General features: G+C 66.4%; 103 protein-coding genes (2 of these 103 only partly in view). 41 read left to right on the top strand and 62 right to left on the bottom strand.

Going from position 1 to position 112,921, the window contains the following annotated elements; all coding sequences use genetic code 11:
* Both BW991_RS14785 and BW991_RS14775 read right to left on the bottom strand, forming a co-directional pair.
* On the bottom strand, positions 1-188 hold the 5' portion of the coding sequence (locus BW991_RS14785) for a hypothetical protein (protein ID WP_076602878.1). It extends 37 nt beyond the left edge of the window; the window shows 188 of its 225 coding nt (coding positions 1-188); the start codon lies at positions 186-188; its stop codon lies off the left edge, out of view.
* Between the two features lie 763 nt (positions 189-951).
* Entirely contained in the window at positions 952-1,179 is a 228-nt protein-coding gene (locus tag BW991_RS14775; RefSeq protein WP_076602876.1) for a hypothetical protein, read from the bottom strand.
* A 162-nt stretch (positions 1,180-1,341) separates the two neighbouring features.
* Between BW991_RS14775 and BW991_RS14770 the strand changes: the two genes are divergently transcribed.
* Positions 1,342-2,700 (top strand): PQQ-dependent sugar dehydrogenase, encoded by a 1,359-nt coding sequence (locus BW991_RS14770; RefSeq protein WP_244551703.1) that lies wholly within the window; start codon positions 1,342-1,344, stop codon positions 2,698-2,700.
* On the opposite strand, the gene BW991_RS14765 is transcribed toward BW991_RS14770, so the two are convergent.
* Genes BW991_RS14765 through BW991_RS14750 form a run of 4 tightly spaced genes read right to left on the bottom strand, consistent with a single transcriptional unit; the run spans position 2,684 to position 6,333 of the window.
* Positions 2,684-3,349 carry an ABC-type transport auxiliary lipoprotein family protein gene (locus BW991_RS14765; RefSeq protein ID WP_244551702.1) on the bottom strand — a complete coding sequence of 222 codons (666 nt, stop codon included), beginning with the start codon at positions 3,347-3,349 and terminating at the stop codon, positions 2,684-2,686. The genes BW991_RS14770 and BW991_RS14765 overlap by 17 nt on opposite strands.
* Before the next feature lie 44 nt (positions 3,350-3,393).
* Positions 3,394-4,356: an MlaD family protein gene (locus tag BW991_RS14760; RefSeq protein WP_076602874.1), complete on the bottom strand. Its 963-nt coding sequence runs from the start codon at positions 4,354-4,356 to the stop codon at positions 3,394-3,396.
* 5 nt (positions 4,357-4,361) lie between these two features.
* Positions 4,362-5,195, bottom strand: a complete 834-nt coding sequence (locus BW991_RS14755; RefSeq protein ID WP_076602873.1) for an ABC transporter ATP-binding protein — start codon at positions 5,193-5,195, stop codon at positions 4,362-4,364.
* Between the two features lies 1 nt (position 5,196).
* Positions 5,197-6,333 carry an ABC transporter permease gene (locus BW991_RS14750; protein ID WP_076602872.1) on the bottom strand — a complete coding sequence of 379 codons (1,137 nt, stop codon included), beginning with the start codon at positions 6,331-6,333 and terminating at the stop codon, positions 5,197-5,199.
* A gap of 239 nt (positions 6,334-6,572) precedes the next feature.
* Between BW991_RS14750 and BW991_RS14745 the strand changes: the two genes are divergently transcribed.
* Entirely contained in the window at positions 6,573-8,540 is a 1,968-nt protein-coding gene (locus BW991_RS14745) for an AsmA family protein (RefSeq protein ID WP_076602871.1), read from the top strand.
* Between the two features lie 152 nt (positions 8,541-8,692).
* Here the strand turns inward: BW991_RS14745 and BW991_RS14740 are convergent, their stop codons facing one another.
* From BW991_RS14740 to BW991_RS14725, 4 genes are all read right to left on the bottom strand, one after another.
* Positions 8,693-8,980: an encapsulin-associated ferritin-like protein gene (locus BW991_RS14740; protein ID WP_076602870.1), complete on the bottom strand. Its 288-nt coding sequence runs from the start codon at positions 8,978-8,980 to the stop codon at positions 8,693-8,695.
* Between the two features lie 109 nt (positions 8,981-9,089).
* Positions 9,090-9,518 (bottom strand): hypothetical protein, encoded by a 429-nt coding sequence (locus tag BW991_RS14735; protein ID WP_076602869.1) that lies wholly within the window; start codon positions 9,516-9,518, stop codon positions 9,090-9,092.
* On the bottom strand, positions 9,515-9,700 hold the full coding sequence (locus BW991_RS14730) for a hypothetical protein (protein ID WP_076602868.1): 186 nt from the start codon (positions 9,698-9,700) through the stop codon (positions 9,515-9,517). The genes BW991_RS14735 and BW991_RS14730 overlap by 4 nt, the downstream gene beginning before the upstream one ends.
* 66 nt (positions 9,701-9,766) lie before the next feature.
* Positions 9,767-9,970 (bottom strand): CsbD family protein, encoded by a 204-nt coding sequence (locus BW991_RS14725; protein ID WP_076602867.1) that lies wholly within the window; start codon positions 9,968-9,970, stop codon positions 9,767-9,769.
* A 343-nt stretch (positions 9,971-10,313) separates the two neighbouring features.
* On the opposite strand from BW991_RS14725, the gene BW991_RS14720 reads away from it, so the two are divergent.
* On the top strand, positions 10,314-11,513 hold the full coding sequence (locus BW991_RS14720; protein WP_076602866.1) for a DesA family fatty acid desaturase: 1,200 nt from the start codon (positions 10,314-10,316) through the stop codon (positions 11,511-11,513).
* Between the two features lie 48 nt (positions 11,514-11,561).
* Here BW991_RS14720 and BW991_RS14715 read toward each other — a convergent pair whose 3' ends face one another.
* The 7 genes from BW991_RS14715 to BW991_RS24355 all read right to left on the bottom strand — a co-directional run bounded on the left by BW991_RS14715 (position 11,562) and on the right by BW991_RS24355 (position 15,866).
* Positions 11,562-11,882 (bottom strand): DUF1840 domain-containing protein, encoded by a 321-nt coding sequence (locus tag BW991_RS14715; protein ID WP_076602865.1) that lies wholly within the window; start codon positions 11,880-11,882, stop codon positions 11,562-11,564.
* 96 nt (positions 11,883-11,978) lie between these two features.
* Complete coding sequence (locus tag BW991_RS14710; RefSeq protein WP_076602864.1) at positions 11,979-12,791, bottom strand: transglutaminase-like domain-containing protein; 813 nt, start codon at positions 12,789-12,791, stop codon at positions 11,979-11,981.
* A 34-nt stretch (positions 12,792-12,825) separates the two neighbouring features.
* Complete coding sequence (locus BW991_RS14705; protein ID WP_076602863.1) at positions 12,826-13,170, bottom strand: hypothetical protein; 345 nt, start codon at positions 13,168-13,170, stop codon at positions 12,826-12,828.
* 50 nt (positions 13,171-13,220) lie between these two features.
* The gene (locus BW991_RS14700) at positions 13,221-13,553 is read right to left on the bottom strand and encodes a hypothetical protein (protein WP_244551701.1); all 333 of its coding nucleotides are present in this window, start codon (positions 13,551-13,553) and stop codon (positions 13,221-13,223) included.
* On the bottom strand, positions 13,550-13,765 hold the full coding sequence (locus tag BW991_RS14695; protein ID WP_076602862.1) for a glycine zipper 2TM domain-containing protein: 216 nt from the start codon (positions 13,763-13,765) through the stop codon (positions 13,550-13,552). The genes BW991_RS14700 and BW991_RS14695 overlap by 4 nt, the downstream gene beginning before the upstream one ends.
* Before the next feature lie 61 nt (positions 13,766-13,826).
* Positions 13,827-14,471 (bottom strand): prolipoprotein diacylglyceryl transferase, encoded by a 645-nt coding sequence (locus tag BW991_RS14690; RefSeq protein ID WP_076602861.1) that lies wholly within the window; start codon positions 14,469-14,471, stop codon positions 13,827-13,829.
* A 264-nt stretch (positions 14,472-14,735) separates the two neighbouring features.
* Positions 14,736-15,866: a beta/gamma crystallin-related protein gene (locus tag BW991_RS24355; RefSeq protein WP_076602860.1), complete on the bottom strand. Its 1,131-nt coding sequence runs from the start codon at positions 15,864-15,866 to the stop codon at positions 14,736-14,738.
* Positions 15,867-16,311: 445 nt separating this feature from the next.
* Between BW991_RS24355 and BW991_RS14680 the strand changes: the two genes are divergently transcribed.
* Positions 16,312-18,687, top strand: a complete 2,376-nt coding sequence (locus BW991_RS14680; RefSeq protein WP_076602859.1) for a DUF6600 domain-containing protein — start codon at positions 16,312-16,314, stop codon at positions 18,685-18,687.
* 147 nt (positions 18,688-18,834) lie between these two features.
* Here the strand turns inward: BW991_RS14680 and BW991_RS14675 are convergent, their stop codons facing one another.
* Both BW991_RS14675 and BW991_RS23695 read right to left on the bottom strand, forming a co-directional pair.
* On the bottom strand, positions 18,835-19,320 hold the full coding sequence (locus BW991_RS14675; RefSeq protein ID WP_076602858.1) for a glycine zipper 2TM domain-containing protein: 486 nt from the start codon (positions 19,318-19,320) through the stop codon (positions 18,835-18,837).
* On the bottom strand, positions 19,317-19,508 hold the full coding sequence (locus BW991_RS23695) for a hypothetical protein (protein WP_139335944.1): 192 nt from the start codon (positions 19,506-19,508) through the stop codon (positions 19,317-19,319). The genes BW991_RS14675 and BW991_RS23695 overlap by 4 nt, the downstream gene beginning before the upstream one ends.
* 167 nt (positions 19,509-19,675) lie before the next feature.
* Here BW991_RS23695 and BW991_RS14670 point away from each other — a divergent pair, with 167 nt between their 5' ends.
* Complete coding sequence (locus tag BW991_RS14670) at positions 19,676-21,004, top strand: cation:proton antiporter (protein ID WP_076602857.1); 1,329 nt, start codon at positions 19,676-19,678, stop codon at positions 21,002-21,004.
* Positions 21,005-21,044: 40 nt separating this feature from the next.
* On the opposite strand, the gene BW991_RS14665 is transcribed toward BW991_RS14670, so the two are convergent.
* Positions 21,045-22,379 carry a hypothetical protein gene (locus BW991_RS14665; protein ID WP_244551700.1) on the bottom strand — a complete coding sequence of 445 codons (1,335 nt, stop codon included), beginning with the start codon at positions 22,377-22,379 and terminating at the stop codon, positions 21,045-21,047.
* 290 nt (positions 22,380-22,669) lie between these two features.
* Between BW991_RS14665 and BW991_RS14660 the strand changes: the two genes are divergently transcribed.
* From BW991_RS14660 to BW991_RS14645, 4 genes are all read left to right on the top strand, one after another.
* On the top strand, positions 22,670-23,404 hold the full coding sequence (locus BW991_RS14660) for a Crp/Fnr family transcriptional regulator (RefSeq protein ID WP_076602855.1): 735 nt from the start codon (positions 22,670-22,672) through the stop codon (positions 23,402-23,404).
* Between the two features lie 121 nt (positions 23,405-23,525).
* Positions 23,526-23,834, top strand: coding sequence for a metal-sulfur cluster assembly factor (locus BW991_RS14655; RefSeq protein ID WP_076602854.1), 309 nt, complete (start codon positions 23,526-23,528; stop codon positions 23,832-23,834).
* A gap of 48 nt (positions 23,835-23,882) precedes the next feature.
* Entirely contained in the window at positions 23,883-24,974 is a 1,092-nt protein-coding gene (locus BW991_RS14650; RefSeq protein ID WP_342067627.1) for a hypothetical protein, read from the top strand.
* Between the two features lie 211 nt (positions 24,975-25,185).
* Positions 25,186-25,692, top strand: a complete 507-nt coding sequence (locus BW991_RS14645) for a TIGR00645 family protein (protein ID WP_076602853.1) — start codon at positions 25,186-25,188, stop codon at positions 25,690-25,692.
* A 45-nt stretch (positions 25,693-25,737) separates the two neighbouring features.
* Here BW991_RS14645 and BW991_RS14640 read toward each other — a convergent pair whose 3' ends face one another.
* Complete coding sequence (locus tag BW991_RS14640; protein WP_076602852.1) at positions 25,738-28,317, bottom strand: [protein-PII] uridylyltransferase; 2,580 nt, start codon at positions 28,315-28,317, stop codon at positions 25,738-25,740.
* A 22-nt stretch (positions 28,318-28,339) separates the two neighbouring features.
* A complete protein-coding gene (gene map / locus BW991_RS14635) occupies positions 28,340-29,155 on the bottom strand; it encodes a type I methionyl aminopeptidase (RefSeq protein WP_076602851.1) in 816 nt (271 codons plus the stop codon).
* 294 nt (positions 29,156-29,449) lie between these two features.
* Here map and rpsB point away from each other — a divergent pair, with 294 nt between their 5' ends.
* The 17 genes from rpsB to BW991_RS14550 are packed head-to-tail and all read left to right on the top strand — an operon-like array spanning position 29,450 to position 44,858.
* Positions 29,450-30,205 carry a 30S ribosomal protein S2 gene (gene rpsB / locus BW991_RS14630; RefSeq protein ID WP_076602850.1) on the top strand — a complete coding sequence of 252 codons (756 nt, stop codon included), beginning with the start codon at positions 29,450-29,452 and terminating at the stop codon, positions 30,203-30,205.
* Positions 30,206-30,259: 54 nt separating this feature from the next.
* Positions 30,260-31,165, top strand: coding sequence for a translation elongation factor Ts (gene tsf / locus BW991_RS14625; RefSeq protein WP_076602849.1), 906 nt, complete (start codon positions 30,260-30,262; stop codon positions 31,163-31,165).
* A 10-nt stretch (positions 31,166-31,175) separates the two neighbouring features.
* Positions 31,176-31,892 (top strand): UMP kinase, encoded by a 717-nt coding sequence (pyrH, locus tag BW991_RS14620; RefSeq protein WP_076602948.1) that lies wholly within the window; start codon positions 31,176-31,178, stop codon positions 31,890-31,892.
* A gap of 10 nt (positions 31,893-31,902) precedes the next feature.
* Positions 31,903-32,460, top strand: coding sequence for a ribosome recycling factor (gene frr / locus BW991_RS14615; RefSeq protein ID WP_076602848.1), 558 nt, complete (start codon positions 31,903-31,905; stop codon positions 32,458-32,460).
* Positions 32,461-32,509: 49 nt separating this feature from the next.
* Entirely contained in the window at positions 32,510-33,319 is an 810-nt protein-coding gene (uppS, locus tag BW991_RS14610; RefSeq protein ID WP_076602847.1) for a polyprenyl diphosphate synthase, read from the top strand.
* Complete coding sequence (locus BW991_RS14605) at positions 33,312-34,139, top strand: phosphatidate cytidylyltransferase (RefSeq protein WP_076602846.1); 828 nt, start codon at positions 33,312-33,314, stop codon at positions 34,137-34,139. The genes uppS and BW991_RS14605 overlap by 8 nt, the downstream gene beginning before the upstream one ends.
* 3 nt (positions 34,140-34,142) lie before the next feature.
* Positions 34,143-35,345, top strand: a complete 1,203-nt coding sequence (gene ispC / locus BW991_RS14600) for a 1-deoxy-D-xylulose-5-phosphate reductoisomerase (protein ID WP_076602845.1) — start codon at positions 34,143-34,145, stop codon at positions 35,343-35,345.
* A complete protein-coding gene (gene rseP / locus BW991_RS14595) occupies positions 35,342-36,706 on the top strand; it encodes an RIP metalloprotease RseP (RefSeq protein WP_076602844.1) in 1,365 nt (454 codons plus the stop codon). The genes ispC and rseP overlap by 4 nt, the downstream gene beginning before the upstream one ends.
* A gap of 7 nt (positions 36,707-36,713) precedes the next feature.
* On the top strand, positions 36,714-39,026 hold the full coding sequence (gene bamA, locus BW991_RS14590) for an outer membrane protein assembly factor BamA (RefSeq protein WP_076602843.1): 2,313 nt from the start codon (positions 36,714-36,716) through the stop codon (positions 39,024-39,026).
* A 36-nt stretch (positions 39,027-39,062) separates the two neighbouring features.
* Entirely contained in the window at positions 39,063-39,566 is a 504-nt protein-coding gene (locus BW991_RS14585; protein ID WP_076602842.1) for an OmpH/Skp family outer membrane protein, read from the top strand.
* Between the two features lie 17 nt (positions 39,567-39,583).
* Positions 39,584-40,606 carry a UDP-3-O-(3-hydroxymyristoyl)glucosamine N-acyltransferase gene (gene lpxD, locus BW991_RS14580; RefSeq protein ID WP_076602841.1) on the top strand — a complete coding sequence of 341 codons (1,023 nt, stop codon included), beginning with the start codon at positions 39,584-39,586 and terminating at the stop codon, positions 40,604-40,606.
* Between the two features lie 5 nt (positions 40,607-40,611).
* Positions 40,612-41,049 (top strand): 3-hydroxyacyl-ACP dehydratase FabZ, encoded by a 438-nt coding sequence (fabZ, locus tag BW991_RS14575; RefSeq protein WP_076602840.1) that lies wholly within the window; start codon positions 40,612-40,614, stop codon positions 41,047-41,049.
* A complete protein-coding gene (gene lpxA / locus BW991_RS14570; RefSeq protein WP_076602839.1) occupies positions 41,046-41,816 on the top strand; it encodes an acyl-ACP--UDP-N-acetylglucosamine O-acyltransferase in 771 nt (256 codons plus the stop codon). Before fabZ ends, lpxA begins: the two co-directional genes overlap by 4 nt.
* A gap of 4 nt (positions 41,817-41,820) precedes the next feature.
* The gene (lpxB, locus tag BW991_RS14565; protein ID WP_076602838.1) at positions 41,821-42,996 is read left to right on the top strand and encodes a lipid-A-disaccharide synthase; all 1,176 of its coding nucleotides are present in this window, start codon (positions 41,821-41,823) and stop codon (positions 42,994-42,996) included.
* On the top strand, positions 42,969-43,583 hold the full coding sequence (gene rnhB, locus BW991_RS14560; protein WP_076602837.1) for a ribonuclease HII: 615 nt from the start codon (positions 42,969-42,971) through the stop codon (positions 43,581-43,583). The genes lpxB and rnhB overlap by 28 nt, the downstream gene beginning before the upstream one ends.
* Positions 43,580-44,035: a CopD family protein gene (locus BW991_RS14555; RefSeq protein WP_076602836.1), complete on the top strand. Its 456-nt coding sequence runs from the start codon at positions 43,580-43,582 to the stop codon at positions 44,033-44,035. The genes rnhB and BW991_RS14555 overlap by 4 nt, the downstream gene beginning before the upstream one ends.
* A 28-nt stretch (positions 44,036-44,063) precedes the next feature.
* The gene (locus BW991_RS14550) at positions 44,064-44,858 is read left to right on the top strand and encodes a TrmH family RNA methyltransferase (protein ID WP_170879111.1); all 795 of its coding nucleotides are present in this window, start codon (positions 44,064-44,066) and stop codon (positions 44,856-44,858) included.
* 219 nt (positions 44,859-45,077) lie between these two features.
* On the opposite strand, the gene bioD is transcribed toward BW991_RS14550, so the two are convergent.
* The 5 genes from bioD to bioA all read right to left on the bottom strand — a co-directional run bounded on the left by bioD (position 45,078) and on the right by bioA (position 49,972).
* Entirely contained in the window at positions 45,078-45,755 is a 678-nt protein-coding gene (gene bioD, locus BW991_RS14545; RefSeq protein ID WP_076602834.1) for a dethiobiotin synthase, read from the bottom strand.
* A 179-nt stretch (positions 45,756-45,934) separates the two neighbouring features.
* Complete coding sequence (gene bioC / locus BW991_RS14540) at positions 45,935-46,747, bottom strand: malonyl-ACP O-methyltransferase BioC (protein ID WP_076602833.1); 813 nt, start codon at positions 46,745-46,747, stop codon at positions 45,935-45,937.
* Positions 46,740-47,489: an alpha/beta fold hydrolase gene (locus BW991_RS14535; RefSeq protein ID WP_076602832.1), complete on the bottom strand. Its 750-nt coding sequence runs from the start codon at positions 47,487-47,489 to the stop codon at positions 46,740-46,742. Before BW991_RS14535 ends, bioC begins: the two co-directional genes overlap by 8 nt.
* Positions 47,486-48,646, bottom strand: a complete 1,161-nt coding sequence (gene bioF / locus BW991_RS14530; RefSeq protein ID WP_076602831.1) for an 8-amino-7-oxononanoate synthase — start codon at positions 48,644-48,646, stop codon at positions 47,486-47,488. Before bioF ends, BW991_RS14535 begins: the two co-directional genes overlap by 4 nt.
* Before the next feature lie 6 nt (positions 48,647-48,652).
* The gene (bioA, locus tag BW991_RS14525) at positions 48,653-49,972 is read right to left on the bottom strand and encodes an adenosylmethionine--8-amino-7-oxononanoate transaminase (protein WP_076602830.1); all 1,320 of its coding nucleotides are present in this window, start codon (positions 49,970-49,972) and stop codon (positions 48,653-48,655) included.
* 148 nt (positions 49,973-50,120) lie between these two features.
* Between bioA and yaaA the strand changes: the two genes are divergently transcribed.
* Positions 50,121-50,906: a peroxide stress protein YaaA gene (gene yaaA / locus BW991_RS14520; protein ID WP_076602947.1), complete on the top strand. Its 786-nt coding sequence runs from the start codon at positions 50,121-50,123 to the stop codon at positions 50,904-50,906.
* Between the two features lie 10 nt (positions 50,907-50,916).
* Entirely contained in the window at positions 50,917-52,044 is a 1,128-nt protein-coding gene (locus BW991_RS14515) for a M14 family metallopeptidase (RefSeq protein ID WP_076602829.1), read from the top strand.
* A gap of 13 nt (positions 52,045-52,057) precedes the next feature.
* Here BW991_RS14515 and serB read toward each other — a convergent pair whose 3' ends face one another.
* From serB to BW991_RS14490, 5 genes are all read right to left on the bottom strand, one after another.
* A complete protein-coding gene (serB, locus tag BW991_RS14510) occupies positions 52,058-52,888 on the bottom strand; it encodes a phosphoserine phosphatase SerB (RefSeq protein WP_076602828.1) in 831 nt (276 codons plus the stop codon).
* A complete protein-coding gene (locus BW991_RS14505; RefSeq protein WP_076602827.1) occupies positions 52,885-53,964 on the bottom strand; it encodes a 3-deoxy-7-phosphoheptulonate synthase in 1,080 nt (359 codons plus the stop codon). Before BW991_RS14505 ends, serB begins: the two co-directional genes overlap by 4 nt.
* 81 nt (positions 53,965-54,045) lie before the next feature.
* Positions 54,046-55,218 carry an NAD(P)/FAD-dependent oxidoreductase gene (locus BW991_RS14500; RefSeq protein WP_076602826.1) on the bottom strand — a complete coding sequence of 391 codons (1,173 nt, stop codon included), beginning with the start codon at positions 55,216-55,218 and terminating at the stop codon, positions 54,046-54,048.
* 156 nt (positions 55,219-55,374) lie between these two features.
* Positions 55,375-55,539 (bottom strand): rubredoxin, encoded by a 165-nt coding sequence (locus tag BW991_RS14495; RefSeq protein WP_088179617.1) that lies wholly within the window; start codon positions 55,537-55,539, stop codon positions 55,375-55,377.
* Between the two features lie 47 nt (positions 55,540-55,586).
* The gene (locus BW991_RS14490; RefSeq protein WP_076602824.1) at positions 55,587-56,072 is read right to left on the bottom strand and encodes a rubrerythrin family protein; all 486 of its coding nucleotides are present in this window, start codon (positions 56,070-56,072) and stop codon (positions 55,587-55,589) included.
* A 272-nt stretch (positions 56,073-56,344) separates the two neighbouring features.
* Between BW991_RS14490 and BW991_RS14485 the strand changes: the two genes are divergently transcribed.
* Positions 56,345-56,800, top strand: coding sequence for a c-type cytochrome (locus BW991_RS14485; protein WP_076602823.1), 456 nt, complete (start codon positions 56,345-56,347; stop codon positions 56,798-56,800).
* A gap of 66 nt (positions 56,801-56,866) precedes the next feature.
* On the opposite strand, the gene BW991_RS14480 is transcribed toward BW991_RS14485, so the two are convergent.
* From BW991_RS14480 to nosZ, 9 genes are all read right to left on the bottom strand, one after another.
* Positions 56,867-57,223: a toxin-antitoxin system TumE family protein gene (locus BW991_RS14480; protein ID WP_076602822.1), complete on the bottom strand. Its 357-nt coding sequence runs from the start codon at positions 57,221-57,223 to the stop codon at positions 56,867-56,869.
* Positions 57,220-57,492, bottom strand: coding sequence for a hypothetical protein (locus BW991_RS14475; RefSeq protein WP_076602821.1), 273 nt, complete (start codon positions 57,490-57,492; stop codon positions 57,220-57,222). Before BW991_RS14475 ends, BW991_RS14480 begins: the two co-directional genes overlap by 4 nt.
* 9 nt (positions 57,493-57,501) lie before the next feature.
* A complete protein-coding gene (locus BW991_RS14470) occupies positions 57,502-58,038 on the bottom strand; it encodes a nitrous oxide reductase accessory protein NosL (RefSeq protein WP_084205093.1) in 537 nt (178 codons plus the stop codon).
* On the bottom strand, positions 58,035-58,850 hold the full coding sequence (locus tag BW991_RS14465) for an ABC transporter permease (protein WP_076602820.1): 816 nt from the start codon (positions 58,848-58,850) through the stop codon (positions 58,035-58,037). The genes BW991_RS14470 and BW991_RS14465 overlap by 4 nt, the downstream gene beginning before the upstream one ends.
* A gap of 11 nt (positions 58,851-58,861) precedes the next feature.
* Positions 58,862-59,803, bottom strand: a complete 942-nt coding sequence (locus BW991_RS14460; protein ID WP_076602819.1) for an ABC transporter ATP-binding protein — start codon at positions 59,801-59,803, stop codon at positions 58,862-58,864.
* On the bottom strand, positions 59,775-61,073 hold the full coding sequence (locus BW991_RS14455) for a nitrous oxide reductase family maturation protein NosD (protein WP_076602818.1): 1,299 nt from the start codon (positions 61,071-61,073) through the stop codon (positions 59,775-59,777). The genes BW991_RS14460 and BW991_RS14455 overlap by 29 nt, the downstream gene beginning before the upstream one ends.
* A 1-nt stretch (position 61,074) precedes the next feature.
* Positions 61,075-61,509 (bottom strand): transcription regulator, encoded by a 435-nt coding sequence (locus BW991_RS14450; protein WP_076602817.1) that lies wholly within the window; start codon positions 61,507-61,509, stop codon positions 61,075-61,077.
* 18 nt (positions 61,510-61,527) lie between these two features.
* Positions 61,528-63,738 carry a NosR/NirI family protein gene (locus BW991_RS14445; RefSeq protein WP_076602816.1) on the bottom strand — a complete coding sequence of 737 codons (2,211 nt, stop codon included), beginning with the start codon at positions 63,736-63,738 and terminating at the stop codon, positions 61,528-61,530.
* A gap of 222 nt (positions 63,739-63,960) precedes the next feature.
* Positions 63,961-65,904: a TAT-dependent nitrous-oxide reductase gene (gene nosZ / locus BW991_RS14440; RefSeq protein WP_076602815.1), complete on the bottom strand. Its 1,944-nt coding sequence runs from the start codon at positions 65,902-65,904 to the stop codon at positions 63,961-63,963.
* Between the two features lie 349 nt (positions 65,905-66,253).
* On the opposite strand from nosZ, the gene BW991_RS14435 reads away from it, so the two are divergent.
* Together BW991_RS14435 and BW991_RS14430 are read left to right on the top strand one after the other, a co-directional pair.
* Entirely contained in the window at positions 66,254-67,441 is a 1,188-nt protein-coding gene (locus BW991_RS14435) for an ATP-binding protein (RefSeq protein WP_244551699.1), read from the top strand.
* Positions 67,438-67,980 carry a response regulator transcription factor gene (locus BW991_RS14430; protein ID WP_076602814.1) on the top strand — a complete coding sequence of 181 codons (543 nt, stop codon included), beginning with the start codon at positions 67,438-67,440 and terminating at the stop codon, positions 67,978-67,980. The genes BW991_RS14435 and BW991_RS14430 overlap by 4 nt, the downstream gene beginning before the upstream one ends.
* A 41-nt stretch (positions 67,981-68,021) precedes the next feature.
* On the opposite strand, the gene BW991_RS14425 is transcribed toward BW991_RS14430, so the two are convergent.
* The 12 genes from BW991_RS14425 to BW991_RS14370 form a co-directional block, all read right to left on the bottom strand.
* On the bottom strand, positions 68,022-68,531 hold the full coding sequence (locus tag BW991_RS14425; protein ID WP_076602813.1) for a hypothetical protein: 510 nt from the start codon (positions 68,529-68,531) through the stop codon (positions 68,022-68,024).
* Between the two features lie 22 nt (positions 68,532-68,553).
* Positions 68,554-69,243, bottom strand: coding sequence for a response regulator (locus BW991_RS14420; RefSeq protein ID WP_076602812.1), 690 nt, complete (start codon positions 69,241-69,243; stop codon positions 68,554-68,556).
* Entirely contained in the window at positions 69,243-71,189 is a 1,947-nt protein-coding gene (locus BW991_RS14415) for a histidine kinase (protein WP_076602811.1), read from the bottom strand. Before BW991_RS14415 ends, BW991_RS14420 begins: the two co-directional genes overlap by 1 nt.
* A gap of 85 nt (positions 71,190-71,274) precedes the next feature.
* On the bottom strand, positions 71,275-71,982 hold the full coding sequence (narI, locus tag BW991_RS14410; protein WP_076602810.1) for a respiratory nitrate reductase subunit gamma: 708 nt from the start codon (positions 71,980-71,982) through the stop codon (positions 71,275-71,277).
* A gap of 9 nt (positions 71,983-71,991) precedes the next feature.
* On the bottom strand, positions 71,992-72,534 hold the full coding sequence (gene narJ / locus BW991_RS14405) for a nitrate reductase molybdenum cofactor assembly chaperone (protein ID WP_076602809.1): 543 nt from the start codon (positions 72,532-72,534) through the stop codon (positions 71,992-71,994).
* 11 nt (positions 72,535-72,545) lie between these two features.
* Positions 72,546-74,096, bottom strand: a complete 1,551-nt coding sequence (gene narH / locus BW991_RS14400) for a nitrate reductase subunit beta (protein ID WP_076602808.1) — start codon at positions 74,094-74,096, stop codon at positions 72,546-72,548.
* Between the two features lie 172 nt (positions 74,097-74,268).
* Positions 74,269-78,024, bottom strand: a complete 3,756-nt coding sequence (locus BW991_RS14395; RefSeq protein ID WP_076602807.1) for a nitrate reductase subunit alpha — start codon at positions 78,022-78,024, stop codon at positions 74,269-74,271.
* A 68-nt stretch (positions 78,025-78,092) separates the two neighbouring features.
* Positions 78,093-79,790: an MFS transporter gene (locus BW991_RS14390; RefSeq protein WP_212566902.1), complete on the bottom strand. Its 1,698-nt coding sequence runs from the start codon at positions 79,788-79,790 to the stop codon at positions 78,093-78,095.
* Positions 79,791-79,828: 38 nt separating this feature from the next.
* The gene (locus tag BW991_RS14385; RefSeq protein WP_076602805.1) at positions 79,829-81,082 is read right to left on the bottom strand and encodes an MFS transporter; all 1,254 of its coding nucleotides are present in this window, start codon (positions 81,080-81,082) and stop codon (positions 79,829-79,831) included.
* Between the two features lie 304 nt (positions 81,083-81,386).
* Complete coding sequence (locus tag BW991_RS14380) at positions 81,387-82,649, bottom strand: GumC domain-containing protein (protein ID WP_076602804.1); 1,263 nt, start codon at positions 82,647-82,649, stop codon at positions 81,387-81,389.
* The gene (locus BW991_RS14375) at positions 82,646-82,861 is read right to left on the bottom strand and encodes a DUF2249 domain-containing protein (protein WP_076602803.1); all 216 of its coding nucleotides are present in this window, start codon (positions 82,859-82,861) and stop codon (positions 82,646-82,648) included. The genes BW991_RS14380 and BW991_RS14375 overlap by 4 nt, the downstream gene beginning before the upstream one ends.
* Positions 82,861-83,304: a hemerythrin domain-containing protein gene (locus BW991_RS14370; RefSeq protein WP_076602802.1), complete on the bottom strand. Its 444-nt coding sequence runs from the start codon at positions 83,302-83,304 to the stop codon at positions 82,861-82,863. The genes BW991_RS14375 and BW991_RS14370 overlap by 1 nt, the downstream gene beginning before the upstream one ends.
* Positions 83,305-83,604: 300 nt before the next feature.
* Here BW991_RS14370 and BW991_RS14365 point away from each other — a divergent pair, with 300 nt between their 5' ends.
* Entirely contained in the window at positions 83,605-87,378 is a 3,774-nt protein-coding gene (locus tag BW991_RS14365) for a DUF748 domain-containing protein (RefSeq protein ID WP_076602801.1), read from the top strand.
* 16 nt (positions 87,379-87,394) lie between these two features.
* Positions 87,395-87,718 carry a 4a-hydroxytetrahydrobiopterin dehydratase gene (locus tag BW991_RS14360; RefSeq protein WP_280174122.1) on the top strand — a complete coding sequence of 108 codons (324 nt, stop codon included), beginning with the start codon at positions 87,395-87,397 and terminating at the stop codon, positions 87,716-87,718.
* Positions 87,719-87,801: 83 nt separating this feature from the next.
* Here the strand turns inward: BW991_RS14360 and BW991_RS14355 are convergent, their stop codons facing one another.
* The gene (locus tag BW991_RS14355) at positions 87,802-89,073 is read right to left on the bottom strand and encodes a bifunctional O-acetylhomoserine aminocarboxypropyltransferase/cysteine synthase (RefSeq protein WP_076602799.1); all 1,272 of its coding nucleotides are present in this window, start codon (positions 89,071-89,073) and stop codon (positions 87,802-87,804) included.
* Positions 89,074-89,322: 249 nt separating this feature from the next.
* Between BW991_RS14355 and BW991_RS14350 the strand changes: the two genes are divergently transcribed.
* Complete coding sequence (locus tag BW991_RS14350) at positions 89,323-89,685, top strand: hypothetical protein (RefSeq protein WP_076602798.1); 363 nt, start codon at positions 89,323-89,325, stop codon at positions 89,683-89,685.
* Here the strand turns inward: BW991_RS14350 and pabB are convergent.
* Positions 89,682-91,466 (bottom strand): aminodeoxychorismate synthase component I, encoded by a 1,785-nt coding sequence (gene pabB / locus BW991_RS14345; RefSeq protein WP_076602797.1) that lies wholly within the window; start codon positions 91,464-91,466, stop codon positions 89,682-89,684. The genes BW991_RS14350 and pabB overlap by 4 nt on opposite strands.
* A 226-nt stretch (positions 91,467-91,692) precedes the next feature.
* On the opposite strand from pabB, the gene BW991_RS14340 reads away from it, so the two are divergent.
* Positions 91,693-92,940 (top strand): GGDEF domain-containing protein, encoded by a 1,248-nt coding sequence (locus BW991_RS14340; RefSeq protein ID WP_076602796.1) that lies wholly within the window; start codon positions 91,693-91,695, stop codon positions 92,938-92,940.
* A 34-nt stretch (positions 92,941-92,974) separates the two neighbouring features.
* Here BW991_RS14340 and BW991_RS14335 read toward each other — a convergent pair whose 3' ends face one another.
* Positions 92,975-96,154, bottom strand: a complete 3,180-nt coding sequence (locus BW991_RS14335) for an error-prone DNA polymerase (RefSeq protein WP_076602795.1) — start codon at positions 96,152-96,154, stop codon at positions 92,975-92,977.
* 209 nt (positions 96,155-96,363) lie between these two features.
* On the opposite strand from BW991_RS14335, the gene BW991_RS14330 reads away from it, so the two are divergent.
* Both BW991_RS14330 and BW991_RS14325 read left to right on the top strand, forming a co-directional pair.
* Positions 96,364-100,203 carry a CHASE domain-containing protein gene (locus BW991_RS14330; protein WP_076602794.1) on the top strand — a complete coding sequence of 1,280 codons (3,840 nt, stop codon included), beginning with the start codon at positions 96,364-96,366 and terminating at the stop codon, positions 100,201-100,203.
* A 349-nt stretch (positions 100,204-100,552) separates the two neighbouring features.
* Positions 100,553-102,364: a M61 family metallopeptidase gene (locus tag BW991_RS14325; protein WP_076602793.1), complete on the top strand. Its 1,812-nt coding sequence runs from the start codon at positions 100,553-100,555 to the stop codon at positions 102,362-102,364.
* Positions 102,365-102,405: 41 nt separating this feature from the next.
* Here the strand turns inward: BW991_RS14325 and BW991_RS14320 are convergent, their stop codons facing one another.
* The 4 genes from BW991_RS14320 to lexA are packed head-to-tail and all read right to left on the bottom strand — an operon-like array spanning position 102,406 to position 106,594.
* Positions 102,406-103,785, bottom strand: coding sequence for an MATE family efflux transporter (locus BW991_RS14320; protein WP_076602792.1), 1,380 nt, complete (start codon positions 103,783-103,785; stop codon positions 102,406-102,408).
* A 60-nt stretch (positions 103,786-103,845) separates the two neighbouring features.
* Complete coding sequence (locus BW991_RS14315) at positions 103,846-105,279, bottom strand: Y-family DNA polymerase (protein ID WP_076602791.1); 1,434 nt, start codon at positions 105,277-105,279, stop codon at positions 103,846-103,848.
* Positions 105,215-105,937: a translesion DNA synthesis-associated protein ImuA gene (gene imuA / locus BW991_RS14310; RefSeq protein ID WP_076602944.1), complete on the bottom strand. Its 723-nt coding sequence runs from the start codon at positions 105,935-105,937 to the stop codon at positions 105,215-105,217. The genes BW991_RS14315 and imuA overlap by 65 nt, the downstream gene beginning before the upstream one ends.
* Before the next feature lie 45 nt (positions 105,938-105,982).
* Positions 105,983-106,594, bottom strand: a complete 612-nt coding sequence (gene lexA, locus BW991_RS14305; RefSeq protein WP_076602790.1) for a transcriptional repressor LexA — start codon at positions 106,592-106,594, stop codon at positions 105,983-105,985.
* Between the two features lie 139 nt (positions 106,595-106,733).
* On the opposite strand from lexA, the gene BW991_RS14300 reads away from it, so the two are divergent.
* The 3 genes from BW991_RS14300 to BW991_RS14290 all read left to right on the top strand — a co-directional run bounded on the left by BW991_RS14300 (position 106,734) and on the right by BW991_RS14290 (position 109,855).
* Positions 106,734-107,246: a peroxiredoxin gene (locus tag BW991_RS14300; protein ID WP_076602789.1), complete on the top strand. Its 513-nt coding sequence runs from the start codon at positions 106,734-106,736 to the stop codon at positions 107,244-107,246.
* Positions 107,212-107,691, top strand: a complete 480-nt coding sequence (locus BW991_RS14295) for an FKBP-type peptidyl-prolyl cis-trans isomerase (RefSeq protein ID WP_076602788.1) — start codon at positions 107,212-107,214, stop codon at positions 107,689-107,691. The genes BW991_RS14300 and BW991_RS14295 overlap by 35 nt, the downstream gene beginning before the upstream one ends.
* 79 nt (positions 107,692-107,770) lie before the next feature.
* Positions 107,771-109,855: an ABC transporter ATP-binding protein gene (locus tag BW991_RS14290; protein WP_244551698.1), complete on the top strand. Its 2,085-nt coding sequence runs from the start codon at positions 107,771-107,773 to the stop codon at positions 109,853-109,855.
* Positions 109,856-109,881: 26 nt separating this feature from the next.
* Here the strand turns inward: BW991_RS14290 and BW991_RS14285 are convergent, their stop codons facing one another.
* Positions 109,882-111,411: a transglycosylase SLT domain-containing protein gene (locus tag BW991_RS14285; protein WP_076602787.1), complete on the bottom strand. Its 1,530-nt coding sequence runs from the start codon at positions 111,409-111,411 to the stop codon at positions 109,882-109,884.
* 233 nt (positions 111,412-111,644) lie between these two features.
* Between BW991_RS14285 and BW991_RS14280 the strand changes: the two genes are divergently transcribed.
* Entirely contained in the window at positions 111,645-112,613 is a 969-nt protein-coding gene (locus tag BW991_RS14280; RefSeq protein WP_076602786.1) for a diguanylate cyclase domain-containing protein, read from the top strand.
* Between the two features lie 6 nt (positions 112,614-112,619).
* Here BW991_RS14280 and gloB read toward each other — a convergent pair whose 3' ends face one another.
* Positions 112,620-112,921 carry the 3' end of a hydroxyacylglutathione hydrolase gene (gloB, locus tag BW991_RS14275; protein ID WP_076602785.1) on the bottom strand. It continues 490 nt past the right edge of the window, so the window shows 302 of its 792 coding nt (coding positions 491-792); the start codon falls outside the window, past its right edge; the stop codon is at positions 112,620-112,622.

Below are 112,921 nucleotides of genomic sequence, written 5' to 3'. Positions count from 1 at the left end.
GCGCCGCCGCCGATGAGCAACCAGCCGACGAGCGGCGGAATCGAAACCGTATGCGTGCGTTCGGCGGTCGCCGTGATCGGCCCGATCTGGAGAATGTTCTCGGTCGTCGTATAGCTGTAATGGTCGTAGCCCAGAACGGCTGCGCCCATGACAATCAGTGCAACTCCGGTGATGAGTAGGGCTTTCATCGTGTGTCGATCCCTGGACTTGCGCCCCGTTGATGAGAATGTTGTCTTCCGGCAAATGATATTTACGCCGAAAACGGCGTCGGCTCTGTACGGTTCCGCACAGAAGGGCACGGAGTCAGTCCCGTGATTCACCGTCTCCGACAGTCCTTGGGCTGGAGTCGATCCATAGCGCGGCGGTGACGGGACGCACACACGCGCGGTTGTGTTCGCCAGCGAACGGAACGGGGCGCAGGTATCGCGTATTTTCAAATTGCACGTCCAGCTGACCGCGAATCTCCCCAAGAGAGCGGTTGTTGACCAACACTCCAGAGGAATTCAGATGAAGTATTCGATAATTTTTTCAGCGGCATTGATGGCGCTAGCCTTGAGCGCGTGTGAAAAGTCGACAGTCGTGACGCCGGCGCCGGCTCCTGCTCCAGCGCCCGTCCCGGGGCCCGCCGGTCCCGCCGGTCCCGCAGGTGCCCCTGGCTCCACCGGAATGACCGGGCAGATGGGGGCCACCGGGTCTACAGGATCTACCGGGGAAACCGGATCGACCGGATACACCGGAGCACAAGGATCAACCGGAGGGACTGGCGCAACCGGTTCCACCGGAGATACCGGAGCCCAAGGCGAGCGCGGCAAGACCGGTGGCGACACCGTGATCGTCGTTCCTGCCCCCGCGCGTTGAGATCCCGCTAGCAGTCCGTCGGACTACGCCACCCACGGTGGCGTAGTGTCCCCTTTTCGCAGGCGCACGAATCAGGATTCAGACACTTGAGCGCTACTTCGCGCGCTCTTGCCCATCGTCCTGCATCGCCAGCAGGATCAGCTGCGTGTCGCCGCTCCTGCCCGCTATGCGGCGGGCATTGAGCGATATCCTGCGTCGCCCGATGGCGGGGAAGCGCCTGCTGATGTCCGTGAAGGTCAGCACCATCCCCTCGATGACGTTGTCCACCGTCCGACAAGGCATGATGCGCGCCAGATCCGGGACGCTCAGCTGCAGCCACACTCCCGTACGGCAGCGACAATACAGAGGAAACAGGCTCCCTGTGTTCGCCAGCGCACGGAGTTCTGCACCTACGCTGTTCACGCGCCGGATGAGTTTCTGCGGGGGCGCTCTCCGATGGTTTGACGGCATTCGTGCCGGTTTTCCACTTTCTGAGGATTCGCCGTGAACCGTCCAATACTGATTCGTCGCGCGGCGGTCGGAATGATGCTTACGCGCGCACACATTTTCCTGATTGGCGCGGCGGCTCTGGCGCTCGCAGGCTGTGGCGAGATGGCCACGCTGCCGGTCTCGGCCGGCACCGGCCCACGACCCGCGCTGCCACCCCCGCAGCAGACGCTGCTTCCGACCGTACACATTGCGCCCGCCGTGGGCTGGCCGGCCGGCGTTACGCCGCATGCGGCACCGGGCACATCCGTCGCCAGATTCGCCGGCGGCCTGGATCACCCGCGCTGGCTGTACGTGCTGCCCAATGGCGATGTGCTGGTGGCCGAGACCAATGCTCCACCCAGGCCGGACGACGGCAAGGGTATCAAGGGTTGGCTGATGGGACTGTTCAAGAAGGGGGCGGGCGCTGGCGTACCCAGCGCCAACCGCATCACGCTGCTGCGCGACACTGATGGTGACGGGGTGGCGGATCTGCGCTCGGTGCTGCTGGAAGGGTTGAACTCACCGTTCGGCATGGCGCTGGTGGGTAACGATCTTTACGTAGCCAACTCCGATGCCGTGCTGCGATTTCCCTACGCCGCCGGCGACACGCGCATCGCGGCGCCGGGCGTCAAGGTGGTGGATCTGCCCGCAGGCGCGATCAACCACCACTGGACCAAGAACCTCATCGCCAGCCCGGACGGCGCAAGACTTTTCGTAACCGTAGGCTCTAACAGCAATGCGGCCGAACGGGGTATGGAGGTAGAAGCGGAGCGAGCTGCAATCTGGGAGGTGGATGCGCGCAGCGGCGCCCACCGCATCTTTGCGTCCGGTTTGCGCAACCCGAATGGCCTAGCGTGGGAGCCTCTCAGCGGCGCGTTATGGACAGTGGTCAATGAGCGCGACGAACTCGGCAGCGACCTGGTTCCCGACTTCATGACCGCGGTGCACGATGGCGCCTTCTACGGCTGGCCCTACAGTTACTACGGCCAGCATGTCGATGAACGCGTAAAGCCGCAGCGGCCCGAGCTGGTGGCCAAGGCGATTGCGCCGGACTACGCACTGGGGCCCCACACCGCTTCGCTGGGCTTGGCGTCATCCGTCGGCACCACGCTGCCCGCCCCCTTCGTCAACGGCATGTTCATCGGCCAGCATGGCTCGTGGAACCGCCGCCCGCACAGCGGCTACAAGGTGATTTTCGTGCCCTTCGAAGACGGCAAGCCTGGCGGCGCACCTGTCGATGTCCTGACGGGTTTCCTTGGCGAGGAAGGCAATGCATATGGCCGGCCGGTCGGTGTCGTACTCGACAAGCACGGCGCATTGCTCGTAGCCGACGACGTGGGCAATGTCGTCTGGCGCGTCACCGCCCGGCGTTGAGCCGAAGGTCTTCCTCCGTCAGCTTCGGGGCTTCTGAACCGGGTGGGTGCCAGTTCGCTGCCGTGTCGGCGCAGAATTCCGCGAGCTGCCCGAGCACGGTTTGCACTGCGCGATTGGCTCCGACGACGCCGCCGTAGGGCGACTCGTTCGCGGCATCAACGTTTTCATCGAATTCGCGTGACCCCAGAATCCGGCGCGTCCGGTTATCGACGAGATAGGCGCGTAGCGTGAAACGCACGCGACTCGGCTGGCTGGAAAAATCGTGATGCAGGCGGGTGATCTCGGTATCGAGGCGAAGATCGCCGGTCGCGGCGCTCGGCGTCAGCACGACCGCGCGGAATGCCCCGCTGGTCTCCACTGCAGCGACGATAAGCGGCGCGACCATGCGTGCAGGCGTATCGACCCATTCGCTGCGCGCAAAATATTCGAGTTTGTGGGCCTCGCGCACGTAGATGATGCGCTGGCTGTCGTAACCGGATGCCGCGTGCGGTGGATTGACGATCAGCGTGGGGCCGCTCATCGACAGGGTCGCCGGATGACGCGTTGCCGCCCGGGCCTCCACCCGTGCGTCGTCGAGCGAATAAAAAGCGGGCTGCGGCGTCGCCGTCTGGCGCAGTGTGCCGCAACCGGCGGCGAGCGCCAGCAACAAGCCGGTGGCGCATAGCCCGGAAAATCGTGCGAAGGATGGATTCATCATGGCCGTTGTTGTCCTGAGGGGTTTCCGGTTTCCGACTCTCCCGGCCCGTCCGGCACCGGCCTGCGCCCGAACAGCAGTCCGGCGGGGTTGCGCTCGGTTTGCTCGCTGAGGCGACGCAGCGAGGTCGACAGGACACTGAGTTCCCCGAGCAGCCGCTCCAGTTCAGGCAGCGTTTCCTCGCCCAGGCGCTTCAGGTCGGCCCCGGCCGAGTCGACGGTCTTCCCGGCGCTGACGCTTGTCCGGGAGACCTCGTTGCCCATCCTCTCGATCGCCGCGGCGCTGCGTCCGATGCGATCGATCACGGGGCCGGCCTGCGCGCTGGCTCGCGAGCTGTTCTCGAACGTGCGGGCGGCATGGGTGATGCCCGCGTCGAGCTCCTCCTTGCGCGTGGCGATCGTGCGCGCCACGGCGGCGATGTCGTTGAGGGCGCTGGTGAATGCCGCCCGGTTTTCGTCGCTGAGAATGGCGTTGATGCTGGTCGAGGTACTATCCAGCTTGGCCAGCACGCTCGTGAGCACATTCTCCAGGCGCGCGGCGAGCGAGGGCTTGGTGCGGATCACCGGGTAGGGGCTGCCCGCGGTGGCGCGAAGCGGGGGCGCACCCTGCGTGCCGCCGCCGAGCTCGACGTATGCGATCCCGGTCAGACCCTGCGTCTTGAGCACCGCGACGGTGTCCTCCTTGATGGGGGTACCGCGCTCGATGGCGAAGATCAGGTTCACCCGTTCCGGGTTGGCCGGGTCGAGCTGTATCTGCCGCACCTTGCCGACATCGACGCCGTTGTATTTGACCGGCGCATTCAGGTTCAGGCCTGCGACCGATTCGTCCTCGATCGCCAGGTAGAGGTCGTACTTCTTCTGGAACGCGCCGCCCGAGGCGAGCCACAGTATGCCCGCCACCAGCACAGCGCCGAGGACGAGGACGAACCCGCCGACGATCGCATAATTGACTTTGTTTTCCATGATGGCTACCCGGTTTCCCCGCTGGTGTGCACGTCGGCCTGCTGCCGGTCCTGTTCGTGCGCCGCTCTGCCGCGCGGGCCGTCGAAGAATTTCCGGATGGCGGGGTTGTCCATCTGCGCGAGCTCGGACATCGAACCGATGCCTTGCACCGTGCCTTCGGCGAGGACGGCAACACGGTCGGCGAGCTGCCACAAGAGGTCGAGATCGTGCGTGATCATCACGATGGTCAGGCCGAACAGGTCGCGCAGCTTGCGTACGAGCTGGTCGACTTCGCCGGCACTTTCGGGATCGAGACCGGCGGTCGGTTCGTCGAGGAAAACCAGCTCCGGGTCGAGGGCCAGCGCGCGCGCGAGCGAGGCCCGCTTCAACATGCCGCCGCTGAGTTCGGACGGATATTGCGCGCCGACCTTTGGTTCGAGCCCGGTCATGGCAAGCTTCGAGGCCGCGATTTCGTCGATCAGCGCGTCATCCAGGCCGGTGTGCTCGCGCAGCGGCAAGCCGACGTTTTCCTGCACCGTCAGCGATCCGAACAGTCCGCCATGCTGGAACATCACGCCCCAGCGCTGGCGTAGCGCAAGGGTTTCTCCGTTCGCGTCGCCACCATCGAGCGCCTGCAGATCGACGCCGAGGACGCGGATCGAGCCCGCATCCGGGCGATGCAGCAGGATCATTTCGCGCAACAGCGTCGACTTGCCCGAGCCGCTGCCGCCGATCAACGCGAAGATCTCGCCGCGGCGCACTTCGAGGTCGATGCCGGAATGCACGACGTGGTCGCCGAAGCTCGTCGACAGCTTGCTGATCTCGATGACCGCTTCGTCGGAAGGTGTCGGGTCTGGCATGTCAGAGGTCCAGCGCACTGAAGGCGACCGAGAACAGGGCGTCGGCGACGATCACGAGGAAGATCGACTGCACCACGGCGCGCGTCGTCTGGCGGCCGACGCTGTCGGCGCCGCCGTGGGTGCGAAAGCCCTGGAAGCAGCCCACCACGGCGATGATGGCGGCGAATACCGGGGCCTTGCCGACCCCGATGAGATAGGCCGTGACGCTGACGGCCTTGACGAAGCGATCGAGAAAATCGGCGAAGCCCACGCCCAGTTGCGCGCGCGCCATGAGCATGCCGCCGAATACGCCCAGCACGTCGGCGAACACGGTCAGCAGCGGCAGCGCGACCAGCAGCGCGAGAACCTTGGGCAGCACCAGCAGATCCAGTGGCGCGATGCCGAGCGTGCGCATGGCGTCGATCTCCTCGGTCACCGCCATCGTGCCGATCTGCGCCGCGTAGGCGGAGCCCGAACGCCCGGCGACGATGATGGCCGTGATCAGGGGCGCGAACTCGCGCAGCATCGACAGGCCGACGAGGTCGGCCACGAAAATGTTGGCACCGTACTGCCTGAGCTGGTTGGCACCCTGATAGGCGACAACGACGCCGAGGAGGAACGACAGCAGCCCGACGATGGGCAGGGCGTCGAATCCGGCGCTGCGGATGTTGTAAAGGATCGGTCGCCAGCGGAACCGCGCCGGGTGAGCGAGGCATCCGCCGAGCGCGAGCGCACATTCCCCGACGAAACTCAGCAGCGCAAAGCCCTGCTCGAGTGACGCTACAACGTTGCGGCCCAGGCGTTCAAGCGCCGACGCGGGCGCAATGGAAGACGAGGCGAGGGGGGGCTCCTGATCGGCCATCTGCTGCTCGATCGCTTCAAGCAGCCGGGTGAATTCCGGACGCAAGTCACGCAGCCGCACGGTCTTGCCTTCGCCACTCAGCCGGTGCACGAGCTTTTGCAGGACCCACGCGCCTGCGGTATCCAGAGCCTCGATGCGTGCGCCGTCGACGACCAGCTCCTGGCCGGCGGGGGCGGTCAGCGCGTCGAGTTGCGACGCAATTGCGCCGATCCCGCGTGCGGTCCAGGCGCCCGAAAGCGCGAGCTCCTGCGGTGACGATTGGGCGATGGCGGCGGGAGCCGCCGACATGCGATTCATGGATGAACTCGAGACTGAATGCGTTCGAGGATAGACGAAACGTTTTGCCGTGTTTGTTCGACAGCGCACATATCCCACGTATCGAGGGGGCGCCATTTACCGATTACTACAAACTACTCTTCCGGGAATCGCCCGTATGTGCGCCGTCGAACAGAGCGCCGCTTGTCGGAGGCGGATAATTGTTGGCGCGCTAACGTTCGCATCGAGGAAAAAATGTCCGCATCGCCTCACCTGACGCCATGACGCCACGTTCTTCGCTCAAATGGATCGCCGGAATCGCTCTCGCGCTGATTGCGCTGCCGGTTCTCTTTGTCGCAATTTTTGGCTGGAACTGGTTGCGCGGATCGATCGAGCGCATGGCACTGGAAAAAACCGGCCGCGAACTGGCGATCGGCGGCGATCTCGCGGTCGAGTTCGGCTGGCCGCACCCGCGTATCCATGCCGGTGCGGTGACATTCGCAAACCCGGCGTGGGCCACGGAAAAGCAGATGGTCGCGGCCGACGCGTTCGAAGTTTCGATCAACTTGCCGCAACTCATGCGACGAAACATCGTGCTTCCGGAAGTGCGGCTCAGGCGTCCCGTGATCTTTCTCGAACAGGGGAGCGAAGGTCGCAAGAACTGGCTGCTCGACCTCAAGCAGCAGGACGAAGGGGCGCGTATCCAGATCGACCGCCTGATGCTCGACGAAGGAACGCTCGGCTACGACGATGCTGCGCAGAAGACGCGGATCCGCTCGGCGCTGTCGACCTCGAACGCACAGCCGATCGAGGCCGGGCTGAGCTTTTCGGCACAGGGGCAATTCAAGGGCCTGCCCCTCAAGGCGAGCGGCAGCGGCGGACCGGTGCTCGGGCTGCGCGACGAGCGCACACCGTATCCGCTCAAGGGCGAACTCAGCGTGGGCGGTACCGTCGTGAAGGGCGAAGGGACCATCACGAGCCTGCTGAAGTTTTCCGCGGTGGATATGCAGCTCGCCGTGAGCGGGCGGAGCCTGGCGCAGCTTTACCCCCTGCTGGGCATCGTCTTTCCGGAAACCGGCGCGTATACGACGGCCGGGCATATCGTGCACAGCGGGGAGACGTGGCGCTACGAGAAATTCTCCGGCCGCATCGGCAGCAGCGACATTGGCGGCACGTTGCAGGTGGTGACCGGCGGCAAACGTCCGGCACTGGAGGCGGATGTCGTTTCCAACGTGCTCGATCTCGCCGATCTGGGCCCCTTGATCGGCGCCAGACCCGGTCGCCTGGAGGCAGCCCGAGAGGCCGCGCCGGCGCCTTCCGAGACGACCGCGCCCACGCCGGCGCAAGCACGCGTATTGCCGGACATGCTTTTCAAGACCGAGCGCTGGGATACCGTCGACGCCGAGGTGACGCTCAAGGCGAAGACGATCCGCCGCGCGGAGGAGTTGCCGCTGGAGGACCTCGTGACCCATCTGAGCCTGCGGGATTCGGTCCTGCGGCTCGAACCGCTCGACTTCGGCATCGCCGGCGGCCAGCTCAATGCCGTGATCACGCTCGACGGGCGCAAGGATCCGATCGCGGCGCACGCCAAGGTGAAGGCGCGCAAGATCCTGATTGCGAAGATGTTTCCGACGGTCAAGCTCAGCAAGGCCAGCATCGGCCAGATCAACGGCGATTTCGACCTCAAGGGCAACGGCGACTCGGTCAGGCGCATGCTTGCGAGTTCCAACGGCACGCTGGGCCTGGTCGTCGCCGGGGGCGAAATCAGCCGCTTGATGATGGAAATGGTCGGCCTGCATCTGTGGGAAATACTCGAACTGCAAGTGACCGGCGACGAGCTCGTCAAACTGCGCTGCGCGGTGGCCGACTTCGACGTCAAGGAAGGCGTCATGAACAGCCGGGCGCTGATCTTCGACACCGAGATCACCACCATCATCGGCACGGGCACCATCGATCTGGGGCAGGAAAAGCTCGATCTGACGCTGAATCAAAGAACCAAGGACACCAGTCCCGTGGCCTTGCGCAGCCCCATCCACGTGCGCGGCAGCTTTGCCCGGCCCGAAGCCGGTGTCGACAAAGGGCGCGTGGCGGCACGCGCGCTCGGCGCGACATTGCTCGGCATGGTTAACCCGTTGCTGGCCCTGATTCCGCTGATCGACGCCGGCCCGGGACAGGACAGCGATTGCGCCCAGTTGGTGCGGGAAGCGAGGACCTTGTCGGACTCAAAGAACACGAAAGGCGGGCCTTGATCGGGGTGCGCGGCGGGTACGGTGGCCAAACCGAAACCCTTGTCCCGCTTCGCATGGCTGAGTCCGCAGAAGCAGGACGGTGGTTGGGACGCGTTCATGGCATGGAGGGGCGTGGCGACAATGGTGGCCCACTGCGACGAGGCCGGCCCTGGTCATTTCTGGGCAATCGGCTTTGTGGAGAACAGATAGCTCCCGAGCTCCTCGGAAAACTTCGGGTCCCTGCGCCGAATCCACTCCAGCAACATGGATGCATGCTCCTTTTCCTCGTCCCGGTTGTGTTCGAGGATAGCCTTCAGTTCCGGGTCCTGGCTCGCGTCGGTGCGCTGGTTGTACCAGTCAATGGCTTCCAGCTCTTCCATAAGGGAAACAATTGCCCGGTGCATGTCGCGCGTTTGCGCAGAAAGTTCTTCCAAAGGCTCGTGGTAGCCGACGCTGGACATGGTTTTCTCCTGATCACTGCGGGTTCCTGGCTCGGACCGCCTGGGTTGGGTGCGAGCGCGTCGATCGTCGCCGGGCTCGCGGCGCGAGCGCGGTCGTTCAGCGCGTCGTTCAGCGCGGCTGCGCTCCCTGCAGCGTCTCGCGGTCCATCTGCGACCGCTCGCGCGCGTCGCTTCCTGCTTCTTCGCACGTATCCGCACTGCCGCTGCTCGAGACGGCCTGTCGCGTCGTGCGCAGATTCCCTTCCCAATTACAGCCCATCTCATCGCAGCGGTAGCGGTGTACCGGCACAACGACGCTCAGGAGCAGGTCCACGAACCGTCGCGGGACGCGGTACACGGAGCCCTTGCAGCGCGGGCATGCGTGTCGGTGTGCTGACTGGTAAAGGTCGTCCGGGTGATGTGTGTCGATCGTGGGGCGCGCGTTCATCGCCGTCACACCCCGATCCCGCGCGAAGCGTAACGGCGACGCCGCACCCCGATCAGGCTCTCGATCGATGACGGAGTCATTCGAGTTGCCATCCGCCGGCGTGACGATCATGGTGTCGAGACCACAGGCGCCACCACGCTTCCACCTTCATCCTCCCAGTCGGCCAGGACAGCCTTCTGGCGGATCTTGCGCGTGTGGCGAAGACGGTCGGCCATGAACTTGGCGAACACGGGGGCGACCGCAGCGTTCCCGACCAGCACTGCCGGCAGGATGAAATGTTTATAGCTTGTCATGATTTGGAGTCCTTTCAATGAGTGCGCGGAGCGCACCGTGGCGGGGCAACGAACAGCCGTCGGACCTCAGTCCTTGTTGCTTTCCTCGAAGCGTTTGATCTGCTCTTCGGCTTCGTCCTTCGTGATGCCGTAGGTTTCCTGGATCTTGCCCGCCAATTGGTCGCGCTTGCCGGCAATCACATCGAGGTGATCGTCGGTGAGTTTGCCCCACTGCGCTTTAACCTTGCCCTTGAACTGTTTCCAGTTGCCTTCGACGATATCCCAGTTCATATCAACTCCTTGCGATTGGTGGCCGACTGGTGGAATTGCCAGTCGAGCATGCATCGATGCTGCCGATGCGGGTTCAAGGTTAGGCGCAGGATCGGGCGCAGTCGGTACGCTGGCGCACCGAAGGTCGCAACCGTTTGTGGCTGCGGTGCGCGTGGCGGGACGTTCTCCCTGCGGCAGGTTTTGGAAGCGGGGCGGGCGCTCGGGCGCAGTCGGCCGAAATCGCGCCCAATGAGCGCTGTCGTACAGACAGTTCGTGACTACGGAGTAGTCTTGCAGCTCGGGACAGGGTGAAGACTGCCGGTACAACCGGTGGTCGCCAGGCAGTCCCGCAAAGGAATCCGTAATGCAAGCTGGTCTGCTCGATCTGCCCTGGTGGGCTTATGTGCTGGTTACGCTGGGCCTGACCCACGTCACCATCGCCTCGGTAACGATCTTTCTCCACCGCCATCAGGCGCACCGTGCGCTGAGCCTGCATCCCGCCGTGGCCCATTTCTTCCGCTTCTGGCTTTGGCTTACCACCGGGATGGTCACCCGGGAGTGGGTGGCGATTCACCGCAAGCACCACGCTGCCACCGAGACCGCGGAAGATCCGCACAGTCCGCAGGTCCGTGGGATCCGCAAAGTCCTGCTGGAGGGGGCCGAGCTGTATCGCCTGGAGAGCCGGAATGCGGCAACCCTCGCGCAGTACGGTCGCGGCACGCCCGACGACTGGATCGAGCGCAGGCTGTACACACCGCACAGCGCGCTCGGCGTGGGCATCATGCTGGGCATCGATCTCGTGCTGTTCGGCCCGATCGGGCTCACCATGTGGGCGGTGCAGATGCTGTGGATCCCGATTTTCGCCGCGGGCGTGATCAACGGCATCGGCCACTACTGGGGTTATCGCAATTTCGCGCCGTACGACGCGTCGCGCAATATCGTGCCCTGGGGCCTCCTGATCGGTGGCGAGGAACTGCACAACAACCACCATGCCTACGCCAGTTCCGCCCGGTTTTCGAACAGGTGGTGGGAATTCGACATTGGCTGGATGTACATCCGCGCGTTGGGGGTCGTCCGCCTCGCGAAGGTGCGCAAGGTCGCACCCGGCATACGCTACACCGCATCCAAGACGCACTGCGACGCAGACACCCTGCAGGCGGTCATCACCCACCGCTACGACGTGCTGGCCAGGTTCGCCAGAACCCTGCAGCGCACCGCCAGGGAGGAAATCCGCAGCCTGAGGGACAGCGCAGTGCCCGGCTTGAAGGATTCCAGCGCGCTGAACGCGGTCAGGCTCTGGTTGCAGAGGGATGCGCAGGCCCTGCCGGAAATGGAACGCGCAGTCCTGGAGCAGGCCCTGCATTCGAGCCCGGTGTTGAGCACCATCGATTCCATGCGGCAGGACCTCACCGCCTTGTGGGGCCGATCCACCGCATCGAAGGACCAGTTGGTCAGGCAGCTGGAAGACTGGTGCCGGCGCGCCGAGCAAAGCGGCATCGACGCCTTGCGGGAGTTCTCCCGGACACTGCGCCGCTACGACTCACCGTCGCGCGGAATGCAGTGACACTCTGGGGGCTGTCCTGCCGTGGACGGGCATTCCGTCCAAGCCGGATCACACGCCCCAGGTGACGGGAACCTTGTCCACCAGCGAGCGCTCCAGCAGCTCGAGGAGCGGAAGCGCCCGCTGGGCGAGCTGAATACGGTCATCGGCCTGGCGATCGCCATCCTCGTCGGCGTCGGGCAGCTCCCGTTTCGTTGACCTGTCGCCCTCGATCGCGGCCCGGAGGGCTGCGATCGCGCGGGGCAACTGTTCGACGGTGACGATACCCTTGTCGGCGTCCGGATCCTTGCCCAGTACGCTCAGCAACTCCTTGCCGTTTTCCTCGAACATCATCACATCGCCGCTGGCGGCGGACTTGAAAGTGATCAACATGATGGTGCCTCCTTTCCGTGTCTTCAGTTCAGCGCTGGTGTTCGGCCGGATGAGTGGAAGCCCGGGCGCGCCGCGGTAGCGCGTGGCTGCGGCGCATCACTCCTCGATCACCTCGTCGGTCCGAACCTGGAAACTCTTCAGTGTGTTCGGGCCGAAGCTGTTGCTGATGGCGACGTCGGCGGCGTCGCGGCCGCGGGCGATCAATACGCGTCCGATGCGCGGCATGTTGTTGCGCGCGTCGAAGGTGTACCAATGGCCGTCGAGATAGGCTTCGAACCAGCCGGCGAAATCCATCGGCCCGTAGGGCGGCGGCATGCCGATGTCGCCGAGGTAGCCGGTGCAATAACGTGCCGGGATGTTCATGCAGCGGCAGAAGGTGATGGCCAGGTGCGCAAAGTCACGGCATACGCCGGTGCGTTCGTGGAACGCCTCCCAGGCCGTCTTGCTCGGGCGCGCATGTTCATAGCCGAAGGTCAGATGTCGATGCACATGGTCGCAGATCGCCTGGACGCGCGCCCATCCGGGCGGTGCCGTGTGGAACAGGTCCCAGGCGGTGTCGGACAGGCGATCGGTCTCGCAATAGCGGCTCCCCAGCAGGAACAGCAGGGTTTCGTCGGGCAGTTCTTCCACCGGCGTCTGCCGCGCCTGCGGTACGACCACATCCGGCAGTCCCGTGTCCCTGACCAGCGCGTCGGTGGATAGCCGGAGTTCGCCCTTGGGGGCAACGATGCGCGAGCACCAATTGCCGAAGCTGTCGCGGTAGGCGGTGAGCGGGACGGGCGGGTCGGCGATCAGGTGGTCGGGGATGATGATGTCGGACACTCGCGAGTAGTGCACGCTCAGTGTCAGGATCATCGGCGTCGGCTGTGGGCAGTCGTAGATCAGTTCGTAGCCAATGCGGATCTTCATCCGGGTCTCCCGAGGTCAGCGGTGAGTCAGTCCGCTATCGGTCTTCGTCCCAGTGAAACTTGTGCAACAGGCGGTGCAGCACGGGTACGAACACCAGGCCGGCGGCGACGATGAAAACCAGGCCCGCGTAAAGCGCATAAAGTCCGGCAAAGACCTTCCCTCCGTCCGTTTTCGGCGCATCCACCGGCCCCATGCCGCCGAGCAACATGGTGCAATTCAGGAACGCATCCCGCCAGGCCAGATCTTCGAAATAAGCGTATCCGGCCATGCCGATCCCGATGGAACCCAGCAGCAGACCCACTGCGACCGCAGCGTGGAGCGCGAGACGCCGGATGAAGTGAATCCGGGGCAGCGGTGGGAGCCTGTGCGATTCGTACATGGGTTGTCACGCCCCGCGCAAACGAACGTTCCGCGCAATTGCCAAGGCGATTACTTCTTGTCGCCCTTTGCTGCGTCCTGGATGCTTTCGCCGGCCTTTTCGATCTTATCTCCGACCTTCTCTGCTGCCTTGTCCACTTCCTTTCCGGCCCGTTCTGCCGGGCCTTCCTGCTTCTGACAGCCGGGGAGCGCTGCAAGCAATACGCTCATGAGCAAGGCTGCGCTGAGGGTTCTTCCGCGTTTCATCATCCGTACCTCCTGGTGCTCCACTTGTACCGCAGTGAGCGAAACCGCATCGGTCATGCTCTCTGCGGGATGAGGGAAATAGGCGGCCCCGCGACGCACCGGCCGGCTAGGGCGGGCGCAGCGCGTGTCGAACATCATTTGCCGACTTCGTGACCGATGACGCCGCCGACTGCAGCTCCGCCGACCGTTCCGACCGCGCTGCCGCCTGTAAGAACCGAACCACCGATGGCACCGACTCCGGCGCCGATGGCCGTGTTCTTGTCCTGCGCCGACATGCCGGCACAAGCGCCCAGACCGAGCATTGCTGCCGCGGTAACTGCACTGAGCGCGAAATTCTGAATCGTTTTCATGGAACTACCTCTTTCCCAACATCGTGTTTCCGGTGCTTCGTACATCTTCGAGTGCGACTGGTTACTTGCCGAACTGCGTTTTCGCTTTCATCAGGCACTCATCCTTGGCGCCACCCGCCAATGCATCGCACTTTTCCTTTGCCACCTTGTACTCGGCCTCGCGCTTGTCCTCAGTGGCGTCCTTGCGCGCATCGGTAGCCTGTTCGCTCGCCTTGCTGCGTGCCGCGGCGGATTTCTCGTCGGCCGTAGCATTGGCCTCCGAGGTCTTCTTGGCCGCCTCGGCGTTGGCGTCCGAGGTCTTCATCTGCGCCTTGGCGTCGGCCTTGGCGGTAACTTGCGCGGCCTTCGCTTCCTTCACGCAAACGTCCTTTGCGTTGCCTGCCATGTCATCGCAGCGTTCCTTCGCCACTGCATAGGCGGCCTCCGCCTTGGCGATGCTCACGTCGTAGCGGGTTTCCCTGCTCGGCTTGTAAGTGGCTTCAAGTTCCGCCTTGGCGACCTTTTCCTTGCCCTTGGCCTCTTCCACGCAGATATCCTTCTTGTTGCCGGATAACGAGTCGCAACCAGCCTTGTCGGTCTTGTACTGGGCAGTGATCCTGTCCTTGGCGGCCTGGTAATCGGTTTTCGACATGCCTTCGGCCATCGAAGCGCCGCTGAACGCCAGTCCGAGCGCAATCGCGATCACGTTAATGCTGAGTGTGTTCATTTTTCGTTCCTTCATCCGGTGAAATTTGGAGTGATGCATTGGTGTGCGATGCCTTGCACACCCTTCTCTTTGCCAGGACCGCGCTGCTTTCAACCACTGGACATTGCCGCGGTGTTGACACCGCATGCGGCTGGCTCCGATGACCCGAGGTTATGCAGGCTTCTCGTTACCGTCTGTCTGCTGCCGCACATAGGCTCCGCAAGGTCGTCCCGAAGCAAAGCGGCCCGGCCGGGGCGCCGCGCTCGGGTCTGCTGCGTCGACGGCTCACTCGCGAGGCTCGCCGCGCTCATTGACGGTGACGGTGCGTCCGGGGGGCGCGGTCATCTGTACGCGATACGCTTGGCCCCTGAAGGCATAGGTCACATCCCAGTATTCGGGGCGGGCCTGGCTGGGTACGTTCTCGCATCGCCGCACATCCTGGGCGTACGCCTGCTGTCCGCCGTCGTTACGGCCGACGTTGGCGCCGACTACGGCTCCCGCGACGGCACCACCGGCTGTTGCGAGATCCCTGCCGCGTCCGTCACCGATCTGGTGGCCGAGAATGCCGCCAATGACGGCGCCGGCAATGGCGCCGGGAACGTTGGCACTGCTGCGGTCCTGATCGACCGCTTCGCGCTCGACCCAGCAGCGTTGCTCGGGTGGTCCCACCACCGCGCGCACGGCCGTGACCTCCGCCTCGTACAGGCGTTCGTCATCGCGCCGGCGGTAGTCGTGGGAGACGACGGGCGCTGGCGCATAACGATGGTCATCGATGCGCGCGTCGCGGCTTACCGTTCGCACGGACGACACGCTGTTGTCCAGCCCCATCGCCGCCAGGGACGGATACCTGCCCGGACGCAGGACGACGCAGCGACCGCTGAAGCGGACGTCCTCGCACGCTTCCCAGCGGCCGCTGGTAACGATGACCGACGAAGCGCGGTCGTTAAAGCCACTGCGCTCGAAGTTGCGGATCTGGTCCTCGGTGCTGAAGGATCGGCCCTGGAAGCCTTCACGTTCGTAGAAGGTGACCTGTGCGTCGTCATGGTCATCGCGGTTCGCGTTGGGGTCCGGCGCGTAGCGGTCCTCATCGATGCGTGCATTCCTGTCCAGCATCCGCGCCGATGAAATGCGGTCGTTCAAGCCCATGGCGGCCAGCGACGGGTACCTGCCGCGGCGCAGGACGACGCACTGGCCTCTGAAGCCGGCGTCCTCGCACACCTCCCACCGGTCGCGTGCGACCACGGCCGAAGAGGCCCGGTCATTGAAGCCGCGGCGCTCGAAGTTGCGCACCCTTTCCGTCGTCGTGAACGAACTGCCCCTGAAGCGTTCGCGCTCGTAAAAGGTGACCTGTGCGGCCGCTTGCGCGGCCATAAGCACGCCGGCCACCGCCAGCGCAGTTCTCAGTATCGTAGTCATTGATGTCTCCTGTAATGGGTTGCGCATACCGAAGCCCGTCAGGAACAGCGGTATTCCATCCAGACGCGCGACGCAGTCCGGCGTGGCCGGACCTCGGGTCCCGTTGCTGGAATTGCAGATCCTCGCCTTGTCAGCGCTCGTATGTGAGGGCGCCGGGGCAACGACGTAACTAGTTTCAATCTCACCCGCTACAGGGCCGCGGTCTGTTCGGGAGCACACATAACGAGCGCGTTTGCCTCGCACGCAGGCGATGTGCGAGCGAACCGGATCAGTTCTGAATACGGCGCCGCCTGGCGTTTCGACTGGCGTACGGTCTTGGTGCGCTACCGAACAGACGGTGCGCTCAGTGCTTCGTATGCTTTTCTTGTCTTCTCGACGGAGCGTCGGCCGTGACGTCGACGAGCTCTGTCAATCCTGACAGCGCAATCCCGCTCAAGGAATCACCATGAAAACGCAATCTCTCCGCTTGCGGATCGCCGCCTTCCTGGCTGGCGTCGCAATGCTGGCCTTCAGCGGCTGGGCCGGCGCGGACCCGCCGTCGCGCGTCGCGCGGCTTGCCTACACGAGCGGCGCGGTGAGCATGTCGCCCGCGGGCGACAACGAATGGGTTCAGGCCACGGTCAATCGTCCCCTGACCACCGGGGACCGCCTCTGGGTCGATGACGGTGCGCGCGCCGAACTCGAGACCGGCGGAGCGCTGGTTCGCATGCACGCCGGCACCAGCGTGTCCGTCCTGAATCTCGATGACCGCATCACCCAACTGCAATTGACGCAGGGCGCATTGAATGTGCGCGTCCGTCGTATCGCGCCAAACCAGATTTTCGAGGTCGATACGCCGAATCTGGCCTTTACCCTGCGCGAACCGGGTGCATACCGGATCGAAGTGGATTCCGAGGACGATGCGACCACGATCTTCATGCGCAGGGGGCAGGGCGAGGCATACGGCGACGAAGCCGCCTATGTCATCGATTCGCGGCAAGCCTATCGATTCACCGGCACCGACCTGCGCGAGTACGAGTATGTCGATGCGCCGCGACCGGACGATTTCGACCGCTGGTCGAACAGCCGTGACCGCCGCTATGACGAGTCGCGTTCCGCCGGCTATGTCTCGCAGGATGTGGTCGGTTACCAGGATCTCGATGATTACGGCAGTTGGCGCGCCGACGCGACCTACGGCAATGTGTGGTACCCGGATCGCGTGGCCACCGGCTGGGCGCCATATCGGGACGGGCATTGGGCGTGGATCGACCCGTGGGGCTGGACCTGGGTGGATGACGCGCCGTGGGGCTTCGCCGTATCGCATTACGGCCGTTGGGCCCATGTCGGTGGAACGTGGGGTTGGGTGCCCGGTCCCGTGCGTAGCAGGGCCTACTACGCTCCGGCGCTGGTCGTGTTCGTCGGCGGTGGCGACTTCCAGCTGACGATATCGAGCGGCCTTGTCGGAGCGGTCGCCTGGTTCCCGCTGGGGCCGCGCGAGGTCTACCGACCCGCCTATCGGGTCAGCCGCGACTATTTCGAGAATATCAATCGCAGCAATACCATCGTCAATAACACGGTCATCAACAATTACTACAACAATTCGAACGTGACCAATGTGGTCTACATCAACCGGAGCGTCGAGGGGGCGGTCGTCGCCGTGCCGACGACCGCGTTCGTGCAGTCGCAGCCGGTCTCCAGGGAGGCGCTGCGGGTATCGCGGGAAACGATCGGCAGTGCACCTCTGGCGCTCGTTGCCCCGCTTGCACCGACCGAGAAAAGCGTGCGTGGCGCTGCTGCCCAAGGGGGCAAGCCGCCTCCGCGTGCGCTCGAACGGCGTGTCGTCGCGCGGACTGCCCCGCCGCCGGCGCCGGTCGGATTCGTGGCACAACAGCAGCGATTGAGCGCCGAGCCGGGCAGACCGCTCGATGAGTCCGTACGCAAGGAATTGCGGTCCGCAGCGACCGCGCCGGCGCCCGCCGTCAAAGTCATCACCCGGAAGCAGGACGGGATGCCGCGTGCGCGTCCGCCGCAGGCAGCGGCCCGGGCCAAGGCGGCCGACGATACAGGTGGGAGGTCCGAACAGCCGGACAGGGGGGCTCGGCGTGACGAGCCGGCAGCACCGCCGGCGCAACCGCCGCAGCGCTCGATGCAGCCGCGGATCGCGCCGCCGCAGGCGACGACGCCGGCCGAGCCCGCAGCGCAATCGCGCGAACCACGCGGCAGGGCGGATCGGCGCGGTGACGATGAGCAGCGCGGACAAACCGCCGCTCCGCGGCCCGCAACACCGCAGCGTCCCGCCGAGCCGGAGCCCGCTCCGCCGCGTGCGACGCCAGCTGCGCCTGCGACACCGGCAACTCCTGCGACGCGAACGACGCCGGCGGTACCCGCAGTGCCGGCGACGCCTGCCGAGCCGGCGGCACAATCGCCCGAACCACGCGGAAAGTCCGAGCAGCGTGACGAGCGGGAACAGCGTCGCGAACGACAACAGCGCGAACAAGCGGTGACGCCGCCCCCGGCGCCAGCCCGGGGTGTGGCGCCGCCTGAGACTGCCCCGCCGCGGCCAGCGCCGGAGATCCCGGCAGCACAGTCGCGGGAGCCACGCGACAGGTCGGAACAGCGTGGGAATGGTGGTCAGCGCGAGCGCGAAAGAGCCGTCGCTCCTCCACCGCCTCCGCCCGCGCAGCAGCCCGCGCAACGGGCGAGACCCGAGCCGGCGCCCGCGGCGGAGCCACGCGGTCAGGAGCCCAGGCCCGCAGCGGGCAGGGCGCGAGACAAGAACAAGGACAGTGAAGAGCAGAAGCAGGAAGAAGAACAGCGGCGCAGGGACGAACGGCGCAACTGATTCATCGACTGTCCACGGCGATACCAGGGCGGCACGCAACTGCCGCCGCGGACGTCGTCCCGTCACCTGGCACGAGAGCGTGCATCACCAACGGAAAATGCCCTGCACAGCAGGGCATTTCATCTTTCAGGGGACCCCGTGCCGCGATCAGTACCGCTGCAGCACGCCATCCCTGATCCGCACCCGGTCGCCGACACGGAAGTTGGTGTTGGAGCTGCTGTCCAGGATCATCGATTGATATGACCCGTCATCCATGCTGATCGTGACCTTGTACGCATCGTCCCCCCGCTGCGCGCGTTGCCGTTTTTCCAGCTCGTGGCCGACATAGGCACCGCCCGCGGCGCCGATCACGGTTGCTGCCGTGTTGCCGCTTCCGGATCCGACCTGGTTGCCGACCACTCCCCCGACGACGGCGCCGGCGATGGTACCCAGTCCGATGCCGCCGGCACGGCCAGTGCTGTTCTGGTTTATCCGTTCGATCGACGACACCACGCCATAGCCGGGGTAGGTATCTTCCTGACTGCTGGCTCCGGGGCTGGCCCCATAGGGCTCGTCGTAGGGGGTTGCGCATGCACCAAGCGTCAGCGCCGCAACGACTCCGAGCACCGATCCGAATCCATTGATCGTTTTCATGATGAATCTCCTGCCCAATTTGAATAAGGTCGCGTGCCGGCCGGGCGGGCCCTCGCGATCGTTGTGATGAGCGACTCCACCCGAGTCCCGATGCTCACCAGATTGTCGACGTTCCGCACCCCTTTGTCGCCGTGCGCGTGAACAAAATTCACTGCGTCGTCGGTTCGGGTGCGGCCGCCGATCTTCATGCTGATCATCTCCCTCCGCCGCCATCCGCTCTGTGCGGTTGCGCTCATAATGTGCGAGGCGCGGCGTTTGCCGGCTCGGTCAGCGGGAAGTCGTTTAGCGGCCGGATGACCTGCCCTGTGTGCGGCAACGTACGAAGGAGGCCGGGCAACTGGCGTATCTTTCCCCCATGTCCTTCGCAATCTGGGCGCTCATCATCGGCGTGCTGCTGATCACGATGGCCCTTTCGGGTACGTCGCTCAAGCGGCTCCCCCTGAGCACCGCCATGCTCTACCTGGTCGCCGGTTTCGGGCTCGGCCCCGCCGGGTGGGCGCTGCTGTCGCCCGATCCGCTGACCTACGCTGTCATCCTGGAAAGGGTCACCGAGCTGGCGGTGCTCATCTCCTTGTTCGCCGTCGGTCTCAAGCTCGGCCTCCCGCTGTCGGACAAGGGCTGGCGTCTGCCTGTGCGTCTCGCGATCGTCTCGATGACCATTACGGTGGCGCTCATCGCAGCGATCGGCGTGCTGGTTCTCGGCCTTTCGCTCGGCGCAGCAGTCCTGCTCGGGGCTATCCTCGCGCCTACCGACCCGGTGCTGGCCTCCGACGTCCAAGTGGTCGAGGTGGGCGATCGCGACCGCTTGCGTTTCAGTCTGACCGGGGAGGGGGGCCTGAATGATGGCGCCGCCTTTCCCTTCGTAATGCTGGGACTCGGCCTGATGGGGCTGCACGACCTGGGCACGGGCGGTTGGCGCTGGCTGGCCGTCGACGTGTTGTGGGCGATTGCCGGCGGTCTGCTGATCGGCGGTATGCTGGGTACGCTGATCGGGCGGTTGGTGGTGTATCTGCGCAGCCGCCACAAGGAGTCGGTCGGTTTCGACGAGTTCCTCACCCTGGGACTCATTGCACTGGCCTACGGGGCAGCCGTGCTCAGCCACACGTATGGCTTCCTGGCCGTTTTTGCGGCAGGTCTCGCTTTGCAGCGAGTGAACGAGCAGCCAAGGCGAATCCCGGATGCCGTTCTTCTGGAAACGGGTCTTCAGGGCAGGCAGGCCGACGAGGTGCTTGCCACCCATGTGGACTATGCCGGGGCCTACATGATGCAGGCGGTGCGGGGCTTCAACGAACAACTTGAGCGCATCGCGGAGGTGGGGGTCGTCCTGGTGGTCGGCGCGATGCTCTCCTACACTTACCTCCCCGCCAGTGCCGGCTGGATTGTCCTGCTCCTGTTCCTGGTCGTACGTCCCGTGTCGGTGTGGCTTGGATTGCTCGGCGCGCCCGTGTCACACGATCAGCGCATCCTGATTTCCTGGTTCGGTATCCGCGGTATCGGCTCGATCTACTACCTGATGTATGCCATCAACCACGGCCTGCCGCGTCCCCTGGCGGAGGAAATCATCGCCCTCACGCTCACCGTGGTCGCCGTCTCCATCGTGGTTCATGGCGTATCCGTGACGCCCCTGATGTCGCTCTATGCGCGGCGCAAGCCGCGGCGCCAGGGGCGGCGGAAAGACGACTGACGACTCCGGCCCCTCTGCCGGGCGTTCGTCGTGGCGCAGGCTAAAGCGACTTCAGGTACTCCACCAATTCGCTCTTCTCCTGTCCGGTCAAGCCTGATCCGAGGTGGGCGTCATAATGATCGACCACTGCCGCCAGTGTCGCGAAGCGCCCGTCGTGGTAGAAGCCGCCGGTCGTGTGGGTCCACAATCCCCTCAGCGGCGCGGTGCGGTAGCGCCTGTCCGGCGCCCGGTTCGCCTGGAAATCGTCAATGCCGATTTCGGCCGGCGTATGCATATTCCAACCCGGCTCGGTATACGTCGGGGGAACGTGGCAGCTCGCGCAACCTGCCTTGTTCTCGAAAATCTGCTTGCCGCGCGCGGCGGAGGCGGCGTCGAAACTGCCTGTCGGCGCTGCCGGGGCGGGAATCGCGAGCTGGTAGAAATGCAGTGCCGGCAGTTTCGGGCTGATCAGGTCGGGGTTGCTGCGCACATCGCCGAAGCCCGCGCGGGCTGCAACGGGAAACTGCACCGGGTCGTTCAGGCGCGGATCGAAGAACGTTCCCTTGCCATGCATCTCCAGATTGGCGACGAAGGCATTCCAGTGCGGCACCGAGCCCCAGCCGGTCCAGGTGTGGAGGTTCACGCCCGCCAGCCCGAACACCGGCGGAATCAGCGTTGCGGCAGTCTTGCCGTCGGGTCGGAAGCCTTTGCCGTCCAAAAACAGCTCGGCGTCGAACTTCCCCGGCCCCCAGGCAGTAATGACCTGGCGCACGGTCGCTGGGTCGATCTGCAGCAGTGCGGCCACGGCGCTCAGGTCCGGCGACAGATTGATGATCGCGCCGACATTGAGGTCGCGGTTAGCCCAGCCGTCGAGCCGATGACCGATCCCCGGAGCGAGCGAGTTGTCCACCGCGGTATGGCAGAGCGCGCATTGGATACCGATGGAGTGCAGGTCGCGCCCTCCGTCAAAGAACCCGGTCACGCCGATTACCGCATTCAGGCGCAGCAACTCGACAGTCACCGCCGGATCATCCAGATTCACGCGCCCGGCCTTCAGATCGTCCACGAGCTTCCCCGGCAGGGCGTCGACGTCGACCTTCAGCCCCACGGCGAGCGCAGTCTTCGGGCTCACACCCGGGCCGACACCGCCAAGCTGGGCACCTTTTATCGCCTCGTGCAGCCTCAGCGTATCGCCCCAGAAAGCCTCATCGCCGAATGTATCGAAGCGGAAGGTTTCCCTTCCTTCGGCCAATGTCTGCTGCGCCTGTCGGTCGATCTGCTGGTCGAGTCTCTTGCCGGACTGCGCGACGTCGTCCGAGATGGCGATCTTTTGACCTGCCAGCGCCAGGGCTGCCAATGCCGGGACTGCAAGAATGTATTTCAGATAACGTTTCATCATCCCCTCCATGCGAATATTTAACCTTGTCGCATCCTCGTGCCGTGGCGCAGCATTGCCTTTTAGCCGTCGGCAATGATGCGATGCGTGAGATCACGATCCGGTGCGCGTCCATCGTCACGAGGGCTATGGTGTCCTTGTGCGCTCGGGGTGTGTCTTGCCGATCCTCGTGTCCTGTCATGGGCTGATGAAATCTGCGCCGGATCCCGTGCCGCGTCTGTTCGCTGTCGCACCTATCGCGAGCCGGGGGCTATACTGAAAATGGTTATTCGACGAGTGGAAGATTGTGCATGCCTGACTATCATGACCCGCGCCAGAATCGCCTTCTCGCAGCCCTCCCGGCCGACGAATACGCACGCCTCGCTCCACAGCTGGAGCTGATCCCGCTGGCGCTCGGCGACGTACTGTACGAATCCGGGATCCCGATGCATCACGTCTATTTCCCCACCGATTCGATCGTGTCCCTGCTGTACGTCATGGAAGACGGCGCCTCGGCCGAAATCGCCATGGTCGGCAACGAAGGTGTCGTCGGCATCTCCTTGTTCATGGGCGGTGAGACGACACCCAGCCGGGCCGTCGTGCAATGCGCAGGGCACGCCTACCGGCTGACGAGCCAGGTGCTGAAGGATGAATTCGATCGGGTCGGGGGGCGCCGTTCCGGGGCATTGCATAACCTGCTGCTGCGCTATACCCAGGCGCTGCTCACCCAGATGGCGCAGACCGCGGTGTGCAACCGCCATCACTCGCTGGACCAGCAACTCTGCCGCTGGCTGCTGCTGAGTCTTGACCGTCTGTCCGCGAACGAACTGGTCATGACCCAGGAGCTGATCGCCAACATGCTCGGCGTGCGCCGCGAAGGGGTCACGGAGGCCGCCGGCAACCTCCAGAGGGCCGGCGTGATCGAATACCGGCGTGGGCACATCACCGTCCTCGACCGGCCGGGGCTGGAGGCGCGGACCTGCGAGTGTTATGCGGTGGTCAAGAGGGAGTTCGATCGCCTGCTGCCTGAGGAAAACGCCCTGTAACCCGGCGCCCGCCTGTCGTTTGTCGCTGGCCGGAGCGGAGAATCGATCCGCCCGGATTGGAGTTTTCGGTGGCTTCACGGTCATAATCGGACTTCCAATACGACGGACGAGGAGGTTCGCGATGCCTGCAATGCCCGATGTGGAATCCGTCAAGGCAGTGCTGCGCCAGGTGATCGATCCGGAAGTGGGGGTCAATATCGTCGATCTCGGACTGGTATACGGTATCGACATCACGCCCGGGCAGGTCTCCATCCGTCTGACGATGACGTCGCCGGCCTGTCCCATGGGCGACATGATCATGAACGACATCGACGCCGCGCTCGACGCGGCGCTGCCGCCCGAGATCGGTGTAGTGGTCAATCTCGTGTGGGATCCGCCGTGGACCCCCGAAATGATGAACAAGGATGCGCGCGGTCATTTCGGCTGGTGAGGACGCCCCGCGAGACCGACGGGGCAGGGAATACGGAGGTGGGGTGTCGTGAGTCCTGATCCGCGGCTTGTTCCGCGCGTGCTGCTGCTGGTGCTGGGGATGCTGTCGCTCGTGGCCGGCGTCGGTGCCGGGCTGGCGCGCCTGGGCGCAGACGTCCCCGCTCTCGCGTCGGCGCTGGCCGGGTGGCATGCCGCGCTGATGGTCTGCGCATTCTTCGGAACGGTGATCGGACTCGAGCGTGCCGTAGCGCTCGGACACCCCATCGCCTATGCGGGGCCTCTGGCCTCGGGGCTCGGGGGCGTCGCATTGCTTGCCGGTTTGCCCCTGCCGTGGGCGCAACTGCTGTTCGTCCTCGCCTCATTGGTGCTCGTCGGTGGGGCGATCGCGGTCGTGCGCCGGCAGTCGGCCCTGTTTACGCGGACCCTGGCTGTCGGGGCTGGGTGCTGGCTTGCAGGGAACCTGGCCTGGGTCGCGAGCGGCATGATCCAGCCTGCGATTCCGTGGTGGCTCTCATTTCTTGTGGTGACGATCGCCGGCGAGAGGCTCGAACTCACCCGCTTTCTGCCTGCGCGGCGTGAGGCTGGGCCACTCTTCCGCGTCGCCGTCGCGACCACGCTCGGCGGCGCCGTGGCGGCCTGGTATTCGCCCTTCGGACTCGTGTTGTTCGCGGCCGGCCTTTTCGCGCTGTCGCTGTGGCTGCTGCGTTACGACATCGCGCGGCACAACGCGCGGCAACGCGACCTTGTGCGCTACATCGCGCTCTGCCTCCTGTCCGGCTACGCATGGCTGGCCGTGGGGGCTGCAATCGGGCTCGCGGGCGGCTTCGCGCCCGGCCATCTGCTGCGCGATGCGGCCTTGCATGCGATCGCGCTCGGTTTCGTGTTCGCGATGGTGTTCGGCCATGCCCCGATCATCTTCCCGGCTATCGCCCGGGTCCGGATTCCCTATCATCCGGTCTTCTATTTGCCGCTCGTGCTGCTTCACGCCTCGCTTGCGGCAAGGATTGCGGGAACGCTCGCGGGCGGTAATGCGGCGCCCCTGCTGCTGGCGGGCGGGCTGGCCAATGCGCTCGCCCTCCTTGCCTTCATAGTGACGATGGTGGGGAGCGTGCTGCGCGGCCGTCTCGCCGGCCGAGGCTGAAGCCGGGGGAACCCGCAGCGTCGGTGTGCAATGATCCCGTAACCTTTCCGCGGGAGGGAGGCGGGAGCGCCGGGGTTCGGCGCACCGTGCGGAAGGGCGCTGCGGTTGCGTTGCGGAATGTTTCGGGCGCTGCGGGGGCGAACCGGGGGCGCGTGCGACAACTGCTAGAATTGCGCCCTCCCTGTTCCATTGCATGCATCCTGCCCAAGAAATGAAGAAACTCGAGTCGGCCTTCGAACACATGCTCTTCGCCAGCCGCTGGCTGATGGCGCCCGTCTACTTCGGGCTGATCCTGGCGCTGGTCGTGCTTCTCGTGAAGTTCGGCAAGGAAGTCTGGTTCCTCTTCAGCCACATCATGAGCGCCACCGGGTCGGAGATGATCATCGGGGTGCTGTCGCTGGTCGACATCGCGCTGATCATGAGCCTGCTCATCATCATCATGTTCAGCGGCTACGAGAACTTCGTGTCGAAGATGGAGGATCTGCATTCGCATGCCGACCGCCCCGAATGGATGGGGCATATCGGCTTCTCCGACCAGAAGATCAAGCTGATCGGCTCGATCGTGGCAATTTCGGGTATCGAGCTGCTGAAGGCCTTCCTGAACGTCGACAACGTGAGCGACCGCCACCTCGCATGGATGGTAGGGATCCACGTCACCTTCCTCGTGTCCGGCGTTCTCTACGCCTTGATGGACCGCCTGCAGGGCAAGGGGCACTGACGCCCCGCCTATGCACCGGTGCGAACGCGCAACTCGGGGCGCCAGCTAGACCTGCAGGCGTTCAAGCAGCTCCCGTTCGACCTGCAGGATCTGGCCGTCGAGCGCGAGGCGCGCTCCGCTGATCAGGAAAGTATCCTCGGCGCGCTCGCCCAGCGTTGCAATCTTCGCCGTGTGCAAGCGGATCTCGTGACGTGCGAGTACCTCGGCGACCGAGAACAGCAGGCCGGGGCGGTCCGCTGCGACGAGGGAAAGGATGAAGTGCTTGCCCGGCTCGTCCGGCTGGATGCTGATCTGCGGGGTGATCGGGAAGTGCTTCATCTGGCGCGAAAGCCTGCCCTGCGTCGGGCGGTCGGACGGTCCCGGATGTTTCAGCCGTTCGGTCAGTTCATGTTCGATCAGCTGGATGACGTCGCGATAATGCGCGGCGTTGCCCGGATCCTGCAGGATGAAGCTGTCGAGCGCATAGCCATGACGCGTCGTGTGCACCTTGGCGTCCAGGATCGAGAAACCGAGCCGACCGAAGAAACCGGTCATGCGCACGAACAGGTCTTTCTGGTCCGGGGTGAACACCATCACCTGCACACCCTCGTCGCCATCGAGAACCCGGGCCTTGACCACCGGCTCTTCGCTCTGCGGACGGAAATAGAGGATGCGCGTGTGCCAGGCGATCTCTTCGGCGGAATGGCGCATGAAGTAGACCGCGTCGAGCTGCGTCCATAGCGCCTCCTCGATGCCCGGGCGCAGGCCGTGGTAGCGCAGCAGTTCGCGGGCGTCCTCCTGGCGGTCGTCGAGTCCCAGCGCCTGCTGCGGCGTGGCGCCGCGCAGCAGGCGCTGCGTGGCGAAGAACAGGTCTTCGAGCAGCTTGCCCTTCCAGCCGTTCCACACCTTCGGGCTCGTGCCGCGAATGTCCGCATGGGTGAGCAGGTAGAGGGCGGTCAGGCGCCGTTCGGTCTGCACCGTGTCGGCGAACCGGCGGATGACCTCGGGATCCGTCGTGTCCTCCTTCTGTGCAACTTGCGACATCGTGAGGTGGTGTGCGACCAGCCACACGACGAGCTCCGCGTCGTCCGGCGCCAGGTCGTGGTGCTCGCAGAATTCGCGGGCGTCGCCCTTGCCCAGCTGGGAGTGGTCTCCGCCGCGCCCCTTCGCGATGTCGTGGAACAGCGCAGCGACGTACAACAGCCAGTGGCGTTCGAATCCCAGGATCAGCCGGGTCATCAGCGGATATTCGTGCGCGTGCTCGCCCATCGTGAAGCGGCGCATGTTGCGCAGAACCATCAGGATGTGCTGGTCGACCGTGTAGACGTGGAACAGGTCGTGCTGCATCTGGCCGACGATGCGCCGCCACGCCGGCAGGTAGTGGCTCAGGATGCCGTACTGGTTCATCCGCCGGAATTCATGCACGATGCCGCGCTTCTGCTTCAGCAGTTCCATGAACAGCGCGCGGTTGGCCGGGTCGGCGCGGAAGGCCGCATTGATGCGCGTGCGGTTCAGCCACAGCGCGCGCAGCGTCCGCGCGGTCATGCCCTTCAGCTCGGAGCGCTGCTGCAGCAGCAGGAAACATTCGAGGAGCGCCTTGGGGTGCCGCTCGAAAGTGTCCTCGTCGCGGATGTCGAGCAGTTCGCGCACCGCCTGGAAGCGCTCGTTGATCACGAAGGCGGCGCCGCCCCGGTTGGGGAAGATCTCGGCGCCGTAGTTCTGCAGCAGGATGGTGTTGGTCTGCGTGATCTTCTTCGCGTTCACGTAGTACCGCTGCATGAACACTTCGGACGCGCGCTTGGCTGCGGTCGCCTCGATGCCGAATGCGCGCGCGAGCTTTTCCTGGTGATCGAACAGCAGGCGGTCCTCGGCGCGTCCCGTCAGATAGTGCAGGCGGATGCGTACGTGCTGCAGGAAGCGCTCGATGCTGCGCAGCTCGCTCGCCTCCGCGCCGGTGATCAGGCGCCGCCGCGCGAGGTCGCGCCAGTTTCGCCCGAGCCCGGCGGCGCGTGCGATCCAGCCCAGCATCTGCAGGTCGCGCAGTCCGCCCGGGCTCTCCTTGCAATTCGGTTCGAGCGCGTACGGGGTGTCGTTGAAGCGCGCGTACCGGTTTTCCTGTTCGAGCTGCTTTGCCTTGTAGAACGCATGCACGTCGAGCTGTGCCCGGTAGCGCTGCGCGAACTCCTCGAACAGGTCCGCGTTGCCGTCGAGCAGCCGGGCTTCCAGCAGGTTGGTCTGGACGGTGATGTCTTCCTCGGCCGCTTCGAGGCACTCGTCGAGGGTGCGGACGCTCTGGCCGATCTCGAGACCGACGTCCCACAGCGCTCCGATCAGCGTGCTGATGCGCGCCTGCAGCGGGCCGTCGGCCGCAGCCGGCAGAAGCACCAGCAAGTCCACATCCGAATGCGGAAAGAGTTCTCCGCGTCCGTAGCCGCCCACGGCGAGCAGCGCGACCTCCCGGGGCATGGCGCATGCGCGCCAGAGGTGGAGGATCGCCTCGTCGACCAGGTGCGCACGTCCCTTGAGTACGGTCGATGTCGCCGGATGGGCCTCGTAGGCGGCACGGATGCGTGCGCAGCCGTTCGCCAGGTGCTCGCGGGCATGCGCAAGCGCCGCCTGGAAGTCATCGATCGACATGGCGCTCATGGCTGGCTCGGCTCGTTCGATCTCAGCGGATCGCTGGTACGGTGATCGCCGGGGCGGGCGGGCAGCCATCCGACAGCGTCAGGACTTCGACGCCGGTTTCGGTGACCAGCAGCGTGTGCTCCCACTGCGCGGACAGGCTCCGGTCTTTCGTGACGATGGTCCAGCCGTCGGGAAGTTCCGAGATCGCCGCCTTGCCGGCGTTGATCATCGGCTCGATCGTGAAGGTCATGCCGGCCTGCAGCTCAGGGCCGGTGCCGGCCTTGCCGTAATGCAGGACCTGCGGCTCCTCGTGGAACTTGGCGCCGATGCCGTGACCGCAGAATTCGCGGACGACCGAGAAGCCGTTGCCCTCCGCGTGCTTCTGGATGACCTGGCCGATGTCGCCGAGCCGGGCGCCGGGCTTCACGACCGAGATGCCCAGCCACAGGCATTCCAGCGTCACCTGGCACAAGCGCTTCGCGAGGATGGAGCCGTCGCCGCCGACGATGAACATCCTGCTCGTGTCGCCGTGGTAGCCGTCCTTGATCACCGTGATGTCGAGGTTGAAGATGTCACCCTTCTTCAGCGCCTTCTCGCCGGGGATGCCGTGGCACACCTGGTGATTGATCGACGTGCAGATGGACTTGGGGTAGGGCGCGTATCCGGGCGGTGCGTAGTTCAACGGTGCGGGAATCGCCTGCTGCACGTTGACCATGTAGTCATGGCACAGCCGGTCCAGTTCGCCCGTGGTGACTCCCGGCTTGACGAAGGGTTCGATGTAGTCGAGCACTTCGGCCGCCAGCCGGCCGGCAACGCGCATTTTCTCGATTTCGTCGGGTGTTTTTATGGTGATGCTCATCTTCGCAGGGGGTTGGCGCGTAAATGAGAAAGGCTAGCGCATGGCGGAAGCCGCGGCAAATCCGATGCGCAGCCGCCGCCCCTGCCCGCGCGTGCGGGCATCTCGATCTTGAGCGGGGTGGTGCGAACCTGCTATCATCTTGGGCTTGTCTGCCAATGGTGGCAGCCAAAATCCACACGCCCGGCAGAATGCCGTGAGGGTCCGTCGAAAAGCCATGTGCTCGGGACGGTTCGGGTCATCCTGGAATGACCATGTCGGGCGGAGGCTCAACCCTTATAGTTCGGAGTAGTACAAATGTCCGTCACGATGCGTCAGATGCTGGAAGCCGGCATCCACTTTGGTCACCAGACCCGCTTCTGGAATCCGCGCATGGCCCCCTATATCTTCGGCCAGCGCAACAAGATCCACATCGTCAACCTCGAGAAGACGATGGTCAAGTACAACGAAGCGATGGACTTCGTGCGCAAGCTGTCCGCCAATCGCGGCACCATCATGATGGTCGGCACCAAGCGCCAGGCGCGCGAGATCATCGCCGAGGAAGCCGGCCGCGCCGGCATGCCCTTCGTTGACGAGCGCTGGCTCGGCGGCATGCTCACCAACTTCAAGACCGTCAAGCAGTCGATCAAGCGTCTGAAGGAAATGGAGACGATGGTCGAGGACGGCTCGATCGAGCGTCTTTCCAAGAAGGAAGCGCTGATGGCCTCGCGCGAAATGGAAAAGCTGCAGAAGTCGATCGGCGGCATCAAGGACATGGGCGGCCTGCCGGACGCGCTGTTCGTCATCGACGTCGGCTACCACAAGATCGCCATCACCGAAGCCAAGAAGCTCGGCATTCCCGTTGTCGCGGTGGTCGATACCAACCACTCGCCCGAAGGCATCAACTACGTGATCCCGGGTAACGACGACTCGTCCCGCGCGATCCGCCTCTATGCGCGCGGTGTCGCCGACGCCGTGCTGGAAGGCCGCAGCCAGGTCCTGCAGGACATCGTCGCCGCCGGTTCGGACGAATTCGTCGAAGTCGATGAGTCGTCGTCGGGCGAGCAGGCCTGAGTTTCCTCGGCCCTGCTTGCAGGGCCGATATGCATACGAATTTGAGGAGTTAGCATGGCGGAAATCACCGCAAGCATGGTCAAGGAACTGCGCGAGAAGACCGACGCGCCCATGATGGAATGCAAGAAGGCTCTGACCGAGGCCGCTGGCGACCTGGCCAAGGCGGAAGAGATCCTGCGCGTGAAGCTCGGCAGCAAGGCCACCAAGGCAGCGTCCCGCGTTGCCGCCGAAGGCGTCGTTGCGATCAATATCAGCGCCGACGGCAAGCTCGGCAGCATCCTCGAGATCAACTCGGAAACGGACTTCGTCGCCAAGAACGACGAATTCCTGAAGCTGGCCGCCGACTGCGCGGCCCTGGTTGCCGAGCGCAATCCTGCCGACATCGCCGCGCTGTCGGCCCTGCCGCTGGGTGACGGTACGGTGGATTCCGTGCGTGCGGGTCTCGTTGGCAAGATCGGCGAGAACATGACGCTGCGCCGTTTCGTGCGTGTCGAGGCCAAGGGTCGTCTGGCGTCGTACATCCACGGCGGTGCCAAGATCGGCGTGCTGATCGACCTCGTCGGCGGTGACGAGCAGCTGGCGAAGGATCTGGCGATGCACATCGCCGCGGCGAAGCCGAAGGCCCTGGACGCTTCGGGCGTCGCCGTCGAGCTGATCGAGTCCGAACGTCGCGTTGCGCGCGAGAAGGCTGCCGAGGACGCCGCCAAGTCCGGCAAGGCGATCCCCGAGGACATCCTCGCCAAGCGCGTCGAAGGCTCGGTGCAGAAGTTCATGAAGGAAGTCACTTTGCTCGGCCAGCCCTTCGTCAAGGACGACAAGCTCACCGTCGAAGCTCTGCTCAAGTCGCGCAACGCCTCGATCGCGAGCTTCACGCTCTACGTCGTGGGTGAAGGCATCGAGAAGAAGGTGACCGACTTCGCCGCCGAAGTCGCCGCCCAGGCTGCTGCCGCCAAGAAGTAAGAGGTCCATGATGAGTGTCGCCGCCTACAAGCGCATCATGTTGAAACTGTCCGGCGAAGCCCTGATGGGCGACGACGCGTACGGCATCAACGAAGAGGTGGTCAGCCGCATCGTTGCCGAGATCGCCGAGGTCACGCGCCTCGGCGTGCAGGTTGGTGTGGTGATCGGCGGCGGCAACATCTTCCGCGGCATGAAAGGCGCTGCGTCCGGCATGGATCGCGCCACCGCGGACTACATGGGCATGCTCGCAACGGTGATGAATGCGATGGCGCTGGCCGACGCGTTCCGCCGTGCCGGCGTCGAGGCGCGCGTGCAGTCGGCGCTGCGCATCGACCAGGTCGTCGAGCCGTATATTCGTGGTCGCGCCATCCGCCACATGGAGGAAGGTCGCGTCGTCATTTTTGCGGCCGGTACCGGCAACCCGTTCTTCACGACCGATACGGCCGCCGCGCTGCGCGGGTCGGAAATGGCTGCGCAGATCGTGCTGAAGGCGACCAAGGTCGATGGCGTATACACCGCCGATCCGCACAAGGATCCGCAGGCGATGCGCTACCACCGCATCAGCTTCGACGAGGCGATCGGTCGCAATCTCGCCGTGATGGACACTACCGCGTTTGCGCTGTGCCGCGACCAGAAACTGCCGATCAACGTGTTTTCGATCTTCAAGCCGGGTGCGCTCAAGCGCGTCGTGATGGGCGAAGACGAAGGCACGCTGGTTCATTCCTGAGGATTCGAGAATGATTGCCGAACTCAAGAAATCGACCGAGCAGAGGATGCACAAGTCGATCGAGGTGCTGAAGGCCGATCTGGCCAAGGTGCGCACCGGTCGCGCCCATACCGGCCTGCTCGACCACGTGATGGTCGAATACTATGGCAGCCCGGTGCCGATCAACCAGGTCGCCAACATCACCTTGGTCGACGCGCGCACGATCGGCGTCCAGGCATGGGAAAAGCCCATGCTGGCGAAGATCGAGAAGGCGATCCGCGACAGCGACCTGGGTCTCAATCCGGCCAACATGGGCGAGATGCTGCGGGTGCCGATGCCGGCACTGACCGAAGAGCGCCGTCGCGACCTGACCAAGGTCGTGCGCCACGAAGGCGAGAACGCCAAGGTGGCCGTGCGCAACCTGCGCCGCGACGCCAACCAGCAGCTCAAGGATGCGGTCAAGGACAAGACGATCTCGGAAGACGAGGAACGTCGCGCCCAGGACGACATCCAGAAGCTCACCGACAAGAATATCGCCGAGATCGACAAGCTGCTCGCCCAAAAAGAGCAGGAACTGATGCAGATTTGATCCGTTCCGGATCGGATCTGACGGCGGGATACAACGCGGGAGACGCATGATGGCGCGTAAACCCTTTACCAGCTCCACGCGCGAAATCCCGGAGGTGTCCGGCGTTCCGCAGCACATCGCCATCATCATGGACGGCAACGGACGCTGGGCGCGCAAGCGCTTCATGCCCCGCGTAGCCGGTCACGGCAAGGGCGTCGAATCCGTGCGCGCCGTGATCCGGGCATGCATGGCGAAGGGCGTGTCGCACCTGACGCTGTTCGCCTTCAGCTCGGAGAACTGGCGCCGTCCTGCCGACGAAGTCTCGTTCCTGATGCAGCTCTTCATGCGTTCTCTGCAGAAGGAAATCGACCGCCTGCACGAGAACGGCATCCGCTTTCGGGTGATCGGCGATCTGTCGCGATTCGAGCCCGGGCTCGTCGACATGATCCGTCGTGCGGAGGAGCTGACTGCGCGCAACGAGCGGCTCACGCTCACGATTGCCGCCAACTACGGCGGGCGCTGGGACATCCTGCAAGCCGTCGAGCGCATGCTCGCGAAGAATCCCGAGCGTCGTTCGGGATTCACCGAAGATGATCTGAACGCCGAGCTGTCGCTCAATTACGGCCCCGAGCCGGATCTGTTCATCCGTACCGGAGGCGAGCAGCGGATCAGCAACTTCCTGCTGTGGCAGCTCGCATATTCCGAGCTCTACTTCACCGACACGCTCTGGCCGGATTTCGACGAGAAGGCGCTCGATCTGGCGATTGCGTCCTACAGGTCGCGCGAGCGCAGGTTCGGCCGTACCAGCGAGCAGCTGTGCGAATCCGAAAAACCCGCGAAACAGGATGAGGCGAGCCGGGATCCGGCCGATCATGCTTAAGACCCGGGTCATTACCGCATTCGTGCTGCTGGGCGTCCTGCTCGGCGCGCTTTTTTTCCTGCCGCCCCTCGGGTGGCTGGCGTTCGCCAGCCTGATCTGTGGCGGGGCGGCGTGGGAGTGGGGCGGGCTGGGCCGGTTTGCCGGCGTCCGGCGGGCGGTGTACGCAGTGCTGATGGGCGCCGCCTGCCTTCTCCTGGGGCTCGTATCGGGGCTGGGGAGCGATACGCTGCAGACGCCCGTCGAGCTTTTCGGATTCTATGCCGTCAGCGCGGCGTTCTGGCTTGGCGTGGTGCCGTTCTGGCTGAAGCGGAAGTGGCGGCTGCAGGGGAGCGCGAGTACCGTGCTCGTCGGGCTGATCGTGCTGCTTCCCCCTGCGCTCGCGATGGCGCACCTGAGGGCGGTCAGTCCGCTGCTGCTCCTCGCGGTGATCGCGGCCGTGTCGGTCGCGGACATTTCGGCCTACTTCACCGGCCGGGCATTCGGGCGGCGCAAGCTCGCGCCCGAGATCAGTCCGGGAAAGACCTGGGAAGGGGCCGGAGGCGCCGTCGCCGGGGTCGTGTTGTTCGGTGTGTTGCTCGCGCTGGGCTCCTCGCTGGAATTCGCGCGCACTCCGCTCGTGGTCATGCTGATTCCGCTGCTGGCCGGATTCACGGGCGTGAGCGTCCTGGGCGATTTGTTCGAGTCGCTGCTGAAGCGGCAGGCCGGACTGAAGGATAGCGGCACCTTGCTGCCTGGACACGGCGGCATCCTCGACCGCATCGACAGCCTCACCTCAACCCTCCCGCTGGTGGGCCTCGCCGCCCTCTGGCTCGCAATCTGATCGATGTCTGATACGACAATTCAACGTGTGACGGTGCTCGGGGCCACGGGCTCGATCGGCATGAGCACGCTCGACGTCATCGCCCGCCACCCCGACCGCTTCGAAGCCTTCGCGCTCACTGCGCAAGACAGCGTCGACCGGATGGCGGAGTTGTGCATCCGCTTCCTGCCGCGCTTCGCGGTGATGGTGAATCCGGCGGCCGCGGTGCGCCTGCGCGAACGGCTGCAGGGCGCGGGGGTGAACACCTGCGTGCTCGACGGCGCCGATGCGCTGATCGAGGTTGCGCGCCACGAGCAGGCGGATGCGGTCATGGCCGCGATCGTCGGCGCCGCCGGGCTCGCGCCGGCGCTGGCCGCGGCGCGCGCCGGCAAGCGTGTGCTGCTCGCCAACAAGGAGGCGCTGGTTCTTTCCGGTGCGCTGTTCATGGAGGCGGTCGCGGAGAGCGGGGCGCAGCTCCTGCCGATCGACAGCGAGCACAACGCCGTGTTCCAGGCCCTGCCGCACGATTTCCGGCGCAACGCGGACGAGCGCGGGATCCGGCGCATCCTGCTCACCGCATCGGGCGGCCCGTTCCGCGAGCGCTCGGCCGAAAGCCTCGCCAACGTCACGCCCGATGAGGCCTGTGCGCACCCGAACTGGGTCATGGGGCGGAAGATCTCTGTCGATTCGGCGACGATGATGAACAAGGGGCTCGAAGTCATCGAGGCCCACTGGCTGTTCGGCCTGCCGGCAGAACGCATCGACGTCGTCGTTCATCCGCAGAGCGTGATCCACTCGATGGTCGAATACGCCGACGGCTCGGTCCTCGCGCAGCTCGGCAATCCGGACATGCGCACGCCCATCGCGCACGCCATGGCTTATCCTGACCGCATCGACGCGGGTGTGCGTTCGCTCGACCTGTTCGAGATTGCGCGCCTGACATTCGAGCGCCCCGACTTCGAGCGCTTCCCTTGCCTGGGGCTGGCCTATCAGGCGCTGCGCGAAGGAGGCGCCGCGGCGGCGGTGCTCAATGCGGCGAACGAGGAGGCGGTGGCGGCCTTTCTCGACGGGCGTCTCGGATTCCGCGGGATTGCGGACGTGATTTCGGCGACGCTGGAACGCGCGCATGGATTGTCGGTCGACTCGCTCGAAGCAATCATTGAAGCGGATGCGCGGGCGCGTGACATGGCGTGCACCGAGATCCTCGCCCGCAGCACGAGCCGATGAATCTTTTCGAATACCTGATCCCCTTCATTCTGGCCCTCGGGCTCCTGATCCTTGTCCACGAGCTGGGGCATTACCTCGTCGCCCGCTGGTGCGGGGTCAAGGTGCTGCGTTTCTCCATCGGGTTCGGACGTCCGCTGCTGAGCTGGACCGCCGGGGCAGATCGCACGGTGTGGGCGCTCGCTGTCTTCCCGCTCGGCGGTTACGTCAAGATGCTCGACGAGCGCGAGGGTGAAGTGGCTCCCGAGGAGCTGCATCGTGCCTTCAACCGGCAGAAGGTCGGGAAGCGTTTCGCCATCGTCGCGGCCGGCCCGATCGCGAATTTCCTGCTGGCGGTAGTTCTTTACTGGGGCCTCTTCGCGACCGGTACCGAGGAACTGAAGCCGCAGCTTGCGGTGACCGGTCCGGCAACGCCGGCAGCGGTTGCAGGGATTCGCGACGGCGATCTGGTGCTGGCGGTCGACAACGAGGCGGTGCGGAGCTGGCCCGAACTGCGTTGGGTGCTGTTGCGCCACGCGCTCGATGCGCGCTCGGTGTCTCTGCACGTCCGCACCGCGGAAGGCGTTGAAACCTATCGCTCGCTCGACCTTGCCGGGGTGAAGATCGAGGACGGCGAGCAGGATCTGATCGCGAACATGGGGTTGCGTGCCTGGCGCCCGCTGATCGCGCCTGTCGTCGGGAAGGTCATCGACGGCGGGGCGGGGGCGCGCAGCGGCTTGCTGCCGGGCGACCGCTTCGTCGAGCTCGACGGGGCTAAGCTCGTATCGTGGAGCGATCTGGTCGAACGCGTGCGCCAGCGGCCGGGGCAGCCGATCGCTGCCGTGGTGCAGCGCGGCGAGCAGCGCATCGAGCTGAAGCTGGTACCGGATGCCGTCGACGAACGCGGCACGCAGGTCGGCAAGATCGGTGTCGCGGTGGCCGACAGCGGCGTGAGCAGGGACGCCCTGTTTGCCGTCGTCCGTTACGGGCCGATCGAAGGACTCGGCAAGGCGCTGGCGCAGACCTGGGAGACCAGCGTGCTGAGTCTCAAGATGATCGGCCGCATGATGACCGGCGAGATATCGTGGAAGAACCTGTCCGGTCCGGTCACGATCGCCGATTACGCCGGGCAGTCGGCAAAGCTCGGCCTCGACCATTACCTGAAGTTCATCGCACTCATCAGCATCAGCCTGGGTGTGCTCAACCTGCTGCCCATCCCGGTGCTGGATGGGGGGCATTTACTGTATTATGTGATAGAGATTATCAAGGGCGGTCCCATCCCCGAGCGCATCATGGAGATCGGTCAGCAGATCGGTCTGGTCGCGCTTGCGATGCTGATGGCGTTTGCCTTCTACAACGACATAACCCGTCTCATTTCCGGCTGACTCCCCGATGAAACTGAAGCTCCTGTCCGGGCTCGTAGCGGCCCTTTTTGCCGCTGCCCCGGTGTTTGCATTTGAACCGTTCGTCGTCAAGGACATCCGCGTCGAAGGCATCCAGCGTACCGAGGCCGGCACCGTCTTCAATTACCTGCCGGTGCGCGTCGGCGAGACCTTCACCGAGGCGCAGGCGGCAGAGGCCATTCGCGGCCTGTTCGCCACTGGATTCTTCAAGGACGTGCGTATCGAAGCCGAGGACAACGTCCTCGTGGTGCTCGTCGAGGAGCGTCCCGCGATCGCGCAGATCGATTTCGTCGGCGTCAAGGAGTTCGACAAGGATGCGCTGAAGAAGGGCCTGAAGGACGTCGGTCTGGCGGAGTCGCGGATCTTCGACCGTGCGCTGCTGGAACGCGCCGAACAGGAACTCAAGCGGCAGTACCTGAGCCGCGGCAAGTACGCCGCGGTGATCGAGACGACCGTGACGCCGCTCGAGCGCAATCGGGTCGGCATCAACTTCAAGGTCGATGAGGGCGATGTCGCGAAGATCCGCCAGATCAGCATCGTCGGCAACAAGGCGTTCAAGGAGTCGGAACTGCTGGATCTCTTCCAGCTCACGACGCCCGGCTGGCTGACCTGGTATACGAAGAACGACCAGTATTCGCGCCAGAAGCTGTCGGCAGACCTCGAAACGCTGCGCTCGCATTACCTGAACCGCGGTTATCTCGATTTCAACATCGACTCCACGCAGGTGTCGATCACGCCCGACAAGAAGGACATCTACATCACGCTGAGCATCACCGAGGGCGAGCGCTACTCGGTGTCGGCCGTGCGCTTTGCCGGCGACCTGGTGTTGCCCGAGGAAGAGTACAAGAAGCTCGTCGTGATCAAGCCGGGCGAGATCTTCTCGCGCGAGAAGCTGACCGAGACGACCAAGGCCGTGGCCGACCGGCTGGGCAATGAAGGTTACGCCTTCGCGAACGTGAATGCGTCGCCGGAAGTCGACAAGGAGAAGCGCGAAGTCGCGTTCACGATCTTCGTCGACCCCGGTCGTCGCGTGTATGTCCGACGCATCAACGTCGGCGGCAACACCAAGACCCGTGATGAGGTCATCCGCCGCGAGATGCGCCAGATGGAAGGCGCATGGTACGACGCCGCGCAGATCAACCGGTCGCGCACGCGCGTCGATCGCCTGGGGCACTTCGAGGAAGTGAACGTCGAGACGCCTGCCGTGACGGGCACGACTGACCAGGTCGATGTGAACTTCAACGTCAAGGAAAGGGCGACCGGCAACCTCTCGCTGGGTGCCGGCTTCTCGAGTTCGGAGAAGGTGGTGCTGTCGGCGTCGGTATCGCAGCAGAACCTGTTCGGCTCGGGCAACGCGCTGACCCTCGCGCTCAACACCAGCAAGTCGAGCCGTACCTACGCGCTGTCCTTCACCGATCCGTACTACACGATCGATGGCGTGAGCCTGGGTTGGGACCTCTACCATCGCACCTACGACCCGTCGAACACGTTGTCCGTGGCGCCCTACAAGACCGTGTCGACCGGAGCCGGCGTGCGCGTCGGCTATCCGATCGGCGAGGACGATTCGATCAACTTCGGTCTTGCGGTCGATCGCACCAAGATCACGACTTTTGCCGACAGCCCCGTCCAGTACATCAACTTCTGCAAGGAGCAGGGTTGCAGCAACGATAACGGCATCGGCAACGTCTCTGTCAACAGCCTGGTGGCCTCGGCCGGCTGGGCCCGCGACACGCGCGACAGCGTGATCTATCCGCGCAAGGGCAACTTCCAGCGCGTGTTCGGCGAAATGGCCGTGCCGCCCGGCGAGCTGAAGTACACCAAGCTCAACTACCAGTATCAGCACTGGTTCCCGTTCGGACGCGACTACGCGTTGATGCTCAACACGGATCTGGGCTGGGCCAAGGGCTACGGCGGCGAGACGCTGCCGTTCTACAAGAATTTCTATGCCGGCGGTATCGGCTCCATTCGCGGCTTCGAGCAGAGCTCGATCGGTCCGAAGGATCCGGTCAGCGAAGACTCCATCGGCGGCAACCGGCGCGTGATCGGCAACGCCGAGTTCTATTTCCCGCTGCCGGGTGCCGGCACGGACCGTTCGTTCCGCATGTCGGCCTTCATCGACGCAGGTACAGTGTGGGCGTCCGGCGACAAGGCGAATCTGGCAGACCTGCGCTACAGTACCGGTCTGGCCTTCTCGTGGAGCTCGCCGATCGGTCCGCTCAAGTTCAGTCTCGGCATCCCGCTCAAGAAGGAAAAGGACGACGACCTGCAGAAGTTCCAGTTCCAGCTTGGCTCGGTCTTCTGATCCACAGGGCCACCCTGATATCCGTTGGAGAGATAAGTGAAAGCAACGACATTGTCCGTTCTCGCCGCAGCGGTTCTGAGCATTGCGGCTCCGGCGGCATTCGCCGAATCGAAGATCGGATTCGTGAATTCGGATCGCGTGATGCGCGAGGCGGCGCCGGCCGTGCGTGCACAACAGCGCCTCGAGAAGGAGTTCGAGAAGCGCGACCAGGAGCTCCAGCGTCTCGGCAAGGAACTGCAGACGACGCAGGAGGACCTCGAGCGCAACGGCGTCACGATGGCGGAAGCCGATCGTCGCACCAAGGAGCGCACGTTCAACGACCTGAACCGCGACTTCCAGCGCAAGCAGCGCGAGTTCCGCGAGGATCTCAACCAGCGCCGCAACGAGGAGCTCGCGTCGGTCCTCGATCGCGCCAACCGCGCCGTGAAGCAGATCGCCGAAGCGGAGAAGTTCGATGTGATCCTGCAGGAGGCGGTTTACGCCAGCCCGCGGATCGACGTCACCGACAAGGTGATCAAGGCGCTCGCCGACACCAAGTAAGGCGGGTATCGGGCCACATGTTCAGGCTGGAAGAACTGGTCGCCCGCCTGGGCGGCGAACTGGTAGGGGATCCGGCCACGGTCGTGCGGCGTGTGGCGACGCTGGATCAGGCGGGCGAGGGCGATCTCGCCTTCCTCGCGAATCCGAAATACCAGTCGCGCTTGCGCGACTGCAGGGCATCTGCCGTCATCGTCGCCCCCGCGGCGCGGGCACTCAGCGACCGTCCGCTGATCGTCACGCACGATCCGTATGCCTATTTCGCGCGCGTCGCGCAGCTGTTCAATCCGCCCGAGGCGTTTGCGCCGGGCGTGCATCCGACGGCAAGCGTCGCAAGTCCGGTCCCGTCTTCGGTATCGGTCGGAGCGGGTGCGTCGATCGAGGCCGGCGTGACGCTGGGCGAAGGCGTCGTGATCGGCCCGGGCTGCCGCGTCGCGCGGGGCGCGAGCGTCGGAGCGCGCACGCGGCTGCACGCCAATGTCTCTGTCTATGCCGATTGCGTACTCGGTGCGGACTGCATCGTGCATTCGGGGGCGGTGATCGGCTCCGACGGCTTCGGTTTCGCGCGCGAGCGCGACGGCAGCTGGATCAAGATTCCGCAGGTCGGACGCGTCGTCGTCGGTGACGACGTGGAGATCGGCGCGAACACGACGATAGACCGCGGCGCGCTCGACGACACCGTGATCGGCAAGGGTGTGAAGCTCGACAACCAGATCCAGATCGGCCATAACGTGCGCGTCGGCGACTACACCGCGATCGCCGGTTGCGTCGGCGTCGCGGGCAGCACGACGATCGGCGCGCGCTGCATGATCGGCGGTCAGGCGGGGATCATCGGCCACCTGAGCATCGCCGACGACGTGGTCGTGTCTGCGGGCACGCTGGTCACGAAGTCGATCATGAAGCCTGGCGTGTACACCGCCAATCTCCCGGTGCAGGGTCACGCCGACTGGGTCAAAAACTTCGCGCATCTGCGCCATCTCGACGCGCTCGTGGATAGAATACGCGCCCTCGAACAACGCCTCGACGAACACAAGCCTGAGTGAGCTCCATGGACATCAACGAAATTCTCCAATACCTGCCGCATCGCTACCCGTTCCTGCTCGTGGACCGGGTACTGGAGCTCGAGGAAGGCAAGCGCATCCTGGCGCTGAAGAACGTCACGATGAACGAGCCCTTCTTCCCGGGGCACTTCCCGCACCATCCGGTGATGCCGGGCGTGCTGATCGTCGAGGCGATGGCGCAGGCAGCGGCGCTGCTGTCGTTCAAGACCATGGGCATCAAGCCGGACGAGAATTCGGTGGTGTATTTTGCGGGCATCGACAACGTGCGCTTCAAGCGCCCCGTCGTGCCGGGCGACCAGCTCCAGTTCGACGTCGAGATTACCCAGAGCAAGCGCAACATCTACAAGTACAAGGGTGTTGCACGCGTGGCCGGCGAGATCGCGGCGGAAGCCGAACTGATGTGTGCCCTCAAGACCCTGTCATGATTCACGCGAGCGCCATTGTCCACCCCGGTGCGAAGCTCGGGGAGAACGTTTCGATCGGCCCGTACTCGATCATCGGCGAGCACGTCGAGATCGGCGACAACACGCGCATCGGTCCGCACGTCGTGGTCGAGGGCCGCACGAAGATCGGCTGCGACAACGAGATCTTCCAGTTCTGTTCGATCGGCGCCGCGCCGCAGGACAAGAAGTACGACGAGGAGCCGACGCTGCTCGAGATCGGCGATCGCAACACGATCCGCGAGTTCTGTTCGTTCAACGTCGGCACCAGCCAGGATGCGGGCGTCACGCGCATCGGCAGCGACAACTGGATCATGGCCTACGTGCACGTGGCGCACGACTGCCACGTCGGCGACCACACGATCTTCGCGAACAATGCGACGCTCGCGGGGCACGTGCACGTCGGCGACTGGGCGATCCTCGGCGGCTTCACGGGCGTGCATCAGTTCGTGCGCGTCGGTGCGCACAGCTTCTGCGGTGTCGGCACCGTGCTGCTGCAGGACCTGCCGCCCTACGTGACCGTCGCCGGCAACCCGGCCAAGCCGCATGGCATCAATAGCGAAGGACTGCGTCGACGCGGCTATGCGGCGGACGGCATCGCCGCGATCAAGCGTGCGTACCGTGCGCTGTACCGCGCGGGCCTGAGCCTCGACGAGGCGCGCGCGCGCGTCGGCGAGATCGCCGCAGAGCATCCGGAGGTCGCGCCCTTCGCCGAGTTCATCGCTGCCTCGGAGCGCGGTATCGTCCGCTGATGCCATGGCAATCCGCATTGCGATGGTGGCGGGCGAGGCCTCGGGAGACCTGCTCGCGAGTCACCTGATCCGGGCGATCCGGCACAAGATCCCCGATGCGGAATTCTTCGGCATCGGCGGGCCGAAGATGCAGGCCGAGGGCTTCGATGTGCGCTGGCCGTGCGAACGGCTCGCGGTGCATGGCTATGTCGATGCGCTGAAGCGCTATCGCGAGCTGTCCGGGATACGCAGGACGCTGCTGAAGCAGGTGAAGGCCGAGCGGCCCGACGCCTTCATCGGTGTCGATGCGCCCGACTTCAACCTGTGGCTGGAGCGCAAGATCCGCGGCGCGGGCATGCCGGCAATCCATTTTGTCAGTCCGTCGATCTGGGCCTGGCGTGGCGGGCGGATCAAGGGCATCGCGCGAGCGGTGTCGCACATGCTGTGCCTCTTCCCGTTCGAGCCGGCGCTGTACGAGCAGGCGGGGATCCCGGTTACCTATGTCGGTCATCCGCTGGCGGACACGTTTCCGCTGCAGCCCGACCGGGAGCACGCGCGTGAGCTGCTCGGCCTGCCGGCCGCTGGGCGGGTGATTGCCTTGCTGCCGGGAAGCCGGCAGTCGGAGGTGCGCAACCTGGCGCCGACCTATATCGAGACGGCGAAGCTCCTGCTCGAACGCCACCCCGAGGTGTCCTTCGTCGTGCCATTGGCGACGCGCGAGACGCGCCAGCTGTTCGCCGAGGCGCTGTGCGCCGCTCAGGCGGAGGAGCTGCCGATCCGCATGCTGTTCGGACATGCCGTGGAGGCGATGACGGCGGCCGACGTGGTGCTCGTCGCGAGCGGCACGGCGAGCCTGGAAGCGGCGCTGCTGAAGCGGCCGATGGTGATCAGCTACCGCATCGGCAAGTGGCAGTACCGGCTGATGAAGCGCATGGCGTATCTGCCGTGGGTGGGTTTGCCGAACATCCTGTGCAACGAGACCGTGGTGCCCGAGCTGCTGCAGGACGAGGCGACGCCGCCGGCGCTCGCCGATGCGCTCGAGCGCTGGCTCGGCGATCCCGAGGGCTGTGCGCAGCTCGCGCAGCGTTTCGACGCGCTGCACCGACAACTCCGTCAGAACACCGCGGAGAAGGCGGCGGCGGCGATTCTTCCCTATCTCAACAGGACGCCCGAATGGAATCCATCCCGGCAACCGGCCTGATCTGCGGTGTCGACGAGGCGGGGCGCGGACCGCTCGCCGGGTCGGTGGTGGCTGCGGCGGTGATCCTCGACCCGGCGCGGCCGATCGAAGGGCTCAACGACTCGAAGAAGCTCAGCGAACGCGCGCGCGATCGGCTGGCGCCGGTAATCCGCGAGCGGGCGCTGGCCTGGGCCGTCGCGGAGGCGACGGTCGAGGAAATCGACCGGCTCAACATCCTGCATGCGACGATGCTGGCGATGCAGCGGGCGGTCGCCGCGCTCGGTCGCGTTCCCGATCTCGTGCGCGTGGACGGCAACCGCTGCCCGAAACTGGATGTCCCGAGCGAGGCGGTCGTGAAGGGCGATGCGACGGTGCCGGCGATTTCCGCGGCATCCATCCTCGCCAAGACCGTGCGCGACGCGCAGATGCTGGCGCTGGATGCGGCTTTCCCGCAGTATGGCTTCGCCGCGCACAAGGGCTATCCGACTGCCGCTCACCTCGCCGCCTTGCGGCAGCACGGGGTGATCGACTGCTATCGGCGCAGTTTCGGCCCGGTGCGTGTCTTGATCGACAATCCCGAACTCTGGCCTGCGGGGACGCTGCTGTGACACTCCGGCATCTGGTGCTCTTCCTTCATCTGGCCAGCGTGATCGTGTGGGTGGGCGGCATGGTCTTCGCGTACCTGTGCCTGCGTCCGGCGGCGACGGCATTACCGCCATCGCAGCGCCTGCCCTTGTGGGTGGGGGTGTTCGAGCGCTTCTTTCCGATGGTGTGGGTGGCGGTCGTGCTGCTTCCGATGACCGGCATCGGGAGGTTGGTCGAGGTCGGCTTCGGCCATGCGCCGCGCGCCTGGCATGTGATGATGTTGACCGGTCTGGTGATGATCGCCGTGTTCCTGTCGATCTGGTTCGGGCCGTGGCGGCGCCTGCGGGCGGCCGTGGCACGCGAGGAATGGGCGGTGGGCGCGGTGGCGCTGAACCAGATCCGGCAGCGCGTCGGCTTCAACATCGTGCTAGGCGCCGTGACGGTCGCGATCGCGACGCTGGGGCTGGGCGTCTGACGGCCCGAGCGCTCCGGACTTCCCGATCTTGAAGGCGATCACTTCCCGCGACAATCCCAATGTGAAGCGTCTGCATGCGCTCGCGACGTCGTCGCGCGAGCGGCGCAGCAGCGGGCTGACCTTGCTGGATGGGGCGCACCTCGTGCAGGCGGCGCTGGACGCGGGGTGGCTGTTGCGCGAGGTCGTGGTGAGCGCGCAGGGGCTGGAGCGGCCGGAGATTCGCGGGATCGTCGAGCGCTGCGGCGCGCTGCCGGTGTTGCAGCTGACCGATCCGCTGTTCGCGCACGTGAGCCCGGTCGATACCCCGTCGGGCATCCTGGCGGTGATCGACATCCCGCCGTCGCCGATGCCGAAGGGGCTGCGCGATTCCCTGCTCGTGCTGGATGGCGTGCAGGATGCGGGCAATCTCGGCACCATCCTGCGCACGGCAGCGGCAGCGGGACTGAAGGAAGTCCTGCTCACGCCCGGGTGCGCGCAGGCGTGGTCGCCGCGCGTGCTGCGGGCCGGGATGGGCGGACATTTCTGCCTGCGGATTCATGAGCACGTGCAGGTTGCCGAGGTGCTGCGCGGCTATCCGGGGCAGATCCTCGCAACGGGCCTCGGCGCGGGGGCGCGGCCGCTGTATGAGTGCGATCTGCGCGGGCCGGTCGCGTGGCTGTTCGGGGCGGAAGGGCAGGGTCTGTCGGCCGAGGTCGCGGCGCTGGCGAGCGGGCTGGTGGTGATCCCGATGCCCGGAGCGGTCGAGTCGCTGAACGTCGGTGCAGCCGCGGCAATCTGCCTGTTCGAGCAGGTGCGCCAGCAGGGTGCTGGTGGACGGACGTAGCCGGGGGCGGCGGCAGGGCAAGCCCACGAACCGGTGTAGGGTGCGAGGAGCGCAGCGCATCCCGCCACGCGGCGGTCGGCAGATTCCGGCTGCTGGATTGGCGGGATACGCTTCGCTGCTCCCGCCCTACGAACCCGTGTTTCCACGAACAATTCCCAAAGCGATCTGACAACCGGCGCATTCATGCGATCGCCCTGAGGGAGGCGACGCGCGGCAGGCTCAGTCCGGCAATCGCAGCGCGCCAGCGGCCTTCGCCGGATCTCCGTCCGGGACGTGCGGGACGACTCCCAGCAGGGGGGCGGGAATCCTGGCCTGCAGGGCCGCGAGGTTTTCATCGAAACGCAGCATCGCGGGATCGACGCGGTTCGCGATCCAGCCGGCGAGGCGCAGGCCGCGCGCCGCGAGCGCGTCGACCGTGAGCAGTGCGTGGTTGATGCAGCCCAGGCGCATGCCGACGACGAGGATCACCGGCAGCGCGAAGTCCACGGCGAGGTCTGCGGTGTCGTAGCGCTCGTCGAGCGGGACGCGGAAGCCGCCGACGCCTTCGACGATGATAACGTCGGCGCGTACGGCGAGTTCCTCGAAGGCGCGCAGGATGCGTGCGGGTTCGATGCGGACGCCTTCCTCGGCGGCGGCGATGTGGGGGGCGATCGGGCTCGCGAGGCAGTACGGGTTCAGTACCCGCAGGCCTGGATCGAAGCTGCCGGCGGCGCGGATCCGCGCGGCGTCTTCATTGACGCGCTCGCCATCGACGAGGTCGGCGCCGGCGGCGATGGGCTTCATCCCGACCGCGCTGTGGCCGGCCGCGCGCGCGGCGTGGAGCAGGGCGCAGGTCACGAAGGTCTTGCCGATTTCGGTATCGGTTCCGGTGAGGAACCAGGCGCGGCGCTCGGTCATGGATGGTGTCATGAGTTGCAGGTTCGTTGTCGAATTCGCGCGCAATCACCGCCATGCGGCGTTGTGAATCCGTGCCGGGTGTTCAACCCGGCTGTGGTTCGCGCCTTGCCTGACGGCGATTGCGCGCGCATTCTGGAAAGCTTGCCCCCTTTTCGCGCGTTCTTCAACGAACCTGCCACTCATGACACTGCTTCCGGTTTCTCGAGGGCGAGCAGGATGAGGTCGTAGGTGGCGGGCAGCAGTCCGTCGGGGCGGCGGTGCGCTTCGTAGGCGGCTTCCAGGGTGCGCCAGGCCGCGCGTCCGAGGGGCTTGCGGCGCCGCTGTTCGCCGACGCTGTGCGCGCCGATGGCCTTGATGTCGCGCAGCAGGCCGCGCAGGTCGGGAGCCAGCGCGTAGGCGGGATCCAGATCGCGGGCGATGGGCGTGAGGCCCGCCTTCGCGGCGGCCGCGATCCAGTCGGATGGCGGGTGGAAGCGGATCACGTGGCTCGCTTCGTCGACGCGTGCGAAGGCTTCGCGCAGTTCCCACAGGGTCGCGGGGCCGAGGGTCGCGATCCACGCGACGCCGCCGGGGCGCAGGGCACGGGCCATCTCGGCGAGCGCGAGCTCCGGGTCGCACCACTGCAGCGCGAGGCTGGACCAGACTGCATCGATGGCGCCGGATGCCAGCGGCAAGGCTTCGAGGTCGGCGCACAGCGGTGCGACCGCTGCGGCGGGGCTGTTCTGGCGCAGGCGTGTGAGCATGGCCGGAGCGAAATCGAGCGCGACGATTTGCGCTGCCGGATGGGCGCGCGCGATCAGGTCGAGGCCGAAGCCGGTCCCGCAGCCGGCGTCGAGGATGCGGGAGACGGATCCGGACGGGGGCGTTGCCGCCGCGAGGGCCGCCAGGCGATGACAGACTTCGCGCTGGACGGCGGCGGCACGGTCGTAGCTGTCCGCGGCGCTGTCGAAGGCCTTGCGCACCCGCTGCTTGTGGCGATGCCGCTCAGTCATCGAGGCTTCCCGCGATGAGCGCGGCGCATTCCTGCGGGCGCGACAGGAAGGGCGCGTGGCCGCAGTCGTCGAAGCGCGTGAGCCGTGCGTTCGGAAGTTGGTGCGCGAGCCACTGCGCTGCGGCGAGCGGCATCAGCGCGTCGCCCGCGCCGTGGATCAGCTGCGTGGGCTGGTGAATCTCCGGCACGCGGGCGCGGAGGTCGGTGTCCGCGAGAAGTTCCAGCCCGCAGGAGAGGCCCGGCGCGCGGGCAGGCCCGGCATCGGCGAGGGCGGCGGCGAGGTCTGCCGCGACGGCCCGCCGGCATGCGTCGCCGAGCGCCTGCAGGGCAATGAACTTCTTCTGCGTGCCGGCAGGATCCGTTGCGAAGCTTGCGTTGAAGGCGGCGACCGTCGCGGCGTCGAGACCGTGGGGCCACGGGGCGTCGCCGCTGCGGGCGACGAAGCAGGGTGTGGCGCCGATGAGGATCAGGCGGGCGACCCGTCCGGGATGGCGGCGGGCAAGGTCGAGCGCGATCAGGCTGCCGAGCGACCAGCCGCACAGCACGGCACGTTCGGGCAGGGCGGGAAGCAGCGCGTCGCTCCACGCGGCGAGATCGGCGGAAGGGGGCGGGAGGGCGTCGCCGTGGCCGGGCAGGGCCGGGGCGAGGGTGGCAAGGCCGGCCGGCAGGGCGTCGCGCAGGCCGGACCAGACGCGCGGATCGACGCCCCAGCCGTGCAGCAGGACCAGCGGCAGCGCGCTCAAGCGGCGCGCTCCAGCTGCATCAGTGCGGTGACGAGGCGCTCGACGTCCTGGTGGGTGTGTGCGGCCGTCAGGGAAATGCGCAGCCGGGCGCTGCCTTGCGGGACCGTGGGCGGGCGGATCGCCGGCACCCACAGGCCGGCGTCCCACAGCGCGCGTGCGGCGGCGACCGTCTCGGCGTTGTCGCCGATCACGACCGGCTGGATCGGGGTGCGCGAGGGCATCAGCTGCCAGCGCCGGAGTTTGAGTTCCGCGTGAAGCTGCTCGATCAGTGCGGCGAGGTGGCGTCGGCGCTCGGCGCCGTGTTCGATGAGCTCGAGGCTTTTCAGCAGGGCGGTCGCGAGGGCGGGCGGGGCGCCGGTCGTGAAGATGTAGGTGCGGGCCTTCTGCATCAGCCATTCGACGACGTCGGCGTGACCGGCGATGAAGGCGCCGGAGACGCCGGCGGCCTTGCCCAGCGTGCCGACGTAGACGAGGCGCCACGACGCGAGCCCGGCTTCGCGCAGGGCGCCGCGGCCGTCGGGGCCGAGCACGCCGAAGCCGTGGGCGTCGTCGACCATCAGCCACGCGTCGAAGCGGTCGGCGAGCGCGAGCAGTTCGGCGAGCGGGGCGACGTCGCCGTCCATGCTGAACACCGAGTCGGTGACGATCAGCTTGCGTTTGGCCGTGCTCGCGGCCAGCGCACGTTCGAGCGCGCTGAGATCGGCGTGCGGGTAGCGGTGCAGGTCGGCACGCGAGAGCAGCGCGCCGTCGACGAGAGAGGCGTGGTTGAGGCGGTCGGCGAAGATCGCGTCGCCGCGGCCGACGAGGGCGGGGATCACGCCGGAATTGGCCATGAAGCCGGTCGACAGGTAGAGCGCGCGTTCGCAGCCGACGAAGGCGGCGAGCCGGCGCTCGAGCTCGTCATGCACGGTGTAATGGCCGCTGACCAGATGCGAGGCGCCCGAGCCGCTGCCCCAGCGGTCGGCGCCGGCCTTGAGCGCGGCGGCGAGTTCGGGCTCGGCGGCGAGGCCGAGGTAGTCGTTGCTGCAGAAGGCGAGCATGTCGCGGCCGTCGACGCGTGCGTGCGGGCCGCAGGGCGTGTCGAGGCTGCGGCGCACGCGGCGCAGGGATTGGGCGTCGAGTTCGGCCAGGTCGGCCTTGAGTGAATCGAGCAGCATGAGCGGTCAGGCCAGCGCTTCGGCGAGCGCGGCGGCGGCCCCGGCGACGAGGTGGGCGACGTGGTCGTCGTCGAGCACGTAGGGCGGCATGAAGTACACGGTGTTGCCGATGGGGCGCAGCAGAACGCCGTGTTCGAGCGCCGCGGAGAAGAAGCGGCGCGAGAAGTCGGGGCGCTCGCACTCGACGTCGAACGCGAGGATCATGCCGCGCTGGCGCAGGTGGCTGACTGCCGGATGGTCGCCGAAGCGGGCGCGGACCGCGTCGCCGAGCCGTTGTGCGAGGCCGCGGTTGGCGGCGAGGACGTCGTCCTGCTCGAAGATGTCGAGCGTCGCGAGCGCCGCGCGGCAGGCGAGCGGGTTGCCGGTGTAGGAGTGAGAGTGCAGGAAGCCACGGGCCGTCGCTTCGTCGTAGAAGGCGGCGTAGATCGTGTCGGTAGTGAGCACCAGCGACAGCGGCAGGTAGCCGCCGGAGATGCCCTTCGACAGGCAGATGAAGTCGGGCCAGATGGCGGCCTGCTCGCAGGCGAAGAAGGTTCCGGTGCGCCCGCAGCCGACCGCGATCTCGTCGGCGACGAGGTGCACTTCGTAGCGGTCGCACAGCGCGCGGGCGAGGCGCAGGTATTCGGGGTCGTACATGACCATGCCGGAGGCACCTTGCACGAGCGGTTCGACGATCAGCGCAGCGGTTTCGGCGTGATGTTCGGCGAGGTGCGCTTCGAGCGCCACCGCGGCGCGACGCGCGACGTCGGCCGCCGATTCGCCGGGTTCGGCGAGGCGGGCGTCCGGGGTCGGCACGATGCTGCCGGGGCGTACGAGCGGGGCGTAGGCGTCGCGGAAGATCGCGACGTCGGTGACGGCGAGCGCGCCGACGGTCTCGCCGTGGTAGCTGCCGGCGAGGCTGACGAAGCGCGACTTTTCCGGCCGGCCGACGTTGCGCCAGTAGTGGGCGCTCATCTTCAGCGCGATCTCGGTCGCCGAGGCGCCGTCGGAGGCGTAGAAGGCGTGACCGAGACGGTGGCCGGTGAGGGCGGCGAGGCGCTCGGAGAGCTGGACCACCGGTTCGTGCGTGAAGCCGGCGAGCATCACGTGTTCGAGGCGCTCGAGCTGGTCACGCAGGGCGGCGTTGATGCGCGGGTTGCAGTGACCGAAGAGGTTCACCCACCAGGAGCTGATGCCGTCGAGCAGGCGCCGGCCGTCCGCATCGATCAGCCACGGCCCCTCGCCGCGCACGATGGGCACCAGCGGCAGATGTTCGTGCTGCTTCATCTGCGTGCAGGGGTGCCAGACGGACTTGAGGGATCGGTCGAGCAGGGAGGGGGCGTGCATCAGGGGTTCCGGCGGGGTGCAACCAATAAATGTCGCGCAACCGGGGTCTCCTGTCAAACCCGGAGGGGCGGCTGCGGAGAGGCGAGTGAGGGCGTCGGCGGCACGATTTGCTAACATGTGCCATCCCCAACCCGAAGAACCGATCCCCATGATTTTCGTGATCTCCCCGGCCAAGGCGCTCGACTATGAAACGCCGCCGGTGACCGCTGTGCATACGCAGCCCGACTACCTCGCGGACGCGGCCGAATTGATCGCGGTGATGCGCGAGAAGTCGCCCGCCGAGGTTTCCGCGCTGATGGATATCTCCGACCAGCTGGCGACGCTGAACGTGGCGCGCTACGAGACCTGGGCGCCGCCGTTCTCGCTCGCGAACGCGAAGCAGGCGGTGCTGGCGTTCAACGGCGACGTGTATGAAGGTCTGGACGCGCAGACCCTGTCGCCGGCGGAACTCGAATGGGCGCAGGCGCATCTGCGCATCCTGTCGGGCCTGTACGGCCTGCTGCGGCCGCTGGACCTGATGCAGGCGTATCGCCTGGAGATGGGGACGCGGCTGGCGACTCCGCGCGGGAAGAACCTGTATGCCTTCTGGGGCGACAAGCTGACCGTGGCGCTTAACGGCTTGCTCGCACAGGAACGCGAGGCGGGGGCCGTGCCGGTGCTGGTCAATCTGGCTTCCGAGGAATACTTCAAGTCGGTGATGCCGGCAAAGCTTGCGGCGCCGGTCGTGACGCCGGTGTTCGAGGACTGGAAGAACGGGCGCTACAAGATCATCAGCTTCTACGCGAAGCGCGCGCGCGGTCTGATGTGCCGCTACGCGATCCGCAACCGCGTCGAGGATGTCGAGGGGCTGAAGGGGTTCGATCTGGACGGTTACGCGTTCGCGCCCGATGCGTCCGACAAGGACACGCTGGTGTTCCGCCGGCGCGTCGAGTGAGGGGGCGGACATGAAGATCAGTTCCAGCTTCGACTCCGGCGCGATCGAGGTGCTGAGCCTCGACAAGCCGGAGGACATCCGCCTGCGCCTGCGCGCGGACAATGCCGCGGAGTTTCGCCAGTGGTTCCACTTCCGCGTGCAGGGGGCGGCGGGGCGCAGCCTGCGCATGGTGTTCGAGAATGCCGCGGAGGCGGCGTATCCGGACGGATGGCCGGAGTACCGCTGCGTCGCGTCCTACGACCGGCGCAACTGGTTCCGCGTCGTGGCGACACGCTTCGAGGACGGCCGGCTGATCGTCGAGCACACGCCGGAACACGACAGCGTCTATTACGCGTACTTCGAGCCGTATTCCTACGAGCGCCACCTGGATCTCGTCGGATGGGCGGAGACCTCGCCCTTCGCGCATGTGGACAGCGTCGGATCGACGGTCGAAGGGCGCGAGCTCGACCGCATCGTCGTCGGGCGGGAGGCGCCGGCACACCGGCCGGTGTGGATCCTCGCGCGCCAGCATCCGGGCGAGACGATGTCCGAGTGGTTCATCGAAGGCCTGCTCGAGCGTCTGCTCGATGCGGCGGACCCGGTCGCGCGCCGCATCCGCGAACGGGCCGTGCTCTACATCGTGCCGAATATGAATCCGGACGGGGCGATCCACGGCAACCTGCGCACGAACGCGGCGGGGCGCAACCTGAACCGCGAATGGCGCACGCCCGACGAGCAGGCGAGCCCCGAGGTCTTCCATGTGCGCAATGCGATGGAGGCGACCGGCTGCGAGCTGTTCCTCGACATCCACGGCGACGAGGCGCTGCCCTACGTGTTCTTTTCGACCGCCGAGGAGGTGCCGGGCTTCACCGCCGAGGCGGCAGCGCGGCAGGCTCGCCTGGTCGCGGCATTGTCGGCGGCGAGTCCGGACTTCCAGACCGAACACGGCTACAAGCCGGGGCGTTTCGGCGAGGAGCTGCTGTCGCTGGCGAGCAAATGGGTGGCGCACCGCTTCGGCTGCGTGTCGTTGACGCTGGAGATGCCGTTCAAGGACAACGCCAACATGCCCGACGGGCATGCGGGCTGGAGCAGTGCGCGCAGCAAGCGGCTGGGTGCGGCGATGCTGAACGCGATCCTCGCGCACCTTGAGAGTGCGTGAGGATCGAAGTTCTTCAGGCGAACAGATTGAGCAGGCCGTCGAGGCCGACGTGGTCGAGGCGGCAGTCGGCGATCTTGCGCAGCACCGGCTTGGCACGGAAGGCGACGCCGAAGCCGGCTTCGGTGAGCATCGGTAGGTCGTTCGCGCCGTCGCCGGCGGCGATGACCTGATCCGGGCGCAGGCCGAGGCGCTCGCGCGCAGCGCGCAGGTGGGCCGCTTTGGCGGCGCCGTCCACGACGGGGCCGCTGACGCGTCCTGTCAGTTTGCCGTCGACGACTTCGAGCCGGTTCGCGTGGGCTTCGTCAAAGCCGAGGCGCGCCTTGAGGCGGTCGGTGAAGTAGGTGAAGCCGCCCGACACCAACACGGTGTGGATGCCGGCGGACTTCAGGCCGCGCATCAGCCGTTCGGCGCCGGGATTGAGCTGCAGGCGCTGTTCGTACACTTCCGTCAGTGCCGATTCCGGCAGGCCGGCGAGCAGACTCACGCGGCGGGTGAGCGATTCGGTGAAATCGATCTCGCCGCGCATCGCGGCCTCGGTGATCGCGGCCACTTCGGTCTTGAGGCCCTGCATGTCGGCGATCTCGTCGATGCACTCTATGTTGATCAGCGTCGAGTCCATGTCGGTGACGAAGAGGCCGAAGTCGGCGAGCCGGCGCCCGGGGGCGACCCAGGCCCAGTCGAGCGCGGCGGTGGCGCACACCGCGTCGATCTCGCCGTTTTCATGCCCGCCGACGAGGCGGAAGGCCTGCGGGGTGATCTGTTCGATGGCGCTGGCGCCGGTGAGCTTTGCGACGGTTTTCAGGGCGACCGAATCGACGTCCTCGCCCTGTACGACTAGATTCATTCGGCGCGGCTCCGGCGTTGCAGTGCTTCGCTCAGGACGGCGTGCGCCTTGCGGATCATATCGGCGGTGTCGTCCCAGCCGACGCAGGCGTCGGTGACCGAGCAGCCGTACTTGAGCTGCGACAGGTCGGCAGGGATGGACTGGTTGCCCGGCTCGATGAAGCTTTCGATCATGAGGCCGACGACCGACCGGTTGCCTTCGCGGATCTGGTGGATCACGTCCTTCATGACCAGCGGCTGCAGATCCGGCTTCTTCCACGAGTTGGCGTGCGAGCAGTCGACGACGATGTTCTGCGGCAGCTTGGCCTTCGCGAGCGCCTGTTCGGCGAGTGAGATCGACACGGTGTCGTAGTTCGGACGGCCGCCGCCACCACGCAGCACGACGTGCCCGTAGCGGTTGCCGCGCGTGCGCAGGATCGCCGACTGGCCCTTGCCGTTGATGCCGAGGAAGCTGTGCGGGTGCGAGGCGGAGACGATGGCGTTGATCGCGACTTCGAGGTCGCCGTCGGTGGCGTTCTTGAAGCCGACCGGGGTCGACAGGCCGGACGACATCTCGCGGTGGGTCTGCGACTCGGAGGTGCGGGCGCCGATCGCGGTCCACGAGATGAGGTCGCCGTAATACTGCGGGGCGATCGGGTCGAGCGCCTCGGTGCCGGCGGGCAGGCCGATCTCGTTCACGTCCATGAGGAAGCGGCGCGCCTTCTCCATGCCTTCGTCGATGCGGAAGGAGTCATCCATGTACGGATCGTTGATGTAGCCCTTCCAGCCGGTGGAGGTGCGCGGTTTCTCGAAATACACGCGCATCACGAGCAGCATGGTCTCGGACACTTCGTCCGCGAGCGCCTTCAGGCGGCGGGCGTAGTCGACGCCGGCGACGGGGTCGTGGATCGAGCACGGGCCGACGACGACGAAGATCCGGTTGTCCTTGCGGTCGAGGATGTTGTTGAGTGCCCGGCGACCGGCCAGCACCGCCTCGGCGGCTTTTTCGGTCAGCGGGACGCGCGCCTTGATCTCCTCGGGCGAGGGCATGTGATCGAGGGCGACGATGTTGAGGTTTTCGGTATTGGCGACAGGCATGGCGCGCTCCGCAGTGCAGCAAAGGGGAAGATTGTAACCCGAAGCGCGGAGGCTCCGGGACGCGGGAGCGCGCCCGCCGTGTCAGCCAAGTGCGGCGGGGGTTCGCGTCGTGAGTGCCTGTTTGCGGGCGGTTGCGGCGCCGAGCAGGGCGAAGCCGAGCAGCGTGCCGTCGGGCGCGAGGAATTGCGCTTCGACGCCTCCTTCGAGCCCCCCCTCGCCGTCCGGCTGGGGCTGGATCTGCCAGCTGCCTTCGGCGTTCGCCGCCGGGGGGCAGACGACGGTCGGGCACGCGGGCGTCTTCACGACGACGGGCATCGCAGGGTAGGCGACCGGCGTCGGCTTGCCGGCCAGTGTCGCGGCCAGCGCGCGCGCCTGGTGCATGATCGGCATCACGAAGGGCAGCACGAGGCCTTCGACTTCGGCGCAGTCGCCGAGTGCGTGGATGTGGGCGTCGGAGGTGGCGAGCAGACGGTCGACGCGGATGCCGCGATTCACGGTCAGGCCGGCGGCGCTGGCGAGCGCGGTGCGCGGACGCAGGCCGACCGCGGAGAGCACGAGATCGGCGTCGAGGACGCTGCCGTCGTCGAGCGTGACGCGGTAGGCGTCGCCGTTGCGTTCGACGGTGGTGGCCGAGATCTTCATGCGGAAAGTGACGCCGGCCGCTTCGAGCTGCTGGCGGAACCATGCGGCCGCGGCCTCGGGCAGCAGGCGGCCGAGCGGCCAGGCGGCGATGTCGATGACGGTCGGGGCGATGCGGCGGGCGAGCATGTCGTTGGCGAATTCGCAGCCGATCAGCCCCGCGCCGAGCACGACGACGCGCGTCGCGCCATCGAGCCGCGCGGCGAAGCGGGCGAAGTCGTCGAGGTCGTTCACGGAAAGGATGTCGGCCGCGCCGTCGCCGCCGATGGGCAGGCGGATGGGATCGGCACCGATGGCGAGGACTAGGTCGCGATAGGCGATGCGCTCGCCGCTCGTCAGCACCGCGATGCGGTTTGCCGCCTCGATCGACGCGATCTCGACCTGGGGACGGATCGTCGCGAGCACTTCGCCGGCCATCTTGTCGGCGGATTTCATGACAAGGCTCTCCGCCGTCCTGTTGGCCGACAGCGCGTTCGACAGCATCGGCTTGGAGTAGAAGCCTGCGGCGTCGCGGCTCAGGATCATCAGCGGGGTGTCGCGGTCGAGCTTGCGGAATTCGCGCGCGAGGTTGTATCCGGCGAGGCCGCTGCCGGCGATGACGAGGGGGTGGGTCATGAAGGCGATCTCATCCTGGATGTTGTGATTCTTAGGCGCGCGGATGGTGGGAGGGGCCTGCCTCCGCCCCGTGCGACATTGGGGTCGGGGGTGGATCGGGGCGGGGCAGGCTTTAGGGGGCGTCAGGTGCTGACCGCAGCGCGGTCTGCGCCTGGCTCAGACGGCGACCATCTCGAAGTCGGCCTTGGCGACGCCGCAGTCGGGACAGGCCCAGTCGGCGGGGATGTCTTCCCAGCGCGTGCCCGGGGGGATGCCCTCGTCGGGGAGGCCGGCCGCTTCGTCGTAGATGAAGCCGCAAACGATGCATTGGTAGGTCTTCATGATGTTCTTTCCGTTCTTCGTGAGTTGTCGGGGGAGGGCGGTTCGGGTCAGGCCGAGATCTTGTCCAGGACTTGCTGGTAGTGGTTGGCGTGGCGCTCTTCCACCTTGGCCAACGCGGCGAAGCGCTTGGCGGCCTTTTCCAGCACGGCCCTGAACTGTTCCGCGTGTTCCTTCGATTCGGTGATCTGTTCGTCGATTTCCTTCACTGCAGCCTCGTTGCCTTCGGCAACCGCGACGTGGCGGAAGTTCGGGTACATCTCGGTGTATTCGTAGGTTTCGCCTTCGATCGCGAATTGCAGGGCGCGCGCCGGGGTCATCCTCTCCTTCGGGAAGAGCAGGTCGAGGTGGCCGAAGGCGTGCATCACTTCCTGGTCGGCGGTCGCCTCGAACGCCTTGGCGGTTTCCTCGTCACCCATCTCGCGGCACAGCTTGGCGAAGTAGCGGTACTTGATGTGCGCCATCGATTCGCCGGCGAAGGCGGATTCGAGGTTCTTGATCGTGAGCGACTCGGGGTTGTGGAAGGGGCTGGCCATCGTTTCTCTCCTTGCGTCGTTGATGTTGCGTTGAGTGAATGTTACGCACCGCCATATGATTGTAAAAATTGAACGTAGCGATGCAATGAATAGCGTGCGGCTATTTACTCTGCCGCAGCGGGTTTCGAATCGTCACCAATGTTGGCGAAGTGAAAGGATTTGTAGTGGTGCAAATATATGGCGGGGTATTCGCGTCAACGGAGCACATGTCCCTGAGATGCATGAGTTGCTGCAGCACCGGGGAGTTCGAGTTGATCAAGAGGAGATCGAACATGATCAAGACCACCGCAATGAGCACGATCGCGCTGGCTGTCCTGCTGTCGGCGTGCGGCAAGAGTGGGGAGTCCACGCCCGCTGCACCGGCCGCGCCGCCGCCGGTTTCGAGTCCGGCGACTTCGAGTCCGGCCACTTCTGCTGCGCAGACTCCGCCGCCCGCGCCGCCATCTGCGCCCGCAACGACGGCCGCGGCGGACACTGCGCCGGGGATGAGCACCTACAAGAAGGTATGCGCGCTTTGCCACGCCGCGGGCGTGGGTGGTGCGCCCAAGCCCGGCGACAAGACGGACTGGGGACCGCGCATCGGACAGGGCAAGGAGGTGCTGTACAAGCACGCCCTGGAAGGCTTCACCGGCAAGAAGGGGATGATGCCGCCGCGGGGAGGCAGCCCGGCGCTCAAGGACGACGAGGTCAAGGCAGCCGTGGACTACATGGTTTCGAAGTCTGAATGACGCTGTCGACCTGAGGAGAGCGGGGGCGATTGTTCGCCCCCGCGCCGCGCGGTTGGCTGGCGCTTGTCAGCGTAGGCCCAGGGTCGGATCGACAAGCAGCGCCTCGATCACGCGCGAAACGTTGTCCGTCGGCGTGTCGTCGGGGCGGGTAAGCGGGTCGGGGCGCACCTGTCCGTCGCGATCATGCAGGTGGTTGGGGAAGGTGGCCAGTTCGCGGTGCAGCGGTGCGGTGTCAATGCCCAGTTCGGCGTCGCCGAAATTCCACCGCAGCGAGTAGGCGTCGTTCGCGGCGTAGCGTACCGTCAGCGTCACGCCGTTTCCGAGGTGTACGAGGAGGGCGTCCTGCTTGTGCTCCACCGGCTGCGGCATGCGTGCGCCGAATGTGCGGTCGATGCGGTCGGCGAGTTCGATGTGCAGGCTCATGTCCGTCTGGCCTCCTTCAGGCATTCGGTCAGCATCGCGCGCACGGTCTCGCGCGTGTCGGCGAGGATGCGGGCGCTGAGGTAGTGCTCATAGGCGGGATGCTCGGGGATCGCGCCGGTGTAGATCCGCTCCAGCAATTCGATCTCGTCGGTCGCACCGTTGGCCTTGAGGATGGCGTCGCGGTTCTCGCGCAGTTCGAAGACCAACCGCGACAGCTGCTCGAGTTGTTCTGCGTCGGTCGGTTCTACGTTCTCGAAGAAGTTGGCCATGATCGTCGCTCACATCTTGCTGTCGTGGAGGGCTCCGCCGTCGAGCACCGCCATGTCGGGGGTGATGGCGTCGAAGGCGAGGACCTTGCCGCCGTGCGCCTGGGCGAATTTCTGGGCGTCCGCCTGCTGCGCGAAGGAGCCGATCGTCGGTCCCATCGAGCCGTGGCGGGAGCTGCCGATAACGTACCAGGCCGTCTTCGCGTCGATCCACGCGCCGCGCGGCTGGTCCCAGTCGGCCTTGCCCATGTCCTGCACGAAGATCGCCTTTACCGGACGCACCTGCTCGGGCTTCAGGTAGATGCCGAACATTTCGACCGTGTCGCAGAAGAACTCGGGCTCGGGACGATCGGTGTAGAGAATCTGCGCCTTGGGGCCGGGGTAGTCGGCGAGCAGCATGCCGTCGAGAGAGCAGGCGGTGCTCTGGTCGATCTCGACCGCGGTGAGCTTGTTGCCGCCGTCGCTGCCGCCCGGCCCGCAGGCGACGAGAAGGCCCGCCGCCAGCGCCGCCAGCAGGGTCGTTCGGAAGGGAAGGATGGGGGACATCATTTTCGGAATCTCCATGCGGCAACGCCCAGGGGGGCTGCGATCCACGCGGCCATCACGAGGCCGAGAAGCCAGGGTTCGGCCAGCGCGCGGGGGAATACGGTCGCGAGTCCGTACAGCGTGCGTACGTCGTCGAGGGTGAAGATGTTGAGGATGCGGAAGACGTCGGCGGGGTTGAGGAGCAGCAGGTAGGGGAAGATATCGCCACCGTACTTGCCGCCGGTGACGACGAGGCCGCCGAGCAGCAGCAGGTCGAACACCAGCACGAAGAAGAACCACAGCGCGATGGCCATGCCTGAGGCGCGCGTGCGGTCGGCGGCGAAGACGGACACCATGACCGCGAGGCTGAGGAAGGCGAGGCCCAGCAGCACCGAGCTGATCATGAAGCCGACGAAGTGCATCAGCGCGACGAGGTCGAGCTGCGCGGAAAGTACGACCGCGACCAGGCCGAAGCCGGCGATGGTCGAGAACGCGAGCGCCGCGGCGAGGCCGAGATACTTGCCGAGCAGCAGTTCGAAGCGCGTGATCGGCATCGACAGCAGCAGGTCGAGCGAGCCGCGTTCGCGCTCGCCGACGATGGCGTCGAAACCGAGCACCAGCGCGATCAGCGGGACGAGGTAGATCACCAGCGAGACGAGGCTTGCGATGGTGAATTCGATCGAGCGGAAGCCCACCGTGCCCTGCTGCGCGCCGCCGAAGTACGCGATCACGAGCGCGAAGACGGTGAACACGAGGGCCACGGCGAGCACCCAGCGGTTGCGGATGCGGTCCCAGAATTCCTTGCCGGCGAGGGTGGCGATCTGGCGGATTTCCATGTGCGTCGCCCTTAGTCCGAGAAGCCGAAGAACACGTCTTCGAGCGAGGGTTCGTGCACGTGCAGGTCGAGCACCTTGTCGCCGAGCGAGGCGAGCGCCTGCATCACGACCATCTTCGATTCGCGTTGGCATTCGACGGCGACGTGGTCCTCGCGTGCCTCGATCGCGAGGACCGGCAGGCCGCCGAGTACCGCGCGGACGTGATGGAAGTCCTCGTGCGCGAGGCGGACGCGGAACCACAGCGGCAGATCCATCTGCTCGCGCAGATCCTGCACGGTGCCGACGGCCTGAATCTTGCCGGCGGCCATGATCGCGAGCCGATCGACGCGCTCCTGGATCTCCGCGAGGATGTGCGAGGTGAGGATCATCGTCACGCCGTCGGCCTTGAGGCCGCGCAGGATCACGTAGAACTCGCGGATCGCCTCCGGATCTAGGCCGGTGGTGGGTTCGTCGAGGAACAGGATGCGCGGGCGGCCGAGCAGTGCCTGCGCGAAGCCGAGGCGCTGGCGCATGCCCTTGGAGTATTCCCGCACCCGCCGGCGTGCGGCGCTGGTGAGGCCGACGCGTTCGAGCGCGGGGCCGCATTCGCTTGCCGGGGCGCCCTTCAGGCGGGCGAAGAATTCGAGCGTCTCGAGGCCGGTGAGGTTGTCGTAGAGGACGACGTTTTCCGGCAGGTAGCCGATCTTGCGGCGCACTGCGCGGAAGCCGCTGCCGGTGACGGGCGAGCCGTCGATGCGGATGTCGCCCGCGCTTGCCGGGATCAGGCCCAGCATCATCTTGAACAGGGTGCTCTTGCCGGCGCCGTTGTGCCCGATCAGGCCGAACAGCTCGCCCGGCGCGACCTCGAGGTCTACGCCATCGACGGCGCGCACGGCGCCGTAATGCCTGGTCGCGCCGCGCACCGCGATCACCGGTGTTGAGCGTTCAGCGGGAGCCGGGGAAGTATCTGCCAAGCCATTCTCTCCAGTTTTCGTTCTTCGGCAGCATGCGCGGTTTCGGGTCGACTACGCTGGGCGCGCGCAGCAGCGGGAACTGCTGGCCGACGAGGCGCAGCGTCTGTATTGCCGGACTCGCGAGCAGCAGTTTCAGCATCGGGTGTTGCCACGAGAGGCGATCGACGATGTCGTTCGCTTCGTAGGGAATGTCACCGAGCCCGTCGCCGTTGCGGTCCCAGCCAAGATAGTTGCTCCAGTGGTTGCCGTCCTTGATTCCCCACAACTCGTCCTTCGTGCCGACGTAGCGGACCTGCTCCCGGTTGCTGATGAAATCGTTGTCCTCGACCTTGTTGTTCTTGGAGCCGGCCGAAAGGTGTACGCCGACCGTGTTGTCGATGACCTGGTTGCCGCTCAGCGTGTTGTATTCGGCGTCGTAGATGAAGAAGCCGCGATTGTTTCCGGCGACGACATTGTTCTCGATGACCGAGTCCTGGATGGTGCGCAGCATGATGCCGTGATCGGAGTTCCCCCAGGCGCGGTTGTTGCGCACGGTCTGGTCGCGTACTTCCATCAGCGCGAGCCCGCCGCGGTTCAGGTACACCTGGTTGTCCTCCCACAGGTTGTAGTAGGAGTTCATGTAGTGGGTGCCGTAGCGGCTGTGATGCAGCCGGTTGCCGCGGAAAACCGCGTGGTGCGAGACGTCGACGTAGATCGCGTCGCGCACGAAGCTCACGCGGTTGCCGATGATCTGCGCGCCGGTCGTGTTGTACAGCTGGATGCCGTTGCCGCGGCTCGCGGACCGGTAGTCGCGCTTTCCGGTGATGATGTTGTTCTCGATGCGGACGTCCTTGACCTTCTCGATCCACAGCCCGAAGAGGTTGTAGGTGAGGTCGCAGTTGCGCACCACCGCGCGGTCGGAGCCGGGACGGAGGTAGATGCCCGCGTTCTGCGCGCCGAGGTCGTCGCCCGAGTCGCGCACGATCAGGCCTTCGATGACGACATCGGGCGAGGTCACGCTGATCGTGTCGCCCTTCTGGCTGCCGCTGATGGTCGGGCGATTGATGCCCCGCAGCGTGAGCGGTTTCGCGATCTGGAGGTTTTCCGCATACATCCCGCGCGCGACCTCGATCACGTCGCCTGGGGCAGCGCGCTCGATTGCGGCGCGAATCGATTCGCCCCGAACGACCGTCAGCGTCGCCGCCGGCGCCTGTGCGGCACAAAGCAGCGCAGGCACGGCCACCAAGGCGTGCCAGAAGGTCCGAATGCGCGCCGCCGGGATGGCTCGCATATCACCCCTGGACGACGAGGAAACCGAGCGACTTCAATGCGAGGAAGAGGGCTGCACCGATTAGCAGGTTCTTGAAGCCGACGTAACAGACCATATCCATCGTGTTCGCGACGCGGTAGCGGCGACCCCACCACGGGCCGTCCTTGACGTAGGGTTTGGAGCCGAGGCGCACGACGACTTCGAACACGCTCCAGCCGAACCACCAGCCGATCAGCGCGCCGGCCTCCAGCTGGCCCATCGCCGCGAGCACCCACACGACGGTGGCGGCGAGGGCGAGGGCCATGCTTGCGGCCTGAACCGCGCGCTGCCGCTGGAAGCCGTGGCTGCTCCACGGCCACACGTGGTCCCACGCCTCCGCGGCCACGAGGCGCACAAGGCTCGGCGTCTCCGCATAGGGCGGATTCACGGGATCGGTGGGCATCGTCGGATTGACCATCTTCTCTTGCTCCGGAAATCAGTGGGTCGAGGTCGCGGCTTCAGGCTGCGCCCGAACGCTTTTGCCGGCCGGACGCGCGGGCATGGGCTTGATCGGAATGTAGTAGCCGTCCGCTCCGATCGGCGTGAGCGGCAGGCCGGCCTTCGTGCGGCGCTTGCGTTCCTGCGCGAGCGGCGGGCAGGTGTGCTCGTCGGTGTACAGCACCATGCAGTCGAGGCAGTGGAGGCACTCGCGGTGGTCGATGCGCCCATCCTCGTCGATCGCCTGCGCGCCGCAACCCACGGCGCACGCCTTGCAGCTGTTGCATTCCTGCTTGCGCTTCAGGCCGAACCAGCGGAAGGTCGAAGGCATCGCGAGCGATGCGCCGAGCGGGCAGAGGTACTTGCAGAACGGGCGTTCGATGAAGATCGACAGGCCGAGCAGTCCGCCTGCGAACAGGGTGTAGGGCCAGCTGCGGTTGAACAGGCCGACGAGGAAGGTCGTCTTGAACGGTTCCACTTCCGCCAGCTTTTCCGCGAGGCCCATCGAGAAGACGGACACGGCCAGCAGCCCGAAGAACACGAAGTACTTCACCCACTTCAGGCGGTTGTGCCAACGCCGGGGCAGCTGGAACTGGAAGCGCTTCAGGCCCACGGCCCCGCCGACCTTGTAGAGAAGCTCCGACAGCGAGCCGAACGGGCAGAGCCAGCCGCAGAAGAGGCCGCGTCCCCACACGAACACCGTGACGATGATGAAGATCCAGAACAGGAAGATGAAGGGATCGGAGAGGAACAGCTCCCACTGCCAGTGGAACAGCAGCGCATGGAACCAGGTCAGCACCTGCGTGATCGAGGGCTGCGCGAGCATGCCGAAGCCGACGAAGCCGATGCTGATGATCCACGCGCTGTACTTGAAGATATTGACCGGCCACTTGTTCTTCCGCGTCGCGCGCCGCGTGAGCTTGTCGCGGAACCCGTAGACAGTGCCGACGGCGACCAGCAGCGCGGCGAAGAGGCCGATCTCGACCGCACGGGTCTTCCACACGCGCACCCAAGGCGCATCGGGCTTGACGACCTCCGGACGACCACCCTCGAGGTAAGCCGCAGGCAGCCAGTATTCCGTGTCGAAGTTCGCGAAGCTGCGCGCTCCGGTCGCGCGGTCGACGCGGTTGCCGAGGAACACGAACTTCCACGGATACGCGGCCGAGAAGGCCTTCGAGCGGACGATGAAGATGGCCGATTCGTTGAAGGCCGGCGCGCCGGGTGCAGCGATGCCGTAGAGGTTGAAGGCGTCGGTGTCGCGGAAGGTGAAGGAGTCCGCGCCCTGCCGCACCTGCACGCGGTCGTAGATGCCGCCGCGCACGAAGCCGGAACCCTTGAAGGATTCCTTGCCGCCGGTGCGGATGACGAAGAGGGCGTGCTCGCCTTCCTTCAGACCGGACATCAGGCTGTTGTAGGGACCGTCCCCCAGGATTGCCCGGCCGAGCTCGGGATGGTTCAGGTAGCCGAACCACAGCTCGACGAAGGGCTGCGGGCCGCGCGGGAGACCGACCTGTTCGGGCGTGACGACGATGCGCTGAACGGCGCCTTGCTTCACGAGCGTCGCCCAGTCGGGCTTCGCGCCGGTCTGTGCGAACCTGGCTTGCTCGCGGATCGTGGGCTTGAGGATGCCGACCTGGCGGGCGACCGCCGTGCCGGAGGTCATCATCACCTGGTTCTGTGAGATGACCGTGACGGTGGCGCCGGAAATCGCATCAAGGCCGGTGATGTTTTCTTCGGGCCTGGATTGGCCGATCTCGATGTTGTCGCCGACGAACTTGCCGAGGTACTGCTGGTTGAATCGAACCAGGGACGATTCGGGGATGCCGAGCAGCAGGATCGGCTCGGAGTGCTTGAGGATCCGGACGCCGACGAAGTGTCCCCCGGTGTCCATGCCGATCAGCGTGATCACGGGTTTACCGGAGTAGGCGGGGGTGTCCGTGATGTCGGTGGACAGCATCACATAACCGACGAACTTCTTCTTGCCGCCTTCCTCAGCGTAACCCTCGACGTACGGAGGCTGGCCCTTGCGTTCCGAGAAGGACGTCGCGCCGGGTAGGACCTCATTGCACGGCGCGTACTTGCACAGCTCCGGAGCACTATTGATCTCGGCCGGAAGCTGGGCCTCGTAAGTGTTGGCAATCGCGAGCGAGGCGGCCGACGAAAGCACGGCGGACAACAGAAGATTTCGGAGTGCAGCCAGAAAATTCATCACACTTTCCAAGCGGGCGGGACTGCACACAGTCTACGAACCGGATTTGCTCAGGTAATTGTTTCCGATCAATTGGTGCAAAAACATCTGCTGCAGAGCAGCGTGGACGACAAAAAAGGAGGGGCACACGCCCCTCCAAGTTCACCCATCCTTACCCCTTTGCAGGGGTGGGATCGCCGCACCGGCCGCCCAAGGGCGCCGGCGCAGTCTCACCGGAGGCGATCAGGCCTCGACCATCATCCGGCTGCGCATCTCCAGGTGCAGCGCGTGGCAGAAGTGCGTGCAATAGCACCAATAGACGCCCGGCTTGTCAGCCTTGAAGGTGACCGACTTCGTCTCCTGCGGATTGACGATGAAGTTGATGTCGTACTTCGGAATCGCGAAGCCGTGCGTCAGGTCTTCCACCTTGTCGTGGTTGGTCAGGATGATCGTGACCTCATCACCCTTCTTCACCGTGAACTCGGGCAGGCTGTAGGCCGGCGCCTGGCTGATCAGCTTGATGGTGACCTTTTTGCCGTCGCGGAAGACGCCGCTTTCCTTGAAATCCTTCACCGCGTTCGGGAACTCGTCCATGTTGTAGATCTGGCGAGTCTTGATGATGTCGCGGCGGACGACGATCGAGTCGTGCGGCTCGGACAGCACGGAGTGGTCGGCAACCAGCTTCATCTTGTCGCCGCTGATGTCGATCATCTGCGCGGTTTCTGCGTGCAGCGGGCCGACCGGCAGGAAGCGGTCCTTCGAGAACTTGTTGTCCGAAATGAAGAACTTACCGTCGGCTTCCTTCGTCTCGCCCATCGACGTGAAGCCGTGGCCCGGCTGGTAGTGCACGTCGATCCGGTCGACCACGGGCGTGGCGCTCTTGTCGCCCTGGTACGACTTGATCGCAGCCTCGACGTTCCACTTCACGATCTGGCTGTCGAGGAACAGGGTTGTGTAGGCGTTGCCCTTGTTGTCGAAGCCGGTGTGCAGGGGGCCGAGGCCGATTTCGGGTTCGGCGACGACTGCATCGCGCGGTTCCTTCAGATCGCCGTCGAACCACTTCAGCACGAGCTCGTGGGCAATGACCGTGGCGGTCGGGGACAGCTTGCCGGAGCAAGCGTAGTACTTGCCATCGGGGCTGATGTTCACGCCGTGCGGGTTTTTCGGGATCGGGACGTAGCAGGTCAGTGCGGTCTTCGGATCGCCGTTCGACGCCTTGCGGCCGTCGACGACCGGAACCTTGGAGTCGCCGATGTAGGTAACCTTTCCAGCCTTGACCGCCTCTTCGATGCGGGCGACGTGGAAGAACAGGCAGGCGTCGCGTTCGGCCGCCATCGTGTCCGGGTAATGGACTCCCATCTCGGTGTTGTACTGGTTGGTGGCCGCGAGCTTGCCGTCGTACGAGGTGGCCACGAGGTCGCAGTTACCGTCGATCAGCACCTGCCACCGCACTTCCATCGACTCGGAGTCGACGCAGGTGAAGAGCGAGCGGTAGTCCTCGATCTTGTCCATGTTCTTGCCGTTGTTCGGCAGGGGGATCGAGAATTCGCCGCCGCAGAACACGCGGGTCGTGTAGTTGATAGCCGCATCGACCGGGTCACGCTTGTCTGGGAAGGTGCCGTGATAGCCCTGCATGTTCGGCAGCTCGGTGATCTTGTCGCATTCCATCGTGTCGAGACGGACACGCGCGATGCGGCCATGGATCTTGTCATTCACGAACAGGTACTTGCCGTCGTACGTGCCGTCCTTGTACGAGGGGTGCACGTGGTGCGTATCACCCGTCGTGTACTTCAGGCTGCCATCGGGCTTGGTGCCGATGATCGCCTTCGATTCATTGGTGATGCCCCATCCGACCAGGCAGTCGGTGTTGAAGACGGGGATGCACTTCAGCTCGCGGCCCGAGGGCAGGCCATAGACGCGGACGTTGCCGGAGTGGCCGCCGCTCGAGAAGGAGTAGTAGGTATCCAGCTGGCCCGGGGGGACCTCGTACTTGCCGACTTCAGACGCTTCGGCTGCGGGGTGCGCAGCGGGAGCCGCGGCCGGTGCAGGTGCCTGTTCCTGCTTGCAGGCGGAAAGGCCGACCGAGAGTCCGGCGCCCGCCAATCCGGCAGCGGCCGCCTTCGTGAAGAACTTGCGACGGCTCGGGTCAAGCGTCTCGCCGACAGGGGTGGTTTTTTGATCGCTCATTTGGCTTGTCGCTCCCATTTCAGGTATGACGGTACTGGTAAATACGTCCGGCTGGCACTTGGGTCCGGCTATTCGGTGATGCCAGAGGCTTGATGCCTGTGGCAATTTGTCCTGTGACATTTTGTCCTGTGACATTTTGTCGCAGGAGGATTGTAGGAATATCGGTTGTCCAGATACCTTGATCTTGAACAAGGAATCGGGGTCGTATGACAGGCACACAGAGGTTTTCGTGATGGACTTCCCGATGTACGTACCTCTTGGGAGTGCCGGACCGCGGTCAGGACCACTGGCCGCTGTGCGCACGGACCCGTCCCGACTGCTGCAACTTCGCTGGGTGTCGGTGGCCGCGATGGCGGCGATCGCCCTCATCGCATTTCCGCTGTTGGCGCCGGCACAGCCGGTGATGCCGCTGCTCGGCGTGACATTGATCCTCGGCGCCGCGAATCTCGCGCTGCGTGCCGGAGGATTGCGCTGGATTCAGCGCCACGGCGGTGCGTTCAATCAGCTTTCGTCGGACCTCGTCGCCTGGGGGACCTTCCTTTATTACAGCGGCGGCGTCACGAATCCGGCGATTTCGCTGCTGTTGCCGCTGGTCGCGGTCGGAGCGGCGGTGTTGTCCGCGCGGGAAGCGTGGGCCCTCGCGGTGCTGGCGGGTGCGATCTACTCGCTGCTGTGGCAGTTCCATCATCCGGTACACCTGGCCAATGCGGATCTGGCGATGTACTGGCATCTCGTAGGCATGTGGCTGACCTTCGCCGTTTCGGCGGCGACCGTGGTCTGGTTCGTTTCTCGCCTGAACGCCGCGCTGTCGCGCCGCGAGCAGGCGCTCGCTGCCGCCCACGCTGCCCGTGCCCGCGATGCCTATCTGGTCGGGCTGGGCCAACTTGCAGCCGGTGCAGCGCACAGGCTCGGCACGCCGCTCGGCACGCTGCGCATTCTGGTGGACGAGCTTGCGCGGCGGCCGGCATTGGCGGGCGATGCCGCGGAGGATCTGGCGCTGATGCGCGAGCAGATCGACCACTGCAAGACGATTCTCACCGGCCTGACCCGCGAGGCGGGGCAGCAACGGGCGGAAGGGGGCGGCGCGGTGTCGGTCGGCGGGTGGCTCGAGGCCGTCGTCGGGCGCTGGCAACAATTGCGTCCGCATGCGTCAGCCGTGATACGGCGGGATTCGGCGCTGGCGGGGACCGAGATTGTGGCGGATGCGAGCCTCGGCGAAGCGCTGCACAATCTGATCGACAACGCCGCGAACGCAAACGCGGACGCGGGGGGAACAGCAGATGTCGATATCGAGGCCGTGCGGTCGGGCGAGCGCCTCGTGATCGACGTCGGCGACCGCGGTTCGGGCATTTCCGACGGGGTGCGCGAGACGGCACAGCTCGGCCCTCTGACGGGGCGTTCCGGAGGAATGGGCGTCGGCCTGTTCCTCGCGCACGCAGCGGTGGAGCATCACGGCGCCACCCTCGATTTTCTCCCGCGCCCCGGTGGCGGCACCATTGCCCGCCTGATCATCCAGCTGAAGAGTGACCGCCAATGACAGCCGATCCCCGACCCAGCCTGCTTGTAATCGACGACGACTTCGCGTTCAACCGCGTGCTCGTGGGTGCGCTCGACCAGCGGGGTTTCGACGCCTATGGCGCGACCGATCCCGAAGCGGCGATCGAGCTCGCCCGGGATCACGCGCCGGAGTTCATCGTGCTCGACCTGAATCTCGCCGGCGAGTCGGGGCTGCGCCTGATCCGCCCCTTGCTGGAGATGAGCCCGGACGCGCGGATCCTCGTCCTTACCGGCTACGCCAGCATCGCCACCGCGGTGGACGCGGTGAAGCTCGGCGCGACGCAATACCTGGCCAAGCCCGCCGACGTCGATGCGATCATCCGCGCGCTGCACGCCGAGGATGTCGTCTTCGCGGATGCCGCACCCGAGGCGCCGATGTCGGTCGACCGCCTCGAATGGGAGCATATCCAGCGCGTGCTTGCGGAGCACGAAGGCAATATCTCCGCCACGGCGCGGGCGCTGAAAATGCACCGGCGAACGCTGCAGCGAAAGTTGGGACGCCCGCCGACGGCTGCTTGACCGGAGCGGGGGCGAGCGCGCACGGCATCGGGCCAGCGGTTTCAGCCGGGTGAGAGGGAAATGAAGATCATGACGAAGAGCGGCGCCCACAGGATGGCGGCAACGCTGTAGGCCATGTACGTGATGTGCAGCGCCTGGATGTCGTTGTCCAGCCGCAACTCGTCGCGGATGTCCAGGTAGAGCCTGCGCAGCGCGACGGCATGGGCGAGGAGGTGGGCGATGACGAGGGCACCGAGGCTGGGCACGGCGAGCACCACCGCGGAGGCCCACAGCGGCGCGGCGGCGCGGGCGGCGATCGCGAGGGCGCGCGCGCGCGTGGGGCGCATGGCGTCGGCGGGCGTCGTGAGCCGCAGCATGCCGGCGACAGCCGTCACCGCGACGAGCTCGGCGACGAACACCAGCAGCGCGATCCATTCCCAGTTCGCGCCTGCAGGGTCGAGGCGATAGACTGCGGCGTGGTCGTGCATCGCCAGCGGGATCATGACCGGCGGCACCAGCGCGAATGGCAACACCATCCGGCTGAAGACGCCGCTGCGGGTCGGTTGGTTCAAGCGGGCCTCCGTCGGCCGCCCTTCAGATCCGGGGATCCTGCACGATTCCCTGTTCGACCGCAAACACGGCTGCCTGGACGCGGCTCGTCAGGCCGAGCTTGCGCAGGACGTTCTGGACGTGGATCTTGACCGTGCTCTCGGCGAGATCCAGCGTGCGCGCGATTTCCTTGTTGCTCTGGCCGCGCGCGACGAGTACGAGGATTTCGCGCTCGCGCGGCGAGAGCTTGTTGAGTTCGGAGGCGACGACGGCCGGCGCCGCCGCTTCCGTGCTCGCCTTGGGCGGGGCGCCGCGCACGCCCTGCACGAGTTTGCCCATCATCTGCGGCGAGATCACCGATTCGCCGGCCGCCGCCTTCGTGATTGCGGCGGTGAGCGTCTCGGCCTCGATGTTCTTCAGCAGGTAACCGCAGGCGCCCGCACGCAGGGTTTCGATGAGATCCTCGGCGTCCTCGGACACGGTCAGCATCAGCACGTGCGACCCCGGCGCCTCCTCGGCCATCATGGCCGCGGCGTCGCGCCCGGAGAGGCCGGGCATGTGCAGGTCGAGCAGCACGACGTCGGGCCGCAGCTGCCCGGCGCGCTTGACGCCTTCCATGCCGTCGCCCGCCTCGCCGACGATCTCGAACTCCGGGTGGCGCTGCAGCAGCGACTTGATGCCGCTGCGGAAGAGGGCGTGGTCGTCGACGAGGAGCACTCGGATCGGAGCGGGCATCAGTTCGGTTCCTGGTTGATTCGGGGGAGCTCGAGGCGCACTTCGGTGCCGCGGCCGGGCGTGGAGCTGAGCGAGAATTTTCCGCCGATGCGCAGCGCGCGCTCGCGCATGACCTGCAGGCCGATGTGATTTTCCTTTTCGCGGGCGGTGCGCGCGCCCTCGTCGAAGCCCACGCCGTCGTCGCGCACGACGAGCGTCAATCCGTGCACGCCGCGGCGCACGGCGACGTGCACGGATTGCGCCTGGGCGTGCTTGCGCACGTTGGACAGGGCTTCCTGCAGGATGTACAGCGCTTGCGTCTCGACCTCGGCGTCGAGCGGGGCGCCGCCGCCTTCCAGTTCCAGTTCCGTCGCAATCCCGCTCTGGTCGGCAAGCCGGCGCAGCGCGGCGCCGATCGCGCCGGCGAGATCCTGCTTGGCGACGCGCGTGCGGAAATGTACCAGCAGTTCGCGCACGTCGTCGTAGCTCTCCTGCACGCCCTGGCGAAGCATTGCGAGGGTGGCCTCCGCCTGTTTCACGTCGCTGTGCCGCAGCGCGTCGTCGAGCATCTGCACCTGCAGGTTCATGAAGGCGAGCCCCTGCGCGATCGAGTCGTGCAGTTCGCGTGCGAGGAGGTTGCGTTCCTCCGACACCGCGAGCTCGCGGTCGCTCGCGTGCAGGCGCTGATTCTCGATCGCGATGCCGAGCTGCTGTCCCAGCGTTTCGAGGAGCTGGCGGTCGGAATCGCCGAGCACACGCGCCTCGCGGAAATACAGGTTGTAGATGCCCAGCGTTTGCTGGTTCGCGCCGATCGGCGTGGCGGAAACGAGCTTGAAGCCGGCACGACGGCAGACGCCGAGATCGGGAGTGGTATCGGGCCGGTCAATATCGCAGATGAGCGAGATGCCGCCGCGGGCCGCCTGCCCGCATACGCATTCGCCGCATTCGAGCGTCGCCTCGCGGTCGATGAATGTCTCCTCCAGTCCCGCATGCACGGTCATGCAAAGCTGGCGCGAATCCCTGTCGAGCAGCCGCGCGGAGCTCGCGGCCGCGCCAAACATCTTCTGCACGCGCTGCAGGAAGCCGCGGCACAGGGCGTCGACATCCTGCGGCTGGCGCAGGAAGGCCGCCATGTCGTAGAGGATTTCGAGCTGGCGGTTCTTCTCCTCGAGGCTGCGGGTCTTGACCGCGACGCGCTCCTCGAGCGTGCCGTACAGGCCCTGCAGGTGGACGGCCATGCGGTTGAAGCCGTCGGACAGTTCGCCGAATTCGTCCTTGGCGAGTACCGGGACACGGGCGTTGAAGTCTTCCTGCTCCATCCGCTTGATGCCAGTCTGCAATTCGGTGACGGGGCGGATCACGAGCACGAAGAAGAAGCGGATCAGGAACAGGGTGCCGATCACCGCCAGTGCGATCAGGGACACCTGCGATGCGCGCAGGATGTCGGTGTTACGCGCATAGCTCTGTTCCATCTTCAGCACGACATCGTTGATGCTGGTGACGAAGGTCTTGATGGTGCGATCGAACTCCGGGAGGTTCTTGGCGAGCCGGCCGGGCTCCGGCTCGGCGGTCAGGGTGTCCAGCACGGGGCGGATGTTGCTGAGCCAGTAGGCCGCCATGCGCTCGAGGTCCTCGGGGATGCCGCGGTCGCGCGGGATGAAGAGGGGGCGCTCCGGGTTGCCCTGGCGCAATTCGTCGAAGACGTGCTGGAAGTCGTCGAGCTCCTGCCGCAGGGCCTGGGCGAACACCAGCGGTTCGGTCAGCGAGCGGCCGTCCGCGCGCGACAGCAGCTGGTCGATGCGGTAGGCACGCATGCGCAGGCTGCCGGCGTCGTTGATCGCGGCCGCCGCGCCCTGCAGCTGCCAGGACATGAACAGCGTGATGCCGATTGCCGTCAGGGCGACGAGGAAGAACACCAGCAGGATACCGGTGATCTTGGTGCTGAGGCTGTTGCCGAGGGGAAGCATGAACGCTCGATGAAGCAGGGTGGCGTGCAGACTACGTCGCCTGCCGCCACCCTGCAAGCCGGGGGTTGGAGCCCCCGGGATAGCCTCAGGCCGATGCGGTGGCCTTGACGCGCCGCTTCGAACGCACGATCTGGTAAGCGCGGCCGACGTAGGTTAGCGGCGCAGTGAGAATGTGCACGAGACGAGTGAAGGGAAACAGCAGGAACACCGTCATGCCGAGCACCATGTGGAAGCGGAACACCGGCTCCACGGCGGCCAGCAGCTCGGGCTTCGGCTGGAAGGTGAGCACGCTCTGCACCCAGCCCGACAGCGCCAGCATCACGCCGGGGTCGCCGTGGTTGGCGTGGCCGATGGACACCGGCAGCGTCGACAGGCCGGCAACCAGGGTCAGCATCAGCCAGCTCAGGATGAAGGCATCCATGCGGCGGCCGGCGGCGCGCACGCGCGGGTTGAACATGCGGCGCAGCCACAGGATCGCGCCGCCGATCAGGCACATGGTGCCGAACACGCTGCCGGCGACGATGGCGATCCACTGGTGCTGCAGGTCCGAGACGCCCAGTCCGATCCACAACGCATGCGGCAGCACGAGGCCGGCGAAGTGCCCGGCGAAGATCGACAGGATGCCGACGTGGAACAGGTTGCTCGCGATCCACATGTTGCTCTTCGACAGCAGCTGCGAGGAATCCGTCTTCCACGTGTACTGCTCGTTGTCGTAACGGATCCAGCTGCCGATCACGAACACCGACAGCGCGATGTAGGGATAGACCCCGAAGAAGAAGTTGATTGCGTTCATGTCGTCTCCTCAGGCAGCCAGGCGCGTCAGGCTGCCCTGTTTTTCCACGATCCGGACCAGCGGCGCGTACGGGCTGGCGGACTTTTCCAGGTTGTCGGCGAGCACCTTGAGCACCTTCGCGACGTCGCCGAGGAAGATCCAGGCTTCGCCGATGCTCAGCGTCGAGCAGAACTCCAGCATCACCGGCAGGTAGTCCGGGAGTTCCTTCTCGTCGGCCTGCAGGCCGTAGCTGCGGTAGAACTCGCCGAGGTCGATGAGCGCGGGGCCGCGCGACTTCTCCTCGCCGAAGATGTGGTGCGTCAGGTGCAGGCTGTGCTCGGCGGTGAGATCGAAGCTCTGCACGTAGGCGCCCTGCAGCTCGAGCGGATCGGCGGCGAGCAGCATCGTGATGAAGTCGGCGACGCTGCGGTACTCCTCGGCGCTGAGGGCGACTTCCTCGTCGAGCGACTCGACGAAGGCGTACGGGTCCTTGGCGGCAAGTTCGCGCAGGGCATCGAGGAAGCCGTTGCTCGGGTAGTCGAGCAGGGCGGACAACAAGCGAAAGATTTTCATCGCGTTCTCCTTCAGTCGCGGGGGCCGGCGAGGGGAGCCGGTTCGCGCGGTTCGGCCGACTGCGTGCGGCGCTCGGGGAAGAGGGCGAAGGTGCCGTGACCCTTGGACACATCGGCGCCGAAGGTGAAGCCGTTCTGCCCCTGGAAGCCGTGGTAGTCGTCGAGGCGGATCTCCTCGTGTGCGGTCGGCACGACGAAGCGGTCCTCGTAGTTGGCGATCGCGAGGTAGCGGTACATGTCCTTCGCGTTCTGCTCGGTGATGCCGGCGCGGTTGAGCGGACCCAGATCCGGTTCGCCATCGACGTGGATCGAGCGCATGTAGGAGCGCATCGCCAGCAGGCGGTTGAGCGCGCTGGTGATGTACTCGGTCTTGCCCGCGGTGAGCAGGTTTGCGAGGTACTGCACCGGCAGGCGCATCGCCTCGGCCTTCGGGATCACGCCGTCGGATTCGGTCGGCAGCTTCTTCTGGTCGATCTGCGACTGCACCGGCGAGAGCGGCGGCACGTACCAGATCATCGGCAGCGTGCGGAACTCGGGGTGCAGCGGGAAGGCGATCTTCCACTCGACGGCCATCTTGTAGATCGGCGACTTCTGCGCGGCGTCGATCCAGCTCTGCGGCACGCCGTCCTTCAGCGCCTGGGCGATGATCGCCGGGTCGTACGGGTCGACGAAGAGGTCGAGGTGGGCCTTGTAGAGATCCTGCTCGTTGTCGGTCGAGGCGGCGTCCAGCAGCTTGTCGGCGTCATAGAGGATGATGCCGTTGTAGCGGATGCGGCCGACGCAGGATTCGGAACAGACGGTCGGCAGGCCGGATTCGACGCGCGGGTAGCAGCCGATGCACTTCTCGGCCTTGGACGATTCCCAGTTGAAGAACACCTTCTTGTACGGGCAGCCGGAGATGCACATGCGCCAGCCGCGGCAGCGGTCCTGGTCGGCGAGCACGATGCCGTCTTCCTCGCGCTTGTACATCGCGCCCGAGGGGCAGGAGGCGACGCAGGCGGGGTTGATGCAGTGGTTGCAGATGCGCGGCAGGTACAGGTGGAAGGTGTTCTCGAACTGCTTGTACATCTCCTTCTGCATGTTCGCGAAGTTGGCGTCCTGCGAGCGCGCGGCGAATTCGCCGGCGAGGTCGTCCTCCCAGTTCGGGCCCCAGGTGATCTTGTCCATCTTCTCGCCGGTGATCTGCGACACCGGGCGCGCGGTCGGCGCGGCCTCCGACAGCGGCGCGTTGTGCAGGCGCGCGTAGTCGTAGGTGAAGGGCTCGTAGTAGTCGTCGATCTCGGGCATGTTGGGGTTGGCGAAGATCTGCACGATCTTCTTCATCTTGCCGCCGGCCTTCAGTTCCAGCTTGCCGTTGACCTTCTCCCAGCCGCCTTTCCACTTCTCCTGGTTTTCCCAGTTTTTCGGGTAGCCGACGCCGGGCTTGGACTCGACGTTGTTGAACCAGGCGTACTCGATGCCCTTGCGGTTCGACCAGACGTTCTTGCAGGTCACCGAGCAGGTGTGGCAACCGATGCACTTGTCGAGGTTGAACACCATCGCGAATTGCGCGCGGATTTTCATGTGCTTCTCCTAGATCTCGATTCCCCTTCCGTAGAGGAAGAGATGGCATTTGTTAGCAGGTCCCTTCCCCTTCAAGGGGAAGGACAGGATGGGGATGGGTTTCCAATTGGCGCTTCGGAGTCCACCCATCCCCACCCCGGCCCTCCCCTTGAAGGGGAGGGGGAGCGATCCCTTACTTCGCTCCAATACCCACTGGATTTCTCTGCTGCTCGCGCTCCGCCGTCAGCGGCCGCTCCAGCCAGTCGATGTCCTGGTCCGCGATCTTGTGCAGCACCACCATCTCGTCACGCTGGCAGCCCACCGTGCCGTAGTAGTTGAAGCTGTACGCGAGCTGGGCGTAGCCGCCGACCATGTTCGTCGGCTTCACGATCACGCGCGTCACCGAGTTCAGGATGCCGCCGCGCTTGCCGGTGGAGGGCGAGCCAGGCACGTTCACCGTCTTCTCCTGGGCGTGGTACATCAGCGCCATGCCGCGCGGCACACGCTGCGACACCACCGCGCGGGCCATCGTCGCGCCGTTGGCGTTGATCGCCTCGATCCAGTCGTTGTCCTTGAGGCCGATCTCCTTCGCGTCGTCCTCCGACACCCACACGTACGGGCCGCCACGGAACAGCGACAGCATGCGCAGGTTGTCCTGGTAGCTGGAGTGGATGCCCCACTTGGAGTGCGGCGTGATCCACGACAGCGTCAGGTGCGGCTTCCGGCGCACCGAATCCGGGATCAGGTTCTGTGCCTTCATGTCGATCGGCGGACGGTAGGCGCAGAAACCCTCGCCGAAGTCGAGGAACCACTCGTGATCCTGGTAGAAGTGCGCGCGGCCCGTGAGCGTGCGGAACGGGATGTGCTCGTGGATGTTGGTGTAGCCCGCGGTGTAGCTCACGGTCTCCGACTCGATCCCGGACCACGTCGGCGCGGTGATGATCTTGCGCGGCTGGGCCTGGATGTCGCGGAAGGTGATCTTGTCCTCGTGACGACCGGCGTACAGGTGGTGGTGGTCGATGCCGGTCTTCTTCGACAGGGCCGACCACGACTTGTGCGCGACCTCACCGTTGGTTTCGGGCGCCATGCGCATCACCGCATCGCACACCGAGATGTCCTCTTCCAGCGAGGGCATGCCGAAGGAGACGCCGGGGATCTGCACCGTGTAGTTGCACTTCTTGAGCTCGTCGTACTCCTGCTCGGTGTTCCAGTCCAGGCCCTTGACGTTGTTGCCGAGCTTGGTCATCAGCGGGCCGAGCGCGATGTACTTCTTGTACGTGTCGGCGAAGTTGCGCTCGACGACCTTCAGCAGCGGCATGGTCTTGCCCGGCACCGGCTCGCATTCGCCCTTCTTCCAGTCGCGCACCTGGCCGAGCGGCTGTGCGAGCTCGAACGGCGAGTCGTGTTGCATCGGCAGCGCGACGACGTCCTTGGCGACGCCGAGATGCTTCTCCGAAAGTTCCGAGAAGGTCTTGGCGATGGTCTTGAAGATCTGCCAGTCCGACTTCGATTCCCAGCCCGGCGTCACGGCTTCCGACAGCGGGTGGATGAAGGGGTGCATGTCGGTGGTGTTGAGGTCGTTCTTCTCGTACCACGTCGCCGTCGGCAGGATGATGTCGGAGTAGGCGCCGGTCGAGTTCAGGCGGAAGTTGATGTCCACCATCAGGTCGAGCTTGCCGACGGGCGCTTCCTCGTGCCACTTCACTTCCTTCGTGCCCTTGCCGTCGCCGCCCTCCTGCAGCACGCCGTTCTGCGCGCCCAGCAGGTGCTTGAGGAAGTACTCGTGACCCTTGGCAGACGTGCCGATCAGGTTCGCACGCCACACGAACAGGTTGCGCGGCCAGTTTTCCTCGGCGTCCGGGTCGGCGAACGCGACGTCGAGCTTGCCCGACTTCAGCTCGTCGACGATGTACTTCGCGATGCCGGCTTCATCGGTCGCGCCGGCCTTCTCGGCTTCCGCGACCAGTTCCAGCGGGTTGCGGTTGAAGTGCGGCGCCGACGGCAGCCAGCCCATGCGCGTCGCGGCGACGTTGTAGTCGGCGAGCTTGTAGCCCTTGTACTTGCCCTTCGCCGCCGGCTGCAGCAGTTCGTCGGCGTCGATGGTCTCGTAGCGCCACTGGTCGGTGTGGAAGTACCAGTACGAGGTCGAGTTCTGGTGGCGCGGCGGGCGCTGCCAGTCGGTCGCGAAAGCGATCGGTGCCCAGCCTGCCTGCGGACGCAGCTTCTCCTGGCCGACGTAGTGCGCCCAGCCGCCGCCGCTCTGGCCGACGCAGCCGCACATGTGCAGCAGGTTCATGATCGACCGGTACTGCATGTCGTTGTGGTACCAGTGGTTGATCGCCGCGCCCATGATGATCATGGACTTGCCGCGCGTCTTCGCCGCGTTCTGCGCGAACTCGCGGCCGGTGCGCTCGATGTCGGCGGCCTTCACGCCGGTGACCTTGGAGGCCCACGCCGGGGTGTAGGCGACGCTGGCGTCGTCGTAGGACTTGGCGACGTTCTTGCCGCCGAGGCCGCGGTCGATGCCGTACTGCGCGATCTGCAGGTCGAACACGGAGGTGACGAACACGGTTTCGCCGGAGGCGAGCGTCAGCTTGCGGACCGGCACGTTGCGGTACAGCAGGCCCGGCTCGCCCGGCTGGAAGTGCGGGAAGCCGACCGACGCGACGTCATCGCGCTTGTCGATGCACGACAGTTCGGCCTCGATCTCCTCCTGGTTCGCCGCGTTCTTCGGCAGCAGGTTCCACTTGCCTTCCTCGCCCCAGCGGAAGCCCACCGAGCCGTTCGGCGCAACGTAGCTGTTCGTGCGCGCGTCGAAGACGATGGTCTTCCAGTCGGGGTTGTTCGTCTCGCCCAGCAGGTCGTCGAAGTCCGACGCGCGCAGGTTGCGGTCGGGCACGAAGGCGCCGTCGTGCGAACGCAGGATCACCTGCATCGGCAGGTCGGTGTACTTCTGCGCGTACTCGACGAAGTAGGGTTCCTGGCGCTCGATGAAGTATTCCTTCAGCGCGACGTGACCCATCGCGAGGAAGGCCGCCGCGTCGGTGCCTTGCTTCACCGGCATCCACAGGTCGGCGAACTTCACGTATTCCGCATAGTCCGGCGCCATCGACACGATCTTCGCGCCCTTGTAGCGGACTTCGGTGGCGAAGTGCGCGTCCGGCGTGCGCGTCATCGGCAGGTTCGCGCCGGTGATGATGAGGTAGGTCGAGTTGTACCAGTCGGCCGCTTCCGGCACGTCGGTCTGCTCGCCCCAGGTCTGCGGGCTCGCTGCGGGCAGGTCGCAGTACCAGTCGTAGAAGGAGCCGCAGGCCGCGCCGATCAGCGACAGGTAACGCGCGCCGGCCGCGTAGGAGATCATCGACATCGCCGGAATCGGCGAGAAGCCGTAGATGCGGTCCGGGCCCCACTTCTTGATCGTGTAGATGTTCGCCGCGGCGATGATCTCGTTCACTTCCTGCCAGTCCGTGCGCACGAAGCCGCCCAGGCCGCGCACCTTCACGTACTTGTCGCGCTTCTTGCTGTCGGCCTGGATCGCCGCCCACGCCTCGACCGGGTCCTTGCCGCTCTTGCGCTCGGCGCGATACAACTCGAGCAGGCGGCCGCGGATCATCGGGTGCTTGATGCGGTGGGGCGAGTACAGGTACCACGAGAACGACGCGCCGCGCTGGCAGCCGCGCGGTTCATGGTTCGGCAGGTCCTCGCGGGTACGCGGGTAGTCGGTCTGCTGCATTTCGAACGACACCAGGCCGTTCTTGACGAAGATCTTCCACGAACAGCCGCCCGTGCAATTGACGCCGTGCGTCGAGCGCACGACCTTGTCGTGGCGCCAGCGGTTGCGATAGGCGTCTTCCCAGCCGCGGTCCTCGTTGGTGACGATGCCGTGGCCGCCGGCGAAGGTGTCCTTCACCTTGTCGAAGAATTTCAGGCGGTCGAGAAAATGACTCATTGCTTGCTCCTGTGAATCCTGCTTTGCGTTTCGGTCGTTGTTGTGTTCGGAGGTGTTCGGAAGTCGGGTCAGGGGTTGCGGATGTATGCGTTCTTGCGCAGGTAGAACCACCAGTTGATGAGCACGCACAGCCCGTAGAACACCGCGAAGCCGTACATCGCGTTTTCCGGCGTGCCGGCCTTGATCTGCTGGCCGATGACCACCGGCGCGATGAAGGAGCCGTAGCCGCCGATCGCCGAGGTCCAGCCGAGCACCGGACCGCGCTGGTCCTGGTCGAAGACGAAGCCCACGGTGCGGAAGGTCGAGCCGTTGCCGATGCCGGAGGCGGCGAACAGCACGATGAAGAGCAGCATGAACATCAGGAAGTACTGTTCCGGCGTGGCCGACTGGTAGGCCAGATGCATCACGTAGCCGGTCACCGCGGAGGTGGCGACGAGCACGAAGGAGATCCACTGCGTGACGATCGAGCCGCCGAGCTTGTCGGAGATCCAGCCGCCCACCGGGCGGATCAGCGCGCCGACGAAGGGGCCGATCCACGCGAACATCAGCGCGGAGGGCGCGTTCGGGTTCTTCGCATGCACCCAGGCGCTGGACGCCGGATCGAACACGTGCGTGTTGCCGAAGATCACCGTGATCGACAGCGGCAGCGCCATCGAGAAACCGATGAAGGAGCCGAAGGTCACGAGGTACAGCGCCGTCATCGACCACGTGTGCTTGTTGCGGAAGATCGCGAACTGCTTGTCGAGGTTGGCCTTGACGTCGCTCGTCGCGATCGCCTTCATCCCGAACAGCGTGCCGATGGTCACCAGCGGCGGCACCGCCCACATGCCGTTGCCCGACAGCAGCCCGAGGCCGCTGGGCGCGGGGAGGTAGAGGTAGAGGCCGATGCCCGATACCACCAGCGCGACGGTGTAGAGCGTCAGCACCTTGCCCATCGCCGCGCCGGTCGAGCCGATGTTGGGCGACACCGTGCGCAGGTTGTTGAGGCCGAACCAGCCCACCACCGCGAGCGGCACCAGCAGCAGCAACCAGATGAAGCCCGCGTTCTGCACGTAGGTCGGGGTGCCGGCGGCGATCTTGCCGATCAGCGTCGCGGAATCCTTCGTCAGCGGGATCGCATCGCCGCCGAGCGCGCCGAACAGGCCCAGCGTCATCACGGCCGGGATCAGCAGCTGCGAGGTCGTGACGCCGAAGTTGCCCAGGCCGGCGTTGAGCCCCAGCGCGGTGCCCTGCAGGCGCTTCGGGAAGAAGGTGCTGATGTTCGCCATCGAACAGGCGAAGTTGCCGCCGCCGATGCCCGACAGCAGCGCCATCAGCTGGAACACCCACAGCGGCGTGCTCTTGTCCTGCAGCGCGATGCCGGTGCCGATGGCCGGGATCATCAGCAACGCGGTGGTGAGCCACACCGTGTTGCGCCCGCCGCAGATGCGGATGAAGAACGACGCCGGGATGCGCAGCGTCGCGCCCGACAGGCCCGAGATCGCCGCGATCGAGAACAGCTGGTCGGGCGTGAAGGGAAAGCCCGCGTTCGCCATCTGCACCGTGATGATCCCCCACATCAGCCACACGGCGAAGCCGCACAGCAGGCTGGGGATGGAGATCCACAGGTTGCGGTTGGCGACGCGCTTGCCTTCGCGCGCCCAGAAGGTCTCGTCCTCGGGACGCCAGTCGGCGATATCGACGCCGCGTGCCCGGTCGCCTGCGCCCACGCCGGCGGGAACGGGGCCCGGGACCGGCGGTATCGGGCGGAGTTTTTCAGGGGCCATGGTTCCTCCTGTTTCTGGATTTAGTGTCGTTATGGGAATCACTTGGTGGCAGCCGCCGCGCCGCCGTGCATCACGTCGGTGCGCCGCACCTCGGTCCAGTACATCCAGATCAGCGACACCCAGGTCACGCCATAGAGCAGCATGAAGGCGCTGGAGCGCACGCCGGTCAGGTCGAGGAGGGCGCCGAACATGATCGGCAGCAGGAAGCCGCCGAGGCCGCCGACGAGGCCGACGATCCCGGAGACGGCGCCGATCTCGTGTGGGAATTCATCCGAGATGTACTTGAACACCGAGGCCTTGCCGAAGGCCCAGGCGACGCCGACGGTGAACATCAGCGCCGTGAAGAACCAGACGTTGTGGTGGATCGCGAAGGTCTTCGGGCCGGCCACGGTCATCACCGTGAATTCGGTGTGCGGATAGGACAGCAGGAACAGACACACCCACGACACCCACATCACCCACCAGGTCACCTTGTGCGCGCCGAAGCGGTCCGAGAACCAGCCGCCCACCGCACGCAGCACGCCGCCCGGCAGCGAGAAACAGGCCGCGAGCAGGGCCGCCGTCTCGAGGCCCAGGCCGAACTCCGTGACGTAGTACTTGGTCATCCACAGCGCCAGCGCCACGTAGCCGCCGAAGACGATCGAGTAATACTGGCAGTACTTCCACACGCGCGGATTCTTCAGCACGCGCAGCTGGTCGGCGAACTTCACGCTCGACGACACGCGGTGCTCGGGGTCTTCGTAGGTGAATAGCCAGAATGCAATAGCGATCGCCAGCATTGCCACCGCGAACGCCTTGGGCACGAACTCCCAGCCGAAGGCCACGACCAGCACCGGCGCGACCAGCTTCGTCACGGCCGCGCCGGAGTTGCCGGCGCCGAACACGCCCATCGCGAAGCCCTGGTTCTTGCGCTCGAACCAGCGCGCGCAGTACGCGATGCCGACCGAGAACGAGCCGCCGGCGAGGCCGACAAAGAGGCCCGCGAGCAGGAACTGCCAGTACGCCGTCGCCTGGCTGATCAGCCAGATCGGCACGACCGTCGCCACCATCAGCGCGAAGAACACCAAGCGACCGCCGAGCTTGTCGGTCAGCATCCCGAGCGGCAGGCGCACCAGCGCGCCGGTCAGCACGGGGGTCGCCGCGAGCAGGCCGAACTGGGTTTCATTGAGGCCCAGCTGGGCCTTGATCGGAATACCGATCACGGCGAAGAGCATCCATGCCGCAAAACACATCGTGAATGCGGTCGTGCTCATCACCAGAACGGAGAACTGCTTGCGGCGTTGCGAGGCCATCTTCCTCATCCTCCAGGGCGGAGCGCACTGCGCTCCATGCTGGAAGCAAGGTTATGCCCCGCGAAGACCGGCGAACATTAGCCGAAAGCAGGGGTTGAAGAACTAGTGGGGTGTCGTCGGGACTAGTACTTCGGAACTAGTCCCGGCGCGCGAGGGAGACGGAACCTCATAGGCGGGAAAAGCTCAGCGCATCCGGCCAACCCAAGCACCGGAGGCCGCCCGAACGCCGCATGGCGGGATGCGCTGCGCTCCTCCCGCCACGCCGCCGACGCGCAGCGCAAACCGGGCCTCTTCGCCGAGCCGCTCAGCCCGCGTGCGCCCGGCGATAGTTGCCCAGCACCTTGATGATGTTCGCGAAGAGGAAAGCGAACTCGGCGACGACGAGCAATCCGGCGAGGCGGATGAGCCAGGCATTGCCAACGGACGCCGCCACCAGCAGGGCGGCGAGCGCGGCGGCGTGCAGGGCCAGATGACGCCGTATCGGCGAGTCCGGCTGCAGCTTCTTCATGTTTGGCGCCTTGCCGACGTCCTGGGTGAGGTGCAGCCACGCCAGGAACGGGATGATCTTGTAGAGCATGCCGACGATCACACTGACGAAACCGCCATGCAGGATCAGTATCCCGGCGAGGAGGGGCCAAACCTGTTGCTCCGACTGCTGCGCGACGAGCACGCAGACGAGTCCCGCAATGAAACTCCCCATCCCGATCTCGAAGGCCCGTGTCGTCATGTCCGGCACCGAGCGCCGCGATTGCCGCTGCAGTTTCAGCGTGTTCACCGCGAACAGTGCGCACAGCGCCGCGAGCACGGCCGACAGCGCGAATTCCGCGGAGCCCAGTTCGCCATACACGGTCGCGCTCCACACCAGCAGTACCGCACCCGTCCCCATCGCCCAGAAGCGGGCGAGGGCCGCCGGATAGTTCGGCGTGATCTGGAACATCGGCACCACGACCCAGCTCGCCGCCGCGAGCAGGACGCCGGACCCGCCCAGCAGGGCCCAGCCGATATGCAGCTTCAGCACGGTCAGCAGCGGCAGATCGAGTCGGCCGCCGAGCGCCAGCGCCAGGGTGATGCCGAGTGCGACGGCAACCGCGAAGCCGAGCAGCGCGATGCGCAGGTCGCGGGGCGTCGCCTGGGCCACGGGGATCCGCCGCAGTCCGAGGAAGGCGGCGACGACGAAGAGCGCGAGTCCTCCCCCGAGCAATACCGTTGCCGGAGCGAGAAAGGCATGCGAGCCGCTGCCCAGCCCCCATGCCAGACACAGCGCGCCGATCGTCATCGCCAGATGCACCACCGTCGCGACCGGTCCCGAGCGCGGAATCACCGCCCCCGCGACCACCGGCAAGATCTGGAACAGGGCCCCCAGCATCACCGTCAGCATGAAACCGACGGCCACCAGGTGCGTCACTGCCAGTGCACCGGGCGTCCACCGCGAATCGAGCAGCTCCGGCGCGGCCAGCAGGGCCGCTCCGGCCGCGGCGCCGAAGAGCGGAGCGGTGATGAAGAAACGCAGCGGCGTCGAGAAGGCCGGCGCCGCGTCGTAGCTGAGGGTCTGTCCGTCAGGAATCATGGATTAAGGATGTCGATCTCGACGACGCCGTCGTCGCGGATGCGGCTTTCGTACTTGTAGCCGTCGCGGTCCAGGATGCGGAACAGCGGATGGGGCATGCGGTCGAGCAGGAGCAACAGGCTCTCGCCCTTCGGCAGATCCGCCAGTGCATCCATCACCAGTTCGAAAGGCTGCGGTGGTTCCAGACCGCGCGCGTCTACGGTTTTCTTCATCAGGCCCTCGCGTGCAGGCGCTCGCTCAACCCATTCGCGACGTCCGTGCCGGACAGGTGCGAGTCGCACATGGGATAAAGGATATTCTCTTCCTTCATGTTGTGTTGCTGCATCAGGATCAGCAGCGTTTCCGCCTCGCCGGCGTAATCGTCCTTGTCCTTGTTGGCGAGTGCGTCGCGCATGCGGGTGAGCGCGCTGCGCATCTCGGCGTGCTCGCCGCGCATCACCTTCGTCGGGCCTTCGGTCATGCCGGTGGCGGCCTCGAACTTCGGGAAGAGGAGGGACTCCTCAGCATCGAAATGCCCCTCCAGTTCGCTGGCGAACTGCGTCAGGGCAGCGCTCGCATCGTCCCACTTGCCCTTGGCCACGGCCGTTTCGGCGCGGGCAAAGGACTCGTCGCAGTGGCGATGGTCGTCGGTCATCAGGGAAGTGATCTGGCTCATGGTCGCGGGTCTCCTGTGTGGGTGGATGAATTCTCCCAATTCCGGCAGGGTGATCCTTGATGCGTGTCAAACCGTTCGTGTGTCCAATCAATTCGCCGCGGGGAGCCGGTCCGGCCGGCGGCGCGACCGATGCGATGGCAATGAAATCCGGAAACATTTTTCGCCACGCCGCCAACAATCAAGAGGCGCAAGATCGAGGAATGGCGCGGCTGCGATTCACACCCGTGCGCCAGCCTGCTAGATTGATGTCATGGGCCGAACGGGCGGCCCTGTCACGTGGAATTCTTCTGGAGGCAGTGAATGTCGGTTGAGGTACAGGCACGCAGTTCGCGATTCGATCCTGCCCGGCTGAAGCGTCTGGCGAAGTGGACGGCGGGCACCGTCCTCGTGATCGCCGTGCTCGGCTTCCTGGCCGCCCCCCCGCTGGTGCGGCATTTCGGGCAGAAGATCGCATCCGACGTGCTCGGCCGCCAGATCACCATCCAGGACATCGACATCAACCCGTTTGCGCTGTCGGTCACCGCAACGGGGCTCGACATTGCCGAGGCCGACGGGCAGCCCGGCGCGTTCTCGTTCCGCTCGCTGTATGCGAACCTCGAAGGCGAGTCGATCTTCCGCGGTGCCCCCGTGCTGCGCGAGATACGCGTGGAGGCGCCGCGCGTCAATTTCGTGCGTCTCGACGAAAACCGCCATAGCTGGAGCGACGTGCTGGAGCGGCTCGCCGCGCGTCCGAAACCGGAGGACGACAAGCCGGCGCTGTTCTCGCTCAACAACATCCAGCTCGTCGATGGCGCGGTGTTCGTCGAGGACCGGCTGGTCGGGGTCAAGAATGAGATCACCGACCTCACCATCGGCATGCCCTTCGTCTCCAATCTGCCGGTCAAGATCGAACTCTTCATCGAGCCGGTCGTCTCCGCGCACATCAACGGGCGTCCGCTGCAACTCGTCGGACGCACCCGTCCGTTCGCGAACGACCGCGACACCATCCTCGAGCTCAAGCTCGACGGCTTCGACTTCACGCCTTACACCGCCTACCTGCCTTTCAAGTCGGGATTCCGCCTACCCGAGGGGCGCGTATCGACCGATCTCGAACTCGCCTTTTCGCAGGCCGCCGACGAAACGCCCAAAGTTGTGCTGAAAGGTTCGGTCGATTTCGCCGCGATCACGCTGCAGGACGCGAACGGCGCCCCACTGCTCGGCATCCCCACGCTTTCGCTCGGACTTGCCGACGTGCAGCCGCTCGCACGCAAGTTCCATTTCGACCGCCTCGAAATCGGGCAGCCGACGGTGAACGTCGTGCGCCTCGCCAACGGACGCCTGAACTTCCAGGAAATCCTGCCGCCGCCTGCAGCGGACAAACCCGCTGCAGCCGCGCCTGAAGCGGGCGCCCAAGCGGCGCCGGACGCAGCACCTACCGCGCCCCCCGGGGCGGCACCGGCTGCTCCCGAGCCGCTGGTGTTCACCCTCGACCACGCGAAGATCACCGGCGCGACGCTCCGCGTCGAAGACCGCGCCGCCGGCGGGCCGGACAGCGGCGGCGAACCTTTCCGCACCGAGATCAAGGACCTGCAGTTCGAGGCGCGCAACCTCAGCACCGCGTCGGACGCCGTCGCCGAACTCGCCCTCGACTTCGCCACCGACGCCGGTGAAAAGAGCAGCCACCGCGACCGCGTGCGTCTCAATCCGCTCGAAGTCGAGGGGCGTGTCGCCGCCGAGAACTTCCTCGTTTCGCGCTACCTGCCTTACTACGGTGCGCAGATTCCGGGCGGCGATGTCCGCGGCGGCCGCGCCGACGCGACCGTGCAGTACAAGGTGAAGATGGCCGGCGACGAGCCGCAGATCGACCTGCTTGCCGAAGCGCTCGTGCTGCGCGAATTCGAGCTCGCCCTCAAGGGTCAGAAACAGTCCGTCGCCAAGCTCGCACGTTTTGCCGCGAACGACGTCAAGGTCGTGCCGGCCGATCGCGCCGTGAGCGTCGGCAGCGTCGAATCGAACGGTGCCGTTTTCGCGGCGGTCAGGGACAAGGAAGGCAAGCTCGATGTCCTCGGACTCCTCGGCGAGGTCAGGCCGGCAAAGGCCGAACCCGCCGCGAAGTCGGCCAAGGCAGCGAAGCCGGCGAAGGGCAGCAAGTCGCCGTCGGACGATGACGGGGCAGCCAAGCCCTGGGCCGTGACCGTGAACAAGCTCGCGCTCGACGACTGGTCGGCGCGCTTCGAGGACCGCACCCAGGGCACGCCCATCGTGCTGCTTGCCGAGGCGATCAAGCTTGGCGCGGAGGGCATCAGCACGGTGAAGGGCTCGACGGCGAAGCTCGACCTTGCAGCACGCGTCAATAAGCGCGGTAGCGTCGGCGTGAAGGGCGTCGTCGGCATGGAACCGCTCAAGGGCGACCTCAACCTCGACCTGAAGGCCGTCGACCTCCTCCCGCTGCAACCGTATGTCGTAGAACAACTCAATATCGCCATCTCGCGTGGCAACCTCAGCACGCGCGGCAAGCTGGCCTTCGAGCCGGCGCGGGACGGCAGCCTCAAGGCGACTTTTCGCGGTGATTTCGGGGTCGACAACTTCGCGTCCATCGACAAGGCGAATGCGGCGGATTTCCTGCGCTGGAAGAAGCTCGCCGTTACCGGCATCGACTTCCGCCTCGCGCCGCTCGCAGTCGCCGTCAACGAGATCTCGCTGAACGACTTCTACACCCGCCTGATCCTCGACGAACAGGGCCGGCTCAACCTGCGCGAGATCCGTCATCGCGACACGCCCGAAGGCGCGCAGCCCGCCACCGCGCCGGCGGCAGGCGAAGCGCCGTCCGCTCCGGCGCCGGCCGCGTCCGGCAAGGCCGAAGCGACGGTCGCGCCGCCCAGCGAACCGCCGCCGCCGATTTCCATCGGCAAGATCGCGATCAAGCAGGGCAACATCGAGTTCAGCGACCGCTTCATCCGCCCCAATTACGACGCCAACCTCACCGGCATGGAGGGCGAGCTCGTCGGGCTGTCGTCGGATCCGTCCACCATCGCCAAGCTCGACCTGCGCGGCAAGGTCGACAATACCGCTCCCGTCACCGTCGCTGGCCAGCTCAACCCCTTCCGGCAGGACCGCTATCTCGACATCGCCGCGTCGGTGAAGGATTTCGAACTCACCGCCATTTCCGCGTATTCCGGCCGGTACGTCGGCTACGGCATTCAGAAAGGCAAGCTGTCGGCCGATCTGCATTACAAGATCGAGGACCGCAAGCTCACCGCGACCAACCGCGTCTTCCTCGACCAGCTCACCTTCGGCGACAAGGTCGACAGTCCCACCGCGCTGGACCTGCCGGTGCAGCTCGCGGTGTCGCTGCTGAAGAACGGCCGCGGCGAGATCGACCTCAACATGCCCATCGGCGGCTCGCTCGACGACCCCGAATTCAGCGTAGCCGGCATCGTCTTCAAGGCCATCATCAACCTCATCGGCAAGGCGCTGACGGCGCCGTTCTCGCTGCTCGGCTCGATGTTCGGCGGCGGCGAGGAGCTCTCCTATATTGAATTCGCGCCCGGTCGCGCCAGTCTCGACCCGGCAACCACCGGGAAGGTCGCCACGCTCGCGCGCGCGCTGGCCGACCGACCGGCCCTGAAGCTGGAAATCACTGCCCGCGCCGACCCCGCCACCGATCCCGATGGCATCCGCCGCGTGCAGATGGAGCGCAGCGTCAAGGCGGCGAAGCTCAAGGAGATGGTCCGCAAGGGCGAGGAGGCGCCATCGCTCGACGAGCTGACGCTGACGCAGGAGGAGTACGCCACGTGGCTCAGGAAGGTCTATCGCGACGCCGACTTCAAGCGCCCGCGCAACGCGATCGGCCTGCTCAAGGATCTGCCGGTGGAGGAAATGGAAGCGCTCATCCTCGCCAACACCAAGGTGGACGACGAGGCGCTGCGTCAGCTCGCCCTGCAGCGCGGCCAGGTCGTCAAGGACAAGCTGCTTGAGGACGGCAAGGTTCCCTCCGAGCGGATCTTCCTGCTCAGTCCGAAGGTCGAGGCGGCGGGCGGCGACAAGGCGGGCGAGGAGGGCGCCTCACGGCGCGCGATGTTCTCGCTGAAGTGACGGGGCTGCGGCACCCGTGCGTGCTCATCAACCGGAGACGATCATGATTCCGAAACTCGGTGACGACGAACGTGCCGCCGCGCTCGCTACGCTGCCCGACTGGGCGCTCGTGCCCGGACGCGACGCGATCACGCGCAGCATCCGTTTCAAGGACTTCAACGCCGCCTTCGCCTTCATGGTGCGCGTCGCCCTGAAGGCGGAAAAGATGGACCATCACCCGGAATGGTTCAACGTGTATAACCGAGTCGACATCACCCTGTCGACGCACGACGCCGGCGGGCTGAGCGAGCGCGACATCGCGCTCGCCCGCTTCATCGACCAGGTCGTGGCGGGAGGCTGAAAAACGAAGCGCCGCAGGAGCCGGGGCGAGCCCGGACCGGCGGCGCATCGCGAGCCCCGGCCGCGGCCGGGGCGGCTCGGGGATCAGGCTGCGGCGAGTGCCTGATCCAGATCCGCGATCAGGTCATCGACGTGCTCGATGCCGACCGACAGGCGGATCATGTCTTCGGTCACGCCGGCGCGCACCAGTTCCTCGGGCGAGAGCTGGCGGTGCGTCGTCGACGCCGGGTGGCAGGCGAGCGACTTGCAGTCGCCGATGTTCACGAGGCGCGTCACCAGCTTCAGCGCGTCCTGGAAGCGGCCGCCGCCTTCACGGCCACCCTTGACGCCGAAAGTCAGGATGCCCGAAGCGCGGCCGCCCATGTAGCGCTGCACCAGCGGGTAGTCCTTGTGCTCCTCCAGTCCTGCGTAGTTCACCCAGCTCACCTTCGGATGATTGGTGAGATGGCGTGCGATCTTCACGGCGTTCTCGCAGATGCGGTCCATGCGCAGCGCCAGCGTCTCGATGCCTTGCAGGATCAGGAAGGCGTTGAACGGCGAGATTGCCGCGCCCATGTTGCGCAGCGGCACCACGCGCGCTCGCGCGATGTAGGCCGCCGGCCCCAGCGCTTCCGTATACACGACGCCGTGGTACGACACATCGGGCTCGTTCAGGCGCTTGAAGCGCTCCTTGTGTTCCGCCCATGGGAACTTGCCCGAATCGACGATGATGCCGCCGATCGAATTGCCGTGACCGCCGAGGTACTTGGTCAGCGCATGCACGACGATGTCGGCGCCGTGCTCGAACGGACGGCACAGATAGGGCGAGGGCACGGTGTTGTCGACGATCACCGGCACACCGTGGCGATGGGCTACTTCCGCGAGCTTTTCGAAGTCGGTGATGTTGCCCAGCGGGTTGCCGACCGATTCGCAATACACCGCCTTGGTGCGGGCGTCGATCAGGCGTTCGAAGGCTTCGGGATCGCGGTAGTCGGCGAAACGCACCTCGATGCCGTACTGCGGCAGCGTGTGCGCGAACAGGTTGTAGGTGCCGCCATACAGGGTGCTGGAGGTGACGATGTTGTCACCGGCCTCGGCGATCGTCTGGATCGCCGCGGTGATCGCCGCCATGCCCGAAGCCATCGCCAGCGCCGCGATGCCGCCTTCCATTGCCGCGACGCGCTTTTCCAGCACGTCCTGGGTCGGGTTCATGATGCGGGTGTAGATGTTGCCCTGCACCTTCAGGTCGAACAGGTCCGCGCCGTGCTGCGTGTCGTCGAATGCGTAGGACGTCGTCTGGTAGATCGGTACCGCCACCGCCTTGGTGGTCGGATCGGGCGAGTAGCCGCCGTGCACGGCAAGCGTTTCGAGTTTCATGCGTTCATCCCGGATGGTTGGCGAGGTTCGGTTGCAGACGGAAAAGTATAGCCAGCGTGCGAGGCTTGAAAAAGACGGATTTCTGAAATGCTTATGACCATACCCGAATCGGGCAAGTCGGTATGAATAAGTTGCAATCTCGCTGTTGAACGCCTAAGTTGGATATTGCTAATATGAAATGCTGTTGAAAACAACGATTTCACCGGGTTGCAACAACCCGGATGGATAATGAAAAAAGGAGGGAGATCAATGGACGCTGCAACGGCAATGCAGGGCAAGGTCGCAACCTGGCTGGAGCTTGCGGTGGCCCCCGACTGGCGTCGGGAGCGATGCAAGATCCAGGTGCACGCGGTGGGACCGCGCGAAGGCACCTGCTATGCGATTTCGATGGACGGTCGCTGGCTGTGCGCCGGCTCGGGCGAACTGACGGTATTCCACGGCCTGAGCGCTGCACTGCACTTTCTCAAGCTGATGCGCATCGAGGACTTCGAGCCGGGCGAGCCCACCGGCATGCCCGCCGTCGGCACGGGGAATCACTACTGCATGTGTACCGACGATGCACAGCGCCTCCTGCCCTGCAACTGCGCAAACCGGCGCTGCGCCACTCATTAAGGCGCGTTCGCCAGCTCGACGCGAAACAGGCCGCGGGCCGCATTCGACAACATAACTGCCCGGGCGCGTGACAGGTCCGCCCGGGTCAGGCATTGCTCGCGTGCCTTCCCCTCGTCGAGCAGCTTGCGTCGATACACCCCATCGAGCACACCACAGCGCAGCGGTGGGGTGAGCAGGCAGTCTGCGCCGAGATCCAGATACACGTTGGTGCGGGCACCTTCCGCAAGTTCGTCGCGTTCGTTGAAGAACAACGCGTCGAAATGCCCCTTTGCCATCGCGGCGCGCAGTTCCGTGTCGTAAAGCTCGCGCGCGGTCGTCTTGTGCTGCAGCAGGAGATCACCGCTCGATATCGTGCGCGGGGAGACGATGACGGTCGGTGTCGCCGCCGCGTCGTCTCCGAGCGCGCCGGCCGATAGCGTGAAGCTGCCGTCGGCGGCGAGCTCGATCCGCACGCGCTGCGGCCCGCTCAGTTCCGTCACCTTGTCGATCAGTGCGTGCCGGATCGCGTCGACGTCCAGCGCGAAACCGAATGCGGCGGCGGATCGGGCGAGCCGTTCGAAGTGACGGGCGAGCAGCGGATAGGGCTCGACCGCGGCCGGCTCGCAGCGCAGCGTTTCGATGAGGCCGAATGCCGGCCGGAGGTCGGTCAGGAAACGGCCCTTGAGCAGCGACTCGGCCCATTCGGCAGCAGGTTCCGAATCGGCAACGATGCCGCTGCCCAGACCGAGCTGCGCATGGCCGTCGCGCCCGATCTCCAGTGTGCGGATCGGCACGCTGAAGCGGAAGTCGCCATCGGGCGCGATCCATCCCAGCGCACCGCAATAGATCCCGCGCGGTGCGGGTTCCAGTTCGCGGATGATCTGCATCGCGCGTATCTTCGGTGCGCCGGTAACCGAGCCGCAGGGAAACAGCGCGCGGAACACCTCCGCGAGGCTCGCCGTAACGGGTTCGGCGACGACCGTCGAAGTCATCTGCCACACGCTCGGATAGGGCTCGATCTCGCACAACCGTTCGACGCGCACTCCGCCACTGGGCGCGAGACGGCCCAGGTCGTTGCGGATCAGGTCCACGATCATGATGTTCTCGGCCTGATTCTTTTCCGACGATGCGAGTGCGGCCGGATCGCTGTCCCGCGCAGCGGTGCCCTTCATCGGACGGCAGCGCAGGTGATTGCCGCGGCGCTCCACGAACAGCTCGGGCGAGCGCGAGAGCATCGCGCCGTCGGCGTGGCAGATCAGCGCCCCGTGCCGTACCGGCTGCGCCGCGCGCAAGGCGCGGTAAAGGGCCAGAGGGGAGCCGTAGAGCCGTCCGCGCAGGGCGAAGGTGAAGTTCACCTGATAGCAATCGCCGGCGGCAATGTAGTCGCGGATGCGCTGGACGGTGCGGCAGTAGTCTTCCTCCGCGATATCGCGGTGGAGGTCCATCAGGCCGCCAAGCCGTGCGTGCTCGTCGCGCCGGGCCAGCGCTGCGGCGATGCGCCCGTCGGTTTCGCCCGGCGAAAGCGATTCGGCCCGGCCATACACCCATGCCGTCAGGAGCGGGGTGCCGTCGTCGCGCAGCAGCTCCCGCAAGCGGGGCTCGAGGGCGTATCCCTGTTCATAGCGGGCGGCAAGCGCGACCCATTTCCCCCGCCGGCGAGCATGCTCGATCGCCTCGAAAGCGTCGCCGAGCTCGCCTGCGACCGTGCAGCGGATGGTTTCCTCCGGCTCGGTCAGGAGAAGGTCGCCCTGGCCGTGCTGGTTGTCGTCGAACAGGGCGAATTCGTGCGTGGAGTCGATCATCGCTGCTGGCGTTGCGGGTGGTGTTGCGAAAGGCGCTCGGGGGACCTGCATGTTAGCGCAACGACCGCGCCGTTCGCGCGCGGCGCTTGCTCCCGGTGCCGGGGCCTCTGCGGGGCAAAGTCCCCGGTCGGTTTCAGAAATAATTTATTTGGCATTGCTACAGAGGTATCTACTATCATTGCGGTATGTGCTCGGATCCTCCTCGTTTACCTGGTTTCAACGGCTGATGCTTTCCCCTCGCACGTCGCTGACGATCTTCCTGGTGGTGGCGTTCGTGTCGCTCACGGCGGTGGGGCTCTGGATGCTGGACGGAGTGTTCGCAGCCGACGGTCTCGGCGACGCCGAAACGGGAGGCAACATCTTCGTTCCTTTCCTCGGTGTATCCCTGTTGCTGCTCGCGGTAGTCATCGCGTGGGCGGTGTGGCCTCTGCTGCGCACGGCCGGCGCGCCGGCGGACGCAGGCTCCGACTCCGACGAGTCGGGAACGGCCTTCCCCCCGCGGGGCGACTTTTCCGGTGGCGAGACGCCGGATTTCAGCCATGTGGAACTCCCGGTCAGCGAGTACGCGCTGGAAACCTACAAGGCGGCAGTCGATCACGCCCCGGCCGCGATCATGATCACCAACAACCGTGGCCGGATCGAATATGTGAACGAGGCCTTCCTGAAGACTTCGGGGTATTCGCGCAGCGAAATCCTCGGACGCAGTCCGGCGATGTTCGGCGCCGGGCATACGCGCAGCGAGGTCTATGCCGACCTGTGGCAGACGATCCTGTCAGGCAGCGTATGGCGGGGCGAGGTGTGCAACCGCAGGAAGAGCGGCGAGGAGTATTGGGAGAACATGGCGATCTCGCCGCTGCGGGACCGTTTCGGACGGGTGTCGCATTTCGTCGCGGTGCGCGAGGACATCACCGAACGCAAGGGCCGCGAGGAGGATCTGCGCCAGCTGGCGCAGGTCGATGCCCTGACGGGCATTGCGAATCGCCGCTACCTGATCGAGCGCGCGGAGCAGGAGCGGCGGCGGGCCGAGCGATTCGGCCAGCCCCTGGCGCTGCTGATGGTGGACATCGATCATTTCAAATCGATCAACGACGAACACGGCCATGCCGTGGGCGACCAGACGATCAGGATGGTTGCGCAAACCTGCGCCGGGAGCGTGCGCGAGATCGACATCGTCGGGCGCTATGGCGGCGAGGAGTTCGTGATCGTTCTGCCGGGGACCTTGCCGGAGGGCGCTCGCGAACTTGCGGACCGTCTGCGGCAGCAGATCGCGGCCATCGAAATCGCGGGGGCGGACGGGATGCCCGTCGCTGTCACGGTGAGCATCGGGTTCGCGGGCTTCGAAGCCGGCGACAAGCTGGAACAGTTGCTGGCGGCAGCGGATGCGGCGCTTTACCGGGCGAAGGGCCTGGGGCGCAACTGCGTCGTGGCGGTCACGGACTGCCTGCGCAAGGGGCCGCCGGGCGACGTGCAGTAAGGGCGGCGGAGCGCGGCGGCGCCGTGCGCAGTCTTCAATGGAAGTCGCGGCTTTGTGCGTCGAGTGCGCCGAGCATCGTGGAATGGTCGACGACGCGACTCGCCAGCAGGTGCGTGACATTGCCCTGGCGGCTGATCTGGCCGAACACTCCCAGCAGGCGCGCGCCGAGCAGTTCCCGGCGCTGACGTTCGATGAGTTCGGGCCGGACGATCACGTTGGCGAGCCCCGTTTCGTCCTCGATGGTCATGAACAACGTTCCCTTCGCGGTGCCCGGCCGCTGGCGGCAGGTCACGATGCCGGCGGCACGGGCGAGCTTGCGGTCGGGGCAGGCGGAGATTTCCGCGGCGGTGAGGAAGCGCATTGCGCTGAGGCGCTCGCGCAGTAGCGCGAGGGGGTGGCGCCCGAGCGTGAAGCCCAGCCGGGCGTAGTCGGCAACCAGTTCCTGCGCTTCGCTCGGCGGCGCGATTGCCGCGGCGCTCTCCAGCACCGGCGCGCCATGCAGCATGCCTTCCGCCGGCTGGCCGCCGGCGGCTTGCCAGAGCGCCTGGCGGCGGTGGCCGGCGAGCCCCGCCAGCGCGCCGGCGGTGGCGAGCAGCCTGAGTTCGCGGGCATCGAGCGCGGCGCGCAACGCGAGATCGTCCACGCCGGCGAAGGGGCGCATGCTGCGTGTCGCGGCGATCCGTGCCGCGGCGTCGGCGTTGAACCCCTTGACCATGCGCAACCCCAGGCGCGCTGCGGGCAGGTTCGTGCCGTCCTGGGGTTCGAGCGTGCAGTCCCAGTCGCTGGCGCGCACGTCGGTGCCGCGTATTGTCACGCCGTGCCGACGGGCATCCTGGATCAGCTGTGAAGGGGAATAGAACCCCATCGGCTGGCTGTTGAGCAGCGCGCAGAGGAAGACGGCGGGTTCGAAGCGCTTGATCCAGGCGGAAAAGTACACCAGCAGCGCGAAGCTCGCGGCGTGCGATTCGGGAAAGCCGTAGCTGCCGAAACCTTCGATCTGGTTGCACAGGCGTTCGGCGAACTCCGCCCGGTAGCCGCGATCGGCCATGCCGGCAAGCAGTTGCGCGCGGTAGCGTTCGAGCTCGCCCTGGCGGCGCCAGGCGCCCATCGCGCGGCGCAGCTGGTCGGCATCGCCGGGGGTGAAGCCGGCCGCGACCACGGCGAGCTGCATGACCTGTTCCTGGAAGATCGGTACGCCCAGCGTGCGTTCGAGCACCTGGCGCACGCCGTCGTCCTGCGCTGTGCCGGGATCGCGGCATTCCGGGCGCGGATAGTCGATTTCTTCGCCGCGCTCCTGGCGGGTGCGCGCTTCGAGGTAGGGATGGACCATGCCGCCCTGGATCGGACCGGGGCGCACGATCGCGACTTCGACGACGAGATCGTAAAAGCGGCGGGGCCGGAGGCGTGGCAGCATGGTCATCTGGGCGCGCGATTCGACCTGGAAGACGCCGACGGAGTCGGCCGCGGACAGCATGTCGTACACGGCATCGACTTCGCGCGGGATGTCGGCGAGGGTGAACGCCCGCCCGTGCCGTGCGGACATCAGCGCGAGGCCGCGGCGCAGGGCCGAGAGCATGCCGAGGGCGAGGACGTCCACCTTGAGCAGTCCGAGGGTGTCGAGGTCGTCCTTGTCCCACTGGATCACGGTGCGTTCGGGCATCGCGGCGTTTTCGATCGGCACCAACTCGTCGAGGCGGCCGCGGGCGATGACGAAGCCGCCGACATGCTGCGAGAGGTGGCGCGGAAAGCCGATCAGTTCCTCGGTGAGGGCGGCGAGGCGCCGGACGGTCGGGCTGTCGGGATCGAGGCCGGCATCGCGCAGGCGTTCGGGCAGGATATGGCGGCCGTCGAACCAGAAGTGGTCGCGCGTGAGCCGCTCGATCTGCGCCAGCGGGAAGCCGAGGGCGCGGCCGACGTCGCGCAGGGCGCTGCGTGCGCGGTAGCGGATGACGGTGGCCGCGAGCGCGGCCCGTTCGCGGCCGTATTTCGCGTACAGGTACTGGATGACCTCTTCGCGCCGGTCGTGCTCGAAATCGACGTCGATGTCGGGCGGTTCGTTGCGCTCCTTCGAGATGAAGCGCTCGACCAGCATGATGCCGAGCCGGGGATCGACTTCGGTGATGCCGAGCGCCCAGCACACGACCGAGTTGGCCGCCGAGCCGCGCCCCTGGCACAGGATCCCGCGGCTGCGGGCGAAGCGCACGATGTCGTGTACGGTGAGGAAATAGGCTTCGAAGCCGAGTTCGGCGATCAGCGCGAGTTCGTATTCGATCTGTTTGCGTACCCGCGGGGGGGCGTCGCCGTCCGGGCGATAGCGCCAGCGCAGGCCGTCCTCGACCAGGCGGCGCAGCCAGCCCGACGGGGTTTCGCCGTCCGGGACCAGCTCGGCGGGGTATTCGTAGCGCAGTTCGTCGAGCCGGAATCGGCAGCGTGCGGCGATGCGCAGGGTCTCCGCGAGCAGTTCCGGCGGGTAGCGGCGGGCGAGGGTGCTGCGCTCGTGCAGGCGGCGTTCGGCGTTCGCCGCGAGCCGGGAGCCGGCTTCGGCGACGGTGGCATGAAGACGGATCGCGGCGAGCACGTCGGCAAGCGGCCGTCGTGCGGCCTCGTGCATCAGTGCGCCCGTGGCCGCGACGGGACGGAGGCCGGCTTCACGGGCGGTCGCCAGCAGGCCCGCGAGCCGTGCGGCATCGTCCGGCCCGCAGGCGAGTTCGACGGCGAGCCAGGCCGAGCCGGGAAAGCGCCCGTCGAGCCAGCAGCCATCCGCGATGAGGGCGGCATGGTCCGGAGTCCCCTCGGGCGGCACGAGCAGGGCGAGACAGCCCGGCAGGCCGTCTTCGAGATCGGCGCGGGTCAGGCGATATTCGCCCTTGTCGGCGGCACGCCGCCCACGGCTGATGAGGCGCGAGAGCCGGCCGTAAGCGGCGCGGTCGGTGGCGAGCAGGACGACGCGGGGACCGTCGGCGAGGCGGATCTCGGTGCCGACGATGAGGTGCAGCGGCAGCGCCTGGCGCCGGATCTCCTGGTGTGCGCGCACGACGCCGGCGAGCGAGCACTCGTCGGTGATCGCCAGCGCGGTGTAGCCCAGCCCGGCCGCCTGTGCGGCGAGCTCCTCGGGGTGCGAGGCGCCGCGCTGGAAGCTGAAATTGCTCAGGCAGTGAAGTTCCGCGTATCCCGCTTCGCCGGGTGGTGCAGGAAGGCTTGAGTAACTGTACATAAGTACAGTATAAACTTCATGCGCCGGATTGCCCGACTGCATGCCGCAATGTGCTGCCCACGCCGGATGCGGATGACGATTGGACGCGCCGGTGTGACTCCCGTCCCACCTGAAGGGCCATCCGGGTGCGCGAATGTCATGTGTTTGGCTTAACATGCAGTGAATCGGTCTCGCCGATCAGCGCAGTGCAGGGACGGAGCCGTAAGCCGATGAGCAAGCGAACCCTGGTATTTCCCCTGACGGTCATCCTGATCGGCCTTGCCGTCGCATTGGCCGTCGCCCTGCGGATGGGCGAGACGAACCGGGAGACCGCGAACGCCCGTTTCGATGCTCTCGCCACCCGGACCACCAGCGCGCTGGTGGCGCGTTTCCAGACCTTCGAGTACGGCTTGAGGGGCGCGCGCGGCGCGATCATCGGGGCCGGCAGCGAATCGATCCCGCGCAAGCGCTTCCTCCAGTACACGCAGTCGCGCGAGGCCGACAGGGAATTCCCGGGCGCGCGCGGCTTCGGTTTCGTCCGCCGCGTGGATCCCGCCGAGGAGGCGGAATTCGTCGCTGCCGCACGCAGCGACGGCAGGCCGGATTTCCGCATCAGGCAGTTCGCGCCGCACGCGGGAGAGCGCTTCGTCATCCTGCACGTCGAGCCGGAGGCGAACAACCGCGAATCGATCGGGCTCGATATCGCATCCGAACTGAACCGCCGCATTGCGGCGCTGGCGGCGGTGCGTACCGGAAGGCCCGTGCTCACCTCGCCGCTCACGCTGGTGCAGGCGACGGGCAAGCCGGAGCGCGGCTTCCTGTTGCTCCTGCCCGTCTATCGCGGCGGGTACCAGCCCGCGTCGCCGGAAGAGCGCTGGAAGTCGTTGCTGGGGTGGGTCTATGCGCCGCTGATCATCGATGAGGTGCTGGCGGATTTCGATTTTCGCGGCGGCGAATTCGCGGTGGCGATCTACGACGCCGCTTACGCCGAGCAGCCGTTCCGCTTCTACGCATCGCCGGGGAGCGATCAGGAGACGGCCGCAGGGTTGGTCAGGCAGCTGCCGGTGGAGCTGTACGGCCGTGAATGGCTCGTCGAGGTCAGGGCGCTGGCGCCTTTCCACAAGGCGCTGAACCTGCCCGATCCGCGCTGGTCCGCGGCGGGCATCCTCGCGCTGTCCGCGCTGCTTGCGAGTCTTGCCCACATCTATCTGCAGAGTGTGCAGCGCCGCATCGGTGCCAGCGCCGAGGAGGCGCGCCACGCCGCGCTCGTGGAGCAGGGCGCGCGCCAGCAGCGCATCGCCGAGCGGCTGCAGCTCGCAACCGAAGCTGCCGGGATGGGGGTGGCGGAATACCGCTGCGAAGACGGGCGCCTGAGCTGGGACGATCGTCTCCTCGAGATCTACGGTCTGTCGGCGGAGGATTTCCCGAGGCGTGTGGAGGACTGGCTGTCGCACGTATCCGCGAGCGATCGTGCGGCAGTCGGTGCAGCCTTCGACCGCGCCCTGAACGGTGGATCCTTCGACTCCAGCTTCCGCATCGTGCGCCCCGACGGCACGGAGCGCATCGTCCGCTCGCTCGGGCGGGCACAGCGGAGCGCGGCGGGCGAAACACTGCGGGTGGTGAGCGTCACGCTCGACGTGTCCGAGCAGCGGCAGAACGAGGAGGCCTTGCGGCAAAGCGAGCGCTTCCTTAGCGCCGTCACCGACAACATTCCGACGATGATCGCGTACTGGGACGATCGCCTGCGATGCCGCTTCGCGAACCGCGCGCTGCTGGAATTCCTCGGCAGGCGTGCCGTTTCGGTGAGCAATGCGCCGATGGACGCCGTCTTCGAACCTTCCCTGTACGAGACGAGCCGGCCATACGTCGAGGCGGCCCTCGCCGGACAGCCGCAGAAATTCCAGGTGAGCACGACCGACGATCGGCGCGGAGGCGTGAAGCACCTGTGGTGGCATCTGGTTCCGGATCACGACGGCGAGCACGTGCGCGGCGTGTATGCGGTGGTCTCCGACGTGAGCGAACTGAAGGAGGCGCAGATCCGCCTGGAAGAGCTGAACGTGGAACTCACCCGCCAGTCGGAGCTCGCCCAGGCGGGGAGCCGTGCCAAGAGCGAGTTCCTGGCGAACATGAGCCACGAGATACGCACTCCGATGAATGCGGTGCTCGGCCTGGCATACCTGCTGGAGCGGGCCGAACTGCCGCCCGCCGCGCGCGAGCTGGCACGCAAGATCCAGCGGGCGGGCCGTTCGCTGCTGGGCATCCTCAATGACATCCTGGATTTCTCGAAGATCGAGGCGCATCGGCTCGACATCGAGCATCAGCCCTTCCGCCTCGCGGAGGTGCTCGACGAACTGGCGAGCACGATGGCGTATGCGTGCGAGGGCAAGCCGGTGGAAGTCGCAGTCTGGCCGCCGCCGCCCGGCACGGATTTCCTCGTGGGCGACGCGCTGCGCTTGCGGCAGGTGCTGACCAACCTCGCGAGCAATGCCATCAAGTTCACGGAGCGGGGCGAGGTGGCGCTGCGTGTCGCGCTGGCGGGCCGCGACGGCGATCGCCTGCGCCTGCGCTTCAGCGTGTCGGATACCGGGATCGGCATCCCGCCCGAGAAGCAGGAAGAGATCTTCTCCGCCTTCAGCCAGGCGGATACCTCGACAAGCCGGCGCTTCGGTGGAACCGGCCTCGGCCTGGCGATCAGCCGGCAGCTCGTCGGACTGATGGGCGGGCAGCTCGGCTTGCGCAGCGAGCCCGGGCAGGGCAGCGAATTCTACTTCGAGTTGCCGTTCGCGCTTGCCGAAAGGCCCGCCGCGCTCCCGCCCGCCCTTCGCCCGCAACGGGTGTTGATCGTCGATGACCATCCGCTGGCGCGCGAAACCCTTCGGGCGATCGTGATGGCGCTGGGGTGGACGGCCGAACTCGCCGATTCGGGCCCGGCGGCGATCGACGCTGCGCGGACGCGCCTGGACGCCGGACAGCCGTTCGACATCGTGCTGCTCGACTGGCGCATGCCGGGCATGGACGGACTGGCGACGGCCGCCGCCATGCGCGTCATGATCGGCAGCGAAGCGCAGCCGGTCATCGTGATGGTGACGGCGGCCGACCGGGAAGCGCTGCACAGGCATCCGGACAGCCGCTTCGCCGACCGCGTCCTGACCAAGCCGGTAACGGGCACGACCTTGCTCGAAGCGGTGGCGGAACTGGTCGCGGGCAGGGGCGGCGGCGTGATCCGCGCGCCATCCCCGGCGCAGTCGGGCCGTCTTGCCGGATACCGGGTGCTCGTCGTTGACGACAGCGACATCAACCGCGAGGTTGCCCAGGGAATTCTCGAAGGCGAGGGCGCACTGGTTGCGCAGGCGGAGCATGGCGAGGCGGCCCTTGCGCTGCTCGAGCGACAGCCCGCGGACTTCGATGCGGTGCTGATGGACGTGCAGATGCCGGTCATGGACGGTTATGAAGCGACGCGCCGCATCCGTGCATCGGAGGCCCTGCGGGCGCTTCCGGTGATCGCGGTGTCGGCCGGCGCCTTCCACGACCAGCATGAGGCGGCACTGCGGGCCGGAATGAGCGGTTTCGTGTCCAAGCCGTTTGCGGCCGAGGACCTGATATCCGCCTTGCAGGCTTACACGGCGAAGAAGACATCGCCTGCAACTGCGGCCGTGTCCGTTCCCGTCGCGGCCGGCGCGGGCGAGGCTCTGCTCGACGTCGCGCTCGGCCTCAGGCTGTGGCGCGACGCGAAGACCTTTGCGACCTACCTGCAGCGCTTCGTCGATACGTACGGTGAGGACTCCGCCAAGGTCGGCGCTTTCCTGCATGGCGGGGATGCGGCGGCCGCTGCCGGCGCTGCGCACAAATTGCGTGGGGCGGCAGGTGCGATGGGTCTGTTGCGCCTCGCGAGCGCGGCCGGCGCGGCCGAGATGGCCTTGAGGGATGACCCCGAGCCTCGTGGGGCGGTGGAGCGCCTGGACGAGGCGATGATTGCGACGCTCGCCGAGATCGGACGTTTCCAGGCCGCCGCGCAGACGCCTCCCGCGAGCGGGCCGCTCCCCGGTCAGGCATGCGCGACTGCGGATTGACGCCGGCAGGGTGTTTTCCGGCAGCGATGCGTTTATCCCCATGCGGCGTGGGCAGTCTTGTGGACAACTTGTGGGGATGCGCTGCAGGGTACTGACGCACAAGGAAATGTTGTGCCTGCACAAAAATGAGGCATTTGCGCAACACGCGTTGTGGGAAAGTCCCTCCTTATCCCCATCCGGCGTGGGCAGTCCTGTGGACAACTTGTGGGGATGCGTCGCAGAGGGCTGATGCGAAAGGAAATGTTGCTTCTGCGCAAAAATGAGGCATCGACACAACGTACTTGTGGGTCGTCGGATGCGCTCTGCTGCAGCTAGAATCGACGGTTTGCTTCGTTCTGCGGAATTGCCGATGCCCCACCAGCCCCGCGTGTCGTACGCCATCGCTCCTGCGCGTCCGGAGGCCCACGTCTTCGAAGTCACTTGCACCGTCGCCGCCCCCGATCCGGCCGGGCAGGTGTTTCGCCTTCCCGCGTGGATTCCCGGCAGCTACATGATCCGCGAATTCGCGCGCAACATCGTCACGCTGCGCGCGGAATGCAACGGGCGGCCGGTCGCGGTGGAAAAGCTCGACAAGCACAGCTGGCGCGCGGCGCCGGTCGAGGGCGGGCGGGTATTGACGCTGAGCTACGAAGTGTATGCGTGGGATCTTTCGGTGCGCACCGCCCACCTCGACGCCACGCACGGATTCTTCAACGGCACGAGCGTGTTCCTCGCCGTGGAAGGCAAGACCGACGAGCCCTGCTATGTCGACATCCTGCCGCCCGACGGTCCGGCGCTGCATACGTGGAAGGTCGCGACGACGCTGCGGCGTCCGGCCGGGGATCCGCTCGCGGCGCCGGCGATGGGCTTCGGCCTGTACCGCGCGGAAAACTACGACGAACTGGTCGACCACCCGGTCGAGATGGGCTGCTTCACTCACGGGCGCTTCGAGGCGGCCGGCGTGCCCCACGATGTCGTCCTCACGGGGCGCCACGACTGCGACCTCGAACGCCTGTGCGCTGATCTGTCGCGCATCTGCACGTGGCAGATCGAACTGTTCGGCACGCCCGCCCCGGTCGATCGCTATCTCTTCCTCACGATGGTGGTCGGTGACGGATACGGCGGGCTCGAGCACCGCGCCTCGACCGCACTGCTGACGAGCCGCAACGACCTGCCGTACGTCGGCATGCGCGAGAAGACCGACGGTTACCTGACCTTCCTAGGCTTGTGCAGCCACGAGTACTTCCACACGTGGAACGTCAAGCGCATCAAGCCGGCGGCGTTCGCGCCCTACGACCTCGCCACTGAGAACTACACGCGCCTGCTGTGGGCGTTCGAGGGCTTCACGTCCTACTACGATGATCTCGCGCTGGTGCGTTCGGGCGTGATCGGCGTGGAGGACTACCTCGTGCTGCTCGGCAAGACGATGTCCAACGTGCTGCGCGGCAGCGGCCGCCTGAAGCAGAGCGTCGCCGAATCATCCTTCGATGCGTGGATCAAGTACTACCGCCAGGACGAGAATGCGCCGAACGCGATCGTCAGCTATTACGCGAAAGGCGCCCTGATCGCGCTCGCGCTCGACCTCCAGCTGCGTGCCGCGAGCGCGGGGCGCAAGAGTCTGGACGACGTCATGCGCCTGTTGTGGCAGCGGCACGGCCTGACCGGTGAAGGGGTCGCGGAGGACGGGCTGTTCGCGCTGGTCGGCGAGGTCGCGGAAGCGGGTCTCAAGGGTGCGGGACGGCGCCTGTCGCGCTGGCTGAAGGACGCGGTCGAGGGGACCGAGGACCTGCCGCTGGACGAGTTCCTCCGCCCGTTCGGGATCGAATTCCGTACCGAGGCCGCGGTGAAGGGAGGATCGCTGGGGGTGAAGCTTGCAGGCGGCAATGGCGAGGCGAAGCTCGCGAACGTGTTCGACGACGGTCCCGGCCAGCGATGCGGGCTTTCGGCGGGGGACGTGCTCGTCGCCGTCGATGGGCTCAAGGTGACGGCCGCTTCGCTGGACGGGCAGCTCGCGCGCCGCCGGCCGGGCGAGCAGGTGACGATCCACGCCTTCCGTCGCGACGAGCTGATGACGTTCACAGCCGAACTCGCGGCTCCGCCGGCCGACACGGTAAAGCTCGCGAGCGGCAAGCGGGTGTCGGCGCCGATGCGCACCCTGCGCGAGGGCTGGCTGGGCAGCTGAGCGTCCGCCGCTGCGGACCTCAGGCAGACCTCAGGCAGACCTCAGGCAACTCCCTCTTGCTGGCGCCGCATCACGGCGCGCAGCAGCCAGCCGAACAGCACCGCGGCGACCGTCGTCGACATCACGCCCGCCTCCCAGAAGCCGGCGACGTGCGGGCCCGCGGTGCGCCAGGGCGCGTGGAAGCTCGCCCAGTAGCCGCCGGCGAGGCCCACTCCCCAGAAGCACACCGCGTGCATCAGCATCGGCACGAAGGTCACCTTGTAGCCGCGCAGCGCGTGCGCCGCGACGGTCTGCACCGAGTCGAACAGCTGGTAGAGGCAGACGTAGATCAGCAGCATGAGGCCGACCGCGCGCACGGCGACGTCTTCCGAGAACAGGGCGATGAGCGGCTCGCGCGCAATCCATAGCGCGACGCCGATGAGCGACGCGAGTGCGCCGGTGACGATCATGCCCACCCGTATCGTCATGCGCGCCCGCGCCCAGTCGCGCGCGCCGGCGGCCTGGCCGACGAGGACGAGCACGGCGATCGACATCGCCAGCGGAAGCATGTAGATCAGCGCGGCGATGTTCGCGACGACGCGGTGGCCGGCAACGGATTCGGCGCCCAGGCGGGCAGCGAAAAGCGCGATCAGCGTGAAGGACGACACCTCGATGAAGGTCGATAGGCCCATCGGCACGCCCAGGCGCAGCAGCCCGAGGATTTCCGCGGCCTGCGGTCCGCGCCAGTGCGAGAACAGGCGATACGGCCGGTAGCCGGGATTGCGGGCGAGATAGGTGGCGCCGCAGGCGAAGGCGAGCCAGTTCACGATCGCCGTCGACACGCCACAGCCGAGCACGCCCAGCGGCGGCAGCCACAGGTGGCCATACACCAGCGCCCATGCGAGCGGGACGTGGGTTGCGGTGACGACGAAGCTGATCGCCATCAGCACGCGCGGTTTGCCGAGCGCGTTGTTGAAGGCGTAGAAGGTGCGGTACAGCAGCACGGCGGGCAGGCCCGCGGCCGTCGCGAGGAGGTATTCGCGGGTTTTCGCGTCGACATCGGGCGGAACGCTGCTCAGTTCCAGCAGGAAGCCGGGGAAGACCATCAGTGCGATGCCGGGCACGGCGAGCATCAGCGCGAGCCAGAAGCCTTGCTGCAGGGTGGGGCCGATCCGCTCGGTGCGGCCGGCGCCGAAATGATGCGCGACGGTCGGCGCGACCGCCTGTAGCACGCCCACCACCAGCATCACGATGGAAATGTACACGCCGCTGCCGACCGCGACGGCGGCGAGGTCGACGGTGCCGTAGCGCCCGACGATCACGGTGTCGGCGATCATCATGCTCATCGACAGGATCTGGGCGACCAGCACCGGCCACGCATGATGCAGCAGCTGGCGGGCAATGACGGACGAGGAGGCGGGCGACGAGGCGGGGGCGCTCAAGGAATGGGGTGCGGGCGGGGGGAAGGAGGCCCGGCGGGGGCCGGGGGCGGGGAAGCGAGTTTAGCCAAAAAAACCATGCACATACCAGCCGCCGGGCGGATCGAGCTGCTCGAACACCCACCACAGCGCCGCATCGGGTGTGCGGGCGATGTAATAGTCGCGACGCATGTCGGCGCCGTCCCACCAACCCGATTCGATGCGTTCGGGGCCGCGCAGCAGCGTCAGCGAGCGGATCGACTCGAGCGCGCGCGGTTCGCTCATCAGCCACAGGGGGCGGGGACCGGCGGCCGGCGGGGTGTTGCGGGGGGCGGGGCGACCGGGGTCCGCGAGGCGCCAGGCGCGCTCGGGGCGGTGCTCGGAAACCGGATGCACGGTGCGTACCGCCTCGCGCCCCAGGCGGGCGCGCAGACGGTCGAGCAGCAGGGCGGCGGCATCGCGTGCGCTGTCGGGATCGCCGAACAGGTCCTGCGTGCGCCCGGGGGTGACCACCGGGTTGTCGGCGAGGAGGCGCAGCGCCTCGACCGGTGCGGGCAGTTGCAGCGCGGCCAGATGCTCGCGGGCGAGCATCAGCATCCGCCCGTCGTCGCGCCCCGGCGCGCCGGTGACGATCTCCAGCACCGTGTCGGGGCGGTCCTCGTGCTCCAGATGCAGGCAGCAGCGGTCGAGCGCGGCATGGCGGGCGGCAAGCCAGGCGGAAAGCCCGGAAAACAGCCTTCCCGCGGCGAACAGCAGCGGTTCGGTGTGCAGCATGCTCGCGGGCAGGACCAGGCGCGCTTCGAAGCGCTCCGGCGGCAGGAACCACAGGCGCGGGTCGGGGCGTTCGCCGCGGGCCCGCGCGAGCGTGTCGAGCACGCCGGAGGCCTGGCGGCGAGCCAGCCCGTCGCGCGGCAGGCGGGCGACGTCGCCGATGCGGCGGGCGCCGATGCCGTGCAGCAGGTCGAGCGTGGCACGGGACACTGCGGCGCCGTCGCCGAGCAGTTCGACGGGCAGATCGTCCAGCTTGCGCCACCATTCGGCGGCGGCCCGGATCTGCCGGCCCGGGTGCGTGCGGGCGAGCCAGCGTGCCGCGAGCGGAGTCGGGGCGGCGGCGATGGCGGCGTCGAGTCCGAGCGGAACGAGCCCGGAACGGATGCGCCGCACCAGCCCCGTGACGCCGCCGAACAGGCGCAGGCTGCCGCTCGTTTCCAGCACCAGCGCGTCGGGCGGGTCGATGCTGACGCAGGGCGTGAATTGCGTGGCCCACGCGGCGAATTCCGCCAGCGTCGCGGCCTCGAGCGCCGGGTCGCGCTCGCGCAGCTGCAGCGACGGGGCGACGGCGAGTGCGCCGGCCACGTTCTGGCCGGGTTCGACGCCGCGCGCCAGCGCAGCGGGGGTCGCCGCCGCCACGCGCGCGCCGGGAATGTGTTCGACGACCGCGAGTTCGCCCGGCTCATCCACGCCGCGCGTGAATACCTGCAGCGGCAGGTCGGACAGGATCAGGGCGAACCAGAGCATCGTTGAGGGCCGGGGCGCGGCGCAGGCCGGGACGTTGAGGGAGCGACAGGCGCAGCGGGACGGCGAGGCCGGGTCCGCGCCGCTTGAGGATGTCCACCGCGAGCTCGCCGTCGCGCGCCGCGAGCCGCAGGCGCAGGACGGCGGGGGAAGGCTGCCGTGCGGCGGATGCGGGGCGGAACAGGAACAGCGGCGTCGCGGAGCTTTCGGCGGCGAGTTGCAGGCGCCGCAGCGCGGCGGTGTCCGCGCGCGCCAGCCAGGCGAGCACGGCGCTGCTGCCGCCCGAGGCCAGCGCCTGCCGGACCGCCCACAGGGTTTCGGCGTGGCCGTCGGGTTGGAGCAGCAGCAAACGTTCGAGCGGCACCCCCGCCGCGGCGAGGGCTGGGGCGTAGGGTAGGTGGGGCGGCGCGGCCCAGACGATCCAGCGGTCGGCCGGGAGCGCGTGCAGCACGGGCAGCAGCAGTCCGATCTCGCCGATGCCGGGGCTGTCGGATAGCAGCTCGATCAGCGCATTACGGGGCCAGCCGCCGCCCGGCAGCTGGGCGTCGAGCGCCGCAAAGCCGGTGGCGATGCCCGCCTCGGTCGACTGCGCGAGCCGGTCGGCCTGCCACACGAGGCCGGGCGGCAGGGCGGCGAGGGCAGTCTGGGCGAGGGCGGACATCGGGGGCAGGAGGCTGAAGGGGGATCGGGATCACCGCGGAAGCCTTCACAGCGAACCGTTGCGCACCAGGCCGACGGCGATCCCCTCGATCGTCAGGGGGGTGCTGCGGGTGTCGACGACGATGGGCTCGAAATCGGGGTTGGCCGGCAGCAGGCTGACGATGGGGCCCTTGCTGGTGAAGGTCTTCACGGTCACCTCGTCCTCGACGCGGGCGACCACGACCTGTCCGGAACGTGCCTCCTGGCTGCGATGCACGGCGAGCAGGTCGCCGTCGAGGATGCCCGCGTCGCGCATGCTCATGCCGCGTACGCGCAGCAGGTAGTCGGCGCGCGGCGAGAACAGGGCCGGGTCGATCTGGTGGCGCGATTCGATGTGCTCGACCGCGAGGATCGGGCTGCCGGCCGCGACCCGGCCGATCAGCGGCAGGCCGAGCCCTTCGGCAAGGCGGATGCCGCGCGCCCGCCCTTCCTCGAGCAGGATCGCGCCCTTCGCTGCGAGCGCGCGCAGATGGCTTTCGGCCGCATTCGGCGAGCGGAAGCCGAACGCCGTGCACACTTCGGCGCGCGTCGGCGGGCGCCCCTCGGATTCGACCGTCTGGCGGATGAAATCGAGGATTTCGCCCTGGCGGGCGGTCAGGTTGTGGTCGCGGCTGCTCATGGGATTCTCCGGAGTAACTGTAATTTTAAACAGCTTGTGCTGATCCGCAAGCATTAAATCGGTGTAGCGCAAGCGGGCGAGACGCGGGTAGAGTTCGCTTCGTGTCTCGGCTAGAATCCAACGACGTCAGGGAGATCACATGTTGCAGATCGGTGATATCGCGCCAACGTTTTCGCTGCCGGATGCGGACATGGAGGATTTCGACCTCGCCGCAGAACGCGGCAGGCACCATGTGGTCCTCTACTTTTACCCTCGTGACAACACGCCGGGATGCACCCTGCAGGCGGCCGACTTCTCCGATCATGAAGACGACTTCGCCCGCTACGGCTGCATCATCATCGGCGTCAGTCCCGACGATTGCCTGACCCACGCCGAATTCCGCGACCAGCACGGTCTGTCGATACGTCTGCTTTCCGACGTGGAGACCGAGGTGTGCCGGCTCTACGATGTCTGGCAGCCCAAGGAAGTCGATGGTGTGAAGAAGATGGGTGTGGCACGGACGACCTTCGTGATCGACAAGGAAGGCATCGTCCGCCACGCACTCCGCGACGTTACACCCCGCGGCCATGCGGCGGGGGTTTTCGAACTGGTCAGGAAACTGGAAACAGAGAACGCTAATGGAAATCGTCAAGAACAGCGTCGTAACGCTTAAGTACACCGTCGTCGACCCGGACGGCAACATGATCGATGATGGTCAGCAGCCGCTGGTCTACCTGCACGGCGGCTACGATGGCATCTTCCCCGCCATCGAGGAGGCGCTGCACGGCAAGAAGGTCGGCGAGCAGCTGACGGTCAAGCTGCAGCCCGAGGATGCCTTCGGCGATTACGACGAGGAACTCGTGCTGGTCGAGGATCTCACCCAGTTCCCCGAGAACATCGAGGTCGGCATGTCCTTCGAGCGCGTCACCGACGACGGCGAGGAGGAAATGATCTACCGCATCACCGACATCGCCGACGGCAAGGTCGTCGTCGACGGCAACCACCCGCTGGCCGGCACCGCGCTGGTGTTCGACGTGACCATCGCGGAAGTGCGTCCGGCGACCGCCGAGGAGCTGGCGCACGGTCACGTGCACGGCGCGGGCGGCCACCACCACTGATCGGCCGACCGGTCGCAGCAGTGCCACAGGGCCGCGCAAGCGGCCCTTTTTCCATCCACTTCCGCAGATATCCCCCTCGATGACCGTACTCGCCGGAACCGACCGACCGCAGGCTGCGCAGCAGGACCGACCGATCGACGTTCCGCTCCTGGACGTGAGGGGACTGCGCGTGCATATCGGCACCGCCGCACGGCCCGTGCGTCCGGTCGATGGTGTCGGGTTCTCGATCGCGGCAGGGGAGACCTTCGCGCTGCTGGGCGAATCCGGCTGCGGCAAGTCGATGACGGCGCTGGCCCTGCTGCGCCTGCTGCCGGACGCCGGACGCATCGTCGGCGGCGAGGTGCGCTTTGCCGGCGACGAGCTGCTCGCGCGCAGCGAGGCGGGCATGCGCGAGGTGCGCGGCGGGCGGATCGCGATGATCTTCCAGGAGCCCTCGACCAGCCTCAACCCGGTGATGACGGTGATGACGCAGATCGGCGAGGTGCTGGCGCGCCATCGCGGCCTGCGCGGCGCGGCGGCGCGCGCGGAGGCACAGCGCCTCCTCGACGCGGTGGGCATTCCCGACGCCGGGCGGCGGCTGGACGACTATCCTTTCCAGTTCTCGGGCGGGATGAAGCAGCGCGTGATGATCGCGATGGCGCTCGCGGGCGAGCCCGAACTGCTGATCGCCGACGAGCCGACGACCGCGCTCGACGTGACGATCCAGGCCCAGGTGCTCGACCTGCTCGCACGCCTGCAGGCCGAGCGCGGCATGGGCATGCTGCTGATCACCCACGACCTGGGTGTCGTCGCGCGCATGGCGCAGCGCATCGGCGTGATGTACGCGGGCGAGCTGGTCGAGACCGGCGCGCGCGAGGACTTCTTCCGCGCGCCGCTGCACCCGTATTCCCGCAAGCTCTTCGCCGCGCTGCCGACCGACGCCCAGCGCGGCCGTCCGCTGGCGGCGCTGGGCGGACATGTGCCCCCGCTCGATCAGGTCTTCAGCGGCTGCCGCTTCGCCGGGCGCTGTCCCGAGGTGTTCGACCGGTGTCATCACGAGGCCCCGGCGTGGCAGGCCGTGGGGGAGCAGGCGGTGCGCTGCCATCTGTATGCGCAAGATCATGCGGAAGGGCGCACGACCGCCGTGGCGGCGCCCGTGGCCGTTGCGGCGGACGCACGCTCAGGCGCAAGGACGGTGCCGCTGCTCGACGTGCGCGACCTGCAGGTGCATTTCCCGGTGCGCAAGGGTCTCCTGCGGCGCGAGGTGGCGCGCGTGCGCGCCGTCGATGGCGTGAGCCTCGTGCTCGCGCCGGGGCGCACGCTGGCGCTGGTGGGCGAGTCCGGCTGCGGCAAGACGACGGCCGGCAAGGCGATCCTGCAGCTTGTGACGCCGACGGGCGGCGAGGTGTACCTCGACGGCACGCTGCTCGCGGGGCTGTCCCGGCCGGCCTTGCGCGCGCTGCGGCGCGATTTCCAGATGGTGTTCCAGGATCCCTTCGCGTCGCTGAACCCGCGCATGCGCGTCGGCGAGATCATCGAGGAGGGCATGCTCGCGCTGGGCGTCGAGCCGGATCCATTGAAGCGTGCCGGGCGCATCGACGCGCTGCTTGCGCGCGTGGGACTCACGCCGGAAATGAAGCTGCGCTATCCGCACGAATTCTCCGGCGGCCAGCGCCAGCGCATCGCGATCGCCCGGGCACTCGCGGTGCGGCCGAAACTGATCGTGTGCGACGAGCCGACGAGCGCGCTGGACGTGTCGGTGCAGGCGCAGATCCTCAACCTGATGCGCGAGCTGCAGGCGGAGTTCGATCTCGCCTACCTCTTCATCACGCACAACATCGGCGTGGTGAGCTGGCTCGCCGACGAGATTGCGGTGATGTACCTGGGGCGCATCGTCGAGCAGGGGCCGGTCGGGAAAGTGCTGGCGTCGCCCGCGCATCCCTACACCCGCGCACTGCTCGCGGCGGTTCCCGATATCGGGCGTGAAACCGCGGCGCACGCGGGCGGTGCGGCCGGTGCCGCACGCCCGGTGGTGGCCGGCGACCTGCCGTCGCCGCTGGCGCCGCCTGCGGGCTGCCATTTCCACCCGCGTTGCGAGCGCGCGACCGACATCTGCCGGGCGCAGTACCCCGCGGTTACCGACCTGCGCGGCGGGCGCAGCGTGCGCTGCCATTGGCCCGCCTGAGGCCCGCCTGAGGCGCCGCGGCGCCTTCAGCGTTTCTGGTTCGTCTGCGCGGGTTTGGCCGACTTGCCGGACGATTTCGGCGCGGCCCTGGCGCCCGATTTCGCGGGGGCTTTGGCGCTCCCCGGCGAAGCCTTCCCGGCGGTGCGGCTGCCGGCCGATGCCTTGGCAGCCCCCGATTTCCCTCCGCCCTTCGCCTGAGCGCCCTTGCGGCCGCCCTTCTTGTCCGCTTTCGATGCGGACGGGGACGGGATCGTGCTGGTGTCGAGCGCCGCGTTGCGCGGGATCATCCGGGCTGCGGCGATCGCGCCGTCGGGTTCGACACCGTTGGGCACGAGCAGCGTGTAGCCCGGGCTGACCCGGCTGCGCGCGTCGAGGCCGTTGATCTGGTGCAGTTCGTTCACCGACAGGCCGAAATCGCGGGCGACCGACGCGAGCGTGTCGCCGCGCCGCATCTCGTAGGTGCGCCACTGCTTGCCGCTGCTCTCGTGCTCGGCGAGACGCGCGCGGAAGCGTTCGGCGCGGTCGACGGGGATCACCAGCGAGTTGGCCTGCGCGATGGCGGGGCGGTTGTACGAGGGGTTGAGCGCGATGAACTCGTCGAGCGGCATTTCGGCGAGGCGCGCGGCGGTCGCGAGGTCGATGCCGGCCGGCGCCGTCACGGTGACGAAGTGCCGCGTGTTGGGAACGTAGGGCAGTTCGAAATGGAAGAGTTCGGGCTGCGAGACGATGTTCTTCAGCGCCTGCAGCTTCGGGACGTAGTTGCGGGTTTCCTCGGGCATCCGCAATTGACTGTATTCGGCGGACAGGCCTTCGGCGAGATTGCGCTGGACGGCGCGTCCGACCGCACCTTCGCCCCAGTTGTAGGAGGCGAGCGCGAGGTGCCAGTCGCCGTGCATGTCGTAGATGGTCTGCAGGTAGTCCAGCGCCGCATTGGTCGAGGCGATGACGTCGCGTCGCTCGTCCACCCACTTGTCCTGGGTCAGGTTGTAGTTGCGTCCCGTCGAGGGGATGAACTGCCACAGGCCCGAGGCGCGTGCGCGCGAATAGGCCATGGGGTTGTAGCTGCTCTCGACCATCGGCAGCAGGGCGAGCTCCGTCGGCATGCCGCGGCGTTCGAGCTCGTCGACGATGTGATAGAGGTAGCGCCCGCCGCGCTCGAACACCTTCTTCAGGAAACCGGGCCGGTTGAGGTAGAAGAGCTGCTGCTCGGCGACCGCCTCGGTATCGAGATCGGGCATGCCGAAGCCGCGCCGGATACGATCCCAGATGTCGTTCGCGTCGCGCGTGAGGTCCAGCGTGAGCACGCGCGGGGCGGGGTCGCGCAGTTCGAGCACCTGGCTACGCGAGGCGGCGAGACCTTCCGCGGCACGTGCGGCGGACGGCGGGCGCAAGGTGCCGAGCGAAGGCGCGGAGGCTTCGGCCGGTGCGGCATCGGCGGGCGCATGCGTGTCGGAGGCCTGGGCATCGGGGGCCAGGGCATCCTCTGCAGTCGCGGAGGATGCCGCCGCGGCCAGCGCGATGACCAGCAGGAAGATTCGCAGGAGAGGAATCGCCATGAATCCGGCGCCTCGATAGACAAAAAGAGGGTGGACTCTATGGCAGGGGCGGAGGTGCGTCAAACCGGAAATTGCCGGGGGTGGCGAGCGGTGTCGAGGAGGCGGCCGGTCAGGGTGTGGACGCACCGCCTGCATCCGGCCGATGTTGCCCGGGCGATGCTGCTTTTCGCGACATATCGGAACTAAGTTGATACGATAGTAAGGTTTTTCGTCCCGCTGGAATATCGAACGGCATGAAGGTTCTCGTAATAGAAGATACCGTGACGAGTGCCGCCCTGATCTGCCGGATGCTGGGCGGAATGGGGCTCGAAACCGTGCACCGGCGCGACGGCGAGGCCGGTATCGAGACGTTCCGGCAATCCCGCCCCGATCTCGTCATGCTCGACGTCGTGATGCCGGGGATGGACGGCTTCGAGGTCGCCCGGCGCATACGCCAGCTCGAGTCGGACGGCGAATGGACGCCGATCATCTTCCTTTCGGCGCGGACGCGTGACGAGGACATCGAACGCGGCATCGCCGTGGGCGGCGACGATTATCTCGTCAAGCCGGTCTCCGAGGCGGTGCTGAAGGCCAAGGTGCGCGCCATGCAGCGCATCGCCCACATGCGTGCTTCGCTCGTGGCGCTCACACGCAAGCTGGACGACGCGAATCGGGAGCTGACGCGCCTGTCGGCCTTCGACGGACTGACGGGGATCGCCAACCGCCGCACCTTCGATGCGACGCTGTCGCGCGAATGGCGGCGCAGCGCGCGCAGCGGAGCGCCGATTTCGCTGATGGTGGTCGACGTCGACTGCTTCAAGCAGTTCAACGATGCGTACGGCCATCAGGTGGGCGACGAGTGCCTGAAGGCGGTCGCGCGCGCACTGGCCGGCAACACCCGGCGGCCGGTCGACCTGGTGGCGCGTTACGGCGGTGAGGAATTCGCCGTCGTGCTGCCGGACACCGACGCGCAGGGCGGCGCGATCGTCGCCGAGTCGATGCGCAGCGCGGTCGAGGCGCTGGCGATCACGCACCGCCACTCGACGGCGGCGCGGGTCGTCACGGTGAGCATCGGCATCGCGGTGACGAGACCGGAGCGCAGCGACGACGGCGGCTTCGCGACCCTGCTCGCACGCGCCGACGAGGCGCTGTACCGCGCCAAACGCGACGGACGCAACCGCTGGCATCTTGCTGCGGCGCCCACGCTCGCCGTGGTTCAGTAACGCCAGTCAGAACACGTCCTTCCAGCGGCGCAGGGCGGCGAAGCATTCTGCCGAATTTGCCGGACGCTGTCCGCTGTGTGTCGCGACCGTGTCGATCAGGCCGGGGGCGTCGGTACGCAGGAAGGGATTGATGCTGCGTTCGCGCCCGATGCTGGTGGGCAGGGTCGGGCGGCCGGCGGCGCGCAGGGCCTCGCATTCGGCAAGCCAGGCATCGCGTGCCGGGTTGACGGGTTCGGCCGCGCGGGCGAAGGCGAGGTTCGCCAATGTGTATTCGTGGGCGCAGTAGACCGCGGTGTCGTTCGGCAGCT

Source organism: Aromatoleum tolulyticum, from assembly GCF_900156155.1.
Classification (GTDB): Bacteria; Pseudomonadota; Gammaproteobacteria; order Burkholderiales; family Rhodocyclaceae; genus Aromatoleum; species Aromatoleum tolulyticum.
The sequence above is the reverse complement of the archived record's forward strand: the minus strand, read 5'-3'. Positions and strand labels throughout refer to the sequence as shown.

Excerpts from the sequence above, each read along its gene's own strand:
- BW991_RS14760 (WP_076602874.1), bottom strand. The coding sequence starts at position 4,356 with ATGGAAAACAAAGTCAATTATGCGATCGTCGGCGGGTTCGTCCTCGTC.
- BW991_RS14755 (WP_076602873.1), bottom strand. The coding sequence starts at position 5,195 with ATGCCAGACCCGACACCTTCCGACGAAGCGGTCATCGAGATCAGCAAG.
- BW991_RS14750 (WP_076602872.1), bottom strand. The coding sequence starts at position 6,333 with ATGAATCGCATGTCGGCGGCTCCCGCCGCCATCGCCCAATCGTCACCG.
- BW991_RS14745 (WP_076602871.1), top strand. The coding sequence starts at position 6,573 with ATGACGCCACGTTCTTCGCTCAAATGGATCGCCGGAATCGCTCTCGCG.
- BW991_RS14740 (WP_076602870.1), bottom strand. The coding sequence starts at position 8,980 with ATGTCCAGCGTCGGCTACCACGAGCCTTTGGAAGAACTTTCTGCGCAA.
- BW991_RS14735 (WP_076602869.1), bottom strand. The coding sequence starts at position 9,518 with ATGATCGTCACGCCGGCGGATGGCAACTCGAATGACTCCGTCATCGAT.
- BW991_RS14730 (WP_076602868.1), bottom strand. The coding sequence starts at position 9,700 with ATGACAAGCTATAAACATTTCATCCTGCCGGCAGTGCTGGTCGGGAAC.
- BW991_RS14725 (WP_076602867.1), bottom strand. The coding sequence starts at position 9,970 with ATGAACTGGGATATCGTCGAAGGCAACTGGAAACAGTTCAAGGGCAAG.
- BW991_RS14720 (WP_076602866.1), top strand. The coding sequence starts at position 10,314 with ATGCAAGCTGGTCTGCTCGATCTGCCCTGGTGGGCTTATGTGCTGGTT.
- BW991_RS14715 (WP_076602865.1), bottom strand. The coding sequence starts at position 11,882 with ATGTTGATCACTTTCAAGTCCGCCGCCAGCGGCGATGTGATGATGTTC.
- BW991_RS14710 (WP_076602864.1), bottom strand. The coding sequence starts at position 12,791 with ATGAAGATCCGCATTGGCTACGAACTGATCTACGACTGCCCACAGCCG.
- BW991_RS14705 (WP_076602863.1), bottom strand. The coding sequence starts at position 13,170 with ATGTACGAATCGCACAGGCTCCCACCGCTGCCCCGGATTCACTTCATC.
- BW991_RS14700 (WP_244551701.1), bottom strand. The coding sequence starts at position 13,553 with ATGATGTTCGACACGCGCTGCGCCCGCCCTAGCCGGCCGGTGCGTCGC.
- BW991_RS14695 (WP_076602862.1), bottom strand. The coding sequence starts at position 13,765 with ATGAAAACGATTCAGAATTTCGCGCTCAGTGCAGTTACCGCGGCAGCA.
- BW991_RS14690 (WP_076602861.1), bottom strand. The coding sequence starts at position 14,471 with ATGAACACACTCAGCATTAACGTGATCGCGATTGCGCTCGGACTGGCG.
- BW991_RS24355 (WP_076602860.1), bottom strand. The coding sequence starts at position 15,866 with ATGACTACGATACTGAGAACTGCGCTGGCGGTGGCCGGCGTGCTTATG.
- BW991_RS14680 (WP_076602859.1), top strand. The coding sequence starts at position 16,312 with ATGAAAACGCAATCTCTCCGCTTGCGGATCGCCGCCTTCCTGGCTGGC.
- BW991_RS14675 (WP_076602858.1), bottom strand. The coding sequence starts at position 19,320 with ATGAAAACGATCAATGGATTCGGATCGGTGCTCGGAGTCGTTGCGGCG.
- BW991_RS23695 (WP_139335944.1), bottom strand. The coding sequence starts at position 19,508 with ATGAAGATCGGCGGCCGCACCCGAACCGACGACGCAGTGAATTTTGTT.
- BW991_RS14670 (WP_076602857.1), top strand. The coding sequence starts at position 19,676 with ATGTCCTTCGCAATCTGGGCGCTCATCATCGGCGTGCTGCTGATCACG.
- BW991_RS14665 (WP_244551700.1), bottom strand. The coding sequence starts at position 22,379 with ATGAAACGTTATCTGAAATACATTCTTGCAGTCCCGGCATTGGCAGCC.
- BW991_RS14660 (WP_076602855.1), top strand. The coding sequence starts at position 22,670 with ATGCCTGACTATCATGACCCGCGCCAGAATCGCCTTCTCGCAGCCCTC.
- BW991_RS14655 (WP_076602854.1), top strand. The coding sequence starts at position 23,526 with ATGCCTGCAATGCCCGATGTGGAATCCGTCAAGGCAGTGCTGCGCCAG.
- BW991_RS14645 (WP_076602853.1), top strand. The coding sequence starts at position 25,186 with ATGAAGAAACTCGAGTCGGCCTTCGAACACATGCTCTTCGCCAGCCGC.
- BW991_RS14640 (WP_076602852.1), bottom strand. The coding sequence starts at position 28,317 with ATGAGCGCCATGTCGATCGATGACTTCCAGGCGGCGCTTGCGCATGCC.
- map (WP_076602851.1), bottom strand. The coding sequence starts at position 29,155 with ATGAGCATCACCATAAAAACACCCGACGAAATCGAGAAAATGCGCGTT.
- rpsB (WP_076602850.1), top strand. The coding sequence starts at position 29,450 with ATGTCCGTCACGATGCGTCAGATGCTGGAAGCCGGCATCCACTTTGGT.
- tsf (WP_076602849.1), top strand. The coding sequence starts at position 30,260 with ATGGCGGAAATCACCGCAAGCATGGTCAAGGAACTGCGCGAGAAGACC.
- pyrH (WP_076602948.1), top strand. The coding sequence starts at position 31,176 with ATGAGTGTCGCCGCCTACAAGCGCATCATGTTGAAACTGTCCGGCGAA.
- frr (WP_076602848.1), top strand. The coding sequence starts at position 31,903 with ATGATTGCCGAACTCAAGAAATCGACCGAGCAGAGGATGCACAAGTCG.
- uppS (WP_076602847.1), top strand. The coding sequence starts at position 32,510 with ATGGCGCGTAAACCCTTTACCAGCTCCACGCGCGAAATCCCGGAGGTG.
- BW991_RS14605 (WP_076602846.1), top strand. The coding sequence starts at position 33,312 with ATGCTTAAGACCCGGGTCATTACCGCATTCGTGCTGCTGGGCGTCCTG.
- ispC (WP_076602845.1), top strand. The coding sequence starts at position 34,143 with ATGTCTGATACGACAATTCAACGTGTGACGGTGCTCGGGGCCACGGGC.
- rseP (WP_076602844.1), top strand. The coding sequence starts at position 35,342 with ATGAATCTTTTCGAATACCTGATCCCCTTCATTCTGGCCCTCGGGCTC.
- bamA (WP_076602843.1), top strand. The coding sequence starts at position 36,714 with ATGAAACTGAAGCTCCTGTCCGGGCTCGTAGCGGCCCTTTTTGCCGCT.
- lpxD (WP_076602841.1), top strand. The coding sequence starts at position 39,584 with ATGTTCAGGCTGGAAGAACTGGTCGCCCGCCTGGGCGGCGAACTGGTA.
- fabZ (WP_076602840.1), top strand. The coding sequence starts at position 40,612 with ATGGACATCAACGAAATTCTCCAATACCTGCCGCATCGCTACCCGTTC.
- lpxA (WP_076602839.1), top strand. The coding sequence starts at position 41,046 with ATGATTCACGCGAGCGCCATTGTCCACCCCGGTGCGAAGCTCGGGGAG.
- lpxB (WP_076602838.1), top strand. The coding sequence starts at position 41,821 with ATGGCAATCCGCATTGCGATGGTGGCGGGCGAGGCCTCGGGAGACCTG.
- rnhB (WP_076602837.1), top strand. The coding sequence starts at position 42,969 with ATGGAATCCATCCCGGCAACCGGCCTGATCTGCGGTGTCGACGAGGCG.
- bioD (WP_076602834.1), bottom strand. The coding sequence starts at position 45,755 with ATGACCGAGCGCCGCGCCTGGTTCCTCACCGGAACCGATACCGAAATC.
- bioC (WP_076602833.1), bottom strand. The coding sequence starts at position 46,747 with ATGACTGAGCGGCATCGCCACAAGCAGCGGGTGCGCAAGGCCTTCGAC.
- bioF (WP_076602831.1), bottom strand. The coding sequence starts at position 48,646 with ATGCTGCTCGATTCACTCAAGGCCGACCTGGCCGAACTCGACGCCCAA.
- bioA (WP_076602830.1), bottom strand. The coding sequence starts at position 49,972 with ATGCACGCCCCCTCCCTGCTCGACCGATCCCTCAAGTCCGTCTGGCAC.
- yaaA (WP_076602947.1), top strand. The coding sequence starts at position 50,121 with ATGATTTTCGTGATCTCCCCGGCCAAGGCGCTCGACTATGAAACGCCG.
- BW991_RS14515 (WP_076602829.1), top strand. The coding sequence starts at position 50,917 with ATGAAGATCAGTTCCAGCTTCGACTCCGGCGCGATCGAGGTGCTGAGC.
- serB (WP_076602828.1), bottom strand. The coding sequence starts at position 52,888 with ATGAATCTAGTCGTACAGGGCGAGGACGTCGATTCGGTCGCCCTGAAA.
- BW991_RS14505 (WP_076602827.1), bottom strand. The coding sequence starts at position 53,964 with ATGCCTGTCGCCAATACCGAAAACCTCAACATCGTCGCCCTCGATCAC.
- BW991_RS14500 (WP_076602826.1), bottom strand. The coding sequence starts at position 55,218 with ATGACCCACCCCCTCGTCATCGCCGGCAGCGGCCTCGCCGGATACAAC.
- BW991_RS14495 (WP_088179617.1), bottom strand. The coding sequence starts at position 55,539 with ATGAAGACCTACCAATGCATCGTTTGCGGCTTCATCTACGACGAAGCG.
- BW991_RS14490 (WP_076602824.1), bottom strand. The coding sequence starts at position 56,072 with ATGGCCAGCCCCTTCCACAACCCCGAGTCGCTCACGATCAAGAACCTC.
- BW991_RS14485 (WP_076602823.1), top strand. The coding sequence starts at position 56,345 with ATGATCAAGACCACCGCAATGAGCACGATCGCGCTGGCTGTCCTGCTG.
- BW991_RS14480 (WP_076602822.1), bottom strand. The coding sequence starts at position 57,223 with ATGAGCCTGCACATCGAACTCGCCGACCGCATCGACCGCACATTCGGC.
- BW991_RS14475 (WP_076602821.1), bottom strand. The coding sequence starts at position 57,492 with ATGGCCAACTTCTTCGAGAACGTAGAACCGACCGACGCAGAACAACTC.
- BW991_RS14470 (WP_084205093.1), bottom strand. The coding sequence starts at position 58,038 with ATGATGTCCCCCATCCTTCCCTTCCGAACGACCCTGCTGGCGGCGCTG.
- BW991_RS14465 (WP_076602820.1), bottom strand. The coding sequence starts at position 58,850 with ATGGAAATCCGCCAGATCGCCACCCTCGCCGGCAAGGAATTCTGGGAC.
- BW991_RS14455 (WP_076602818.1), bottom strand. The coding sequence starts at position 61,073 with ATGCGAGCCATCCCGGCGGCGCGCATTCGGACCTTCTGGCACGCCTTG.
- BW991_RS14450 (WP_076602817.1), bottom strand. The coding sequence starts at position 61,509 with ATGGTCAATCCGACGATGCCCACCGATCCCGTGAATCCGCCCTATGCG.
- BW991_RS14445 (WP_076602816.1), bottom strand. The coding sequence starts at position 63,738 with ATGAATTTTCTGGCTGCACTCCGAAATCTTCTGTTGTCCGCCGTGCTT.
- nosZ (WP_076602815.1), bottom strand. The coding sequence starts at position 65,904 with ATGAGCGATCAAAAAACCACCCCTGTCGGCGAGACGCTTGACCCGAGC.
- BW991_RS14435 (WP_244551699.1), top strand. The coding sequence starts at position 66,254 with ATGGCGGCGATCGCCCTCATCGCATTTCCGCTGTTGGCGCCGGCACAG.
- BW991_RS14430 (WP_076602814.1), top strand. The coding sequence starts at position 67,438 with ATGACAGCCGATCCCCGACCCAGCCTGCTTGTAATCGACGACGACTTC.
- BW991_RS14420 (WP_076602812.1), bottom strand. The coding sequence starts at position 69,243 with ATGCCCGCTCCGATCCGAGTGCTCCTCGTCGACGACCACGCCCTCTTC.
- BW991_RS14415 (WP_076602811.1), bottom strand. The coding sequence starts at position 71,189 with ATGCTTCCCCTCGGCAACAGCCTCAGCACCAAGATCACCGGTATCCTG.
- narI (WP_076602810.1), bottom strand. The coding sequence starts at position 71,982 with ATGAACGCAATCAACTTCTTCTTCGGGGTCTATCCCTACATCGCGCTG.
- narJ (WP_076602809.1), bottom strand. The coding sequence starts at position 72,534 with ATGAAAATCTTTCGCTTGTTGTCCGCCCTGCTCGACTACCCGAGCAAC.
- narH (WP_076602808.1), bottom strand. The coding sequence starts at position 74,096 with ATGAAAATCCGCGCGCAATTCGCGATGGTGTTCAACCTCGACAAGTGC.
- BW991_RS14395 (WP_076602807.1), bottom strand. The coding sequence starts at position 78,024 with ATGAGTCATTTTCTCGACCGCCTGAAATTCTTCGACAAGGTGAAGGAC.
- BW991_RS14390 (WP_212566902.1), bottom strand. The coding sequence starts at position 79,790 with ATGGCCCCTGAAAAACTCCGCCCGATACCGCCGGTCCCGGGCCCCGTT.
- BW991_RS14385 (WP_076602805.1), bottom strand. The coding sequence starts at position 81,082 with ATGGCCTCGCAACGCCGCAAGCAGTTCTCCGTTCTGGTGATGAGCACG.
- BW991_RS14380 (WP_076602804.1), bottom strand. The coding sequence starts at position 82,649 with ATGATTCCTGACGGACAGACCCTCAGCTACGACGCGGCGCCGGCCTTC.
- BW991_RS14375 (WP_076602803.1), bottom strand. The coding sequence starts at position 82,861 with ATGAAGAAAACCGTAGACGCGCGCGGTCTGGAACCACCGCAGCCTTTC.
- BW991_RS14370 (WP_076602802.1), bottom strand. The coding sequence starts at position 83,304 with ATGAGCCAGATCACTTCCCTGATGACCGACGACCATCGCCACTGCGAC.
- BW991_RS14365 (WP_076602801.1), top strand. The coding sequence starts at position 83,605 with ATGTCGGTTGAGGTACAGGCACGCAGTTCGCGATTCGATCCTGCCCGG.
- BW991_RS14355 (WP_076602799.1), bottom strand. The coding sequence starts at position 89,073 with ATGAAACTCGAAACGCTTGCCGTGCACGGCGGCTACTCGCCCGATCCG.
- BW991_RS14350 (WP_076602798.1), top strand. The coding sequence starts at position 89,323 with ATGGACGCTGCAACGGCAATGCAGGGCAAGGTCGCAACCTGGCTGGAG.
- pabB (WP_076602797.1), bottom strand. The coding sequence starts at position 91,466 with ATGATCGACTCCACGCACGAATTCGCCCTGTTCGACGACAACCAGCAC.
- BW991_RS14340 (WP_076602796.1), top strand. The coding sequence starts at position 91,693 with ATGCTTTCCCCTCGCACGTCGCTGACGATCTTCCTGGTGGTGGCGTTC.
- BW991_RS14335 (WP_076602795.1), bottom strand. The coding sequence starts at position 96,154 with ATGTACAGTTACTCAAGCCTTCCTGCACCACCCGGCGAAGCGGGATAC.
- BW991_RS14330 (WP_076602794.1), top strand. The coding sequence starts at position 96,364 with ATGAGCAAGCGAACCCTGGTATTTCCCCTGACGGTCATCCTGATCGGC.
- BW991_RS14325 (WP_076602793.1), top strand. The coding sequence starts at position 100,553 with ATGCCCCACCAGCCCCGCGTGTCGTACGCCATCGCTCCTGCGCGTCCG.
- BW991_RS14315 (WP_076602791.1), bottom strand. The coding sequence starts at position 105,279 with ATGCTCTGGTTCGCCCTGATCCTGTCCGACCTGCCGCTGCAGGTATTC.
- imuA (WP_076602944.1), bottom strand. The coding sequence starts at position 105,937 with ATGTCCGCCCTCGCCCAGACTGCCCTCGCCGCCCTGCCGCCCGGCCTC.
- lexA (WP_076602790.1), bottom strand. The coding sequence starts at position 106,594 with ATGAGCAGCCGCGACCACAACCTGACCGCCCGCCAGGGCGAAATCCTC.
- BW991_RS14300 (WP_076602789.1), top strand. The coding sequence starts at position 106,734 with ATGTTGCAGATCGGTGATATCGCGCCAACGTTTTCGCTGCCGGATGCG.
- BW991_RS14295 (WP_076602788.1), top strand. The coding sequence starts at position 107,212 with ATGGAAATCGTCAAGAACAGCGTCGTAACGCTTAAGTACACCGTCGTC.
- BW991_RS14290 (WP_244551698.1), top strand. The coding sequence starts at position 107,771 with ATGACCGTACTCGCCGGAACCGACCGACCGCAGGCTGCGCAGCAGGAC.
- BW991_RS14285 (WP_076602787.1), bottom strand. The coding sequence starts at position 111,411 with ATGGCGATTCCTCTCCTGCGAATCTTCCTGCTGGTCATCGCGCTGGCC.
- BW991_RS14280 (WP_076602786.1), top strand. The coding sequence starts at position 111,645 with ATGAAGGTTCTCGTAATAGAAGATACCGTGACGAGTGCCGCCCTGATC.